We start from the raw sequence: 113,360 nt of genomic DNA, 5'->3' as shown, positions 1-113,360 counted from the left end.
CGGAGGCCGGTCTGGCCACCCTCACCTGGGGAAACGTCAGCGGAGTGGACCGAGACGCCGGCGTCTTCGTCATCAAGCCGTCCGGGGTCTCCTACGCCGACCTCACGGAGGAGGACCTGGTGGTGGTGGCACTGGAGGACGGGCGGGTCGTCGACGGGCACCTCAGGCCGTCCACCGACACGGAAACCCATCGGTGCCTCTACCGGGCCTTCCCCTCCATCGGCGGCGTCACCCACACGCACTCGGCGCACGCCGTCGCCTTCGCCCAGGCACGCCGCCCGATCCCCGTCCTCGGCACGACACACGCCGACACCTTCAACGGGCCCGTCCCCGTGACGGCGGACCTCACCGCCGAGCAGTGCGCGCAGGACTACGAGTACAACACCGGACAGGTGATCGTGGCCCGGCTCGACGGCGACCCCCGTCGGGCCGACGAGGTCCCCGGAGCGCTCGTCTCACGACACGGCCCCTTCACCTGGGGATCCACCGCGAAGGCCGCGCTGGAGAACGCCATCGTCTGCGAGGCCGTTGCGGAGATGGCGCTGCACACGCTGGCGCTGGGGTCCCGACTCGGGGACGCCTCCGAACCACCGAGGCATCTGCTGGAGCGGCACTTCACCCGTAAGCACGGACCGGACGCCTATTACGGCAACACCCTGCACTCCCCGGGCGCCTGAGGCCGGGCACCGCCTCGGCGCCGCGCGCACATTGCGGACCTTGGTCCAGGTCGCGACGCCGCTCTCGTTGGGGGAGCCGTCGACCGGACCGGGCATGTGGCCTCCGTCGAACGCGGCCCATTGGACCGGGTACCCGGGCGCGGCAGCCCGAGTAGGTGGTGGTGACGTGCGTCAGGCTGCCCGCGCGGGCTCGCGCGGGCTCTGGGAAGCGCAGCCGTTGTTGCTGACGAGTCCGTCGCGCGGGGACCGGCCTTGCGCGCTGTTGAGGACGGAGTCGCTGATGCCGTGGATTCCGAAGCAGGCGATGGGCTGGGTGCCGCCGCTGCACCCGCTGATCTGGCCGCCGGAGACGACCGCGACAGCCACTGCTGGTTGGCTCCGTCGTTGCGCGTCCACCCACTGGCTGACCAGCGCGCCGTCGGCGGTGGACACGCCATAGACGTCCAGCGCCCTGCCGCGGTTGCGATTGACCAGGACGTACCAGGCGTCGCGGTCCACCGTCGCCGCCTCGGCACGCGCATCGTCCGCACAGCCACAGGATCTCGTGCAGGACGAGGCGAGGTCGCTGAGCCATGGCGGTGCCGCAGGCCGTTGCGTGCCTGCGGCACCGCTCGGGCGGTGGGGTCAGGACGGGTCGCCGTACTGGAGGCCGCGTCCGTTGGTGCCGACATAGACGCGGCCGTAGGTGTCGGGGTCGCCGGCGATGACGCCGACGCCGCCGATGCTGCCCCACTGGTGGGCGTCGTCGTTGACGCGGAGCCAGGTGGCGCCCTTGTCGGTGGAGCGGAAGACTCCGGTGACGTCCTTGACGGTACCGATCAGGTACAGGGTCTGGTAGGCGCCGCCCGGCGCGGCCTTACCGAAGCCGAGGGCGGAGGCGGACCGCACCGTTTGGAGCGTGGTGAAGCTGCGGCCGCCGTCGGTGGAGTGCAGCAGCCCCCTGGCACCGTCGCTGATCCACAGATCCCCGGCGATGCCGGGGACGGCCGTGAGCCGGCCGGCGGGCAGGTTGGCGGCGCGGGCTGTGAAGGTCGCGCCGCCGTCGGTGCTGGCGTAGAGCGTGCCGCCGGCCAGTGAGTAGAAGGTCTTGGCCGAGGAGCGGTCGGCGACGACCACGGCGCCGGCGCCCAGGCCGCTGACCTTCGACCAGCTCGCCCCCTTGTCGGTCGAGCGGTACGGGGCCTGGCCGGCCTGGGTCCAGACGATGCTGGAGCCGTCCGCCGCGAGCGCGATGTGGCCGCTGTCGGCGCTGCCCACCGGCTCTGCCTTGAAGCCGTTCCAGCTGCTGCCACCGTCGGTGGAGTAGGCGCCGTCCTGCGCGCCGCCACGGCCGACGCGGACCATCACCGAGGGGTTGGACTGGGCGAAGTCGATGTCGGTGCTGGTGATCATCATCGGATTGTCCAGCCGCCCTGCGGGCACCCTGGTAAGGGAGTCGTGGCGGAAACCGCCCAGGTCGCCCATGGCGCTGATGACGGTGGCGCCGTCGGGCGGGGCGATCACGTCCATCAGCGCGGTCTCCTCCAGCCCGCGGGCCCCCGCGGTCCAGTGGCTGGTGCCGCCGCTGTCGGTGGCGGTGGCGTCCTTGCTGCGCCAGATGCCGCTGCCGGTGCCGTACAGCACGTGCCCGGAGTCGAAGGGATCGATGGCCAGGGCAGTCATCCAGTGCCCGATGCCGGTACCGACATAAGGAGCGGCGGAGGCGCTCCTCGCCGACTTCGCGGCCTGCGCCTTCCAGGTCGTGCCGCCGTCGGTGCTCCGGTAGAGCTCGTCCTCGGGCCACCAGCGGTCGAGGGTGGTGACCATCACCGTGGACGGCTTCTGCGGGTCGACGGCCAGACCGGAGAACCCGTAGCTGCCGCTGGACGGGGAGACGTTCTTCCACGCCCCGCCCGCCGGCGTGTACTTCCAGACCGAACCCGCCGTCGCGCCGTTGGGTCCGACGGTGTTGGCGTACGTCAGGTACAGCGAGCCGTCACCGGAGAACACGCCGTGCTGCGGCATCTGGCCGGTGGGCTGCCCGGAGACGGCCTGCCAGGTGCTGCCGCCGTCGGTGGAGCGGTACAGGGAGGCGGACTTGTCGGCGACCCCGACATAGATCGACTTGCTTCCGGCCGGGCCGTACGTCACGAAGGAAATGCCCGCGCCGCTGCTCGCGCCGTCCTTGACGGGGAAAGAGGAGACCTGGCTCCATGTCACGCCGTGGTCGGTGCTGCGCCACAGGCCGTTCTTGCGGGTGCCCAGCAGCAGGGTGCCGTTCTGTGCGGGGTTGATCGCCAGCCGTTCGCCCGCCCCGCGGCCGTCCTCGTTGGCGCCCAGCTTGAAGGGCAGGTCGGTGCGCTGGAAGGTGCGGCCCCGGTCCGTGGAGCGCAGGATCGCGCCGTTGCCCGCCCAGTCGTTGGTGTAGGTGCCCGTCGCGAGGTAGAGCCGCGCGGGGTCGACGGGGTCGGTGGCCAGCGAATCGATGCCCAGAAGGTTCCAGTCCTTCTCGCCGAGCCAGTCGGTCAGCGGGAGCCACTGCTCGGCCGCGACGTCCCAGCGGTAGGCGCCGCCCATGTCGGTGCGCGCGTACAGCAGACCCTTCTCGCGCGGGTTGAACACCAGCCCGGTGACGTAACCGCCGCCCACCACCTGCGCGTTGTTCCACGTGTACAGTCCGGCGCCGACCGCCTGGGTCCCGGCCGTTTTCACCAGCTTCCACTGCTGGTTGGTGCTGCCCTTGCCGGGATACTGGATGACTCCCGCGCCGTCGGCCGTGGAGCCTCCGGAGACGTCCAGGACCTGGCCGCTCCCGCGGGAGGTGAAGGTGACGGCGTCGGAACCACTCACATCGTCGATCCGCCACTCCTGGGAGGCGGAGGAGCTGTCGGTCTGCTGCTCGGCGGCGGCCGTCTGGGCAGTCGAATTGCCCGCTATGCCCAGCACTTTGCCGCTGTTGCGGTTCACCAGCTCGTAGTAGCCGTCCCTGGTGGGTCTCAGCCTCCACTGCTGGTTGGCGGTGTTCTGGTCGGTCCACTGCTGGATGCGGGTGCCATCGGCGGTCGAGAAGGCGTTGACGTCAATGACCTTCCCGCTGCGTACGGAAATCAGCCTGTAGTAGGCATTGCCGTCGACCGTCGCGGCCTGCGAGTCCTCCTGCACGAACAGGAGGTACGGCACGAGGACGGCGGGCACGCCGAGCAGCAGACCGGTCGCGGTCCAGCGCCGGCGGTGACGCCCGCGGCGCCCGCCGTTCGTGGGGTTCTTCATGGGGGGTGTTCTCCTTGCATGCCACCAGAGGGAATGGTGGATCCAGCGACCGCAACGGCCGGGTCCGACTCCTTGTGGTCACAGGCCCCGCAAAGGGTTGCCTTGAGCCGGGAACTTTTTTCAGGTCACCTCGTGGTGCGGTAGGCGTTGATCAGAGCACTCGTTGCCGAGCGGGCTTGGCTGACCGCGGTCCTGCTGCCCGGGTCTGCGCCCGACGTCAACCCGGGTGGACCGGCGGCGGGAACAGGGACGTCACCCCCGGTACCCTGACCGTCTCACCGGTGCGGGCCAGGAGTTGGCCGCCGGCTGCCCGAACGCACCCGGATGATCTGTGGGAGTCGGCCATGGAACACCACCGACAAGCCCACACGCGCGGTACCGGGCCCTCCAATTGGGCGCGGCCGTTCCAGTGACCCAAGGCACAGGCTTTGGCCGCATACCCTTGCCGACACTAGGGTGTGGCGCCGTGCTCGGCGGATCGCTCCCCTGAGGGAGGTGGGAATGGGGCTCATGGATGCGGACCACGCGGGGCTGGTCGTCGCGGCGCAGGCTGGTGACGATCGGGCGCGCGAGGAGCTGATCGCCGCGTACCTGCCGTTGCTCTACAACATCGTCGGACGAGCGCTGAGCGGACATGACGACGTCGACGACGTCGTCCAGGAAACCCTGCTGCGCGTGGTGCGCGACCTGCCTGCCCTGCGGGCCCCGGAGAGCTTCCGGTCCTGGCTGGTGTCGATCACGCTCCGCCAGATCAATACCCACTGGCAGCGGCAACGCGCCTTCGCCGGCCGGACCACGGTCATCGACGAGGCACTCCAGATACCGGACGCCGGCGCCGAACTCGAGGACGTGACGATCCTGCGTCTGCATGCGTCGGACCAGCGCCGCCAGGTTGTCGAAGCCGGCCGGTGGCTCGACCCGGACCATCGGGTGCTCCTGTCGCTGTGGTGGCAGGAATGCGCCGGCTCGCTGAGTCGTGACGACATCGCCGCCGCGACGGGGCTCACTGTTCCCCACGTCGGAGTACGCCTGCAACGCATGCGCGAGCAGCTGGAACTGAGCCGGACGATCGTCGCCGCGCTGGAGGCCGACCCGCGCTGTCGGCAGTTGGACGAGACCGTCGTCGGCTGGGACGGTCTCCCTGCATCGGTGTGGCGCAAGCGGATCGCGCGGCACACCCGCGACTGCCCGGTCTGCACGGCGACGACGACAGAACGGGTTCCGGCCGAACTGCTGCTCCTCAGCCTCGCGACGCTGACCGTCCCGGCCGGACTCATCGCGGCGCTGGCCGCCAAGGGCCTGCTGTCGGGCACGGCCGCGAGCGCCGCCGGGCTGGCCACGGCACACGTCGCCGCCGGCACGGCGACGGCGGGAAGCAGTCTGCACAGCGCGCTGATCGGCAAACTCCACGCGGTGACCGCTCAACCGCTGGTGAGCCTCGCCACCGGCGCGGTGCTCATCGCCGGGACCGCCACCTACGCGACCTGGCCCGAACCGGCGCATCGGGAGCCCGGAGTCATCGCCGCTCCCACCGTCGGCCGTCCCACGCCGGTCCCGTCGCGCACCACCACGCCGGGCGGACCGTCCCCGGCGAGTCCGTCCGCCGTACCAGCCGCTGTTCCGCTGGGCGCACAGTCGCTGGAGTCCGTGGACGACCCCGCTCTGTACCTCACCTATGCCGACGACTTCGCGATGCTCGGCCGAGTCTCCGCGTCCAGCAGCGCGCAGACACGGCAGCGGGTCACCTTCGTGGTCATCCAGGGGCTGGCCGACACACGGTGCGTCACCTTCCGCGCAGCCGACGGCCGCTATCTGCGCCATCGAGACCTGCGGCTACGGCTGAGCACCAACGACGGCAGCGAACTGTTCCGTGAAGACGCCACCTTCTGTCCGCAACCCGGAGCGGTCGCAGGGTCGGTAACCCTGCACGCGCACAACTATCCCGGATCGGTCCTCCGCCACCGCGACGGTGGCATCTGGCTCGATGGCTCCGACGGCACTCGGGCCTTCGCCGGCCAGGCTTCCTTCATCGTGCGCAGGGCCTGGGCCACCCCTCTTTGAGCACGGGGGACCGAGTCGCGCAGTGACAGCCGGTGATCCTGCTCCACGATCCTGCACCACGCAGTTCTCCACCCCGGCAGTGAGCCGGTGATCAGGGCAGCGCGCCCTTCCCACAGGGACGACCAGACCGCGCGGCCGGGCATAACGCTTTTTGCCTGCGAGATGCATCACCGAGCAATCGTCCGGACAGCGCGACTTTTTTGTTACGAGACCGCGAGTTCGGAGGCCTCCATATCGTGGGGCGCTTTCCCGCCGCTCACCATGCGTGCCGGCGTGGCAGGTTCCCCGACTCTTCCGTTGACGTATCTCCTGAAGAAAGCCCCTCCCATGACGCGACACACCCACGAACCCCGGGCGACCGGTACGCAGGAACGGCGCCACGTCCTGCACTGCACCCACCCCGCGGCGGATCAGGCCGCACCGGCCGATGCGCGCACGATGACGGCACCCAGGGTGACCCGCGACCCCCGAGGAGAATCATGAAGGGCCTGCACCGGCTCGGCCGGCGTCGCCGGACACTGACGATGGGACTGTCGGCCACGGCGCTGGTAGCCGGTGTCGTGACGCTCCTCCCCAGCTCGGCCGGAGCCGCGAACCTGGGTACGCAGGCGGCCCCGTCGGGCAGGTACTTCGGCACCGCTGTGGCCGCCGGGAGGCTCGGCGACTCGAAGTACACCGCGATCTCGGACCGGGAGTTCAACATGATCACCCCGGAGAACGAGATGAAGTGGGACGCCATCGAACCGTCCCGCGGCAATTTCAACTTCGGCCCCGCCGACAAGATCGTCAACCATGCCACGGCGCACGGCCAGCGCCTGCGCGGCCACACCCCCGTCTGGCACTCGCAGCTCCCGTCCTGGGTCAGCTCCATCAGCGACGCGAACACGCTGCGCAGCGTGATGAACAACCACATCACCACGTTGATGAACCACTACAAGGGCAAGATCTACGCCTGGGACGTGGTCAACGAGGCGTTCGCCGACGGCTCCACCCAGCACCGCAGCTCCGTGTTCCAGAACGTGCTGGGCAACGGCTTCATCGAGGAAGCGTTCCGCACCGCCCGGGCGGCCGACTCCTCGGCCAAGCTCTGCTACAACGACTACAACATCGAGAACTGGTCGGACGCCAAGACCCAGGGCGTCTACAGCATGGTCAAGGACTTCAAGTCCCGCGGCGTGCCGATCGACTGCGTCGGGTTCCAGAGCCACTTCGGCACCGACGGCCCGCCGTCCAGCTTCCAGACCACCTTGTCCAACTTCGCCGCCCTGGGCGTTGACGTCCAGATCACCGAGCTGGACATCGCCCGGGCGTCGGCCACCCACTACGCCAACACGGTCAAGGCCTGCCTGTCCGTGGCCCGGTGTACCGGCATCACGGTCTGGGGCATCCGTGACAGCGACTCCTGGCGCAGCGGCGAAAGCCCCCTGCTGTTCGACAACAACGGCGACCCCAAGGCCGCCCACACCGCCGTCATGAACGCCTTCAAGGCCGCCACCGGTACCACCGGCGGGACCAGTACCGGGGCGATCAAGGGCGTCGCCTCCGGTCGTTGTATCGACATCAACGGCTTCACCACCGCCAACGGCACCCAGGCGCAGCTGTGGGACTGCAACGGACAGACGAACCAGCGCTGGACCCACACCTCCGGCAAGCAGCTGATGATCTACGGCAACAAGTGCCTGGAGGCCATGGCCAACGGCACCGGCAACGGCACCGCGGTGGTCATCGGAGACTGCAACGGCGGCGCCGGCCAGCAGTGGAACATCAACACCAACGGCACGATCGCCGGCGTCCAGTCCGGGCTGTGCCTCGACGCCGTCGGCGCGGCCACCGCCAACCGCACCAAGATCCAGCTGCACTCCTGCTGGTCCGGCACCAACCAGAAGTGGACCGGCCTGTCCGGGACGTCGAGCCCGACGACGCCCGCGCCGCCGGGCGGCACGTGCGCTCTTCCGTCGACCTACCGGTGGACGTCGACGGGTGCGTTGGCGCAGCCGGCGAACGGGTGGGGCTCGCTGAAGGACTTCACCAACGTGGTGTACAACGGCAAGCACCTGGTCTACGCGTCGAACACGTCGGGATCGTCGTACGGCTCGATGACGTTCAGTCCCTTCACGAACTGGTCGGACATGGGGTCCGCCGGGCAGAAGGCGATGAGCCAGCCCGCGGTGGCTCCCACGCTGTTCTACTTCGCGCCCAAGAAGATCTGGGTCCTCGCCTACCAATGGGGTCAGTGGCCCTTCATCTACCGCACGTCGAGCGACCCCACCAACCCCAACGGCTGGTCCGCTCCGCAGCCGCTGTTCACCGGCAGCATCCCCCGCACCGACTCCCCCACCGGCCCGATCGACCAGACCCTGATCGCTGACGGCCAGAACATGTACCTGTTCTTCGCCGGTGACAACGGCAAGATCTACCGGGCGAGCATGCCGATCGGGAACTTCCCGGGCAACTTCGGCTCGTCCTACACGACGATCATGAGCGACTCGGAGAGCAACCTGTTCGAGGCGCCGCAGGTCTACAAGGTTCAGGGCCAGAACCAGTACCTCATGATCGTCGAGGCGAAGGGTGCGAACGGGCGCTACTTCCGCTCGTTCACGGCCTCCAGCCTGAGCGGTTCGTGGACCCCACAGGCCGCCAGCGAGAGCAACCCCTTCGCGGGCAAGGCCAACAGCGGTGCCACCTGGACCAACGACATCAGCCACGGTGACCTGGTCCGCAACAACCCCGACCAGACCATGACCATCGACCCCTGCAACCTGCAGTTCCTCTACCAGGGCAAGTCCCCCACCGCGGGCGGCCCCTACGACCAACTGCCATACCGGCCGGGCGTCCTCACTCTGCAGCGCTGACCTGCCCGATCCACGGTGATCGCGATTCGGGGCGGCCTGCCAGTGCGGAGACGAGCGGTTTAGGCACGGGCAACTCCACCTGCTGACCGATACTCACCACCTCGAGGAACCCCAGCCGTGCGTCGGCTGGGGTTCCTCTCTTTCGTGGACTTTCATCGTGGGTACGGACCGAAGCACTACGACGCCACCGCGGACACCGGCGCCGGGTCAGGGGCGCCGGGGAAGAGGCTGCTCCGGAGCGGGAGATCGCGACGGTGACGCAGGTCGATGCGCGGGCCGAGGCGATCGGCATCCGGTGGCGGCTGAGGGGCTTCCTCGGCGCCCACGGCCCGATGCGTCCAGAGCGGCAGGCGAGCTGCGGCGGAAGGACGTGGACCTCGATGCCATGACCATTCGCGTACGGAAGGCCGTGCACAGGCGTGCTGACTCAGGTCACTGGTGCTGCGCTGCTCGCGCCCCGGTCTGCGGCGCCTGTGCACTCCGCGACCAGCAGGCCCAGAGGCGCTGATCCCACGCTGCCGTCGAAGCAGAGGGCCGGCAATCGGTCAGCGTGAGTCCTGAAAGACCTGGGAAAAGCTGACCGAACCTGCGAACGGTTGTAGGCTGCCAGGACCGCCCTTGACCTGCGCGAAGCAGGCAGGGAGCAGACATATCGGGAGTATTTCATGCTTCGTACCATGTTCAAGTCCAAGATCCACCGGGCCACCGTCACCCAGGCCGACTTGCACTATGTCGGGTCCGTGACCGTTGACGCCGACCTGCTGGACGCCGCCGACCTGCTCCCCGGGGAGCTCGTCCACATCGTGGACATCACCAACGGTGCGCGGCTGGAGACCTACGTGATCGAGGGCGAGCGCGGATCCGGCGTGATCGGGATCAACGGCGCCGCCGCGCACCTCGTGCACCCCGGCGATCTCGTCATCCTCATCAGCTACGCACAGGTCGAGGACGCCGAGGCCCGGACGCTGAAGCCGCGCGTCGTGCACGTCGACGCGGACAACCGGATCGTCGAACTGGGCTCCGACGCCTCCGCACCGGTACCGGGCACGGACCAGCGGCGCAGCCCCCACGCCGTGGCCGTCTGAGAAGGAGCCGGGGACCATGCCGCAGAGCCCGGACACGCCGATCGAGTTCCAGGACGAGCGGGAGGCCGGGCGGCTGCTCGCCGTCGAGGACGGGCAGGCCGTCGGGTGCATCGCCTACTTCGTGCTCGACCGGCCGCCCCACGCCCTGGTGGCGGTACACACGGTCGTCGAGCCGGGCCACGAGGGCCGGGGCATCGCCGGAGGGCTGGTGAGGACCTTCTACGGACTCGCCGAGACCGAGGGCGTGCCCGTGGTCCCGCTCTGCCCGTACGCGGCGAGCTGGGCCGCCAAACACCCCGACGAGGCGCCCGACGCGCCGACCGAGGTCGTGGCGGCGGCGAAGGCGCAGCTGGCCGCCGACTCCGACCGGTGGTGACGGTCCCCGGCCTGACCCTGCTGCACACCTCGCCCGTGCACGTCCCCGTCTTCGACGCGCTGGGCGAGCGGCACCACCCGGGCGCCGTCCTGCGGCACCTGGTGGTGCCGCAGCTGCTGGACCGGGCCCGCGCGGACGGGCCGCGCGCCGTGGCCCCCGCCCTGCGGGAGCTGCTCGGCGCGGCCGGGCCGGGCCCCGTGCTGGTCACCTGCTCCACGATCGGGGCGACCGCCGAGGCACTCGCCCCGGCCCTCGGCGCCCCGGTGCTGCGCGTGGACCGGCCGATGGCGGCCGCGGCCGTGCGCACCGGCCCCCGCATCGCCGTCCTCGCCGCCCTCGCATCCACGCTGTCACCGACCGTGGAACTGCTCGCAGAGGAGGCGGGCGGGCGGGCGGTGTCGGTCGTCACGCACCTCGTCCCCGGCGCCTGGGAGAGCTTCGAGGCGGGGGACACCGCCCGCTACCTCTCCCAGGTGGCCGAGGCCGCCGACGCCGTCACCGGTGCGGACGTCATCGTCCTCGCGCAGGTCTCCATGGCGGGCGCCGCCACGCTGGCCACGACCGCCACCCCCGTGCTGTCCAGTCCCGCGCCGGGTCTGGCGGCCGCGCTCGCCCTGACGGCCGAAGCGTAGGGAGTCCCGGGGCGTACGGGACGCAATCGCGGGAAAGTGCCGTACATGGTGCGAAAACTCGAAGCGACGCAGCCGCCGGCCCCCGAGCCCGATCCGCAGCCGGCGCCCACCCCGTTCCCGGAGCCCGAGCCGATCCCGCGCCCCGTGCCGCCCGTGCCCGGCCCCGTCCCGGAGCCCGACCCGGTGCCTCCGCCGCCGGGGCCCGCGCCGGTGCCCCAGCCCGGGCCCTGGAGCTAGGGAGTGTCGAAGTAGCGTCGGCCGCCCGAAGGACGGCGCGGCGGGGTCTGGGGTGCACGCCCTCCGGGCGGCCGACGCTACTTTGCGGACAGCCCTCGGGCGGCGTTCAGTCCGTGCGGACCTCGGAGCGGTCGCCGCTCCAGAGGGTGTGGAACGAGCCCTCGCGGTCGGTCCGCCGGTAGGTGTGCGCCCCGAAGAAGTCCCGCTGGCCCTGGGTGAGGGCCGCCGGGAGCCGCTCCGCGCGCAGCGCGTCGTAGTACGCCAGTGAGGCCGCGAAGGCCGGTACCGGGATGCCCGCGCCCACCGCCGCCGAGACCACGGAACGCCAGCCCTCCTGCGCCGCGCCGATCTCCTCGGCGAAGCGCTCGTCCGCCAGCAGGCTCGGCAGGTCCGGCCTGGCGTCGAAGGCCGCGCGGATCCGGTCGAGGAACGCCGCCCGGATGATGCAGCCGCCGCGCCACAGGGAGGCGACCGCGCCCAGGTCCACGTTCCAGCCGTACTCCTCGCTGCCGGCCCGGATCTGGTGGAACCCCTGCGTGTACGAGACGATCTTCGACGCGTACAGCGCCTCCTCCACCTGCGCGGCGAACGCCTCCGCCGCCTCCGGCGACAGCGCCGCCGCGGTCGGCCCCGCGAGTCCGCGGGCGGCCGTCCGCAGGTCCGCGTGGCCCGAGACGGCGCGGGCGAACACGGCCTCGGCGATTCCCGACACCGGCACCCCCAGGTCCAGGGCGATCTGCACGGTCCAGCGGCCGGTGCCCTTCTGCTCGGCGGCGTCGGCCACGACGTCGACGAACGCCTGCCCGGTCGCGGCGTCGGTGTGGGCGAGCACCTCCGCCGTGATCTCGATCAGGTACGAGTCCAGACGGCCCCGGTTCCAGTCCCGGAAGGTCTCCGCGATCTTCGCGGGGGTGAACCCGGCGACCTCGCGCAGCAGGTGGTAGGCCTCGGCGATGAGCTGCATGTCGGCGTATTCGATGCCGTTGTGCACCATCTTGACGAAGTGTCCGGCGCCGTCGGGCCCCACGTGCGAGGTGCACGGCGTGCCGTCGGCGGCCTTCGCCGCGATCTTCTCCAGCAGCGGGCCGAGGGACGCGTACGACTCCTTCGAGCCGCCCGGCATGATGCTCGGCCCGAGCAGCGCGCCCTCCTCGCCTCCCGAGATGCCCACGCCCACGAAGTGGATGCCCCGCTCCCGCAGTTCCCGCTCGCGCCGCCGGGTGTCCTCGAAGTGCGCGTTCCCGCCGTCGATGATGACGTCGCCCTCCTCCAGGAGAGGGGCGAACTCGCGGATCACGGCGTCGGTCGGCTCCCCGGCCTTCACCATGATGACGATGCGGCGGGGGCGCTCCAGCGCGTCGACGAACTCCTTGGCCGACTCGGCGGCCACGAACGCGCCCTCGTGGCCGAACTCCTCCACCAGCGCCGTCGTCCTGGCGGTGGTGCGGTTGTGGACGGCCACGGTGAATCCGTTGCGGGCGAAGTTGCGGGCGAGGTTGCTGCCCATGACTGCGAGGCCGGTGACGCCGATCCGGGCCGTGCTGGTGCTCATCTGTGCGCTCCTGCGTGCTTCGGTGTGCGGGCTGTGCCCGACGCTACCCCGCTGTCGGCCGTGCGGCGCCGCGGCCCGTCGAGTCCTTGTCAAGTTCCGCTGAAGAGCGCCCCGTTGCTCCCTTGTCATGCAATGATCCCGACGTTACGTTGTGCGATTCCTGATGTCTTCGAGGGGGGCTCCCATGGGCGTACGGGGCCGGCACCGCCGGTATCAGCCGAGCAGTATCAACCGGGCCTCGTTGGCCGTCACCGCCGGGGGCGCCGGTATCGCGCTCCCGCTCATGGGCGCCGGAGTCGCCGACGCCGCCTCCGTGGACACCTGGAACAAGGTCGCCGCCTGCGAGTCGACGAACAACTGGCGCATCAACACCGGCAACGGCTATTACGGCGGACTCCAGTTCAGCCAGAGCACCTGGCGGGCCTTCGGCGGCGCCACGTACGCCCCGCGTGCGGACCTGGCCACCAAGGAGCAGCAGATCGCGGTCGCCGAGAAGGTCCTCAAGGGGCAGGGGCCCGGGGCATGGCCCCACTGCGGCAAGGGCGCGGGGCTCACCCGCGGCGGTCCGTCGCCGGTCCTCGCCGCGCAGGTCCCCGCGCAGCCCGAGGCGCGTTCGCAGCCCCGGACCCAGGAGGTGCGGACCACTCCGGTGCAGGGGAGCACGCCCCGCCCGACCGGGACCTCGGTCCTGCCGAACCCGTACGTCGTCGCGCCGGGCGACTCGCTCTCCGCGATAGCCACCGAGCAGCACGTCGAGGGTGGATGGCAGGCGCTCTACGAGACCAACCGGGCCGTCGTCGGAGACAACCCGAACCTGATCTTCCCCGGCCAGCGCCTCACGATGCGGGTCACCACCGCCCCGCCGTCCCCGCCCGCGCAGAACCCGGAGAAGCCGCCGCGGACCGCCGAGCCGGTCAAGCCGGGGGAGCCGGCCGCGGAGAAGCCGGCCGAGCGGCCCGCGCCGAAGCCCGTGGAGAAGGTGACCCCGAAACCGGCCGGGAAGCCCGCCGCGAAACCGGCGGAAAAACCCGCCGGGAAGCCCGAGACCCAGCCCGCCTCAGCGCAGCAGAAGCCTGCCACGAGCGGGTTCTCCGCTCCCGTCGACGCCGCCCTCGGCACGGCCTACCGCGTCTCGGGATCCTCCTGGTCCAGCGGCTACCACACCGGCGTCGACTTCCCCGTGGCCACCGGTACCACCGTCAAGTCCGTCGGACCCGGCCAGATCGTCTCCGCCGGCTGGGCCGGCGCCTACGGCTACCAGGTCGTCATCCGGCACACCGACGGCCGTTACTCGCAGTACGCCCATCTCTCGGCCCTCGGCGTGAAGGCCGGCCAGCAGGTCTCCGGAGGCCAGCGCATCGGCCGCTCCGGCTCGACCGGCAACAGCACCGGCCCGCACCTGCACTTCGAGATCCGCACCGGACCCGGCTACGGCTCCGACATCGACCCGCTGAAGTACCTGCGCGGTCACGGAGTCCGCATCTGACCCGCGCTCGTGCGGCGGCACGGCCGTGAGCAGGACCAGGCCGGCCGCCGCCAGCACGGCGCTGGCCAGTGCCGCCGCCGTGCCCGCGGCCCCGTAGCGGAAGCCCTCGCCGAAGAGCGTGATGCCGACGGTCGCCGCGACCACCGGATTGACCACCGTCACCGTGGCCAGCGGCGCCGTCAGCCCGGCGCCCCGGTAGGCCGCCTGCGACAGCAGCAGCCCGGCCGACGCGAGCACGGCGATCGCCGCCAGGTCCACCCACAGGCCGGCCGGCGCGCCCGCCTCGACGTTCTCCGCGACCGACTTGGTGAACACCGAGGCCATGCCGAAGGCCGTACCGGCCGCCGCGGCGAGCAACACGCTGTGCAGCACCACCCGGTGCATCCGGTGCGCCGCCAGGAACAGCGCCGCGACCACCGCCCCCGTCACCGCGAACAGCAGGCTCCGCTCGGCGTCCGCCAGCGGCTGCTCCGCCCGCCCGGCCCCGCCGGTCAGCGCCAGCAGCCCGGCCAGTCCGACCGTCGCCAGCACCGCCCCGCGCCAGGCCGCCGCGCCCGCCCGGCGCCGTACGAGGACGGCCGCCATCGGCAGGGCGAAGACGATGGTGAGGGCCCCGAGCGGCTGGACCAGGCTCAGCGGCCCGTACGCGAGCGCCACCACGTGCAGCAGCGCGCCGAGGCCGTTCAGCCCGACCGCCACCCACCAGCCGCCCCGGCGCAGCGGCGCGTACCGCCGGTCCGGCGTGCTCGCCGCGACCCTCTCCTGGACGATCGCGCCGCCCGCGTACGCGACGGCGGACACCAGGCAGAGCAGGACCGACAGCGCCAGTGCACTCATAAGGTCCACAATGCCCGACCCATCTGCGCTATTCCTCCGCCCACAGGTGGTCACGAGTCATACTCCCGACGTAGTACGGGAGTACGCAGCGTGGTCCTTCCACCAGCGCAGCGCCACCCCTATCGTGCCCCACGGTTACCATGGGGATCCGTACGGTAACGGCCTGTTCGCGATGTGTGAGGCGTCGGCCCGCGGGTTTGGCTCGGGGCGTATGGGATCCGTACAGTTTCCCTTTTGAGGACCTCCGCAGCAGGCGGATGCGGACGAGTGATCAAGGAACGGCAGCGGCCATGACGGTGACCGAAGACAGCCACGACCAGGCTCAGGCCTACGGACCGGGCATCGACCCCGAGCGGCTGGCGCTCTGCCTCGACGTGCTCGCCGAACTGGACGAGATCGACGTCGACCACCCGGACGCCATCGCCGTCCGCCGCGCCACGGCCGGTGTCTACCGGACGGTCAAGCAGCGCCGCCGACAGGAGCGCCGCGCCGCCAAGACCGCCAACGACAAGGCCGTCACCGAGGCGACCGCGACCGGCTCCGCCGAGCGGATCGACGACGAGACCGAGGGAATCCTGCCCTCCTCGGTCACGGAGGCCGGCCGGATCGCCGGGATACTCCAGCGCCCGCGCTCCTGCTACGTCTGCAAGACGCGGTACGTCGAGGTCGACTACTTCTACCACCAGCTCTGCCCGGGCTGCGCCGCCGAGAACCGAGCCAAGCGGGAGGCCCGCGCCGACCTCTCCGGCAAGCGCGCGCTCCTCACCGGCGGCCGAGCCAAGATCGGCATGTACATCGCGCTGCGGCTGCTGCGCGACGGCGCCCACACCACGATCACCACGCGCTTCCCCAAGGACGCCATCCGCCGCTTCAAGGCGATGGAGGACTCGGCGGACTGGATGCACCGCCTGGAGGTCGTCGGCATCGACCTGCGCGACCCGGCCCAGGCCGTGGCCCTCGCCGACCAGGTGGCCGGGGCGGGCCCGCTCGACATCCTGATCAACAACGCGACACAGACCGTGCGCCGCCTGCCCAGCGCCTATGCGGCACTGGTCGAGGGGGAGTCCGCCCCGCTGCCCGCCGGTGAACTCCCCGCCCACCACGTCATCGGCGCCTTCAACTCCGGGGCGGTCGACGGCCTCGCGGCGCTGCCCGTCGGCGTGAGCGGACTCGAGGCGCAGAAGGTCGCCGACCTCGCGCTGGTCGCGGGCAACGCCAGCCTGGAGCGGCACCTCGCCGGCACCGCCATCGACGCCGGCGGCCTGCTGCCCGACGTCGTCGACAGCAACACCTGGGTGCAGACCATCGACCAGATCTCCCCCGTGGAGCTGCTCGAGACCCAGCTGTGCAACTACACGTCGCCGTTCATCCTGATCAGCGCCCTGCGGCCGGCCATGGCGGATGCCGCCCGCAAGGCAGCCAACGGACGGGCGTACGTCGTCAACGTCTCGGCGATGGAGGGCGTCTTCAGCCGCGGCTACAAGGGTGCGGGGCACCCGAACACCAACGCCGCCAAGGCCGCGATGAACATGGTGACGCGGACCAGCGGCCAGGAGATGTTCCAGACCGACCGCATCCTGATGACCTCGGTCGACACCGGCTGGATCACCGACGAGCGCCCGCACTTCGACAAGCTCCGCCTCGCCGAGGAGGGCTTCCACGCCCCGCTCGACCTGGTCGACGGCGCGGCCCGAGTCTACGACCCGATCGTGCGCGGCGAGGCCGGCGAGGACCTGTTCGGCGTCTTCCTCAAGGACTACGCCCCGGCGAACTGGTAGCCCCGGCGGCCCCGGCCCTACCGCACGCTCCTGACCGGCCCCCTCGGTGAACCGAGGGGGCCGGTCGCGTACCCGGCCGTCCGACAGGACCCGGCCGCGACCAGCTCCAGCAGGGGGCGCGCCGCCTCCGCTGCGCTTACGGCGTGTCGCGCTCCGTCACCCGGACGGAGCATCTGGCCGATGTCGTGCAGCAAGCCCGCGAGCTGCAGTTCCTTGTCGGCGGCATACGAGCGGCGAAGCAGTGCCGCAGTCCGCAGGGCGCGGTCGTCGCGGCTGCCGTGCAGCAGTTCCATGATCTCAACAACGCTTGTACGTACGGCACTTGAGCCTCCGGTACTCCGGACCTCGACACCGCCGACCCCCTCCGTCACGCCTCGCGCATCCGGGTCCGAGCACACCGCCCCCGACGTGCCCGCCGGCCTACGACTTGCTGAACTCGGGACGAAACTAAGAGGGCGCAGCGGATTTTGCCTTCCTATCGAGCGGAGGTCCGCTCATATGTGTACTCTGGGGCATCAAGACGGCCCCCATCCGGGCCGCGCTCCACTAAGGCGCCACCGCGTCCGGAACCCTTGATCCCTTGCCCGGCTCGCGGTCAGCCTGCCGGGTTACGCGACACAGAGGAGTGCGCGGTGACTGAAAAGACGCAGCCCGAACCGAAGTTGCTGGAGCGGACCGGATCGCATGCCAAGACGCGGTCCGACGAACTCGGAAGCCTCGAAGTCTGGGCGCGCTCCGCCCCGATCCGGCTGGCCGGGTACGAGGACGACCTGGCGGAAGCCCACATCCTGCCCGGCATCGACTAGCCCGGGGGGACCCCGTCCCCCACTCGCCCGCAGAGCGGTGACAAGCGCCCCCTCGTGCCCACCCGCACCGGGGGCGCTGCCCTGCCCGCCGCACACCGGCCGGCCGCACACCGGCCCGCTGCGCACGGGCCCGCTACGCCCTGAGCGTCATCGCCGAGAGCGATCAACGCTTCCGCGGCCCGGTCCGCCGGTCCAGGGTGATCGCATGAAGCTGCTGATGCTGGGTGGTACCGAATTCGTCGGACGCGCGATCACCGAGGACGCCCTCGCCCGGGGCTGGGAGGTGACCGTCTTCCACCGGGGGCACCACGCGCCCCCGCCGGGCACCCGTGCCCTGCACGGCGACCGCACCGCTCCCGGTGGGCCGGCCGCCCTCGCCGAGGGGGAGTGGGACCTCGTCGTCGACACCTGGGGCGGCGCCCCCACGGCGGTGCGCGACAGCGCCCGCCTGCTGAGCGGCCGGGCCGGAAGGTACGCGTACGTTTCCAGCCGCTCGGTCTACGCCTACCCGGCCCCCGCCGGGCAGGACGAGGACGGCCCCCTCGTCGAGGGCTCGCCCCACGCCGCGGCGACCGCCTACGCCGAGGACAAGAGGGGCGGCGAACTCGCCGCGCTGGACGCCTTCGCGGACCGCGCCCTGCTGGTGCGCGCCGGGCTGATCCTCGGCCCCTACGAGAACGTCGGCCGGCTGCCGTGGTGGCTGAACCGCATCGCGCAAGGCGGCCCGGTGCTCGCCCCCGGCCCGAGCGGACTCCCGATCCAGTACATCGACGTACGCGACCTCGCGCGCTGGACCCTGGACGCCGCCGATGCCGGGCTCGGCGGCCCCTACAACCTGGTCTCCCCGACCGGGCACGCCACCATGGGCACCCTCCTCGACGCCTGCGCCGCCGTCACCGGCGGGAACGCCGAGCTGCGCTGGACCGACCCGGCACCGATCCTCGACGCCGGCGTGGAGCCCTGGACCGAGCTGCCGGTCTGGCTCCCCGAGGGCGAGTCGTACGACCACATGTTCGGCGGGGACGTGACCAGGGCGCTGGAGACCGGCCTGAAGTGCCGCCCCGTGGAGGAGACAGTGGCCGACACCTGGGCCTGGCTGCGCACCCTCGACGGCCGGGCCCCGCAGCGGGCCGACCGGCCGGTCCCCGGACTCGACGCCGAGCGGGAGGCCGCGCTACTCGGGCTCTGACAGCCAGGCGTCCGCGAGCCGGGTCGGCGGGAGGTACTCGCGCACCAGCGTGCGGTGCCACCAGGCGCCGGTCTCGCGCAGCTCCCGCCACGTGGTGAAGCGGTAGCGGTAGAGCAGGGCGCGGACGTGCACGGGCGGGGTGTCCGGGAACGGGTTGTGGCGCAGCAGCCGCAGCGTGTCCCGGTCGCCCGCCAGCAGCCGCTCCACGAACGGCCCGAACCAGTCGCGCGCATAGCCCGGCGAGATCGCCGCGAACCACATCAGCCAGTCCAGGCGCAGGTGGTAGGGGGCGAACTGGCGCGGCAGCCTGCCCGGCTCGCCCGGCTTGCCCCTGAAGCCGTACTCCTTCCAGTCGCCGTCCTCGCGCGGCACGCGGTCCGCGGTGCCCTCGACCGCCACCTCCATGCGGACCCGACCCACCGACCCGAAGGCCCCGTAGGTGTTGACCAGGTGCAGCGCGTCGAAGGACCGGTTCATCACCTGGCGGCGCGAGACCATGTTGAGCACCGGGCGGCGGCTGAGGAACAGCACCAGGGCGGTCACCGCGCAGACCAGCACCACGAACCACACGGGAGCCGGCCGCGAGGCGGCGGCCGGGGGCGGTCCCGCGAGCCCGGTGAAGTCCACGGCCGACACGGCGAGGGTGATCGTCAGCCAGTTCAGCCAGGCGAAGTTCCCCGACAGCACCAGCCACAGCTGTGTCGCGATGACCGCCCCGGCGGCGTACGAGGCCACCGGCTGCGGGGTGAACAGCAGCACCGGGACGACCAGCTGGGTCACGTGGTTGGCGGCGCACTCCACCCGGTGCAGCGGCTTCGGCAGGTGGTGGAAGAACCAGCTGAACGGCCCCGCCATCGGCTGCGTCTCGTGGTGGAAGTACAGGCAGGTCAGCTTGCGCCAGCAGGGGTCGCCGCGCATCTTGATCAGCCCGGCTCCGAACTCCACGCGGAAGAGCACCCAGCGCAGCAGCCACAGCACCAGCACCGGCGGCCCGGCCCGGGCGTTGCCGAGGAACACCGCGAGGAAGCCGACCTCCAGCAGCAGCGACTCCCAGCCGAAGGAGTACCAGGTCTGGCCGACGTTCACGATGGAGAGGTACAGCACCCACAGCACGGCCCACATCGCCATGGCCGCGGCCAGCGGCACCTCGTCCCCGGCCCCGGCCGCCAGGGCCGCCGCAAGCGCGGCTCCGGTCCAGGCGCAGCCCGCGAAGAGCCGGTCCGAGTAGCGCAGTTGGAACAGGCTCGGGGCGCGCCGGAAGGGCACGTACCGTACGTAGCGCGGTACGGGCAGCATGCCGTGCGCCCCGATCAGGGCCCGGAACTGCAGGGCGGCCCCGACGAAGGCGACGAGGTAGACACCGGCCAGGGCCCGCTGGAAGACCAGCCGGGCGAGCCAGTACCCGGGCGCCGTGAACCAGTCCATCTCCTCCAGTATCGGCCTGGTCAGCCGGCGCCGGCCAGCTCGCGCAGCCGACGACCGATCCGGCGGGCGCAGTGCCGCCGGAGGAAGGGGACCCCCGGTCCGGCGAGGCGGTGTACCAGCGGTTCGGGCGGCTGAAGGCGGTCACGGCCGCCCCGGCCGACTCGGAGACGGCCCGCGTGCCGACGCCCTGAACGCGTTCAACTCGAAGCGGTGAGCCTAGGGGTTTCCTTGGACATGTTCAAGGAGCGCTCCGGTTGCGGCTCACGCGCGGATGCGGCAGACAAGAGGGAGTAATCGGGGCGAAAAGGGAGAAATTGTGAACGGACCGTCACTTCCGACACCTCGTCAGGCGTCGCGTCGTCAGGCACCGGCGGGCGCCGCCCTCTTCGCCCTGCTCGGGCTGTTCGCCGCAGCCTGCGGCGGACACGACGAGCCGACCGGCGGCGCCGGACCCGAGAGCCAGGAGGTGTACCTCCAGCCGGTGGCCAACGTCGGCCCGGACCCCTTCACCGCATCCTCGGCCACCGGCGAGTCGGCCCCCGTCCAGCCCCCGCTGCCCAACCCCACCGGGCAGGGCATCCGCACGGTCAACGCGGCCACCCCCGGCCTCTACGGCGGTACCCAGCGGCTCGGCAGCTGCGACGTGGAACAGCAGGTCCGCCACCTGACCGACGACAGCGCGAAGGCCCGGGCCTTCGCCCAGGCGTCCGGCATCGAGGAGGCCGGCATCCCCGACTTCCTGCGCGGGCTGACCCCCGTCGTACTGCGCGCCGACACCCGCGTCACCAACCACGGCTTCCGCGGCGGCCGCGCCGACGGCTACCAGTCCGTCCTCCAGGCGGGTACTGCCGTCCTCGTAGACGAGCACGGCATGCCCCGGGTCCGGTGCGGCTGCGGCAACCCGCTGGGCTCCCCCCGCGCGGCCAAGGGGAGCCCCGTCCACAAGGGCGACCCGTGGCACGGCTACCAGCCCAACCAGGTCGTCGTCATCGAACCCACCACCCACGTGATCAACAACCTGGTGATCGTCAACATCGCCGACAACACCTGGATCGAGCGCAGGCGCGGTGACGACGGCGCGCAGGACCGGACCCCGCAGGCCCTGCCCCCGTACGACCCGGCCGACGGCATCCCGGAAGGCCCCGCCGTCCCGTCCGGTGCCGCGTCGGCCGAGCCCTGCCCGAGCACAGCGGGATCCGGTCCGGCGGCCTGCCCGTCGAACCCGTCCTCGCAGAGCTCGCCGGGAGGGAACGCGCAGCAGAGCCCCTCCGTGCCCCTGGGCCCCTCCACCCGGCCGCGCCAGCCCCAGCAGCCGCAGAAGCGGCCGCCGTCGGACGTCCCCTCGGACGTCCCCTCCGACCAGCTGACGCAGGACCCGGCCGATCCGGTGCTCCCGCCCTGGCCCGGCGGATCGACGACGCAGCCCGGCGATCCCCAGGACCCGTACGCCGATCCCCCCGCGGACCCCTCCACGGATCCGTACGCCGACCCCTACGCCGATCCGTACACGAACCCCTCCGCCGATCCCTCCGATCCCTCCGCCGACCCCTACGTCGACCCGGACCTGATGCCGACCTCCGAACCGGGCCACCCGCTGGAGAGCGCCTGACCGGCCCGTGTGTCATGGTGGACCGGTGCCGACCACCGTATCGCTGCCGGACGACTGGCCCGCACACCCGGACCGGTCGCTCTCGCTCAACCGCATGGGAAGTTTCGACTGGGACCTGGTCACCGGGCTCATGCACATGGACGAAGCCGCCCTCGACGTCTTCGACACGACCCCCGACGAGTACGACGGCCGGCCCGAGTCCCTCTCCCCGCGCGTCCCGCCAACCGAGTCGGCCCGGCTCGACGCCATGGTCTCCTCCGCCCTCAAGAGCAAGGGCGACAGCTACGGCGCCTACTTCCGCATCCGCTGCCGGGACGGGCGGCTGCGCTGGACGCACACCCAGGGCCGCGTCATGCGCGGCCCGGACGGGCGGCCCCACCGGATCATCGGCATCGTCCGGGACGCGACGGAGGAACTCAGCCACTCGGCGGAACGGCTCGGACTCGACGAGGAACGCCGCCGGCAGACCTCGGTGGTCGAGAGCACGACCGCCGCCCTCGCCCACGCCCGCACCGTGCAGGACGTCATCGACGCGCTCGGCGACGCCCACGGCCTGGAACGGCTGGGCTCGATGGGCATGGTGATGGGACTCGTCGAAGCCGGCCGGATCCACCTCGTGGCCGAAGGCCCGGAAGGCAGCTTCGTCCCCGGGACCCGCTACACCCGCATCGACGAGCAGTACCCGATGAGCGAGGTCGTCCGCTCCCTCCAGCCCCGCTTCCTCGACTCGGCCGAGGAGTTCGCCAAGGACTATCCGGCGCTCTGGACGAAGATCTCCTACATGCGGATCTCGGCGGCGGCCTATCTGCCGCTCATCGCCCAGGCCCGCCCGATCGGAGCCATCGGACTGCTCTACCAGGACAAGGACGGCTTCACCCAGGAGGAGCGCAACCTGCTCGTCGCCCTCGGCAGCAGCATCGCGCAGAGCCTCCAGCGCGCCATGCTGCTGGAACAGGAGCACGACCTGGCCGAGGGCCTCCAGCAGGCCATGCTGCCCCGGCGGATCCCCGCGGTGCCCGGCGGGGAGATCGCCGTACGGTACCGCTCCGCCCGGATGGGCCAGGACATCGGCGGCGACTGGTACGACGTCATCCCGCTGCCCGGCGGCCGCGTCGGCGCCGTCATCGGCGACGTCCAGGGCCACGACACCCACGCGGCCGCGGTCATGGGCCAGCTGAGGATCGTGCTGCGCGCCTACGCCGCCGAGGGGCACTCGCCCGGCACGGTCATGGCCAGGGCCTCCGTCTTCCTCCACGAACTGGACACCGAACGCTTCGCGACGTGCACGTACGTGGAGGCCGACCTCTCCACCGGGGTGCTCCAGGTGGTCCGCGCGGGCCACATCGACCCGCTCCTGCGCACCCGCGACGGCGACTGCCACCGGCTGCCGGTGGGCGGCGGCATGCCGCTCGGCCTCTCGGCGGAGTTCGGCCGGCTCGAATATCCGGTGACCACGGTGGAACTCGATCCGGGAGAAACGCTCCTGCTGTGCACCGACGGCCTCGTCGAACACCCCGGCGCCGACCTCGACGACGGGATCCACGCGCTGGCCTCCCACATCCGCAGCGGTCCCGCCGACCTCCAGCTGCTGGCCGACCGGCTGTGCGAGATCGCCACCGAACGCGGCGGCAACGACGACATGGCCCTCCTGCTGCTGCGCCGCCGACCCGCACCCGCCCCGCCCGGCGGCGGCCGGCTGCAGCAGCACGTGGCACCGGGCGACCCGGAGGCCCTGGTGGCCGCCCGCCACATGATCGGAGCGGCGGTGCGCGCCTGGGGCGCGCGGGAGCGGGCCGACGAGATCGAGCTGGTTGCCGACGAGCTGATCGTGAACGCGCTCATGCACACGGACGGCCCCGCCATCGTGACCCTGCGCATCCTGGCGGGCCACCAGCGCAGACTGCGCGTGGAGGTCGCCGACCGCTCCAGCGCGCTCCCGCGCCGACGGGAGGCGGGCGACTCCGGGGTCTCGGGCCGGGGCCTGATGCTGGTGGACCGGCTGGCCGACGTGTGGGGAGTGGAGCCGCGCGGCAGCGGCAAGTGCGTGTGGTGCGAGTTCGTCATGGGCTAGGCGCCGTCCGGCCGGTGTGCCGGCCGGTGTGCCGGCCGGTGTTGGCAGGGGCGATTGCCGACTCCCCGCCACTGCGGGGCAGCTGCACCGATCCAGCGGGAAACTCTGCGGTGAGAAGCGCGCGCTGCCATCCCAGCTCCTGCCACGCTTCCACGTCGTCCTGCCGCTCCACCCGCCGCCCGGGCGCGACGGGTGCCGGGGCCGGGAAAGTCCGTTGCGGGGACGGTGCGGGGTCCGTGAGGATCGGGGGCGATGACCAACGCCATGGACGAAGTAAGCCGTTTGCTGCAGCAGGACGATCTGCCCGGAGCGGTCCGGTCTCTGCGACCGCACGCCGAGACGGCACCGATCGCCGAACTCGCCGAGGCCACCAGGGCCCTGGCCGACAGGGCCCGGTTCGAGGATCTGGCCGACGCCGCCCGCAAGGCCGCCGAACGCACCCACGAACCGCAGGCGCTCTACGACTTCGGGTACGCCTGCGTCGAGCGCGGCATCGCCTTCCTCGCCGTCGCACCCCTGCGCGAGGCCCTCCGGCTGCTCCCCGAATCGCGCACGCTCCTCGCCGAGCTGGTCTCCGCCCTGGAGGACGAGCACCGGCACACCGAGGCCGCCGCACTGCTCGCCGCCCGCGGCGACCGGCTGCCCGCCTGGCCCGAGACGTACCTCCTGGTGCACAACACCCTGTTCGCCGGAGACCTGGACACCGCCGAGGGGCTGCTGCCGGGTCTCCCCGCGCCCGAGGACCCGCAGTGGTCGCCGGCCCGGGACCGCCAGGCCCGCCAGGTCCTGCGCAGCGGGCAGTCCCGCCGCGCACAGCGGAGCGCCGGACACCCCGACCCGCTCGGCCCGGCCGACCTGCGCGGCTGGCACTACGGCCTCACGGGCGGACTGCTCGGCACCCTGTCCCCGTACGGCTGGGACGCCGGGATGACCGGCCGGTACGCCTACCTCGGCGACACCCACGAGCAGTGCCGCCTCGGCCTGGCCCGCCTCGGCCTCGCCCTGGAGGCCGCCGGGCGCCGCCCCGGGAGCGTCTCGCTGCTGCCCGGCCGGTCCGAGCGGATCCTCGGCCTCGCCGCCGCCGCGGTGCTCGGCCTGCCCGCCGTCCCGTACCGGCCGGACCGCACGGACACCCTCGTCGTCGCGTACGACCTGACCAAGGTCGACCCGGACCTCGTCCGTACGCTGCACGCGCGCACCGACGGCCAGGTCCTGTCCGAGCACGCCACCTGCTGGACCGGGCCGCCCGCGGTGAGCGCCGACTTCAGCACGCTGCTGTGCCAGTTCGTGGTTCCGCCCTGGCGGGACGACGACCGGCCCGAGGAGGAGATCGCCCGGGACATCGCCGCGGCGGACCCGGCTCCGGACGGCGGCGACGGAGCGGCCCCGCCCGATCCGGACAAGGCATTCCGCGCCTTCGCGGCCGGCGTCGCCCCCGGCTGGCTCGCGGCCCCCCGGGACCGGGTCCCGTCACCCGGCCCCGTTCCCAGCTCGCGTTTCGCCTGAGGCGGCGGCAGGCTGGGACCATGCCGGAACTGCCCGAGGTCGAGGCTCTGCGCGAGTACCTCGACGAGCACCTCACCGGGCGGGTGGTCGAGCGCATCCTCCCGCTCGCGGTGAGCGTGCTCAAGACGTACGACCCGCCGCTGACCGCCCTCGAAGGGCAGCCCGCCGGAGCCGTCGTCCGGCACGGGAAGTTCCTCGACCTGCGGATCGGCGAGCTCCACCTCGTCACCCACCTGGCCCGGGCCGGCTGGCTGCGCTGGCAGGAATCCCTGCCGGCGCAGCCGCCGCGCCCCGGAAAGGGCCCGCTGGCGCTGCGCGTCGTACTGGAGGGCGGGGACGGCTTCGACCTCACCGAGGCAGGGACCCAGAAACGGCTCGCCGTGTACGTGGTCCACGACCCGCAGGAGCTGCCCGGCATCGCCCGCCTCGGCCCCGATCCGCTCGCCGAGGACTTCGACCGGGACGCCTTCGCCGCGCTCCTCGTGGGGGAACGGCGCCAGATCAAGGGCGTCCTGCGCGACCAGAGCGTGATCGCTGGGATCGGCAACGCCTACAGCGACGAGATCCTGCACGCCGCCCGGGTGTCGCCGTTCAAGCTCGCCTCCTCCTTCGGCGAGGAGCAGGCCACGCAGCTCCACGCCGCCGTCCGGGACACCCTGCGCGAGGCGGTCGGCCGGGCGCACGGGGTCGCCGCCGGGAAGCTCAAGGCCGAGAAGAAGAGCGGGCTGCGCGTGCACGGCCGGGCCGGCGAGACGTGCCCGGTGTGCGGGGACACGATCCGCTCGGTGTCCTTCGCCGACTCCTCGCTTGAGTACTGCCCCACCTGCCAGACCGGCGGGAAGCCGCTCGCCGACCGGCGGCTCTCGCGCCTCCTCAAATAGCGGGGCGCTGCGTAGACTCCGGCACCATGGCCGAGGAGCAGCAGCAGTCGCCGCCCCGGCGCGAGATCGTCACCGGGGTTCCCCGGGGCGCCCGCCGCCGGGCGCCCGCCCACACCCCGGCGCGTTCGGAGATCTCCGAACAGACCACCCTCGGGGCCACCTACGTACGGGCCCTCATGCGCAGCCAGCTGCGCGCGGGCCTGGGGGCCCTGGCCGCGCTGGTGTCGCTGGTCGGGACGCTGCCGCTGGTGTTCGCGGCGCCGCGGGCGAGGCCCGGCCCGCTCGTCTGGCTGGTGCTGGGGCTGCTGGTCTATCCGGTGATGTGGCTGATCGCCCGGTGGTACGTCCGGCGGGCGGAGCGCAACGAGGCCGATTTCACGGGCCTGGTGATGGATCCGGCCGACCGGTCGTAGCCGTCAGAAGAGGTGCATCGCCAGGTGGCCCAGGGGCAGCCCGAGCTGCCAGGCGGGGGTCCACACGCGCGCGTTCTCGTCCAGTTCGTACGGGCTGTCGGCGTGGCCGTGCCGCCCGGGATCGAGATTGGTGGCGAACAGTTCGGTGCCGTCCAGCCAGCGCCAGGCCGCCCGGGCCAGTTCCAGGTCGGGGTCCTCGCCGCGGCCGCCTTCCCGGGCCGCTTCGCCGAGGTCGAGGAAGCGGGTGTGCACCCAGTCGCGCCAGGGGTGTCCGTACGCCGTCAGCGACAGCCACTCGTCGAGCTGCGAGACCACGCGGATCCCGGAGAGCTCGCCTGCCGCGTCGGAGAGGTAGATGGTCAGGGCGAGCGTGTCGCGTCCGGCCCGGAACTCCAGGGTGCTGACCGGGATCAGCCGGCCCGTCCGCAGCAGTTCGTCGGCGATGTACTCGGCGTAGAGCCAGGCCATGGGCACCGCGAGCCCTCCGTCACTGGTGCCGTTCGTACCCTCGGGCTGCACCGTTCCACCTTCTCCCGCGCGTCGAGCGTCCCGTCGTCAGCCCCGAGCCTTCACCGAGCGGCTCACGGAGCGGGGGTTGTTTACTCAACTTGGACGGTGTTCTGTCGAATTCGATGCGCTTTATGTCCGGTCCGCATCCCTTCACGGCGTTGCGGGATCCGTTCGCGGACCCGCAGGGCTCAGGCGCCGAGGCCGTAGCCGTACCCCTGCAGGTCCTTCCTCAGGGCACGCAGGGCGTAGTAGGTGCGGGACTTGACGGTCCCGGCCGGGATGCCGAGTTCGGCGGCGGCCTCGGCGACCGACCGGTCCCGGAAGTAGACCTGGAGCAGCACCTCGCGGTGCTCCGGCCCCAGGGATCCCACGGCCCGCCGCACGTCGATCGCCGTGACGGACCCGGCCACCGCGTCCTCGACGGCGGGGGCCTGCTCCAACCCCTCGGGGTCCACTTCCAGTGGCCGTGACAGCCGGGCCCGCCGGGCGTCGATCGCGAGCCGCCGGGCCACCGTGAACAGCCAGGGGCGCATGGAGTCGTGTCCGCTGGCCAGGGCCTCCGGGTGCTGCCAGACCCGTACGAGGGTCTCCTGCACGAGGTCCTCCGCGCGCTGGGCGTCGCCGGCGGTGAGGCCGACCAGGAAACCGAACAGGGCCCGCCCGTGGTCGCGCTGGAGTTCGGCCAGGGCCTCGGGATCCGTACGCGGGAGGGTGGGGGAGAGCGGCACGAGTGGCTCCTTCCGGGGTGCGCGGGGGTCCTTGGGGGCGGCGCCCCGTCCACCCTGACCTGCGCAGAGCCCACCCGGAACCGTCATACCCCGGCGTTGCGCCCAAGCACCCGGGTGGTCCGACGGGCGGCCGTGCCGGGCGGTGAACGGTCGAACGGCGCGGCGAACGGCAGGCCGTGCCGTGTCCGCCGTTCGAGTGGGTCCGTCGGTGGGGTGCGGATCCGGTTCTTGACTTACTGCGTGTTGTTATATGCATTACAGATGATGACATGTCAGATAGTCGTATAAATGGGAGCCGATTGATGACCACGCGCACCCGGCCGAGGGCGGTCGCCCTGCTCTCCGCCCTCCTGCTGTCCGCGGCGGCGGGATGCTCGGCAGCCGGGGGCACCGCACCGGCCCGCCTGGGGGAGTCGGCCCCGCCGGCCCCCTCCAGCGCCGGCGGGGCGCCCGCCGCCAGGGGCTTCACCCTGGTCGCGAGCGGCGACGTACTGCCGCACACCTCGGTCATCCAGCGCGCCGCGGACGACGCGCAGGACGACGGTTACGACTTCCGGCCGATGTTCTCCGGCGTCAAGGCCATGGTCTCGGGGGCCGACCTGGCCCTCTGCCACATGGAGACCATCTACGGGGAGGAGGGCGGGCCCTTCTCCGGCTACCCGGCCTTCAAGTCCCCGCCGGAGGTCGCCGACGGCCTCAAGGACGCCGGCTACGACGGCTGCTCCACCGCCTCGAACCACACCCTCGACGACGGCGCCGCCGGGCTGCGCCGCACCCTCGACCGCTTCGACAAGGTCGGCCTGGGGCACGCCGGCTCGGCCCGTACGGCGGCCGAGGCGGCCAAGGTGACCACGTACACGGCCGGCTTGGCCAAGGTGGCGCACCTCGCCTACACCTACGACACCAACGGCTACCCGCTGCCGGACGGCCGGCCGTGGGCGGTCAATTTGATGAAGCAGGACGAGATCGTCGCGGATGCCCGGGCCGCCCGGAAGGCGGGCGCGGACGTGGTGCTGGTGAGCGTCCACTGGGGCACGGAGTGGCAGACCGAACCCGACGGGACCCAGCTCTCGCTGGGCAAGGCCCTGACCGCCTCGCAGACCGGCGGCCGGCCCGACATCGACCTCATCCTCGGCACCCACGCGCACATCCCGCAGCCCTACGAGAAGGTCAACGGGACCTGGATCGTCTACGGCATGGGCGACCAGGTGGCGGGCGAGATGTTCAACCACACGGGCGCGCGCGACCTGCGCGGAAACTACGGCTCGATCGGCCGCTTCACCTTCGCCCCGCCGGCCGCGGCCGGGCAGCGCTGGCAGGTCACCAAGGCGGAGTTCGTGCCGCAGATGATGGACCTGGCCGCCGGCCGCGTCGTCCACCTGCCCGACGCCCTGGCGAAGGATCCCGGCCGGGAGGACTACGAGGCCGCCCGTGACGAGATCACCGAGGCGGTCCTCAGCCGCGGCGCCGCCAAGGACGGACTGACGGCTGCTCGATGACGGCTCTGTTGGCGTCCGGGGCGCCTCGTGCCGGACCCACAGGTCCGCACGGCCCCGGCTCACCCGTCCGTGCAACGGGCGCCCCGCCGGCGGGCTCGGTCAGGGGACCACGGTCACCGGCCAGCGGCCCGCCTTGACCAGGCGGATCGCCACCGAGCCGACGATGCGGTGGCCCGCCTGCTCCGAGGCGCCGACCACCACCGCGTCCGCCATCAGCTCCTGCGCCGCGCTCACGAGGCCGGCGTAGGGGTCGCCGCGGAAGGTGTGGAACTCCCAGCGCACCTCGTAGATGCCCTTGAGCCGCTCCGCCGACTCGCGGATCTCGGCCACCAGCCCCTCCGCGATCTCCCCGGTGGTGTCGGCCACGGGCGCGCCGAGTGCCGCCCCGGCCGGCACCACCGGCTGGACGTACACCAGCGCCAGCAGGGCGTTCTGCCGCCGGGCCAGTCCGGCCGCGTAGGCCGCCGCCCGGAGCGAGGACTCGGAACCGTCCACCCCGGCCAGGATCACCTTCGGGCCGTCGGTACCGCGTTCGAATCCCGTGTTCACGTGCTCCGTCACCCTGCGAGGATAGGCGGTGGCGTGCAGACGCCCCCACCCGCTCGGCGCGCGCACCGGCGCACCCCTCCCTACAGTGCGAACCATGAGTGCCACCGTGGAGGACACGCACGGGACCCGGAACCGCTTCCTGAACCGGGTGCCCGACGGGTTCGGCGCGTTCTTCGGGACGATCGGCCTGCTGTGCGCACTGCTCGCGCTCTCCCCGACGCTGCGGCGGCTCCTGCGGCACGTCGTACGGTTCCTCGACCTGATCGTCGTACCGGTCAGCGCGAACCTCGCCTACGCCGTCTTCCTCTTCCTCTTCGCCGCTGCCCTCGGCACCCGCAAGAAGGTCGCCTGGTGGATGGTCATCACCTATCTGGCCCTGCTGATCGTCGACGACCTGCTGGACATCGCCGTCGGCGACTACTGGACCGGCATCTCCTCGATGGCCCTGGCCGTCGCCGCCATGGCCCTACTCATCGCCGCCCGCAGGGAGTTCTACGCCGCGTCCCGGCCCGGGGCGCTGTGGCACGCCCTGATCGTGCTCGGCCTCGGCATGCTCGCCGCCGTCCTCCTGGGCTGGGCGCTCGTCGCCCTCTTCCCCGGCTCCCTGCCCCGCGGCCAGTGGCTGGACTGGGCCGCCAAACAGGTCTTCGGCGGCCTCTTCTCGGCCCGGCAGTTCGACGGCCGCCCGCCCAGGCCGCTGTACTTCCTCCTCGGCCTCTTCGGCGCCGCCGCCCTGCTGAACGCGGCCGCGACCCTCTTCCGCTCCCAGCGCCTGACCGCCGCCCTGCACGGCGACGAGGAACCCCGCATCCGGGCCCTGCTCGGCGCGTACGGACGGGCCGACTCGCTCGGCTACTTCGCCACCCGGCGCGACAAGGCCGTCGTCTTCGCCCCCAACGGCAGGGCCGGCGTCACCTACCGCGTCGAAGCCGGCGTCTGCCTCGCCAGCGGCGACCCGGTGGGCGACCCGGCCGCCTGGACCCCCGCCATCGACGCCTGGCTGGCCGTGGCCGGCCGCTACGGCTGGCAGCCCGCCGTGATGGGCGCGTCCGAGGACGGCGCCACCGCCTACGCCCGCTCCGGGCTGAGCGCCCTCCAACTGGGCGACGAGGCCATCCTGCACGTCGCCCACTTCGACCTCGACGGCCGGGACATGCGCGTCACCCGCCAGGCCGTCAACCGCGTCAAGCGCGCCGGCGCGACCACCGTCATCCGCCGCCACTCGGCCCTGTCCGAGGACGAGATGCGGACCATCATCGACCGGGCGGACCGCTGGCGGGACACCGAGACCGAACGGGGCTTCTCCATGGCCCTGGACCGGCTCGGCGACCCGGCCGACGGGGAGTGCCTGCTGGTCGAGGCCTTCGACGACAAGGACGAGCTGATCGCCCTGCTCTCCTTCGTTCCCTGGGGCAGGGACGGAATCTCCCTCGACCTGATGCGCCGCGACCGCACCGCGCCCAACGGGGTCATGGAGTTCATGGTCGCCGAACTGTGCGCCGCCGCCCCCGGCCTCGGGGTGCGCCGGATCTCCCTCAACTTCGCCGTCTTCCGCTCCGCCTTCGAGGAGGGCGGCCGCATCGGGGCCGGTCCCGTCCTCAAGGTGTGGCGCAAGCTGCTGCTCTTCTTCTCGCGCTGGTGGCAGCTGGAGGCGCTGTACCGATCGAACGTCAAGTACGGCCCCGAGTGGTTCCCGCGGTTCCTGTGCTACCAGGACGCCGGCTCGCTCGCCCGGGTCAGCCTCGCCTCCGGCATCGCCGAGGGCTTCGTCTCCGTACCCAGCCTGCGCACCCTGTGGGGCAACGGACACCCCAAGGGCGTCACCGCCCCCGCCACCACCGAGGGGCTGCCCCCGATCGAGTCCCTGGGCCTGGACGCCGTGGGGGAGGAGCTCCCGGGCGTGCCCGGCGAACGGCTGCCCGAACAGGTGCGCGTCCGCCACGCCAAACTGGACCGCATCCGGGCCTCCGGCACCGACCCCTACCCGGTCGGAATCCGCCTGCGGACCCACACCGTCGCCCAGCTGAAGGCGGCCCACCCGAGCCACCCGCCCGGTGCCCGGACCGGCGGGCAGGCCACCCTCGCCGGGCGCGTGATGGTCGTACGCGACCTCGGCGGAGTCGTCTTCGCCGTCCTGCGCGACTGGTCCGGCGACATACAGCTGATGCTGACCCGTGACGAGGCCGGCGCCGAGGTGCTGGGGTCCTTCACCTCCCAGGCCGACTTCGGCGACCACGTGCTCGTGACCGGCGAGCCGGGCGCCAGCAGGACCGGCGAGCTCTCCCTCGTGGTCCGGTCCTGGCAGCTCACCGGCAAGTGCCTGCGCCCCCTCCCCGACAAGCGCAAGGGCCTCGCCGACCCGGAGGCCCGCGTCCGCCGCCGCTACCTCGACCTCGTTGCCAGTCCCGAGGCGCGCGACGTCGTACGGGCCCGCTCCAGCGCGGTCCAGGCCCTGCGCCAGGGCCTGCTCGACCGCGGCTACCTGGAGGTCGAGACCCCGATGCTCCAGCAGATCCACGGCGGCGCCAACGCCCGGCCCTTCCGCACCCACATCAACGCCTACGACCTCGACCTCTACCTGCGCATCGCGCCCGAGCTGTACCTCAAACGGCTCTGCGTCGGCGGCATGGAGAAGGTCTTCGAGATGGGCCGCACCTTCCGCAACGAGGGCGTCTCGTACAAGCACAACCCCGAGTTCACGATGCTGGAGGCCTACCAGGCCTTCGCCGACTACGACGTCATGCTCGGCCTCACCCGGGAGCTGATCCAGTCGGCCGCCACTGCGGCCTACGGCTCACCGGTCGCGCACAAGGCGGACGCCGACGGCAAGCTCGTCGTCCACGACATCTCCGGGTCCTGGCCGGTGAAGACCATGTACGGGGCCATCAGCGAGGCCCTCGGCGAGGAGGTCGGCGCCGACACAGAGGAGCACGTGCTGCGCCGGCTCTGCGACCGGGCCAAGGTGCCGCACGGTCCGGAGGACACCCGCGCCGACGTGGTCCTGGAGATGTACGAGCGGCTGGTGGAGGAGCGGACCGAACTCCCCACCTTCTACAAGGACTTCCCGACCGACGTCTCCCCGCTCACCCGCCAGCACCGGAAGGACCCCCGGCTCGCCGAGCGCTGGGACCTCGTCGCCTTCGGCACCGAACTGGGCACCGCCTACTCGGAGCTGACCGACCCCGTCGAACAGCGGCGCAGGCTCACCGCCCAGTCCCTGCTCGCGGCCGGCGGCGACCCGGAGGCCATGGAACTCGACAACGACTTCCTGGACGCCCTCGAATACGCGATGCCGCCGACCGGCGGCCTGGGCATCGGCGTGGACCGACTCGTCATGTTCCTCACCGGCCTGACGATCCGCGAGACCCTCCCCTTCCCCCTGGTGCGGCGCGGCTGACCGCTCGTGGGGTGGTCCGCACGAGTGAGCGGAACGGGGCGCGTCCGTGCCTCTCGACATCTGCGGGGATGTCGTTGATACGTAGTAATAATGAAAAATGACGAGCCGACAGTAGGGCGGCGCGTGCTCCTGCGCACCGCCGTCTTCCTCGGAGTCGCAGCCGCCGGGCTGATCACCACCGGCAACGGCAACGAAGGCGGTACGCCCGGACCATCCGGTGTGCCGGGCGCGGGCGGCGCACCGGGGCCCGCCGCCGGGCCCGGCCCGAACCCCGCGGCGGGGGCGCCCGGATCGCTGCCCCGGGCCCTGCCCGAGAAGTCCTACCGCTTGCGCCCCATGACGGCGGACGCCCCCGCCCGCCCGGCCGCCGTGAAACCGGCCGTGCGGACCCGGCCCATCCTCGAACTCCCGGCCGACGCAAGGACGCACAGCTCCATGGTGCTCACCTTCGACGACGGGCCGGACCCCCGCTACACCCCGGCCATCCTCGACACCCTCGGCCGCCACGGCGTGCGCGCCATGTTCTTCGTCTGCGGCGAGATGGCCGCGGAGAACCGGGACCTGCTGCGCCGGATGGTCGCCGAGGGGCACGTCATCGGCAACCACACCTGGACCCACCCCCTCATCCCCAAGCTGAGCCGACCCGCCCTCGCCGTCGAGATCGGCCGCACGAGCGAGGTCGTGCAGCAGGCCGTCGGCGAGGCGCCGCAGTGGTTCCGGGCACCCTACGGGGCGTGGAACCGGGCCGCCTTCGAGATCGGGGCCGAGCTGGGGATGGAGCCGCTCGCCTGGACCGTGGACAGCCTGGACTGGGAGGAGCCCGGCGTCACCACGATCGTCTCCCGTGTCATGCGGGGCGCCGGCCCCCGCGCGATCGTGCTGTCGCACGACGCGGGCGGCAACCGGACGCAGAGCGTCCAGGCCGTCGCCTCCTACCTGCCCCAACTGCTCGCGCGGGGCTACCGGATGACGCTGCCCACCCTGACCGCCGTGGCGTCGCGCTAGGCCGTGTCGTCAAGGTCCCGCCATGGCGGGCGGGGCCGGGGCCTCCCCGGCCCCGGCTCAGCGGGCCTCTACCATCCGGGCGAAGACCACCACGTTGCCGTCGTACCCGCGTGCCTTGGAGTAGCCGCCGCCGCAGGTGATCACCCGGAGTTCGGCGTGCCCGGTGTCCCCGTACACACGGGATCCGGGGAAGGCCTCCTTGGAGAACACCTCCACCCCGTACACCTCGAACACCGCCGTGCGTCCGTCGTAGCGCTCCACCTCGATGCGGTTGCCCGGCTTGACCGAGCCCAGGCCGTAGAAGACCGCCGGGCCCTGTGCGTTGTCCACGTGCCCCACGATCACTGCCGAGCCGCGCTGCCCCGGCGAGATGCCGTTGAGGTACCAGCCCGCGAGGTTGCGCTCCTGCGGTGGCGGGGCGTCGATCCAGCCCTCCGCGTCCAGCCCGACCGTCATCACCGGCGCGTCCACGCTGATCGTGGGGATCCGGATGCGCTGCACGGAGGAGTGCTCCAGCAACTCCATGTCCGCGGGCGGCGTCGGCGGATTGGCCGGCAGCTGGTCGGCCGTCACCGCGACGGCCGAGGCCGCGGTGGGCTGGGGCGGTCCGTCGTCGATGTTCACGCCGTTTCTCACCATGGCGAGTCCGGTGAGCATGACCAGTGCGAGTACGCCCCACGGTGAGCGTTTGCGTGACTGCCCTGTCTCGTCCTCGCCCATCGTTCTCCCTTCCCGACGCGGGGGTCCCGACCCGCGTTCCTGTCCCACCCCTGTACGCCCTACTGCACGCACGCTAAGGCCGGGGAGGCAGGTCGGCGAGGGGGGAGGGGGCGAACGGGTGGCCCCGGCCGCGGACGGGGCCGGAAGGGGCCGGAAGGGATGCGTCCATCCAGGTAATCGTCACATAAATGCCTGACGGGTCGTGACCTGCGGATCCGTCAGCTCGGACGGCCGTGCTTCGGCGTGTCGCTCAACCGGGCGGCCCAAAGCCGGAAATGCAGAGATTGCGGTACGACCGGAGGGTTCGACGTGGGAGGCGTTCTCGTCGATCATCCGGGGCCGACGCTCCGGGGCGCTTTCCGCTGGAGGTTCCACCATGCGTGTCTTGCGCGCTCTTACCGTGACGGCGGCAGCCTGTGCCGTCCTCGGCCTCAGTGCCCCGCTCGCCTCCGCGAACCAGGACCCCGGGGGCCGGGGTGGGAATGGGGGTGGGAACGGCCCCAGCAACATCTCGGTGAACCCGTTCGCCGTGCACCAGGGTTCCACGATGCAGGTGAGCGCGGCGGGCTGCGGTCACGGCGGTACCGTCACCTCGCCCGGGAACTTTTCGCCGGCCAACCTCTCCGCCGGATCGATCGGGTTCGCGACCGTGCGGATCTTCAACCACGCCTCTCCGGGCACCCACACGCTGTCGGTCAAGTGCAATGACAGCAACCTGATCGCCACGGCCCGCTTCCGGATCCTGGAGGGCAACCCCTCGCAGGGCGGTATCGGCGGCTCCTTCGGCCCGTCCACCGCCGAGACGGCCATCGGTGCGGGCCTGGTCGGTGCCTCCGCCCTGGGCGCGGGTGCCCACGTGATGCGTCGCCGCCGTCCGCTCCGCGGCCGGAGCTGACCGTCGGCCTTCCGTGCCGGACACCGTCCGCCCCAGCCGCCGCCCGCTCCCGCCGGTCGCCCCGCGTCCTCCCCGAGGACCGGGGCGACCGGCGGTGGAGGCGACCGGCGGTGGAACGGCACATGCGGGGGATTCAGTGACCGCGGCCGGATGCCCTGCGGCGCAGGGCGTAGGCCGTCCCGCCCGCGGCGGCGAGGAAGAGAGCGGCGCCGGCACCGAGTTCCACCGGGTCCATTCCGGCCACGCTGCCGCCCAGGCCGCCGCGGACACCCAGGGCCGCACCGGTCGTGACGGGGGCCGGGGCCGTGGCGGTGGCCGTCCGCGTCGAACTCGTCGTGGGCCTGGTCGTGCCGCCGGCGATCGTCAGGTCGGCCGAGCCGGTCTCCCCGTTGCACGTGAAGGAGACGGAGTACAGGGCTCCGGGCCGGGCGTCCCGGTCCACGGTGACCCGCACGGTCTGGCCGCGCGCGATGCTCACGGTGTCGAAGACGCCGGAGGAGGCGGTGGAGTAGGCGGCGTTGCAGCCGCTGACCGCGAGCACCACCTGGCCGCCGGGGGCGACGGTCGAGGGGGTGAGGGTGAAGCCGAACGAGACCTGCCGGGCGCGCTGCTCGGCGTGCCTCTCGGCGTACTTCTCGGTCTGGGGCATGGCCTGGGCTTCGGACCGGGCCTCGGCCGCGGACGCGGCGGGCGCGCCGAGGGCTCCGAGGGTGAGGACGGCGAACGTGGCGCCGGCACTCAGCAGGGCGGTGGCGGAGGTACGTATCGCACCCATGGTTGATTCTCCGGATCCCCGAGGAGCAGCCGCGGAACGGTTTCCGCACGTGGGGGGTCGTGCGCCTCGATGTCCGCCACGCTAGGTGCGGGTGGCGGGGCCCGCGATCAGGAACGGGCGAATGGGGCATTGCGGTAGGCCGAACCGGGGACGGGAGGCCCGTCCCCGGTTTGCCGGGCGGTGTCAGCCGCCCAGGTCCAAGTGGGAGAACTGCGTGAGGAACGGTTCGGCGGTGGCCGAGATGCCCCGCCCGAACGGTGCGTCGAAGTCCCAGATCAGGAACAGCAGGAACGCGATCAGCGCGCTGAAGAGCCCGGCCAGCAGCATCTCCCGGAACGAGCGCCTGATCTGCAGGGTGAAGATCAGGCCCACCGTGACCAGGGCTCCGGTGATCAGCCCGAACCAGACCACCCCCGGCATGGTGGCCCCGGCGCTCGCGCCGCGTGCGCTGCGGGCGTCGTCGACAACGGCGACCTGGTCGACGAGCGGCTGGTAGGCCTGGCCCTCGTGATCGGTCTGCGGCTCGTAGTCCGTGACGTCCCGGCGGATACGTTCCAGCAGCTCCCCGCCGCGGTCCGTGAGTTCGCCGTCGTCGGCCATCGCCTTCCACTCGGTGTCCACCACGAAGGTCACGTACGCGTCGACGTCGGAGCGGATCCTCGCCCGGACCCCGGCCGGGTAGACCTGCGAGCGGACGCTGATCTCGTGCAGGGCCTGTGCTTCCTGGCGCACGTATTCCTGGGCGGCTCCGCGGCCCTCCCAGACGCCCGCGATCGCCAGGCCCAGCACGATCGCGTAGATCACCCCGATCATCATCGTCATGTACTCGATGACGTCCGGGGTCTCGCTCGGATCGTCGTCGTCGCCGATCCTGCGGTGATTGAAGAAGGCGATGGACAGCACCACGGCACAGGCCGCGGCCATCGCGAGGGACAGGACGAGCCATTCCGACAAGATGACTCCAGATCGTTTGACGGTGGGCGGATTACCGCGGGCGCAGCGCGACGATCGCGAGCACCGCGGGAGCCGCGGTCAGCAAGGTGAAGGTCACCGGCGAGACGTGGTGCTCGGCCGTTTTACGGGCTTGCGCGCGGTACGCCGGGCGGGCCACCTGTTTCCGCGGCGGCGCGGCCACCGCGGGGGACGGCGGCGGTGGCGGCGCGGGTACCCCCGCCGCACGGGGCGGGGCGGGCGCCGGCTTCGGCGGGGCCGGTGCGGGCAGGACGGGCTTCGGTACGGGCCTGGGCGCCGCCCTGGGTGGCGCCGGAGCGGGCTTTGGAGGCGGCGGGGCCGGGGTCGGGACCGGCTTCGGCGTGGGCTTCGGCGGTGGTGGCGTGGGCTTCGGCTCGGGCGGCGGGGTGGGCTTCGGGGGCGGCTCAGGCGGACACGGCGGTGGCGGTGGCGGCGGTGGGCAGTCGGGGTCGCCGTGGTGGCCCCCGCCACGGCCGCCACCACGGTGTCTTCCGTGGTCGGAGCGGTGATCCGAACGGTGGTCCGAACGGTGGTCCGCGCGGCGGTCGGCACCGTGATGTCCACCACCCGGACCGCGTCCGCGGCCGTCGCCGGAAGCCACCGCGACCACGGCGGTGGCCGTCGCGGCCTCGCCGGGGTCGGTCGTCGCGTAGGCGCTGCTATCAGCCACGGCCGGCGTGACGGACAAGGCCGCCCACAGCAGGACCGGGACCGCCAGCAGGCGCCTGGCACAGGCTCTGTTCACCCGGGGAGCATGGGCCCGCGCACGCCGGCCCACGCTGGGCTCGGCCCCGGTTCGCCTGAACGGGTGTAGTGCCGAGCGGAAAGGTTTGAGCCAGCTGCGGAGCGGGCTCAGTCGAGTGCGATCATCGTCCGGTCAATTCCCAAAAGGGATTTGTCGGTACCGGTCATTTGCCCCGGGGGTGCCGCCGGGCGCCTTTGGTGTGTGACGAAGAACGGATCGCCAATTTCCGCTTTTGCTCGCCCTGTTGGTCAATGATCAGTAGATTCGGCTCGGACAGGAGTCCGACCCCGCACGGACCGCCGCAGGAACAACGCTTGGAGATCCCGATGGAGCGCCCCGCCTGGGCCCCGCCAGGCATCGACATCTCGGTGCCGAGCGTGTCCCGCATCTACGATTATTACCTTGGCGGGTCCCACAATTTTGAGGTCGACCGCCAGGCGGCCCGACGGGCCATGGAATTCATGCCGGGACTGCCCAAGATCATGCAGGCCAACCGGGCGTTCATGCGCCGTGCCGTCCGGCACGCCGTCGCCGAGGGCGTCACGCAGTTCCTCGACATCGGCTCCGGCATCCCCACCTTCGGCAACGTCCACGAGATCGCCCGAGCCGCCAGCCCCGGGGCCCGCGTGGTCTACGTCGACCACGACCCGGTGGCCGTGGCGCACAGCCATGCCGTCCTCCTGGACGACGAGCACACCGGCGTCGTCGCCGCCGATCTGCGCAAGCCCCAGGAGATCCTGGCCGCCCCCGAGGTCGGACGGCTCCTCGACTTCGACCGGCCGGTCGCCCTGCTCCTCGTCGCCGTCCTGCACTTCCTGGAGGACGCGGACCACCCGTACGACGCCGTGGCCGAGCTGCGCGACGCGCTGGCCCCCGGCAGCCTGCTGATCCTCACCCATGCCTCCTTCGAGGGCATCCCGCTCGTGGAGGAGGTCGCGGGCGGCGCCGTCGGCGTCTACCGCGACATCCGCAACCCCCTCGTCATGCGCACGGGGGAGCAGATCGCCCGCTTCTTCGAAGGGTTCGACATGGTGGAGCCCGGGCTGGTCTCCATGCCCGACTGGCGCCCGGACCGCTCCGCGGACGGGGAGGACGGCGAAACGCCGGAGGACCCCTACGCCTTCTCGGGCTACGGCGGCGTGGGACGCAAGGCGTGAGACTTCCGGCTCAGACGGCGGGCGCGCCGAACACCGTCGCAGCGCCCGCGGCCGCACCCGCGCCGACCGCGCAATCCGCGGCGGCCCCCCACGGCGGCATCGAGGACCGGATCTCCCGCTTCGCCACGATCTGGGGACGGGCGATCTTCCCGGTCACCGCGACCTCGCTGACCCGGCCCGAGTTCGAACGGCACCTCGTGCCGCTCACCCGGACGCTCACCGAGGCCCTGCACGCACGGCCCTTCGACGCCGCCGTGGCGCAGCGGGTGGGCGCCGAACTCGTCGCCGTGCACTGCACCGACCCGGAAGCCCTGGCCGGCACCCTGGGCGTGATCGAGTCCTACCTGGTGCTCTACTGCGGTCCGGACGGACTCGAAGGCTCCGGCTTGGAGGCCACCGCCGAGTACCACTCGCGCTGCGCGCGGCTGCAGCACGCCATCGCCGCCGGATACGCACGCGCGCTGCGCGAGCGCACCCTCAGCGAGCAGGAGGCCATCGCCCGCTCCGCGCTGACCGCCCGTACCGACGCCCAGCAGGCCCTGCACGCGAGCGAGGAGCGCTTCCGGGCGGTCTTCGAGGGCGCGGCCGTCGGCATCGGCATCGCCGACCTCGACGGGAACGTCCTGGAGGTCAACGACACGCTGCTGCAGATGTTCGGCGGGCTGGAGGGGCACGTCCGCAGCCGCAACGTCAGCGAGTGGGGCCACCCCGACGACACCCCGCACGTCTGGCGGATGTACGGCGAGCTGGTGCGCGGCGAACGGGAGAGCTACCGCGTGGAGAAGCCGTACTACCGCCACGACGGGACCGTGCTCTGGACCAACCTCACGGTGTCGCTGCTGCGCGACGCCGACGGCAAGCCGCAGTACCAGCTGGCGCTGATGGAGGACACGACCGAGCGCCGCCTGCTGAACCTGCGCCTGCGCTACGAGGCCACCCACGACGCCCTCACCGGACTGCCCAACCGGACTCTGTTCTTCGAGCGGCTGGAGAAGGCCCTCAGCGGGGCCGGGGGTGACCGCTACGGCCTGTGCTACCTGGACCTCGACGGCTTCAAGGCGGTCAACGACAGCCTCGGCCACTCGGCGGGGGACCGGCTGCTGGTGGAGGTCGCCGACCGGCTGCAGAGCTGCGCGACCGGTCCCGGCGAGGTCGTCGCCCGGCTCGGCGGCGACGAGTTCGTAGCCCTGACCACCGGCTCCGACACCGAGCAGAAGGTGACCGACCTCGCGGTCCGCATCCTGACGGCCCTTTCGACGCCGATCCGGCTGGAGGGCCGGGAGCTGTCGGTCCGGGGCAGCATCGGCATCGTCGAGGGCCGCGCCAAGGAGCGCACCCCGGCCGAGGTGCTGCGCAGCGCCGACATCACGATGTACCGCGCCAAGGCGGCCGGCGGCAACCGCTTCGAGTTCGCCGACGCCGAGGCCGACGCCCGCGCGATCACCCGGCACGGCCTGACCAACGCCCTGCCGGCGGCGCTGGAGCGCGGCGAATTCTTCATCGAGTACCAGCCGCTGGTCCACATGCGCGACGGCACCGTGCACGGCGCCGAGGCGCTGGTGCGCTGGTCCCACCCGCAGTACGGGGTGCTCGGCCCCGACCGCTTCATCCCGCTCGCCGAACGGACCGGGCTGATCGTGCCCCTCGGCCGGTGGGTCCTGGAGGAGGCCGTCCGCCAAGCCCGCGTCTGGCAGCACGAGCACGGGGGCGCAGCCCTGCGGATCAACGTCAACCTCTCACCGACCCAGCTGCACCACCCGGGTCTGGTCGCCGACACGGTGGCGGTGCTGGAGAAGTCCGGCCTCGCTCCGGGCGCGCTGTGCCTGGAAGTCACCGAGTCGGCCCTGATAGGCGCTGACGACGAACTGCTGGAGCCGCTGCGCCGGCTGGCCGAACTCGGTGTGGACATCGCACTCGACGACTTCGGCACCGGCTACTCCAACCTGGCCAACCTGCGGCGCCTGCCGGTCAGCGTGCTCAAACTCGACCGCTCCTTCACCCAGGGGATGCAGCAGCAGCCCGCCGACCCGGTCGACGTCAAGATCGTGGAGGGGATCGTGGCCCTGGCCCACAGCCTCGAACTCGCCGTCACCGTCGAGGGCGTGGAGACCGGCGCACAGGCCGCCCAGCTGCGCGCGCTCGGCTGCGACACCGCCCAGGGCTGGTACTACGCCCGCCCCGGGGCCCCCGACCGTATCCACACCCTGTCCCTCTCCGACGCGGTGCCCACTCCCTCCTGAACGCAGCCCGGGCCCCGGCGGTCCGGGCCGCGCGGTCCCGGTAGCGGCCGGCTCCGGCGCGCGGTGCCACGTCAGTCCAGGCCGACCTCCGTCCCGCGGCCGGAGGTCCGCACGGCTTCCACGACCCGCTCGTACCGCTCGGCGGTGTCGGCCAGGACCCCAGCGGCGACCGGCAGCCGCTCCGCCTCGTAGGCGTCGAGCGCCGCGTCCGCGTCCGGTCCGGCGAGGGCGGCGGACAGGGCCCGGCCGAGCGCCGCCGCGTCCTCGATGCCGGTGTTCATGCCCAGGCCGCCGGCTATGGGGTGCACGTGCGCGGCGTCCCCGGCGAGCAGGACCCGGCCCTCCCTCATCCGGGCGGCCATGCGGACATTGACCCGCCAGGAGGAGAGCCAGGTGGGGTCCTCGAGCCGGATGCCCGGCACCCCGGCGCACCGGTCGAAGATCCGCTGGAAGCTCTCCAGGGAGGGCGGCAGCGGCTCGCCGTGCTCGTCCTGCTCGGGTGAGGCCTGCAGTTGGAAGGAGTCCGTCCCCGGCATCGGGCAGAGCAGTATTCCGCCGCCCTCCGAGGTGAACCACTGGTGCCAGACGTCCCGGCCGAGCCCCGGCGCCCTGACGTCGCCGATGACCATCGCGGGTTCCTTCTCGCCGTTGCCCTCGAAGGGGATGCCGAGCAGCTTGCGGGTGGTGCTGCGCCCGCCGTCGCACCCGGCGAGACAGCGGGCCGCGAACACGCTTCCGTCCGCCAGCTCGGCGCGCACCCCGGACTCGTCCTGGCTGATGCCGACGAGCTCCGCCCCGTACTCGACGCGCACGCCGAGTCCGGCGAGCCGGTCGCGCAGCGCCTCTTCGACCTGCCACTGCCCGATCAGCAGGCCTGCGTCCGCCGGGGTGGGGGTGTCGTTGATGTGCTCGCCGTCGAAGTACTTGCGCAGCACCACCCCCGCGGTGCCGGCGGCGATCAGGGGTTCGGCAACGCCGAGCCTCTCGAAGATCGCGAGGCTGCCGGCGAGGAGCCCCTTGCCCCGAGACTCGTGGTGCGGTTCGGTGCGCCGCTCGATGACACGGACGGCGATTCCGCGCAGGGCGAGATCACAGGCGAGCGTCAGCCCGGTGGGGCCGGAGCCGGCGATCAGTACATCGGTGTGGTTCATCGGAAGTCCTCTCCTCGTCTCTGACTCCAAGGAAAGCGACTCCCGACGCAAAAGGCAACCCGGTTAAAAAAATTACCCGGTCTCTCTTTCGTGCTACGCTGTGCGCATGGAGAACACGACGGGTCTGCGCGAGAGCAAGAAGCTCCGCACGCGCCGCCAGTTGGCGGCCACGGCGCTGGAACTCTTCCTGGAGCGGGGCTTCGACGCCGTGTCGGTGGCTGATGTCGCCGCGGCGGCCGAGGTGTCCAAACCCACCCTCTTCCGGTACTTCCCGACCAAGGAGGACCTGCTCCTCGACCGGTTCGCCGACCACCAGGACGAGGTGGCGCGCATCGTGCGCGACCGGCCCGCGGGCGCGACGCCGGTGGGAGCCGTGCACGCCCACTTCCTGACGGCCCTCGCCGAGCGGGACCCGATCACCGGGCTCTGTGACCACCCGGAGGTCCTCGCCTTCCTGCGCCTGCTCCACTCCACCGCCAGCCTGGAGTCCCGCCTGTCCCACTACACCGACCGCGAGGTCGAGCTGCTCGCCGCCGCCCTGGAGGCGGAGTCGGTGCCGCCGCTCGCCGCCCGGCTGGCGGCCGTCCACCTGGTGGCGGTCCGCCACGAGCTCGGGCGGGAGAACTGGCAGCGGCTCGATGCCGGGCGGAGCGCCGACGAGGCCCACCCCGCCGCGGTGGCCGACGCCGACCAGGCCTTCGGCATGCTCGCCGACGGCCTCGACCGAGCTCTTCCCGCGGCCCCGCCCACTCCCGACTGAGGCCCCCCGTGGCATGGAGCCCCGGGCGTCACGCCATCAGCATCCGCTTCAGCTCTCGCGCCGCGCGCGGGGGAGCCACGTCGGTGCGGTGCGCGAGTGCGATCGTCCGGCGCAGCGGCGACCCGGCAAGCGGGGTCGTCCGCAGCCCCGGGCCCGCGTCCGCCACCACCATCGCCGGGACCACCGCCACGCCCAGCCCCGCCCGCGCGAAGCCCAGTACCGCGTCCATCTCCCCGCCCTCCACGGTGAACGCCGGCTCGAAGCCCTCCGCCCGGCAGGCGGCCACGGTCAGCTCCCGCAGGTCGTAGCCGTGCCGGAACATCACCATCGGCTCGTCGCGCAACGCCGCGATGGTCAGCTCCCGGCCCCCGCCGGGCGCCGGAAGCTTCGTCGAGGACACCACCACCAGGTCCTCCGTCAGCAGCTCCACCGTCGTCAGGGCCGGCGCAGAGGGCGGCAGCGGCAGGGCGATCAGTGCCAGGTCCAGTGCCCCGCGCGCCAGCTCCCGCACGAGGTCGAGCGAACCGCTCTCCTCGATCAGCAGTTCGATCCCCGGATGCGCCGCGTGGAAGGCCCGCAGCACACCCGGCAGCAGACCCGTGCACACGCTCGGGGTGGCCCCCAGCCGGATCCGCCCGCGCCGCAGCTGCGCCAGCTCCTGCACCTCCAGCCGCGCCGTGTCCGCGTCCGCCAGGATGCGCCGCGCCAGCGGCAGCAGCGCCTCGCCCGCGTCCGTCAGCGTGATGTTGCCCCGGGCGCGGCTGAACAGTTCGGCCCCCAGCTCCCGCTCCAGCGCCTTGATCTGCTGGGAGAGCGACGGCTGGGCCACGTGCACCTGCTCCGCGGCCCGGGTGAAGTGCCGGGTCTCGGCGACGGCCACGAAGTAGAGGAGCTGCTGGAATTGCATAGGCCATGTCTATCAAGATGACCGACATCATGTCTTGGACCTTTCGGGTCCTCCGTCTCTACCGTCGACGGCATGGCTCTGGCAACGCGCACCCGGACGAGCGCCCCCTCGTTCTGGGGCTCCACCATCGGAAAGAAGACCGTCATGGCGGTCTCCGGGCTGATCATGCTCGGCTACCTCGTCGTGCACATGCTCGGCAACCTCAAGATCTTCTTCGGGGCGGACGAGTTCAACGGCTACGCCCACTGGCTGCGCACCCTCGGCTCGCCCTTCCTCCACCACGAGTGGGCCCTGTGGATCGTCCGCGTGGCGCTCCTCGCCGCCGTCGTCGCGCATGCCGTGTCCGCCTACCAGCTCAGCCGGCGCGACATCAAGGCCCGCCCGGTCAAGTACGTCCACAAGCGCCGCCGCGCGAGCTATGCCACCCGCACCATGCGCTGGGGCGGCATCATCCTCGGCCTGTTCATCGTGTGGCACCTGCTCGACCTCACCACGCTCACCGTCAACGAGCGCGCCTGGGCCGGCCACCCCTACGAGAACGTCCTCGCCACCTTCTCCACCTGGTACGGCAACACCATCTACATCGTGGCGATGGCCGCACTCGGCCTGCACGTCCGGCACGGCTTCTGGAGCGCCGCCCAGACCCTCGGCGCGGGCCGGGCCCGGCGCGAGCGGACGCTGAAAGCCTTCGCAGGCGGCCTGGCCGCCGTCCTCTTCGCGGGCTTCGTGTCCGTCCCCGTCGCCGTCATGACCGGAATGGTGAACTGACCGTGAGCAGCTACGCGCACCACACCACCGGCGAGCCCATCGCCGACACCAAGGCCCCCGAAGGCCCCATCGCGGAGCGCTGGGACCGCCGCCGCTTCGAGGCCAAACTCGTCAACCCCGCCAACCGCCGCAAGCACACCGTCATCGTCGTCGGTACCGGCCTGGCCGGCGGATCGGCCGGCGCGACCCTCGCCGAACAGGGCTACAACGTAGTCCAGTTCTGCTTCTCCGACTCCCCCCGCCGGGCCCACTCCATCGCCGCACAGGGCGGCATCAACGCCGCCAAGAACTACCGCAACGACGGCGACTCGGTGCACCGCCTCTTCTACGACACCGTCAAGGGCGGCGACTTCCGCGCCCGCGAGTCCAACGTCCACCGCCTCGCCCAGATCTCCGTCGAGATCATCGACCAGTGCGTGGCCCAGGGCGTCCCCTTCGCCCGCGAGTACGGCGGCCTCCTCGACACCCGCTCCTTCGGCGGCGTCCAGGTCTCCCGCACCTTCTACGCCCGCGGCCAGACCGGACAGCAGCTCCTCCTCGGCGCCTACCAGGCCCTCTCCCGGCAGATCGCCGCGGGCAACGTCGAGATGCACGCCCGCACCGAGATGCTCGACCTGATCGTCGTCGACGGTGTCGCCCGCGGCATCGTCGCCCGCGACCTGGTCACCGGAGAGATCTCCACCCACTACGCCGACGCCGTGGTGCTGGCGAGCGGCGGATACGGCAACGTCTTCTACCTCTCCACCAACGCCATGAACTCCAACGCGACCGCGGTCTGGCGGGCGCACCGGCGCGGCGCCTACTTCGCCAACCCCTGCTTCACCCAGATCCACCCCACCTGCATCCCGCGCACCGGCGACCACCAGTCCAAGCTCACCCTGATGAGCGAGTCCCTGCGCAACGACGGCCGCATCTGGGTCCCCAAGGCCAAGGGCGACAACCGCCCCGCCGCAGACATCCCCGAGGCGGAGCGCGACTACTACCTGGAGCGGATCTACCCCTCCTTCGGCAACCTCGTGCCCCGCGACATCGCCTCCCGGGCCGCCAAGAACGTCTGCGACGAGGGCCGCGGCGTCGGCCCCGGCGGGCAGGGCGTCTACCTCGACTTCGCCGACGCCATCCGCCGCATGGGCCGCGACAAGGTCGCCGAGAAGTACGGCAACCTCTTCGACATGTACGAGCGGATCACCGCGGAAAACCCGTACGAGGTCCCCATGCGGATCTACCCCGCCGTGCACTACACGATGGGCGGCCTGTGGGTCGACTACGACCTGCAGACCACCGTCCCCGGCCTCTTCGCGATCGGCGAGGCCAACTTCTCCGACCACGGCGCCAACCGCCTCGGCGCCTCCGCCCTGATGCAGGGCCTCGCCGACGGCTACTTCGTGCTCCCCTCCACGATCAACGACTACCTTGCCCGCCACCCCCACCGCGACACCGTCGACGACACCCACCCCGAGGCCGTGGCCGTCGTACACGAGACCCGCGACCGGCTCGCGCGACTGCTCGCCGTCGACGGCGACCGCACCCCCGACTCCTTCCACCGCGAGATCGGCGAACTCATGTGGGAGTACTGCGGGATGGCTCGCAGCGAACAGGGCCTGCGCAAGGCCCTCGACCGGATCCCGCAGATCCGCGAGGAGTTCTGGCGCCGCATCAAGGTGCCCGGCACCGGCGACGAGTTCAACCAGTCGCTGGAGAAGGCCAACCGCATCGTCGACTACCTCGAACTCGCCGAGCTGATGTGCCTCGACGCGCTCCACCGCGCCGAATCCTGCGGCGGCCACTTCCGCGAGGAGTCCCAGACCCCGGACGGCGAGGCGGCCCGTCAGGACGGGGCCTTCGCCTACGCCGCCGCCTGGGAGTTCACCGACACCGGCGCCGCCCCCGTCCTGCACAAGGAAGACCTCGTCTTCGAGTACGTCCACCCCACCCAGCGGAGCTACGCATGAAGCTCACCCTGCGCGTCTGGCGCCAGCGCGGCGCCGACGCCCCCGGCCACATGGCCTCGTACGAGGTCGACGGGATCTCCGAGGACATGTCCTTCCTGGAGATGCTCGACACCCTCAACGAGGACCTCATCCTGCGCGGTGAGGACCCGGTCGCCTTCGACCACGACTGCCGAGAGGGCATCTGCGGCGCCTGCAGCCTCGTCATCAACGGCGATGCCCACGGCCCCGAGCGCACCACCACCTGCCAGCTCCACATGCGCTCTTTCGCCGACGGCGACACCATCGACGTCGAGCCCTGGCGGGCAGCGGCCTTCCCCGTGGTCAAGGACCTCGTCGTCGACCGGGGCGCCTTCGACCGGATCATCCAGGCCGGCGGCTACATCACCGCCCCCACCGGCTCCGCCCCCGAGGCACACGCCACCGCCGTGCCCAAGGCCGACGCCGACTTCGCCTTCGAACACGCCGAGTGCATCGGCTGCGGCGCGTGCGTGGCGGCCTGCCCCAACGGCTCCGCGATGCTCTTCACCTCCGCCAAGGTCAACCACCTGAACGTCCTCCCGCAGGGCTCACCCGAGCGCGGGACCCGCGTCCTGGACATGGTGGCCCGCATGGACGAGGAGGGCTTCGGCGGCTGCACCCTCACCGGCGAATGCGCCACCGCCTGCCCGAAGGGCATCCCGCTGCCGTCGATCGCCGCCATGAACAGGGAGTGGCTGCGCGCGGTCCGCAAAGGTCCCCGCTGACCCGGCCGCCGGCCCGGCGCAGGACCCCGCCGCCGCGAGGGGCCCTGCGCCGATCGGCTGACCGGCCGGGCACCCGCCGCGCCGCGCCCCGGCGGCGCCCCGGCCATGGGAGACAGTGACCCCATGCCAGAAGCCCCCGCCGGGACCGGACCATGCCGCAGAGCCGTACTGGCCGCCGCCCTCGTCCCACTGGCCGCGACGGGGTGCTCCGGCGGGGAAGCGCTCCGCCCCCCGGCCGCCGGGCAGCAGCCCGACGCCAAGGACGCCGTGGTCATGGTGATCCGGCACGCGGAGAAGCCGTACGCCGGTGATTCCGGCTGGGACGAGGACGGCGAGGACGACCCCGGCTCACTGGCCGGGCGCGGCTGGCGCCGGGCCGAAGCGCTGCCGCGGCTCTTCGCGCCGGCCAAGAGTTCCGCACTGCCCCGCCCCGCCGCCGTCTTCGCCGCAGGCGGCAAGGCACCCGCCCCCGCCCGGTGCCGGCAGACCGTGACCGCCCTGGCCGCCGCACTGCGCACCCCCGTACGCGCCGAGTTCGCCGTCGGAGCCGAACCCGCCCTGGCCCACGCCGCGCTGGCCGGCCCCATGCCCGTACTCGTCTGCTGGGAGCACACCGGGATCCCCCGCCTGGTGCGCGCCCTCGGCGCCCACCAGGTCCTCGGCCTTCCCGCGACCTGGCCCGACCGCTACGACCTGGTCTGGCAGTTCACACGCCGTGGCGAGCAGTGGAGCTTCCGAGAACTGCCCCAGCAACTCCTGCCCGGCGACGCCTGAGCCTCACGGCAACCGGTACAGCTCGTTCCCGTGGGCGCCCAGGAGCAGGACCAGGTCGCCGTACGGCCGGACCACGGGCGTGCCCGCGAGGTGCTGCAGTTCGAACGGCTCATCGGGAACGCTGGCACCCGCCACCCAGGGACGGGCCGCGCCCGCCATGCCCACGGTCACGACCGTCACCTTCGCGCCCGGCTCCAGCCACTCGCTCCAGCAGTACGGTTCGAGGAAGAGCTCCAGCAGACGCCCGCCGTCGTCGGTGACCGGCAGCCGTGCCACCGGCACCACCGGGTCCCACGGCTCCGGGGGCACCGGGATCGCTCCTCCGCCTTGCGGTGCAATGCATCTGACGCCGCGCGCTGATTTCCCGGGGATCACCGGACAGCCCTCAGCCAACCGCTTCCGGGCTGTTGGCGAGAGCGCGGGCCAGGTACGGCGCCGTACGGCTGCCCGGCGTCCGGGCCACCTCGCGCGGGGTGCCCGCGGCGACGATCCGGCCGCCCTCCGCGCCGCCGCCCGGGCCCAGGTCGATCACCCGGTCAGCGCCCGCCACCACGTCCATGTCGTGCTCCACGACCACCACCGAATGCCCAGCGTCCACCAGACCGTGCAACTGCCGCAGCAGCACCCGCACATCGGCCGGGTGCAGACCCGTCGTAGGCTCGTCCAGCAGGTACAGCGTGTGGTCCCGGCGCTGCCGCTGGAGCTCCGTCGCCAGCTTGATCCGCTGCGCCTCGCCGCCCGACAGCTCGGTCGCCGGCTGCCCGAGCCGCAGGTAGCCCAGCCCGATCTCCTCCAGCGCCCGCAGGCTGCGCGCCGCCGCAGGGACACCGGCGAAGAACCCGGCCGCGGACTCCACCGTCAGCCCCAGCACCTCCGCGATGTTCAGGCCCTCGTACCGGACCTCCAGCGTCTCGGCGTTGTACCGCGCGCCGCCGCACTCGGGGCACGGGGCGTACGTACTCGGCAGGAACAGCAGCTCCACCGAGACGAAGCCCTCGCCCTGACACGTCTCGCACCGGCCGCCCGCCACGTTGAAGGAGAACCGGCCCGCCTTCCACCCCCGCGCCCCCGCCTCCGGGGACGCCGTGAAGAGCCTGCGCACCACGTCGAAGAGCCCGGTGTACGTGGCCAGGTTGGACCGCGGGGTCCGGCCGATCGGCTTCTGGTCCACCTCCACCAGCCGCCGTACGGGGAACCCCGGATCGGCGATGCGCCCGCCGACCTCCCGCGCCAGCGCCTGACCGACCAGCGTGGACTTCCCCGACCCCGACACCCCGGTCACCGCGGTGAACACCCCGAGCGGGAACCGCGCGTCGAGGTCCCGCAGGTTGTGCAGGTCCACCCCGCTCAGCCGCACCTCCCCGGTCGGCCTGCGCACCGCCCGGCCGGGCACCGCCGGCTCCCGCGCCGACGCGAACAGGTGCCGGGCCGTCGCCGACTCCGCCACCCCGGCCAGCGCCGCCGGCGGCCCGCTGTGCAGCACCCGCCCGCCGCGCTCCCCGGCCAGCGGGCCCACGTCCACCAGCCAGTCCGCGTGCCGCACCACGTCCAGATGGTGCTCGACGACGAAGACGGTGTTCCCGGCCTCCTTCAGCCGGTCAAGTACGCCGAGCAGCGCCTCGGTGTCGGCCGGGTGCAGCCCCGCCGACGGCTCGTCCAGCACGTACACCACCCCGAACAGCCCCGACCGCAGCTGCGTCGCCAGCCGCAGTCGCTGCAGCTCGCCCGCGGACAGGGTCGGCGCGGTCCGGTCCAGGCTCAGGTAGCCGAGCCCCAGCTCCGTGACGGGCCCGATCCGCGACCGCAGGTCGTCGGCGAGGACCCGCGCGGCCTCCCCGTCCAGGGACGCGGAGGCCAGTACGGCGTCCAGGTCCGTCAGCGCCAGCGCCGCGAGCTCGGCGATGGTCCGCCCGGCGAAGGTGACGGCGAGGGCCTCCGGGCGCAGCCGGCGCCCCTCGCACACCGGGCACGGCGAGTCGGCGAGGAACTTCTCGGCGCGGGCCCGCAGGGTGGCGCTCTTGCTGTCGGAGAAGGTCCGCATGACATAGCGGTGGGCGCTCATGTACGTGCCCTGGTAGGGCCGTTGGATCCGGTCGGCGTCCCGCACCGGGTGCACGGTCACCACCGGCTGCTCCTCGGTGAACAGGATCCATTCGCGGTCCTTCGCGGGCAGCTCCCGCCAGGGCCGGTCCACGTCGTGGCCGAGCGTCTCCAGGACGTCCCGCAGGTTCTTGCCCTGCCAGGCGCCCGGCCAGGCGGCGATGGCGCCCTCGCGGATCGACAGCCCGGGATCGGGTACCAGCAGCTCCTCGCTGGTGCGGTGGATCCGGCCGAGCCCGTGACAGGAAGGGCAGGCGCCGGCGGCCGTGTTGGGCGAGAAGGCGTCCGAGTCCAGCCGCGGCGCGCCCGGCGGATACGTACCGGCCCGCGAGAACAGCATCCGCAGGGAGTTGGACAGCAGCGTCACCGTACCGACCGAGGAGCGCGAGCCGGGGGAGGAGCGGCGCTGCTCCAGCGACACCGCCGGCGGCAGACCGGTGACGGAATCCACCTTCGGGGCGCCGATCTGGTGGATGAGGCGCCGGGCGTACGGGGCCACCGACTCGAAGTACCGCCGCTGGGCCTCGGCGTACAGCGTGCCGAAGGCGAGCGAGCTCTTCCCGGAACCGGACACCCCGGTGAACACGGTCAGCGCATTGCGCGGGATGTCCACGTCGACCCCGCGCAGATTGTGCTCCCGGGCGCCCCGCACCCGTACGTAGGGATCGTGGTCGGGCCGGGGTTCGGTGGACTGGTGCATTCGTCCCACTTTACGGCCGGGGTGCGCGGGTGAGGTCAGGGGCGGTGCCTGGTGACTGCGCCGGACACCGAAGGATGCCTCGGGTAGTCGAGCACGCTGTGCGGCCACAGGGGACGTCCGGCCGGTGTCACAGCAGCGAGGCCCTGACCCGCTCGCGCACGGGCTCGCGCCCGGCTGCGAAGTACCGCGTGACTCGGGGAAGAACAGCCGCACGCTCTTCTCGACCACTGCGGGCCGCGCGCCCGCCCGCTCGGCGACCTGGTCGCAGATCCACCGGAGCCAACCCGTGGCCCGGCCCTGCGCCCCGCTCGGATCCACCCCCCGGGCCCGCGCCCACTGCCCGACGAGCGCGAGTTCCCCGTCGGCGGGCTCCGCGCTCTGCCGCTCGCTGCGCAGCAGGTCGGCGTAGTACGCCGTCTCCAGGTCGAGGCCGGCGGCGGCGTCCCCCGAGGGCGGAGAGCCAGGCGGAGCACAGCCGGGCGCTGCCGAGGTGGGGCGCACTGTCGGCGGCCTTGTAGTTCCGGACGCCGTGCACACCGAGGACGCGGGTCATTCGGGGGGCTCCTGTGCGCGGGTGCCGCCGCAGCTGTAGACGGCGACGGCTCCATTGCCCGTCGAGGTGCCGGCCGAGCACGTGTCCACGAGGAAGACGATGCGCCGGTCCTCGCCACTCCGTCCGGCCTCCTGCTGCGCCTTTTCGATCCACCGGTCGACGTCGACGTCGCGGTCGTCGTGCGCCACGAGGGAGAGACGGCCGCTGCGATCGGCCCGACCGTGTCCGATCAGGTGGACGACGAGGATGTCGGCGGAGTTCCGGCTCAACACGCGCCTCGCACGCGTCGGTTGGCTCTCGACGCTACTCGATCCCTACGGCCGCAGGCCCGCGATACGGGCCAGCCGGGCGTACGAGTCCAGCAGGGCCGTGCGGTCGTACGTCGAGGTGGTGACCAGGAGCTCGTCCGCGCCGGTGCGTTCGGCGACCTCGGACAGCTCTGCCGCCACCCGGTCCTCCGTTCCGTGGATGTGCCCGGTGAGGGCGCCCTCGTACAGTTCCTGCTCCTTCGGGGTCATCTCCAGGGCCTCGACGTCCTCCGCAGGGCGGAGCGGCGGGAAGCTGCCGCGGGTGCGGGAGTGCGCGAGGGACCAGGCCTCCGGGAGCAGGATGCGCCGGGCCTCCTCGGTGGTCGCCGCGACGGCCACCGTCCCCGAGACCACGACGTACGGCTCCGCGCCCCGGGCGGAGGGCCGGAACTCCTTGCGGTACCCCTCCACGATCTCGGTGACCCGGCCGCGGCTGCGCAGGTCGCCCACCACCAGCGGCAGCCCCGCCCGGGCGGCGATCCCGGCGCCCTCGCCGGTTGCCAGCACGTACGCCGGTATCCGCAGGCCCTCGGCGGGGTGGGCGTGCACCTCGGGGTGTGCCCGCTGGGTGCCGTCGAGCCAGCCGAGGAGTTCGGTGAGCTGTTCCTCGAAGCGGTCGGCGTCCTCTGTGTCCCGGCCCAGCGCCCGCCGGATGCCGTTCGTGAAGCCGACCGAGCGGCCCAGCCCCATGTCGATCCGGCCGGGGTAGAGCGATTCCAGCACCCCGAACTGCTCCGCGACCACGAGGGGCTGGTGGTTCGGCAGCATGACCCCGCCCGTGCCGACCCGGATCCGTTCCGTCGCCCCGGCGACGGCGGCGGCCAGGAGGGTCGGCGCCGAGCCCGCGACGCCAGGCACACTGTGGTGTTCCGACACCCAGAAGCGGTGGTAGCCGAGGTCTTCGGCCGTCCGGGCGAGCGCCACGGTGTCGCGCAGGGCCTGCGGGGCCGGGTGGCCTTGGCGGGTGCGGGACCGGTCGAGTATCGAGAGTTTTCGGATCACACGGGAGTCAACGCCCGCAGGCCCGGAGGATTCCCGCCCGTCCCGCGCCCCCCGGCTCCCTCCCCGCCGCCGCCCCCGGCCCCCCGCCCCGCCGACCCCGGCCCGCTCGCGTCCGGGCCCGTGTCGGTGCCCGGCCATAGGCTGGCCGGATGAGTGAGAAGCGCACCTCGCGGCCGTTGGCCGTCTTCGACATCGACAACACCCTGGCCGACACCGCCCACCGCCAGCACTTCCTGGAGCGCCGCCCCAGGGACTGGCCCGGCTTCTTCGCCGCGGCGCCGGCCGATCCGCCGCTCGCGCGCGGGATCGCCCTGGCGGTGGAGAGCGCGGCCGACTGCGAGGTGGTGTACCTGACCGGGCGGCCCGAGCGGTGCCGGGCGGACACGCAGGAGTGGCTCACCCGGCACGGTCTGCCCGAGGGGCGGGTGTGGATGCGGGGCAACCAGGACCGGCGGCCGGCCCGGACGACCAAGCTGGAGGTGCTGGGCCGGATCGCCCGGGGCCGGGAGGTACGCATGTTCGTGGACGACGACGAACTGGTCTGCCAGGCCGCGCGGGCGGCCGGCTTCCGCGTCGTCGTCGCCGACTGGGCGGCGGACGCGCCCGAACTCACGTCCGGCCAGGAGGTCGAGGGCCGGACCTGAGCGGCCCAGGGGGTGTCCTTGCCGGTCCCGCATGTCCCGCAGTCCCGCCAGTCATGCCGGTCCCGCCGGCCGTGCCGAGCCCGGCGGACCGGCGGACCCTCCCGTCGGCACCGCGCCTGACCGTGCTCGCAGGTCCGGCATGGCCGGCCGGCCGCCCGCAGGGGAAGGGCCTCAGTCCTCGCCTTCGAGCCGGAATCCGACCTTCAGCCCCACCTGGTAGTGGGCGATCTCCCCGTTCTCGATGTGGCCCCGCACTTGGACCACCTCGAACCAGTCCAGGTTCCGTACGGTCTGCCCCGCCCGGGCGATGCCGTTGCGAATGGCCTGATCGATGCCCTCGTGGGAGGTGCCGACGATCTCGGTCACCCGGTACGTGTGGTTGGACATGGAGTCTCCCGACAGTGGGTCGCTTTTGCCTGGTTCTAAGGTGCCCCAGTAAGTCCGGCTGCGCGAACTTTGACCCAACAATCCCGAGCGAAAGACCCTTGACCGGCCTATTGGTCTATGCCAATTTCGAGCCATCGGAGACCGAGCCCCAGAAGGTGACCCTCTTGAAGATGCGCTTCCTCGCCGTGTGCACGGCCCTCGCGGCCGCGACCGCCCTCACGGGCTGCAGTCAGTGGGCCGATCCGGGCGCGGGGCGGCAGAAGGTGACCCTCTGGCTGATGAAGGGCAGCGCCTCCGAGGACTTCATCGACGGGTTCACCGCGTCCTTCGAACAGGAGCACCCCGACGTCGACCTGGACGTGAGGATCCAGGAGTGGACGGGCATCGGCGACAAGGTCAACGCCGTCCTGAAGGGCACGAGCAAGGAGCCGGCCGATGTCATAGAGGTCGGGAACACCCAGGTCGCGCAGTACATCGAGACCAAGGGCCTGTCCGAACTCACCTTGGAGGGACTGCGCGAGTGGGACAGCAAGCACTGGCTCAAGGGCCTCTCCGAGCCGGCGAGCGTCAACGGCGCCCAGTACGGCGTCCCCTGGTACGCCGCCAACCGCGTGGTCGTCTACAACAAGGACCTCTTCGCGAACGCCGGGATAAAGGCCCTGCCCAAGAACCGCCAGGAATGGATCCAGGCCACCCAGAAGCTCGACAAGGGCGAGCAGCAGGGCATCTACCTCGCGGGCCAGAACTGGTACGTCCTCGCCGGCTTCATCTGGGACGAGGGCGGCGAGCTCGCCGTCGAGACGGGCGGCCGATGGGTCGGCACCCTCGACGAGGAGAAGGCCCTGGCCGGCATGGAGTTCTACAAGCAGCTCCAGGCCCTCGGGGACGGACCCAGGGCCGCCGACGAGGAGACGCCCCCGCAGTCGCAGGTCTTCGCCCGCGGCCAGGTCGCCCAGATCATCGCCCCGCCCGGCCAGGCCGCCGAGATCGAGGCGGCCAACCCCGCGCTGAAGGGCAAGCTCGGCTTCTTCCCGATCCCCGGCAAGACCTCCGACAAGGCGGGCTCCGTCTTCACCGGCGGCTCCGACCTGATCATCCCGGAGCGGACCGGGAACCGGAAGGGCGCCGTCGACGTGATCACGGCCCTGGTCAGCGAGAAGTGGCAGACCGAACTCGCCCGCACGATGAGCTACGTACCGAACAGGACCACCCTCGCGCACGTCGTCCAGGGCAACGAGGGCGCCACCAACATGGCCCCCGGAGCCGCCCAGGGCCGGGCCACCCCGACGTCCGCCCGCTGGGCCGAGGTCGAGGCGAAGAACCCGATCAAGCCCTACATGACGGCCGTGCTCAGCGGCCAGGACCCCAAGCAGGCCGCCCGCGCCGCCTCCGAGGAGATCGGCCGGGTGCTCAGCTCGGACCGCTGAGACGGCGCCGCCGCCCGCCGCGGAGTCCCGCCGCCGCGACGGGGTACCGGCGAGTTCAGCGTCCGCACACCCGAGAGCCGCAGAGCGGTCATGTCGAATCCAGCCGGTCACGGAAGAAGTAAAGGAGCCAGGCCACCACCTGTCGGCCCGGCCCTCCGTGCCCGGTTCAGGAGCCGCCATGACCATCGCACCCCTGTCCCCGTCCCTCTCCACGGCCCCCGCCCCCACCTCCCCGCTCCTCACCCCCGCCCCCGCCCCCCGCCCGGCCAAGGCCGCCGCCCCCTCCTCCGGCCCCCACTACACCGTGCGCCTGGCCCGCGACGAGGACGAGGTACGGGCCGCGCAGCGCCTGCGCCACCAGGTCTTCGCCGGCGAGCTCGGCGCCCGCCTCGACGGCCCCGACCCGGGCCTCGACGCCGACGCCTTCGACGCGTACTGCGACCACCTCCTCGTGGTCGACGAGGAGGCCGAACAGGTCGTCGGCACCTACCGGCTGCTGCCTCCCGAGCGCGCCGCCGTGGCGGGCCGCCTCTACTCGGAGGGCGAGTTCGACCTCTCCGCGCTCGCTCCCATCCGCCCCGACCTCGTCGAGGTGGGCCGCTCCTGCGTGCACCCCGACCACCGCAACGGCGCCGTCATCGCCCTCATCTGGGCCGGCCTCGCCCACTACATGGACCGCGCCGGCCACAACTGGCTCGCCGGCTGCTGCTCGATACCGCTCGCGGACGGCGGCGTCCTCGCCGCGGCCACCCGCGAGAGCGCCCTCACCCGCAGCCCCGCACCCGAGGAGTACCGCGTCACCCCCCACGTCCCCTGGAACCCCGAAGGCATCGACTGCCCCGACCGCATGGAACTGCCCCCGCTGCTGCGCGGCTACCTGCGCCTGGGCGCGTGGGTCTGCGGCGAGCCCGCCCTCGACGCCGAGTTCGGCTGCGCCGACCTGTACGTGCTGCTCTCCCTGCGCCGGACCAACCCGCGCTACCTGAAGCACTTCCGCTCGCTCATCCCGGGCGCATGAGCGTCTGGCTGCCCACCTCGCCCTGCACCCCCGAGGCCTGCACCGGCCACGAGGGGCGCACCGCGAGCGTCCCGCACGCGGTCCTGCGGCTCGCCGGCGCCTTGGCGCTGATCCTGCTCGGGATCCTGGGCGCGCCGCCGGTCCGGCTGCTGCCGGCCGGCCCCCGGCAGGCGGTGGTACGGGCCTGGTCGGCCACACTGGTGCGCGCCTTCGGCATACGGATCACCGTGCATGGGAGCCCGGGCCGGCGCGGCGGCCGCCTGCTCGTCGCCAACCACATCTCCTGGCTCGACATCCCGCTCGTCGCCGCCGTCATGCCCAGCCGGATGCTGGCCAAGAGCGACATCCGGGCCTGGCCCGTCCTCGGCCGCCTCGCCGGGCAGGCCGGAACCCTGTTCATCGAGCGCGACCGGATCCGCGTGCTGCCCGCCACCGTCACCACGATGACCCGCGCCCTGCTCGCCGGCGATCGGGTCACCGTCTTCCCCGAGGGCTCCACCTGGTGCGGGCGCGCCCACGCCCAGGGTGCCTTCCGCCGGGCCGCCTTCCAGTCCGCCCTGGACGCGGAGGTTCCCGTACAGCCCGTCCACCTGGCGTACGTGCACCCCGACGGGAGCCCCGCCGGGGCGCCCGCGTTCGTCGGGGACGACGCGCTGACCGCCTCGCTGTGGCGGATCGCCCGGGCCCGCGGGATCCGGGCCGAGGTCACGCTGCTGCCGCGGATCCCGCCGGGCCGTCACACGGACCGGCGGGACCTCGCGGCCGCCGCGCAGCGGGCCGTGACCGGCCGCGCGTCCGAGCGGACGCCGCGGACGGTCCTACCCGGTCAGACCGCCGGCCCGTCGGCGACCGACAGGGACAGCGCGAAGCGTCCCGCCGCGTCCGTCCACCACTGGGTCAGCTCCAGCCCGGCCGCGGCCAGCTCCTTCCGTACGCCCTCCTGACGGAACTTCGCGGACACCTCCGTCAGGATCTCCTCACCCGCCGCGAACGGCACCACCAGGTCCAGAGCCCGGACCTTCACCGTCAGCTCGGACCGGGCCCGCAGCCGCATCTCGATCCACTCCTGCTCGCTGTTCCACACCGCCAGGTGCTCGAAGTCGACGGTGTGGAAGTCGGCGTCCAGCTCCCGGTTGATGACGGCCAGTACGTTCTTGTTGAACTCCGCCGTCACCCCGCGCGCGTCGTCGTACGCCGTCACCAGCACGGCCTCGTCCTTCACCAGGTCCGTGCCCATCAGCAGCGCGTCCCCGGGCGACAGCATCGCCCGTACGGACGCCAGGAACACCGCCCGCTCCGGCGGCAGCAGGTTGCCGATCGTGCCGCCCAGGAACACCACCAGCCGGGGTCCGGGAGAGTCCGGCAGGTGCAGCGCAGCGGTGAAATCCGCCAGCAGGGCGTGCACCCGCAGCCCCGGATGGTCGGCGAGCAGCGTCTCGGCCGCGCCCCGCAGGGCGCTCTCGCTGACGTCCACCGGCACATAGGTGTCCAGCGCCGGCATCGCCTCGATCAGGTGCCGGGTCTTCTCGGAGGAGCCGGAACCGAGCTCCACCAGGGTGCGGGCGCCGCTCACGGCGGCGATCTCCCGCGCCCGTTCCAGCAGGATCTCCCGCTCCGCGCGGGTCGGGTAGTACTCGGGCAGCCGGGTGATCTCCTCGAAGAGTTCACTGCCCCGCGCGTCGTAGAACCACTTGGGCGGCAGCACCTTGGGCGTGTGGGCCAGCCCGTGCAGCACGTCCGCGCGCAGTGCGGTCTCCGCCGCGTCCTCGTCGAGGGTCCGGGTCAACTGGAAGCTGGTCACGGGCGGTTCTCCTTGAGCGGGGTCAGTCGGACCCGGGTGGGGGTGGCGGTCAGCAGGGTCCGGTCGGGCACTTCGCACCACCGGGTGTCGTCGTCGTACGGCTCGGAGGCCACCACGGTGCGCCTGCCCGCGGGATCGGCCAGGTACCAGAGGGAGTCGCCCCAGGCGGTGGCGGCGATCGCCGCTCCGTCCGTCAGGAGCAGGTTCAGCCGGGAGCCGGGCGCGGCCGTGGACAGCTCACGCACGGGCTCGGCGAGCGCCGTGCCCAGGTCGTCCCCGGCCCGCAGGCGGCGTCGTACCAGCGCCCAGACCAGCGCCGAGTCCGTGCGGGCGGCCAGCTGGAGCAGCTCCTCGGGCGGCAGCGCCGCCGCGAGCGGGGCGGCCGCCGCGGGCCAGTTCCGCATCGCGCCGTTGTGGCTGAACAGCCACGGCCCGTCCGTGAACGGAGCGGCAGCGGCCTCCCCGTCGGCTCCGGCCAGCGTGGCGTCGCGTACGGCGGCCAGCACGGCCCCGCTGCGTACGACCCGGGCGAGATCGGTGAAGGTCAGGTCGCCCCAGATCGGTCCGCCGCGACGGTAGCGGGCGGGGACCGGGTCGCCCTCCGCGTACCAGCCGACGCCGAAGCCGTCGGCGTTGACCGTGCCGTGCTTCTGGCGGCGCGGCTCCCAGGACTGGCGGACCAGTGAGTGCTCGGGCTCGCTCAGCAGCCTCGCGAGCGCCACCACCGGCCCCACATAGGCGAGATGGCGGCACATCAGACGTCCCTCGCGGTGCGGAAGCCGGAGAAGATCTGCCGCCGCACCGGCAGGTCCCAGTTGCGGAAGGTGCCCCGGCAGGCCACCGGGTCCACCGCGAAGGAACCGCCCCGCAGCACCTTGTGCTCCGGGCCGAAGAACACCTCCGAGTACTCCCGGTAGGGGAAGGCCCGGAATCCCGGGTACGGCAGGAAGTCGGAGGCCGTCCACTCCCACACGTCGCCGATCAGCTGGCGCACGCCCAGCGGGGACGCCCCCGCCGGGTAGCTGCCCGCGCGGGAGGGACGCAGGTGGCGCTGTCCCAGATTCGCGTGGGCGGGCGTAGGGTCGGCGTCGCCCCACGGGTAGCGGGCCGACCGGCCGGTCGCGGGATCGAAGCGGGCCGCCTTCTCCCACTCGGCCTCCGTGGGCAGTCGACGGCCCGCCCAGCGGGCGTAGGCGTCCGCCTCGTACCAGCTGACGTGCAGAACCGGTTCCTCATCGGGGACGGGCTCGATCACCCCGAAGCGGCGGCGCAGCCACTCGCCGCCCTCGCGGTGCCAGAACAGCGGTGCCTCGATGGAGTGTTGGCGGATCTGGTCCCAGCCGGGAGCCGCCCACCAGCGGGGTTCGCGGTAGCCGCCGTCCGCGATGAAGGCGCGGTACGCGCCGTTCGTCACCGGCAGGGTGTCCATCCAGAAGGCCGCGGTCTCCCGTTGGTGCGCCGGCCGCTCGTTGTCCAGCGACCACGGCTCGGCGGAGGTCCCCATCGTGAACGGGCCGGCGGGTATGAGGACCTCGCAGGCGCCCGGGGGGTCGTAGGGGGCGTCCGGCTCCGGGGCGGTCAGCACGGGAGCGCCCCGCCTCAGTTGATGGGTGATCAGCATCGTCTCGTCGTGCTGCTGTTCGTGCTGGGCGATCATCCCGAAAACGAATCCATCGTCCAAGAGCGCGCTGCCCTCCAGCGGGGTGCGCTCCAGCAGGTCGAAGACCCGGCCGCGGACCTCGGCCGCGTACCGGCGGGCCTCCTCGGGCCCCAGCAGCGGCAGCTTCGGCCGTTCGGCGCGCGGATGCTCGAAGGCGTCGTAGAGGGGGTCGATCTCCGGGCGCATCGACTCGCGTCCGGCGACCCGGCGGAGGAGCCAGAGCTCCTCCTGGTTCCCGATGTGCGCCAGGTCCCAGACCAGCGGCGACATCAGGGGGGAGTGCTGGGCGGTGAGGTCGGCGTCGTTCACCGCGTCGGTGAGGGCCGCCGTCCGGGCCCGCGCGGCGGTCAGTGAGGCGGCCGCCCGTTCTCGCAGCCCGGGGTGGGATTCGGTGGTCATCGCAGGGCCTCCTTCCCTTCGGGCCGCAGCTGCGGCGGCTCGTCCCCCGGACATCGGCCGCGCAGTACGAAGCGCTCGCTGAACGCGCCGACGGTGTCCCGGACGTGCCTGCTCGCGCCGAGGCGGGGCAGTGCCTCCGCCGCCGCGCGGAAGCAGGTTTTGGCTGCCGCCCGCAGTTCGGGATCGGTCAGACCGTGCCGGGCGGCGGACCGCCAGAGCGGATTGCGGGGCGCGGGCTGCGAACCGTAGGCGTCGGCCAGGGCCTTGGTCACCCGGTAGGCGGTCTCGGCGGCCTCGGGGTCGTCGAACAGCGCGTGCACGACGGCCACCGGTACCAGCCAGCCGTCGTCGCCGGGCTGCGCGTCGATCATGCGCAACTCCATGTGGCCACGCGGCCGCACGGGCGGGAACAGCGTCGTGAGGTGGTAGTCCAGGTCCTCGGCGGTGGGCGCCGGCAGGGCCCGCCCGGCGTCCCCCGCGCGCAGCCAGTCGCGGAACGTCGTACCGGGCGGGACGTCCCACGGCTCGCCCGCGTACGACCGTACGCACATCACCTCGGTGTCCAGCGCCTGCCGTACCCAGCCGTCCCGCGGGCCCGCGTCCAGCGGCGGGGCGAGGGTGCGCCGGGAGTCCAGGTCGTTCCAGATCCCCTGGCGGGAGCAGCGCCAGCCGGCGTACGGGCCGTCGTGTGCGGGGGAGTTGGCGAAGGCGGCCACCAGGACCGCGCCCAGCAGGTGGGCCATTCGCCAGCGCCGGCCGTGGCCGAGCACGCCCGGCTCCTCGTACCCGGCGTCCACGCAGACCTGCACGGAGGCGGAGGCGCACATCATGGCGCGGCCCGCCGGGCCGGTGCGGTCGAAGTAGGCCTCCATCGCGTCGTAGCGCGGGCTGTTCAGCAGCCGGTGGTACGGGAGGCGGGTGTCCCGGCCGAGGCCGTGCAGAACCAGTCCCTGCTCGCGCAGGGCGGCGCGGACGGCGGTGAGGTCGTCCTGGAGCCCGTCCACGCACCCGGTGAGGGAGGTGGCGGGGGGCGAGCTGAGTTCGAGCTGGCCGCCGGGCTCGACGGTCACCCGGGAGTTCAGGGGGAGCGCGCGGGCCGCGGCGTGCGCCGCCCGGAGCCGCTCGGGGGTCACGCGCAGTCCGGGCCGCTCGGCGTCCAGGACCAGCCATTCGAGTTCGGCACCGAGCAGACGGGGCGGGCCGGTCTTGAAACAGATGCCGTGGATCAGGTGCTCCGCCTGCGTCTCACTGATTGCGGGGGCGGGTGGAGCGTCGTTCGGCGGGGGTGGGGGAACGGGTGGGTCGAGGGGCATGACCGGGTCCTCTTCTCCTGTCGTCGGCCGTGACATCACCCGTGCCTACCCCTCCGCCGGGCACAAAATCCTTTGCCGCCGGGGAAAGGAGTGCCGAGGATGGCGGCGTGAGCAGCAGATTGCGCGAGATCGCGCGGGAGAACGCGGAGATCCTGGCGGCCGGGGGGTACCGGACGCGGTCGGGGCGGCAGGTCGAGCTCGCCGCCGCCCTGGCGGACGCCAAGGCAGGAACCAGAATATATGGACCAAACCGGGTCATTCCAGGCGAACGGATCGTGGGTGGCGGCCGCGCGACCGCCGTCGAGGTCACGGGGGAGAGCAGCACGGTCGCTGCCCGGAGGCTCGCGGCGGATGCTCCGGCGGGGACGGCGGCGGCCGGGGTGGCGGTCCTGAACTTCGCGTCGGCCCGGAATCCCGGGGGCGGCTACGTCCGGGGGGCCAAGGCCCAGGAGGAGGCCCTGTGCCGCGCTTCCGCGCTGTACGAGACGTTGCTGGAGGCCCCTGAGTACTACGAGGTGCACCGCGCGGAAGTCAGCACCTTCTACACCGACCGGGTGATCCACTCGCCCGCGGTACCGGTCTTCCGCGATGACCGGGGCGAGCTGATGGAGTCGCCGTTCCTGGCCGGCTTCCTGACCTCGCCCGCTCCCAACGCGGGCACGATCCTGCGGCAGGAGCCGGAGCGGGCCGCCGAGATCCCCGGGGCGCTCGCCCGGCGTGCGGAGCTCGTCCTGGAGGTGGCGGCCTCGCACGGGTACCGGCGGCTGGTGCTCGGGGCGTGGGGCTGCGGGGTGTTCCGCAACGACCCGGCGCACGTGGCCGAAGCCTTCCGCGGGCTGCTGTCGGGCCGGTTCGCGGGAACCTTCGACCGCGTGGTCTTCGCGATCCTGGACCGCAACCCGTCCACCCGCGAAGCCTTCGAACGAGCCTTCGCGGCGTTCCCGGCCGGAGGGCGCGGCCCCGGCCCGCAGGCATAGCCGCGCCGCGGACTTCGGGACGGCTCCGCCGGCCCGTGCGGGAGGGCAGCCCGAGGCCGTTCGGCCGGGGGCCGCGCAGGCACCCGCGGTACGGGTCCACCGGGCGGGAGAATCAGGGGGCGGGGCGGCGCGAGACCGTGCAGCTCCGGCCGGCAGCGGGTAACCGTGGCGGGGCGTCGGGGGCTCGGGCGGGTTCTGTCCGGCCGACACCCACCGCCGGGCCTGTCGGCCGCGGTGGGGGCACTCGGCCGGCGTCAGGCGGCTCGGGCGCGGCCCGTTCGGCTGCACCGGCGACCGCCGGACGGCTCCGCCGCGCCGGGCGGGCAACCGTGGCGCGCGCGTCGGCAGGCTCGGCGCGGCCCGTCGCCCGGGGCCGTTGCCCCGCCGGACGGCTCGGCCGCCGCGCTGAGCCCGCCCCGCCGTTCCCGCCGACCGCCCGCGAAGGTACCAGGCGGCCCGCGGCTTCCCGGGTCCGTAGGGCCCGAGGAGATCCCGCGCCCCGGGGCCGTGGCGGCACCCTGGCCGCAGGACCCGACCAAGCCGTCTCTTTCGGATCGTGCAGGGCCCGCGTTGTCCGACGCGGGCTCGGCCGACAACATCCGAAAGCGACGACTCAGTGCCAGCCGTAGCGTTCGCGCAGGCGATTGACCACCAGGCCGAAACGGCCTGGGTCCAGCGCGCAGGCCTCCCGCCGCATCCCCGACTCGTGGACCCGCAGCACCCGGTCGACGGCCACCCACGACTCACGGCCCGCGCTGTCCCACGGGCCCGTCCCGATCGGAACCCATTCGTGGTCGTGGTCGTGCCGCTTGCTGGACAGCTGCACGGCGAGCAGCATCCGGCCACCCGGTTCGCGGGCCACGACCAGCACCGGGCGGTCCTTGCCGCGGCCGTCGTTCTCCTCGAAGGGGACCCAGGTCCACACGATCTCGCCAGGGTCGGGGTCGCCGTCGGGATCCGGCGCGTACTCGGTCCGTACCGGCCCGATGGCGTGCGGATCGGCCTCGGTGGTGGCCGTGGCGCCGTCGCGGCCCGGCTGGTCGGCGCGGCCGCTGCTGTGCTGGGAAAGTGCCGTCATCCGGGCGAGGGTACTGCCTGCCGGGGGCCGGGCCGGCCGGTCAGTCCGTGACCAGGGCCATGACGAAGCCGTCGTACCCCTTGACGCCGACGGTCTGCAGAGCCGTGGCGGTGAGGCGGGGATGTTCGGCGATGAGTTCGGTGAAGCGGCGTACTCCCTGCACCCGGGGATCGTCGGCGGCGGGGTCGACCACGGCGCCGTCACGTACGACGTTGTCGCCGATGATGACGCTGCCGGGCCGGGTGAGCGCGAGGGCCCACTGCAGGTACTCGGGGTTGGACGGCTTGTCCGCGTCGATGAAGACGAAGTCGAAGGGGTCCAGGCCGGTCAGCGCCGGCAGGAGGTCGACGGCCCTGCCGCGGCGGATGTCGACCCGGTCCTCCAGCCCGGCGCGGGCGATGTTGGCGGCCGCGGTGTCGGCGCACCGCTCGTCCGCCTCCAGCGTGACCAGCCGCCCGCCCTCGGGCAGCGCCCTGGCGAGCCAGATGGTGCTGTAGCCGCCGAGGGTTCCTATCTCCAGGATGGAGCGGGCGCCCCGGATCCGGGCCAGGAGGTGCAGCAACTTGCCTTGGTTCGGCGCCACCTGATGAGCGGGCAGTCCCGCCGCCTCACTGGCCGCCGCGGCGGCCTCCAGCGCCTCGTCCTCGTCGACCAACAGCCCGTCGAAGTACGCGTCGACCGCCGTCCACGTCCGCTGACCCACGCATCCCCCCTCGTCGCGTCCATCCGCGTCCGTTCCCAGAGGGAACTTAAAGGACGCGCCCCTCCGCCTCGTGGTGCGCGCCCGTGCACAGCGCCCAGACGACGAGGATGTTCACGGCGATGAGCACCAGCGCCCACAAGGGGTAGTACGGCAGCCACAGGAAGTTGGCGAACGCGCCCAGACCGGCGACGGTGATGCCGAGGTAACGCGCCCACAGGGCGCCGGTGGCGAGGACGGCGCATCCGGCCGCGACGAGGACGATGCCCAGGATGATGTGGACCCAGCCCCAGCCGGTCAGGCTGAACTCGAACAGGTAGTGGCGCGTCACGACGAACAGGTCGTCGCTGGCGACGGCGGCGATCCCCTCGAAGAACGCCATCGCCCCGCCGAAGATCATCAGGACCGCCGCCAGAACGGTTCTGCCCGACGCGGCCGCGTGCCACGGGTCCGGATGCGTGCGGGCTGCCTGCGACCCGCCGGCGTCAGTGGCCATTTCGGTCTCCTTGGGTGCCAGGGCCGGCCGGCCGGGCGCGGCCGGGACCGGCGAGATCCCCCCTTCAGCGTGTCACGGGTGCTCACCCTCGGCATTCCGGCCTGTCGACCGCCCGCCTCCGCACCGCCCGCGCACCACCCCCGCATCGAGCCCGCCCCGGCGGCCCCTCCCCGAAACCGCCCCCGTGACCTCCTCTCAGCCCGGTCGCCGCTCCGCCCAGCCCTCCGCCGCCTCCACCTGCGCGGCCAGCCCCAGCAGCAGCGGCTCCGAGTCCGCCGGGCCGAGCAATTGGGCCCCCATCGGCAGCCCGTCGTCCGTCAACCCGGCCGGGATGTTCACGCCCGGCCAGCCCAGCACGTTCCACGTCCAGGCGTACGGGCAGGCGGCGATCATCGCCCGGTCCGTGGCCATGGCCCCCAGTCCGGCCAGCGCCCCGATCCGCAGCGGCGGAGTGGCCGTCGTCGGGGTCAGGACCACGTCGAAGCGGCCGAAGATCTCCCCGACCCGCCGGTGCAGCAGGGCCTCCGCCCGGCGCGAGACCCGCAGCGGCAGACCGCCCAGCAGACGGCCCGTCCGCACGGCCTCGTGCGTACGGGGGTCCAGCAGCGCCGGATCCGGCGTCCGCGCCGCCCAGTCCCGTACGCCGCTGGTCGCGCGGGGCACGAAGGTCAGGCCGATCGGGCCGTAGCGGGGGTCCTCCGGGATCACCTCGTGGCCCAGTGACTCCAGCCGCGCGGCCAGCCGCTCCACCGCGGAACGCACCTCCGGGTCGAGCGACTTGGGCGTCGCCGTGAAGGCCATCCCGAAAGAGAGCGCGATCCGCAGCCGGCGCGGGGCGCGCCCGGCCGCCTCGACCGCGCGGATGCGGGCCGGGCGGTGCAGGTCCTCGGGGTGCTGCCCGCTCGCGGCGTCCAGCAGGAGCGCCGCGTCCGCGACCGTACGGGCCAGCACCCCGTTGACCGTGAGCCCGTTGAAGGACTCCGGCTCGGGCCAGGTGGAGATGCGCCCGCGCTGCGGTTTCACGCCGACCAGATGCGTCCAGGCGGCCGGGATCCGCACGGACCCGGCCCCGTCCGAACCGAGCGCGGCCGGGACCAGGCCCGCCGCGACGGCGGCCGCCGAGCCGCCCGAGGAGCCACCCGGCGTGTAGGACCGGTTCCACGGATTGCGGGTCTCGCCGAAGGCCCCGCCCTCGGTGAAGGGCCACTGGCCCAGCTCCGGTGTCTGGGTCTTGCCGACGATGACAGCACCGGCCGCCCGCAGCCTGCGGACCGCCTCGCTGTCGGCGGTCTTCCGGGCGAAGGCCCCGGCGCAGCCGAACGCCGTCGGCTCGCCCGCCACGTCCATGTCGTCCTTCACCGCGAGCGGCACCCCGAGCAGCGGCAGCCGCTCGCCCGCGGCGAGCCTCCGGTCGGCCGCCTCGGCCTCGGCGAGCGCCGCTTCCGCGCGCACCGTCCGGAACGCGTTCAGCTCGGGCTGCGCCGCGACGATCCGGCGGAGCGCCTCCTGGGTCAACTCCCTTGCGGAAACACTTCCTTCGGCCAGTGCGGCGGTCATCTCGACCAAGCCGCAGGGCATCGTGGACCCTGCGGTGGACTCCGCCGTGGCAGCACCGGATGACTCAGACATCGCGAACCCTCCCCCATTACCGATCGGTAGGAAGACCGTAACGCCGGAGCCGCCCCGGATGTCAGAGCAAGGACGAGACCGGGACCTCCTCGCCCCAGCAGGAGAGCGTGTCGACGGCACGCAGGCGGTACGGGCCCTCACCCAGAGCCGCGGCGCGGACCCGCTCGCGGTGCCCAGGTATCTGCTCGGCGAGGGCGGGCAGCCGGAGCACGGCCAGGAGCACTCCCAGAGCCGCCGCGCGGACCTCGGGACACCCCGTGTCGAGGAAGGGCCACGCGGCCGCGTGGAAGTCCGGGGCGAGATCGAGGAACGCCTCAAGGTCCTCCTCGTCGCCGTAGGGCCGCTCCCGCTGCGCCACCGCCTCCACGACCGAGTCCCCCAGCCAGCCCAGCAGCCCGGCCCGCAACGGGAACGGGGTCTGCGGACCGAGGCCGTCCTCCTCCTGCGCGCAGCGGTCGGTGACCTGAGCGAGCGTCCGCGGATCACCGAGGACCGCGGCCACGAACCGGGCGGCGGGAGCCGTGGCGGTGTAGAACACCTGCTGGCGCGTGTGGGCCTCGACCAGGTCCCGGAAGGCCCGGCCCTGTATGACGGGGTCCTCGTCGAGGAGCTCCAGCAGGATCACGGGCGTGGCCGGCGCCACGTCCGGGCAGCAGTGTTCCACCGCGTTCCAGTCGGTCTGCAGCAGCAGGTCCCGCGGGTCGACAAGGGCTTGGTACTCACCGGCATTGCTCATGGCGCCAGTGTCGCAACCGCCTCTGACACCCGGCGGCCTGATCGACCACCAGTCGAACGGAGTCCGCATGGCGGTCGAGATCGTCTTCGAGACCCATGCGCTCACCGAGGACAACGAGAAGGGCATCGCCTCCGGCCATCTGCCCGGCCGCCCCCTCGGAGCAGGGGCGCCGACCGGCCGCCGAGCTCGGAACCCGCCGCCGCGACGACGTTTCGGCGGCCGTCTTCGTGCGAACGATCTGCACCGTGCCGTGGAGACGGCACGGATCGCCTTCTCCGGCGCACCGCTCACCGTCCGTCAGGATCCGCGCCCGCGCGAGTGCGACCACGGCGAGCTCAACGGCTGCTCTGGCGGTCCTCGCCCACTCGGCCGACAAGTGGGCGTTCGACTGCCTGCTGGCCGTCGCTTCGACAGCGTCGAGGAACTGTCGGCGAGCCCACCGGGTGGCGGGAAAGCCGGCACGGCGCGCTGACCACGAGGTGAGGCAGGGACCACGGGGCCGGCCGCGACGGCGCGGGGCCGCCACCGGATGAGGTGGCGGCCCCGCACAGGCGTACGGCTCGGGACCGGCGCAGACGTCGGCGTCAGCGCCGGTCCCGAGCCGGCGGTTCAGGAACCGGTGGCGCGGACCGAGCCGGTGCTCGCACCGCTGGTGTCGCCCAGGAAGCAGGTGACCTCGCGGTCACCGAGGGCCCAGGTGGCGGCCTGCGGGAAGTAGTAGTAGACCTCCAGCTTCTCCGACAGCTTGGGGTTCTTGCCCACGTAGTCGGTCAGCAGCTTGCCGGCGCACTTCTCCTCGGCGAGCGAGGTGACCTTCTCCGTGCCCGGGTAGGCCCCGTCGTCCAGGTTGAAGACGGCGTACGCCTCGCCCTCGTGCGGCTGGTCGCAGGGCAGCACGCGCACCGAGAAGGAGGCCTCGCCGCCGTCCTCGTCCTGGTACTCCGCCAGATCGCCGTTGGTGTTGAAGCAGTCCCCCGTGCGGATGTCGCTCACCTTGCTGGAGCCCGAGTCGGTGACCTGGCCGCTGGTGTCGCGCTTCGGCGCGGGGCCGTCGTCCAGCGCTCCGGTGAGGCCGAGGACCAGGAGGATCCCGTAGAAGGCGATGGTCACGCAGTGGATGACGATCGCCGCGACGGCGAAGCCCTTGCCCTTCTCGCCGCGCTTGCGGATCTGGGAGAGGGCCACGATGCCGAGAACCAGGGGGACGAGCGGCAGCGCGCACGCGAGCGACATGACGAACGCGACGATGGCCAGCGCGTTGGTCTTCTGCTGGACCGGCGGCGGATACCAGCCCTGCGGGCCGCCGAACGGCGCGGGCTGCCCCGGCTGTCCGTACGGTCCCGGCTGCGGGTACGGCTCGGGGGACGGGGGGCCGGGCGGTATGGACATGCGCGTGGAGCTCCTTGCTCAGAGGGTGGGACGCAGCCGACGGCGGGCCGGTGGCGGCGATGGCCGCCGCCCCGTGAAGGCAGGCTTGATGGTCGCACGGGGCTCGGACAGCCCGAGCCCCGGTATCCCTGAGGCCCCGCCGCATCCGCCCCGCCTCACGCCCCGTCGGCGCTACCGCGACGGCGCGTCCTGGATCCACCCCTCCAGGGAGCCCAGGGCGCCGTGATCGGTGCCGGCGACGCGCTCGTCGGGCGGCTGCTGCGGCCCCGGCTGAGCACGGTGCGCATCGAGATGCCGACGGGCGATCATCTGGCGTCGCTCATGGACCACGCGGTGCGCGAGCCGTCCGAGGCCACGGAGCGGCACGACCTCATGGCCGCGCAGGCCGTCCACCGCGAGTCGACCTGACGGCGACGCCGCCCCACCGCCCGGCACCGCCGCCGGCGCCGCCCGCCCGGCACAATGCGCCGCCGCGTCCGGCAGGACCCGCCGTGCGGGGCCCCTCCGGCGGGGCGCGCTCGGAGGGGGGCCGTTGACAGGCGGTGACCTGCGGACGGACACTGCGGGCGCGCCCCACCGGGCGTGCCCGGTGGCGTGCCCCGGTGCCCACACCGGCACCGGTGCGCCCGCGCCCGTACGGATCCGCCCAGGAGAGACCCCATGAGCATCCGCACCGTCCGCGACGTATACGTCGTCGACGCCGTCCGCACCCCGATCGGCAAGTTCGGCGGCGCCCTCGCCGGGGTACGGCCGGACGACCTGGCCGCGCACGTGGTGCGCGCGCTGGTGGACCGTACGCCCGACCTCGACCCGGCCCGTATCGACGACGTCGTCTTCGGCGACGCCAACGGCGCGGGCGAGGACAACCGCGACGTGGCCCGCATGGCCGTACTGCTGGCGGGGCTGCCCGTGACCGTCCCCGGCGTCACCGTCAACCGGCTCTGCGGATCCGGCCTGGAGGCCGTGGTCCAGGCGGCCCGCGCCATCGCGCTCGGCGACGCCTCGGTGGCCATCGCGGGCGGCGTCGAGTCGATGAGCCGCGCCCCCTGGGTGGTCCAGAAGCCCGAACGGGCCTTCCCCGCCGGGCACCAGCAGATGTGGTCCACCACGCTGGGCTGGCGGATGACGAACCCGCGGATGCCCGCCGAGTGGACCGGCTCCCTCGGTGAGGGCGCCGAACTGATCGCCGACAAGTACGCCGTCACCCGCGAGGCACAGGACGCCTTCGCGCTGGAGAGCCACCGCAAGGCCGCGGCCGCCTGGGCCGCCGGCCTGTACGACGGCGAGGTCGTGCCCTACGACGGCGTGGACCTGGCGCGGGACGAGTGCATCCGCGAGGGCTCCACGCCCGAGGCGCTGGCCAGGCTCAAGCCCGCCTTCCGGACGGACGGCCGGGGCACGGTCACGGCCGGCAACGCCTCCCCGCTCAACGACGGTGCGGCCGCGCTGCTGCTGACCGACGAGGCGGGCCTGGCTGCCACCGGCCGGGAACCGCTGGCCCGGATCAGCGTCTCCGCCGTCACCGGGATCGAGCCCCAGCTCTTCGGCCTCGGCCCGGTGGACGCAGTACAGCGCGCCCTCGGCAAGGCCGGACGCGGTCTCGGCGACCTCGCCGTCCTCGAACTCAACGAGGCTTTCGCGGCACAGGCGTTGGGCTGCCTGGCGGCCTGGCCGGAGCTGGACCCGGCCGTGGTCAACCCGCGAGGCGGCGCCATCGCGATCGGCCACCCGCTCGGCGCCTCTGGCGCCCGGCTCGCCGGCTCGGTCGCGCACCAGCTGGCCGCGGCGGGCTCCGGTACGGGCATGGCGGCGCTGTGCATCGGCGTCGGACAGGGCATCGCACTCGTCCTGGAGCGCTGACCCCCGCCCCCCAGGGCGTCGATCGTTTCCGGTCAGTGCCCCTCGCCAACTGCCCAATAACTGAACAGAAGTGGCGCCTCCGGTCTGGCACGATGGCGCGTGCTGCCGCCCCCCCTCGCCCGGCATCCCGCCCATCCCCACCCGGAGGCCCCGCGCCATGCCGCTCCTCGACCCGACGCTCTGGCAGTACGGACCCACACTCACCGGCGGCGCGGCCCCGGTCGTCGAACCGGCGACCGGCCGCACCCTCGCCACCCTCGACCTCGCCGCGCCCGCCGATGTCGCGGAGGCCGCCGTACGCGCCCGGGCGGCGCAGCGCGCCTGGGCCCGCACCACCCACCCCGAGCGGGCGGCCGTACTGCGCCGAGCCGGGGACCTCTTCACCGCCCACGCCGACGAGCTGCGGCAGTGGCTGGTGCGCGAGTCCGGGTCGATACCCGGCAAGGCCGCCTTCGAGCTGCACGTCGCCGCGCAGGAGTGCTACGAGGCGGCGGCGCTGGCCTCGCGTCCGACCGGGCAGGTGCTGCCGAGCGAGGCGCCCCGGCTGTCCTTCACCCGCCGGGTCCCGGCCGGCGTGGTCGGGGTCATCGCACCCTTCAACGCCCCGCTGATCCTGGCGATCCGCTCGGTCGCGCCGGCGCTGGCGCTCGGCAACGCCGTGCTGCTCAAGCCGGACCCGCGCACCGCCGTCTGCGGCGGACTCGCGCTCGCCGCGGTCCTCACCGCCGCGGGGCTGCCGGACGGGCTGCTGCACGTCCTGCCCGGCGGCGCCGCCACGGGCGCGGCGGTGGTCGCCGACCCGCGGGTGCGGGTGGTCTCCTTCACCGGCTCCACCGCCGTCGGCCGTACCGTCGCGGAACTGGCGGGACGTCACCTCAAGCGCGTGCACCTGGAATTGGGCGGCAACTCGGCTCTCGTCGTGCTCCGCGACGCCGACGTCGAAGCCGCCGTCGCCCAGGCCTCCTGGGGCTCCTTCTTCCACCAGGGCCAGATCTGCATGACGGCGGGCCGCCACCTCGTGCACGCCTCGCTCTACGACGAGTACGTCGAGCGGCTCGCCGCGCGCGCCGAGGAACTGGCCGTGGGCGACCCGTACCGCGAGCAGGTCCACCTGGGCCCGCTGATCGACCGCGCCCAGCTGGAGCGGGTACACGCGCTGGTGGAGGCCAGCACCGCGGCGGGGGCCAAGCTCGTCGCCGGCGGTACGCACCGCGACCTCTTCTACCGGCCGACCGTCCTCGCCGGCGCCGCCGACGACACCCCCGCCTACGCCGAGGAGGTCTTCGGCCCGGTCGCTCCCGTACGGTCCTTCGCGACGGAGGACGAGGCGGTGGAACTGGCCTCGGCGGGACCGTACGGCCTCTCCCTCGGGATCGTCACCCACGACGCGGGGCGCGGCCTCGACCTGGCGGAGCGCATTCCGACCGGGATCGCGCACGTCAACGACCAGACGGTGGGCGACGAGGCCGTCGCGCCCTTCGGCGGCGTCGGCGCCTCCGGGACCGGCGCCCGCTTCGGCGGCGAGGCGAACCTCGACGCCTTCACCGAACTGCGCTGGACCACGGCACGCACCACGCCCGCCGGCCACCCGTTCTGAGAGCGCCCCGCTCCGGGGCGGAATGCACGGGACGGGTCGTTCGTTCAACCAGCAGACGGCTCTATCAGGAGGTCTGGACACCGTGGCTACAGTCGAGCTCACCAAGGAGAACTTCGACCAGACGGTCAGCGAGAACCCGTTCGTGCTGATCGACTTCTGGGCGGGCTGGTGCCGGCCGTGCCTGCAGTTCGCACCGGTCTACGAGCGGGCCTCGGAGGCCCACCCCGATCTGGTCTTCGCCAAGGTGGACACCGAGGCCCAGCAGGAGCTGGCCGGTGCCTTCCAGATCACCTCGATCCCGACCCTCATGATCGTCCGGGACCAGGTGGCCATCTTCGCCCAACCCGGCGCCCTGCCGGAGGCGGCCCTGACCGACCTCATCGGGGAGGCCCGCGCCCTCGACATGGACGAGGTACGCGCCAAGATCGCCGCCTCCCAGCCGGGCGCGCAGGACCCCGGCGGCGACGGGTCCGGCACGCCGGAGGCGTGAGTGCGTGACGGGGCCACCGATCAGCGGTGAGACTGGGCCGCATGAATGAAGTCGTGGAGTACGACGTCGTGGTGCTCGGCGGGGGACCGGCCGGCGAGAACATCGTCGACCGGACCCGCGCCGCAGGGCTGAGCACGGCCCTCGTGGAGAGCGAACTGGTCGGCGGAGAGTGCTCGTACTGGGCGTGCATCCCCAGCAAGGCGCTGCTGCGCCCGGTGCTGGCGCGGGCCGACGCCCGCCGAGTGCCCGGGCTGGCGGGCGCCGCCGAGGGCCCTCTGGACACGGCGGCGGTGTACGCGCACCGCGACTACTGGGTCGGCGACTGGAAGGACCAGGGCCAGATCGACTGGCTCGACTCCACCGGCGCCGACGTCCACCGCGGCCACGGCCGCCTCTTCGGGGTCCGCAAGGTGGCCGTCACCAGCCCCGAGGGCGAGCACCAGGTGCTGTCGGCCCGGCACGCGGTGGTCGTCGCCACGGGGACCCGGGCCGTGGTCCCCGACCTGCCGGGCATTGCCGACGCCCGCCCCTGGACCAGCCGGGAGGCGACCTCCGCGCGGCAGGCGCCCCGTCGGCTGATCATCGTGGGCGGTTCCGTGGTGGCCTGTGAGATGGCCACCGCCTGGCAGGCTCTGGGATCGCAGGTGACCGTCCTCGTACGCGGCTCCCGGCTGCTGCCGAGGATGGAGCCCTTCGCGGGGGAGCTCGTCGCCGACGCCCTGCGCGAGGCGGGCGCGGTGATCCGTACGGGGGTGGCCGTCGAGTCGGTCGTACGGGACGGCTCGACCGGGCCCGTCAGCGTGGTGCTGGGGGGCGGGGAGGTCGTCGAGGGCGACGAACTGCTGATGGCGACGGGTCGCGCGCCGCGGACCGAGGACATCGGGCTGGACACCGTCGGGCTGGCGCCCGGCGGCTGGATCGGGGTCGACGAAACCTGCCAGGTGCCCGGCTTCGACTGGCTCTACGCCGTCGGGGACGTCAACCACCGCGCCCTTCTCACCCACCAGGGCAAGTACCAGGCCCGCATCGCGGGCGCCGCCATCGCCGCCCGCGCGGCGGGCACCCCACTGGACACCGCCGCTTGGGGCGCCCATGCGGCGACCGCCGACACCCGCGCGCTCCCGCAGGCCGTCTTCACCGACCCGGAGGCCGCCGCGGTGGGCCTCAGCCTGGACGAGGCCCAACAGGCGGGCCACAGGGTGCGCGCGGTCGACTACGACATGTCCAAGGTCTCCGGCGCCGGGCTGTACGCCGACGGCTACCGCGGCCGGGCCCGGATGATCGTCGACCTCGACCGCGAGGTCCTGCTGGGGGCCACCTTCGTGGGCCCCGGCGCCGCCGAACTGGTACACGCGGCGACCGTCGCCGTCGCCGGAGAGGTCCCGATCGCGCGCCTGTGGCACGCGGTACCGGCCTTCCCGACCGTCAGCGAGATCTGGCTCCGCCTGCTGGAGACCTATCGCGGCTGAGGCGGAGGCGGGCCCGGGCCGCCGCGGCGGGCCTCATTCGGCGATCTCGGTGCGTTCCCACCACTCGTAGACGGGGAGCCGCCCCTCGGGCCCGTCCTGGGTCCGCGACGTGCTCCTGAAGTGCTCGTAGCCGCCGCGGTGCGCAATCTTCAGGTCTTCTCCGGGAGGGGCGGCCTCGACGATCCGTTCCTGCAGATCGTCCGGGCCGCCCTCCAGGGCTGCCTTGTTCGCCATGCCCCCAGTGTTGCCAGCCGTGAGACCGCCCGCATCAGGAAGGCCGCCATCGGGATCCCGTCGGGACCGCCGTCGGGGTCCTGGACAGCCGGCCGGCGCTACCGTCGGGGGCGGCTCGGCCGGTGGCGCATCCGACGTCACGGTCGGCGGTACGGGCACCACCCGTGGCGCACTGGTGCTCACGACGGCGGGCTGGGTGCTGGTACGCCGCACCCGACCGTGCCGCAGCGCCTGACGACTCGCGGGGAACGGTGGGAACGGCGCGGCCCGTCAGCGCCGTTGAACGTGTCGATCGCATCTGTCGACCAGGGATCCAGGATCCAGGAGGCACCGCCCGTGATCGTGATCGCCCACCTCAGCGACGTACACCTCGACGGTGACCGGCGCGCCGCCGACCGCACCCGCGCCGTCATGGACTACCTCGACGGCCTGCCCCACGACCTGGACGCCGTACTCGTGAGCGGGGACATAGCCGACCACGCCGAGGACGCGGAGTACGAGGAGGCCGCGAAGCTGCTGCGGTCACGCCACCCCTTGGTGGTCTGTCCCGGCAACCACGACGGGCGCGCCGCCTTCCGCCGCGGACTGCTGGGGGAGGAGACCCCGTCCGCGCTGCCGGTCGACCAGGAGCTGCGCGGCGACGGCTTCGTGCTCGCCGTGTGCGACTCCTCCGTCCCCGGTGCGCACCACGGCTTCCTGGAGGAGTCGACGCTGGCCTGGCTGGACGGCGTACTGACCGACACCCCGCGGGACACCCCTGTCCTGGTCGCCTTCCACCACCCGCCGGTCATGCTGCACACCCCGTACGTCGACGGGATACGCCAGTTCGGCGAGGACAGGCTCGCCGCGCTCGTGGAGCGGCACCCGCACCTGGCGGCGTTCCTGTGCGGGCACGCCCACACCGCGGCTGCCACCACCTTCGCCGGCCGACCGCTCCTGGTGGCACCCGGGGTCGTGTCCACCCTCCGGCTGCCGTGGGAGGGGCGCACCGGGTCCTCCGAGCACGTGCACCTCGACGAACCGCCGTCCGTCGCCTTCCACGTGCTCGGTGACGACGGCCGGCTCACGACCCACTACCGGGTGGTCGTGGACCGCTGATAGCTGCGTCCGTCGCGGGTCCGCGTGAGCAGGCCCGAGGTGATCAGATAGCGCCGCAGCGCCGAACAGTCCTCGTGCACGGTGCGCAGCGCGTCGTTCACCTCGGGCTCCGTGTACGTGCGTTCCACCGTGAACAGGGTCTCGGCCAGGTGGACGAGGAGCTGTTCCCGCCGGGCGGCCTTGCGCGGGATCGCGGTGAGGCGGCCGCCGGAGAAGAGGTCGGAGACGTCCCGGCGGGCCGGCCGCGGGGCGGACTGCTGCGGGGGTTCGGTGCTCTGTGACATGACAACGAGCCTCTCGCGGCGCACCGGGTCCGGCAACGCAATTTCCGCCCGGGCCACGAGAAGTGAGGCCCGTCCTCCCCGGATTGACTCCGGGGAGGACGGGCCGGGCGCGGTACGGCGGTCGGGCTCAGGGGCCGACGGTGATGTCCTGCGCCGGGTCGGTGACGTCGGAGACCTTGTAGACCGCGTTGAACACCGACGCGGTGGCGCTGGTCGGGCAGCCGAACCCGCCGGTGACCTTGACCGGTACGGACGCGTTGGTGAAGGTCAGGGTCGACGGGCTGCCGTTGGCCCAGGTGCCGGGAACGCTCGCCGGGGCCGTGGGGGCGGCGGTGACCGTACAGGAGGCGAGCCCGGTCGTCTTGAGGACCAGCCCGCCGGTCGGCACGGTCATGGTGGCGGTGATCGGCGCGCCGTCCTGCATGGACACCGCCCACGCACCGCTGGTGGTGACCGTCGGGGTCACCCCCGGCATGCTGGACGTGCAGGAGCTGTACGTCGGCGGCGAGATCGGCGAGGACACGGGCCCGGCCGGGTTGCTGTTGCCGGGCGCGGCCGGCACCGTTCCGGTGGAGACGGAGACCGTGCAGGTCACCGTCACCGAACCGGCCTTGAGGGTGGCCTTCCCGCTGAGGACGGCCTTGAAGTCGTGGCCCGCCGGGGTGACGGTGGTCGACCCGGCCACGGGCACGGGAGCGGCGGAGGCGGTGACCGAGGCGAGCGCTATGGCGCCGGCGGCGGCCGTCCCGAGGGCGAGCGCGGTACGTGTGCGGCTCATGGCTGTGCTCCTTGGGGATCGGAGTGCGGGGTGGGGGGCGGGGGCGCGCTTCGGGGCGGGACCGGGGCGGAAGCCCGGGGCGGGACCGGAGCCGAGACCGGGGTCTCGTCCAGGTCCTGGGACCGGCCCTTGTCCGATGCCGGGACCGCGACCGCAGCCGGAGCCGGAGCCGGGTCGGGCTCCGCCCCGGTCCCGGCCCCGGTTCCGCCGTCGGCGCGCTGGGCGGCGTACGGCTGCCAGGCGAACATCAGGCCGCCGCCGAGGATGCCGAGGAGGGTGCCGATCAGGAAGCCGCCCAGGTTCGACAGGACCAGCGCGGCGGTGGCGATCAGGGTGGTGAGGACACCCGCGAGACCGCGCTGGGGCGGCGAGAACCAGGCGGTGAGGCCCAGCACGACCATCACGATGCCCATCAGGACGGACGGGATCCCCGCCACCCCCTGCTGGAGCATGATCTTCAACGGCGCCAGTGGGAGGACGCAGATCCACGCCCCGGCCAGGATCGCGAACAGCCCGCCCCAGAAGGGCCTGCTGCGCCGCCACCGCCGCCACCGCTGACGGCGGCTCAGAAGCATTCCTTCTTGCCCTTGCTGACGTTCATGCTGAGCCCGGAGAGCTTGAAGGTGCCGGCGTTCGTCGCCCACGCCGTCTGCTGGAGACCGGTGATGCGGACCGTGTCGGCCTGCTGGGCGAAGAGGTCCTGCATGCCCTGCGCGTCGGCCGGCCCCTTGTCGAGGGTCGAAGCGTCGCGCCCGATCTCGATGTTGCTGAAGACGGCGTCACCGGCGAGCTGGGTCGCGTCGACGAAGAGGTTGCTCGCCTCCACCGGGGTCTTCCCGCCCGCGGTCAGGTTGAGCGAGATGTCCCCGACCACGGGGAGCGTGGTGACGACGGACTGGCAGAGGTTCTGGAGCTTGGCCTCCCGGATGGCGGTGACGGCCACCGGGATGAGCTCGTCGCGGGCGTTGACGTCGACGCCGCCGTACTGGGCGAAGCCCTCGCCCTCCAGGCTGCTCGCCGACACCTTGAACTGCTGTCCCGACACGGCGAAAGAGGCGGCCAGCACGCCCTGGGCGAGGGCGATGCCGAGGCCGGCGGTCACCGCGACGGCGGGAACGGTCAGGACGGCGAACCGGCGCCAGCGGACGCGGCCGGATGCGCTGTGCTCGTCGGATAAGTGGGGGGAACCGGTCATGGGATCGTCCCTTATTTCGGCTGTGCACCGTTGTTACCGACGAGTTGAATGTAAGAGTGCCAATGGTGGTTGGCAAGGTTGTGCGAGCGCACCCTTTGAGCCGACTCCTACTGGTCCGTACGCAGCAGTTCGGCGACCTCCGCGTCCACCCGCCGGGCCATCGCCCGCGCGAACTCCGTGGCCACGACCTCGCTGGCCACCGGCCGCAGGGCCTTCACCGCCGCCGTGATGTGCTGGAGCCGGCTGGCCGAAAGCAGTTCCAGTCCCTCCGCACCGATCACATGCCGCCGGAACAGGCCGACGAACCGGTCCGCGAGCGCGGCCGCCTGCGCCTGTACGAACTCCCCGGCGTCCAGGATCTCCGCCAGCGGCACCCCCTGCCGCACCAGCGCCAGCGTCGCCTCCAGCAGACGCCGGCTCGGGTACGTGACCAGGTCGCCGTCGACCGTGAGGTAGCCGAGCTCCGCCGCACGCCGGGTGTCCTCGGCGGTGGCCGTCGGGCCGAACAGCTCGCGCAGCGCGGCCCGGGTCATCGTCACCGGCTCGTCCTGCACCCAGTCGCGGGTCATCTCCTGCTCCAGACCCAGCAGTTGGGACAGGCCGCCGCCGTCTTCCCACGCGCCGAGCAGCTCCGAGATGCCGTTGACCGTGTAGCCGCGCCCCAACAGGTCGTTGATCAGCCGCAGCCGGGTCAGGTGGTCGTCGGAGTACCAGGCGATCCGGCCCTCCCGGCGCGGCGGCGGGAGCAGCCCGCGCTCCTGGTAGTAGCGCAGGTTGCGCACCTTGACGCCGGCCGCCCGGGCCACGTCCTCCCGGCGGTAGCGCCCGCCACCGCTTCCGTCCTCCACCTGGCTGCTCACGCGCCAGAGTGTAGGACGTACCGGCAGGTCACATAGGGCGTGCGGGCCGCGGACGTTCCTCCTTGACCGCCCGCAGGACCACGAACTTCGGCTCGCTCGCGACGACTTCGCTGTTGCCGAAGAGCCGGCGCAGGTGGGTGTGGTAGCCCATGTGCCGGTTGGCGACGACCCACAGCTCGCCGCGGGGGCGCAGCACCTTGCGCGACTGGGCGAACATGCGCAGCGCCGTCGCGTCCGTGGTGGCCTGGTGGGAGTGGAAGGGCGGGTTGCACAGGATCAGGTCGATCGAGCCGGGGTCCAGCATGGCGACGCCGTCACCCACGAGGAAGTCGGCCCGCTCGCGCTCGCGGTGCACGTTGGCGCGGAACGTCGCCTTCGCCGAGGCGACCGCCTGGTACGACTCGTCGGTGAACACGATCTCGGCCCGCGGGTCCGCGACGGCGACGGCCGTGCCGACGATGCCGTTGCCGCAGCCCAGGTCCACGACCCGGGCGCCGTTGGTGTTGGTCGGGATGCTCTGCAGGAAGAAGCGGGTGCCCACGTCGAGCCGGTCGGCGCAGAAGATGCCGGCGTGGTTGACGGCGGTCAGGCCGGCGCCCGAGCCCGCGTCCTGGTCCAGCTTGTACGTCACCGGCCACGGGTCTTCGCCCCGCGTCGCGGTGGCGGCGCCCGGCGTGCAGAAGATCAGCCGGGCCTTCTTCTCGGCGAGCGAGGTCCTGGTCGGGCCGAGGATCCGCTCGAAGAGGTTGAGGGTGGAGGTGTGGATCTCCTTGACCATGCCCGTGCCGACGACGACGGTGCCCGCGTGCACGTGCGGCGCCAGCCGGTACAGCTGGTCCTCCAGCAGCGCCAGGCTCTTGGGTACGCGCACGAGGAGTACGTCGATCCGCTCGGGCGGCGGGTCCTGCGTGGTCAGGAGCCGCACCGTGGACTTGGCGGTGCCGATCCCGGCCCGGTCCAGGTTCGCCGCGGTACCGGCCCGGGAGAGGTAGGAATCGGTGATCTGCGTCGGGCGGTACGCGGCCAGCGCCGTCGTCAGCGCTCCCCAGCGGTCACCGAGGATGGTGATCTGCCCGGCGCCGGCCAGGTCCACCGGACCGTGTTCCCCCGTACCGGAGTCGAGGTGGCGCAGCAGGTACTCGTCGGCGGCGTCCCAGGCGCGGAGCCGGTCGCGCGGGTCCTCGGGGAAGCGGGTGAGCTCGTAGGAGCCGAAAGGCGTGGTCAGACGGTTCATCGTGCCCCCAGGCTAACCGAGGAGGCCGCCCGGCCCCGCACGCACGGGCCGGGCCGTCGCAGTACGGCGGCTACTCGGGGAACTCGCCGGCCATCGCGGCCGCCATCCGCAGGTGGGGACGGGCCTCGCCGGGCCGCCCCATGCGCTCCAGAGTGCGACCGAGCATGAGCCGGGCGTAGTCCTCCACCGGCCAGCGCTCCAGTACGGCGCGCAGCTCGCGCTCGGCGCGGGAGAGCTGGGCGGAGTGGTAGTAGGCACGGGCCAGCAGCAGCCGCGGGGCGAGCTGCTCGGGGGCCCCGCCCGCCAGCGGCTCCAGGATGCGGGCGGCCGTCGCGTACTCCCGCGCTTCGAAGAAGAGCTGGGCGCGCGCCCAGCGCTCGGCTGCCGTCCCGTGCTCGAAGTACTCCTCCGGCGCGTTCATCGTGTTCCTTCCGCCGTTCAGGTGGTTCGTTCAGGTGGTTCGTCCGCTGCCTCGAACACGCTTGGCCTCCGGAACATTCCACTCAACACGGCCGCCCCGGCGGGGCTAGGTTGTGCCCATGAGCAATCTCGATCGCCAGCCCGCTCTCTCCGCCTGCGGCGGCCGCGGATTCGTCGTGGCCGAACCGGTGCGCGAGCTCCTCAGCCCGCGCACGGTCAAGCTGGGGGAGTCCACCGAGGTACGCCGACTCCTGCCGAACCTGGGCCGCCGCATGGTGGGCGCCTGGTGCTTCGTGGACCACTACGGTCCGGACGACATCGCCGACGAGCCCGGCATGCAGGTCGCGCCGCACCCGCACTCCGGGCTCCAGACGGTGAGCTGGCTCCACGAGGGCGAGGTGCTGCACCGTGACAGCGTCGGCAGCCTGGAGACGATCCGCCCGCGCGAGCTGGGCCTGATGACCTCCGGCCGCGGCATCAGCCATTCCGAGGAGAGCCCGCGCCCGCACGCGCGTTTCCTGCACGGCGCCCAGTTGTGGGTGGCCCTGCCCGACGCCCACCGCAACGTGGAACCGCACTTCCAGCACCACGCGGACCTGCCGCGGGTGACGGCCCCGGGCCTGACGGCGACGGTGATCCTCGGCACCCTGGACGCGGCCACCTCGCCCGGCACGGCGTACACCCCGATCGTGGGCGCGGACCTGGCCCTGGCGGCGGGCACGCAGACCCGCCTCCCGCTGGACCCGGACTTCGAGTACGCCGTCCTGTCGATGTCGGGCGAAGCCCACGTCGACGGCGTCCCGGTCCTCCCGGGCTCGATGCTCTACCTCGGCTGCGGCCGTACGGAACTCCCCCTGCGCGCAGCCTCGGACGCGGGCCTGATGCTCCTGGGCGGCGAGCCGTTCGAGGAGGAGATCGTGATGTTCTGGAACTGGATCGGACGGTCCCAAGAGGACATCGCACAGGCCCGCGAAGACTGGATGAACGGGACCCGCTACGGCGAGGTCAAGGGCTACGACGGCCCTCCGATTCCGGCTCCAGAGCTTCCCACAACTCGCCTGAAACCTCGGGGTCGTGTGCGCTGACCTCTGTTGATGCCGGAAGCGGGATCGCGTGAGTGCGAGCCCGTCGCCGCCCCCGCCCCCGCAGCGGAGGCTGTCATAGCCGCCGACGCGTCGCCTCAGCCCGCGCCCGGCGCGACCCCGCCCCGCACCCCGCTGATCGCCTGCGCCGCCGCCGAACTCGGCGGCACCGCCGCGCTGGTCGCGGTCGTGGTCGGCTCCGGTATCCAGGCCACCGAACTCACCCAGGACGTCGGCCTGCAGCTGTTGGCGAACTCCCTGGCCACCGTCTTCGGCCTCGGCGTGCTCATCACCCTGCTCGGCCCGGTCTCCGGTGCCCACTTCAACCCGGCCGTCACGTTGGCCGAGTGGTGGACCGCCCGCCGCGGCGGCGCCGGCGTCACCCCCCCCGCGAGCTCGCCGTGTACGTGCCGTCTCAGATCGCCGGTGCGATCGCGGGCGCCATCCTCGCGGACGCGATGTTCGGCGAGCCGCTGGTGAAGTGGTCCACCCACGACCGCTCCGCCGGAAACCTACTCCTCGGCGAGGTCGTGGCGACCGCCGGCCTGATCCTGCTGATCTTCGGCCTGGCCCGCACCGACCGGCTCCGGTTCGCACCCGTCGCCGTCGCCTCGTACATCGGTCCGCGTACTGGTTCACCTCCTCCACCTCCTTCGCCAACCCGGCCGTGACCATCGGCCGCGCCTTTACCGGCACCTTCGCGGGCATCGCCCCCGCATCGGTGGCGGGCTTCATCGCCATGCAGCTGGTGGGTGTGGTTGTGGGCCTGGCCCTGGTGGCGGTCATCTTCATGCGCTCCAAAACCGACAGCGGGCAGTCCGCCGCATGACGCGGCACGCGGACGTGGTGGTCGTCGGCGGCGGCCAAGCAGGGCTCGCCGCCGGCTACTACCTGCGCCGGGCGGGCATCGACTTCACCGTCTTCGACGCCCAGGCCACCCCCGGTGGGGCCTGGCAGCACGGCTGGGACTCCCTGCACTTGTTCTCGCCCGCCGCCTACTCGTCCCTGCCCGGACGCCTCATGCCGGCCCAGGCAGAAAAGACCTTCCCGGACCTGGGGCACGTCCCGGAGTACCTCGCCGACTACGAGAAGCGGTACGAGCTCCCCGTCCAGCGGGGTGTGCGCGTCGAGACCGTCCACGACGACGGACCCTTCCTCCGTGTCGAGACGGACTCCGGCACGTGGACGGCCCGGGCCCTGATCAGCGCAACCGGCACCTGGGGGCGCCCCTGCCCTGGCCGTGCTGGCCGCCGTGGTGGTCGCTCTGTTCACCTCCGGCACCTCGGATGCCGTCCGCCTGGACATCGGCTCGGACGCTACGTTCGGCGGTGTGCTCCAGGCCGCCGGCCTGCTGTTCTTCGCGTTCGCCGGGTACGCGCGCATCGCCACCCTCGGCGAGGAGGTCCGCGACCCGGCCCGCACCATCCCCCGGGCCATCCCGCTGGCCCTGGGCATCACCTGGGGCGTCTACGTCCTCGTCGCGGTCGCCGTCCTGACGGTGCTCGGCCCCGTGAAGTTGGCGGGCGCGACCGCACCGCTGTCGGACGCGGTCCGGGCGGCGGGTGTGGACTGGCTGGCTCCGGTCGTGCGCGTCGGCGCTGCCGTCGCCGCGCTCGGCTCGCTCCTGGCGCTGATCCTCGGCATCTCCCGCACCACCCTCGCCATGGCCCGCGACCGGCACCTGCCGCACGCCCTTGCCGCCGTCCACCCGCGGTACAAGGTGCCCCACCGCGCCGAACTCGTGGTCGGGGCGGTGGTGGCCGTGCTCGCGGCGACGACGGACGTACGCGGGGCGATCGGCTTCTCCTCCTTCGGCGTACTGGCCTACTACGCCATCGCCAACGCCTCTGCCTGGACACTCAGCCCGGCCGAGGGCCGCCCCGCCCGGATCATCCCGGTGGCCGGCCTGGCCGGCTGCCTGATCCTGGCCTTCGCCCTGCCCCTCTCCTCCGTGATCTCCGGTGCCGCTGTGCTGGCGGTCGGCGCCGCTGCCTACGGCATCCGCCGTACGGTCACCGGGCGCCGGGAAGCGTAGCCCGGCCACTCGCCACACCGGAGATACGCAGAGCCGTCGACGCCGGTCTGCCCCGCGGGACGATGTCGCCAACCGGTACATCCCCGACGGCAGAGAGACATCGTCGTATGACGCAGCTCAATGACTGGCAGACCCGGCTGACCTCCACGGACGCGCCCTCGGCGACGATCCTCATCCGCCTCTACGTCGGGGCGGTATTCCTCTTCGAGGGCATTCAGAAGTTCCTCTACCCCGACCAATTGGGCACCGGCCGCTTCGACAAGGCCGGCATCCCGGCCCCAGGGTTCTTCGGCCCCCTGGACGGGGTCTTCGAGATCGGCTGCGGCGTGCTGATCCTGGCCGGACTGCTCACCCGGCTCGCCGCCGTCCCCATGGTCGTCGACATGGTGGGCGCCCTGCTCATTACCAAGCTGCCCATCCTGTGGGGCAACGCGCCGCTGTTCACCGGCAAGTCAGGCTGGTGGGCCTTCATCCACGAGTCCCGCACCGACCTCGCCCAACTGTGCGGCAGCCTCTTCCTGCTGATCGTGGGCGCGGGTGCCTACTCGCTCGATGCTCGTATGCGTCGACCGTCCACCGGCATCCCGGCGGCGGAGCCGCAGCCGGCTCGGCACTGACGCAGTAGGACCTCGGGTCGGCCAGCAGCGCCAGGCCCGGATTCAGCTTGGCCGCGATGCCGCCGGAGAGCTGGTCCGGGCCGGTGCTGGTGTAGTGCTCGAAGCAGACGCCGACCGTCTCCTGGCCGCACCGGAGGGAACCATGTGCTCCGCCCGCGACCGGGCCAGCCTCATCTGTGCCCTGTACGAGCGCCTGGACCGGCTCACCGTGGGCGCGCCCTCACCCGTCAGGGCGCCGGTCCGGCTGGTCGCTGAAAGTCAGTCAGCGATGGTGAGTGAGCGAAGGTCAGCGTCCAGCATGCGGATCAACTCGCCAACGCGTCCGCCGCCACTCGGCGCTGCCGGGAAGCGTTTGAGTACGTCGATGACGACTGGTGTCGCACGATGCACCGTCTGCCTGATGCTTTCGGCACCAACGGTCCGGTCCTCGCCGGCGACGAGTTCGGCTGCTCTGGCCGCGTAGGCGCCGGCTCCGAGGATGTGCTTGACCTGGGTGGCCTTGGCCAAAGGATGCAGGTAGGCGGCTCCTGCCGCAGACATCGCTGCCCACGCTGCCTCTCGGGCAGCGGCAGTGTCCGCGTCCTTGGCCGCTTTGAGGGCGGCGGATGCGGTGTCGCGCAGCGACTTCCCGCGTTCGCCGCCCCGAGCGAACTCCCACGCGGCACTGATGGCGTCTCGAGGCCGTGAGTCGTCCGGCTGATCGGCCTCGAACACCTCAAGCGCCGCCTCAGCACAGGCCGCAGCGAACGCGGCGATCTCACGAAGGTCCTGCTTGGTCAGAACGATCTCGCTTCGGTCCGGGGCGGCTCGGCTGCCGTTGCTGTCGACCCGTGGCCTTGCGATCGCAGTGAGGAAGTCGTCGAGCATGGCGATCTGTACATCTTCAGGGAATCGGCCGGGGTCGAAGAGGGCCTGCACGACGAGGCCGTGCGTGAAGGCGACGGCGGCTGCCGCCAGTTGTTCCGGATCGGCGTCCGCGGGCAGCTGGCCGAGGTCGCGCGCGGACTCGAAGTGGGGGCTGATGGCCGAGCGGAGGCGGGTGTATCGGTCGGCCTGCTGCCTGGCCAGTTCCTCGTCGGCGAGGGAGAGGTCCCAGGAACTGACCCAGATGCGGTTGCGGGCAGTGTCGTCCGAGGTCAGCGGCAGAATGTCCAGGAGGGCGGCGCGTACGGTGGCGAGGCCGGGTCCGGGACGTGCGCGGCGGGGCCTGTGTGCGGTGCGGTGCTCCAGCAGGTCCAAGGCATGTTGGATCAGGGCTCGTTTCGTCGGGAAGTAGTGCATGAGCATTCCGGTCGAGACGTCCATGGTGGCGGCGACCGCACGCAGGGTCAGGCCACCGAATCCCTTCTCGGCCATGACGCGCCAGACCGCCTCGGAAACGTCCTGGCGGCGGGCTTCTCGGTCTCCGGGTGCGGGTGGCATGCTGCTAGCTTACGTACCGAACGCTTGTTACGCACCCGAGAGTGAGGCTTCCATGTTCACCATGCCGCTCGGCGACCGGGCCCAACTCAGCTCCCTCGAGCCTTGGCAGGCCGAGGAATTCCTCGCTCATATGGACCGCGCACGGGACATTGTGGATCCGTGGATACCCTGGGCTGCGTTGAGCACCGACGGTGACTCGGCTGCGGCCACCCTCCAGCGCTATGCCGACCGTGCGGCCCTGGACACCGGCCGGATCTACGGGATCTGGCTCGACAGCACACTGGTCGGCGGGGTGATGTTCACCCGCTTCGACAGTGCCTCCGGGGTCTGCGAGATCGGCTGCTGGCTGGAGCGGGCGGGGGAGGGGCGGGGTCTGGTCACCCGGGCCTGCCGGGCGTTGATCGACTGGGCCTTCCGTACACGGGGGATGAGCCGCGTCGAATGGTGGGTCGCGGCGGGCAACACCCGCAGCGTCGATGTCGCACGCCGGTTGGGCATGACCCGTGAAGGAGTGCTGCGGCGGCGCTCTGCCCACCGCGGTGTGCGGCACGACAGCGAAGTCTGGTCAGTCCTTTCCGAGGAATGGCCCTGCCCCGGTGAGGCGTCCGAAGCGCCCGAGGCCGGTGTCAAGGCCGAGCTCGATCGGCTGATGGCAGTGTTCGCCGGCGCGTTTACCAACACCCGCGGCAGACGTCCTGATCTCGACGTCATCCGCGACGTCTTCATCCCCCAGGGCAGGATCATCTCGAACGTCGGGGGCGAGCCCGTGATCTACGACCTCGACGCCTTTATCGAACCCCGCCAGAAGATGCTCACGGACGGAACGCTGACGGAGTTCTCCGAATGGGAGGTATCCGAAAGTACCGAGATTCTCGGATCGATAGCGCACCGGCTCAGCCGATACCGCAAGTCCGGCATCCACCATGGTGAGGCGTTCCAGGGCTCCGGCCACAAGACCACCCAGTTCCTTCGAACTCCGGCAGGATGGCGTATCGCCTCGCTGGCCTGGGACGACGTGGCGGCAACCACTACGGCATGACTACACGGTCAAGCGCGAGTGCGCTCCCCGGCCGGCGGCGCCGGTGAGCGCACCGGCAGCCCGCCAGTCGGTGGGCGCGCTCACCGACTGCGTGCGTGACGGGCGCGGACACATGGTGGTCGGATATCGAAGGACTGGTGGAGGAGGCCGGACGGCTGATTCGGGATCAGGCGTGGGCCGTGACGCCCGCTGACCGTACCGTCGCGGCAAAGGCCGCCGCCCACCTGCACGCCGCCGTGGGCACCCCGCATCCCCAGCAGGCCCTCCCAGGGGGTGCCGACTGGAACAGCAGCAAAGGCGCGATCCGCCGGCTCCAAGCCGACCTCACCCCCATCGCCGCAGCCTGACAACAGACGGCATGGCCACGAGCTCGTTTAGGAACCGGTCATCCATGCCTGCCGACGCGGCCTCCGCCTCGGGCGGTGTCGCTATGTTCCCGCTGGTCAGAGATGCAATCCGACATGATCGGAGTCACACTGCTTCTCTTGCAGCCTCAACTCATGCGGCGGCGCGGCGCAGTGTGAACCAGAAAGTCGGGACCGGGTTCGTGCCCGGCGTCACGTCAGCCAGCTGCCACCCAGCGAACCTGGTGTTGAGTTCGTCCGCAGTGACGCCGGACCACGAGTCGTCAAACGCCCCGGGCCCGTACCCGAACATCAGCAATCGTGCACCGGGGGCGGCACGCTTGGTGACGCCGGCGGCGTAGCCGTCGCGGCGGTGCGGTGGAATCCCGCAGTAGCAGCTCAGGTCGAAGAACAGGTCGTACGGCCCGGGCGCGCCCACCTCGTCGAGTCGGGTGGCGTCCGCGCACAGCACCGTGATGTCCGCTCCGGCCGCGGCGGCCTTCTCCCTCGCCTGCCGGACTGCGCGGTCGACCAGGTCGATGGCGGTCACCTGCCAGCCGTGCTGGGCCAGGTACACGGCGTTGGTCCCGGTGCCACAGCCGAGTTCGAGCACCCGGCCCGCCATTAACGCGCCGGGCCCCTCTATCAGAGCCACGAGCTCGGGCGGCGTGACACCGCTGTCCCACGGCGGCTTACCGTCTCGGTAGAAGTCCTCCAACACACCGCGCACAGAAGCCTCTTGGTCGAGCTCTGCAGCAGTCCGAGTCTCACTCATCGCTACCCTCCAAGAAATTAGAGTCCACCTCTAATGTTTGACTCTAGAGATAGACTCTCGGCATGGATGTGGTCAAGGGATCCGACGGACAGAACGTCAAGCGCCCCGACAAGAGGGTTGAGCGCTCGCGGCGTACCCGCGAGAAGATCGTTGCGGCGGCGCGGGAGCTGTTCGTCGCGCAGGGGTACGGTGCGACAAGCCTTCAGGAGGTTGCGGATCGCGCGGGCGTGGCAGTCCAGACCGTGTACTTCGTGTTCCGCAACAAGCGCGCGCTGTTCAAGGACGTCGTCGACACGTCGATCGCGGGCGACGCCGAGCCGGTCTCCACGATGGACCGAGACTGGTTCCGCGCGGCGTGCGCCGAACCCACTGCGGCCGGGCAACTGCGCATCCACGTGCGGGGTGTACGCGACATCCTTGGCCGTGTCGCCCCGATCATGCCGCTGATCGCGGCTGCGGCGGCCACGGACCCGGAGATCGCCGCGCAGTGGCCCGCCGGCCCTGACCCGCGCTATACCGTCCAGCACGCCGCAGCGAAGGCATTGACCTCCAAGCCCGACGCGCGCCCCGACGTCGATACCGCCCGCGCCGCCGACCTGCTGTACGGGCTGCTCAGTCCGGAGCTATACCTGATCTTTGTCCGCGACCGGGGCTGGTCCCCCGACGCCTGGGAAGAGTGGGCCTGCGTGGCCCTGACTACCCACCTCTGCACCGACCACGAGTAGGCCACCCGGGACGATGCCCTGGCGGTTCGCTCCCGTTCCTCCCGGGAGGCCGAACGCTTCAGGCTCCGCGCGGGTCCGAAGAGCCGGTGCGTGGGGCGCCTGGCCCATCCAGGGCGGGGACCGGGAGCTGGCCGAGTCCCTCGGCTACGCCTGGTCGCGGCGGAACTAGTCATCACCCATCTGGCGCCGGCGCCCGGGCTCCTACGTCTTTCCCCTGCAACGAGCTTGGGCCAACCGTAGTGTCCGCACACCGCAGTTGGGAACGCCAAGGCGGTTGATCGGCCGTAAGTCACAGACGGTAACCTGCGCACGGTCGTCACTGCGACCCTTCCCGTGCCGTATCTGATCCATGGGGGTCACCATGTCCACACCACCGTCCTACCAGCAGCCCTATGGGCAGCCCCAGCAGCCGGCGCCTGTGGGCCCGAACCGGCCGCGGCAAGGGAACGTGCTCCAGCTGCTGCTCACCATGGTCATCTTCCTGGCGATAGTTGGTGGTGTCGGCTACTGGGTGTACGACTACAACACCAACCCCAACGGCGGCCAGGCGAAGAAGGAAGCCGCGGCTGTCGCCCAGCACGAAGAGGACAAGACTCACGAGCCGAAGGTCGGCGACTGCGTCAAGGTGCAGGACCCGCAGGGCAAGCCGGTGCCGACGATTGTCGACTGCGGTTCGGCGGAGGCCCAGTACAAGACCGGCGAGATCCTGCCCGGCGAGGGCATGAAGTGCGGGCCGAAGTTCGACTACGGCATCCAGCACACGGCGTCCCGCGGGTTCGACTACACCATGTGCTTCACCAAGCTCTGACCCACCGGTCCGGGTTCCTGCCGCCGCCCGCTCCCGTAGGCGCCGGCCGGAGAGTGGTCAAACGGTTGATCGCCTCGTCCTCCGTGGCGAACCCCGACTCCTCGGCCTGTCTGCCGCCGGTGTCCCTGTAGCGGGCCTTGTAGGGGTGGGGGCACTTGGCCCACCGGGAGGGGAGTGCTCGCACTCCTTGAAGAAGCTGCCCATGCCTCGTGGGAGCGTCTTGGCGGCCATCGCTGAGGCGTCCTCGGATTCCGATGCTGACAGTTTGCTGACCGTCAGCGATCCGGAACCTATTTGACCTGCGAAAACGTCGTGCTGCACCGAGATGTACTGGAACTGGATCGGGCGCTCCAACGAGGAGATCGTGCAGGCGCGCACGGACTGGATGGAAGGCACGAGGTACGGCGAAGTGAAGGGCTACGACGGCCCTCCGATCCCTGCTCCGCAACTCCCGCCGGTGCCCCTGAAGGCACGCGGACGGGTGCGCTGACCTGCTTGTTCGTAGAGGACGAGGTCGGGTGCGATGCTCGCTCCCGACCCCCGTGGTGTCCGACAGGTGGGCCGGAATCGGCTCAACTCTAGGCTGGACGGTCGAGAGGCAGGGCGAGGTTTGCAGCCGGCCGGCCTCCCGACGCTGCCGGGGCAATTGGTGCGGGTCTGGGAGTGGTCATGCGCGCGAGAGCGGCGCATGTCTCGCAGACCGCCCACCAGGTGGCTGAGCGGCAGACATCCGAGACACGCCAACAGAAGGACCGTCGCTACGGCCCAGCGAGCATGAGAGCCCGTCACGTTTGTCATGGTGGCCTGCTTCATGAAGGAGAGATGCCACACATAACGCGATCACGCGCACAAAGTGACGAAGTGAATCACTTCATGGGTTGTCCACCTTCCTCCTCGCTCTCCCGGTTCCTCCTCGCTCTTCCGGCCGGAGCCGCCGTCGACCGGTATGCGAAACGGGCCTTGATGGAGGGCACCGACCCCGGCTGGCGCCGCCGTCGTCACCGCGGGTCCCGAGCAGCCGCGTGGTCAGTGTGCCCGGGGGGAGGGGTGCCATTCGATGAGCAGGATCGTCGCGTCGTCGTGCAGGTGGTGCTGGTGGTGGGTGAGGACGTTGCGGACGAGGCGGCGCAGTGCTTCGGGGGCGTTGTCGCCGGAGGCGGTGGAGCGGATGACGGTGTCGGCGAGGCGTTTCTCGCCGAAGAGGTCGCCCTCGGGGGAGCGCGCTTCGGTGATGCCGTCGCTGTACATCAGGACGCGGTCCCCGGGCTGGAGCCGCAGGTGTTCCTGTGCCGGAGGGTCGGGGGTGTGGAAGCCGAAGCCCAGGGGGAGATGGGCCGGGCGTTCGAGGGCGTTCTGCAGAACGTGGCCGTCGCGGATGAGGAGCGGCGGCGGATGGCCGCAGTTGATCCAGGTGAAGTCCCCTTGCACGGTGTCGAGTTCGGCGATGACGGCGGTCATGAGCCGGTTCGGAATCCACTGGGCCAGGGTGCGGTCGATGGCGCAGGCGATGTGGGGGAGGTTGCCGCCCGAGCGGCGGGTGGAGCGGCACGCGGCGAGAGCGGCGGCGCTGGCGCCCCCGGAAGCGAGGTCGTGGCCCATCGCGTCGACCAGCGTCAGGTGAAGGACCTCGTCGATGAAGTTGTGGTCGAAGGCGTCGCCCCCGATGTCGTACGCCGGCTCCAGTACGGCGGAGGAAGTGGCCAGGTCGGTGCCGATGGTCCGGGGCGGCAGGAACGCCCACAGCAGTTCGGCCTGGAGGGTCACCGGCCGTACGCGCTGCCGCTGGACGAGCGGGTCGTGGTGGGTGGACTTCGATACCACCAGGAGGGTGGCCAGGCTCGCCAGCGCCCGGCCGGCCTCCGGCAGCCCGGGGTCGGGGCTGGAGGTGAGGGCCTGCATGACGCCGATCCGCTCGACGCCGTCGACCATGGGGAACCAGCTCGTGTCCCCGCCACGCGTCGACTGCACTTCCTGGGTGCGGTAGGCCAGACCGGCGAGGGAGTTGTCCACGTCGAGACCTTCCCGTTCCTCGGCCGTGAGGTCGGGCTGGGGCAGCGGCAGCAACCGCCGCTGCTGCAGGTCGGCCAGGTAGAGACGGGTCCGCATGATCCCGAGCCGGCGGGCGGCCTCGCCGATCACCCTGGGCAACTGCAGTGCGGACGCACCGTGGGAGCGCTCGAGCACCCAAGCGAGAACGGGCCCCAGACCCTCCGGCCCCGCCGGGACGGTCTCCTCCGCGGTCACTGCCGCGCTGCTTCCGCAGCGTCACGAGCCATCGCGCGCCTCGATTCCAACCGGCGGCCCCTGCTCCATCCTCGTCCTCCCTCGCCGCGAAAGCGACCGGCACGGCGGGACGGATTCCGGCGGTGGGGGGCCCGGGGCGGGTGAGACCTTTCCGTCCCGCGTGTCCCGGGACAAGCGAGACGGAGCGTTGTGGGGGAGCCTGCGGCAAGGCCGTGCCGGCCACCGCCGGCGGCATGCTTCCCGCCGCCCTCACCCCACGAGGCGTCCCGCTGCCCCTACGCGGCAAGGTGCCCGCGGACGCTGAGCAGGACGAGTGACGTGAGAGCCCGCCGGCCTGATGGCCGCCGTATCCGCCGGCGTGTGCGACTGGGCCGGGCAGGAACGGGCAGGGGCACAACGGAGGGCGTCGCCCAGTGCGCCCCTGGACCCGTCGAAGCCTTCGGAGCCGACCCATGCCCCTCCCCCTCGTGCACCTGGAGCTGAACGGTCCGGGTGCCGCGGCTGCTGCCAGGAGTGCAGCGCGCGGCTTCCTGCGGCCGTCCCACGCGGGTGCCCGCGCGTTCACGCCCGTCGCATGCGATACGGCCCTGTTGGTGATCAGCGAGCTGGTCACCAACGCCGTCCGCCACACGTCCGGGGGCTGCGTGCTGGAATTGCACAGGACACCCGACGGCGGGCTGGACGTCGATGTCAGCGACACCAGTAGTGCCGATCCCCGACTCAAGAACCCCGGTCAGCGGGGTGAAGGCGGATGGGGTTGGCACCTCGTCAACCGACTCGGCACAGAGGTCGACGTGCGTCACCTCGGGGAACAGGGCGGCAAGACCATCCACGTCCACCTGGGCCGCACCTAGGCCTTCTCTTGGCTCAGGGGGTCTCGCGAGGTCGATTCGAGGCCACTTCGATCCCCCTTGTCGACGGGTCGCAGGTCTACGGCCTGTCCTAGTACGGAGGCAGGCCCTCACCGCCGCGGCGCCCGTCGGATGAGCGGCGGAGCCTGCCCTGCTGTCCGGGGGCGTGGGCGTGGCGTCGGTTTCCACGGCAGTTGATCTCCGCCGCGGTACTGGCCCGCGCGATGATCCGTCCCGCGTGCAGTGCCCCAGGACGTCGACGTGCGGGTCGCAGACCCCGGCCCACCGCCTGACCGTCCCTGCTGGGGTGATCAAAGAACGGGCGGGTAGCCGCAGGACATGCTCACGGTGGGAGTCGAGGAAGAGTACTTGCTGGTCGGCCCAGCGGGCATCCCCGCTCCGCTCGTGGAAGAAGTGCGCGGTACGGCCGGTATCGGTCTCCTCGCGGAGGAGGGCGAGGTGCAGGAGGAGCTGCTCCAGGCCCAGATCGAGGTAGCCACCCCCGTCTGTCGCCGGCTTGATGAGGTCGGAGGCCATCTGCTGCGGCTGCGACACGCCCTGGCATCGGCTGCCGAGGTGCACGGCTGCCGGATCGCGGCGACGGGAGCGGCGCCGGTGCGAGGAACCTCGGCCGTGCCGGTCACGCGTAAACCCAGGTACTTGCGGATGCAGGGCGAGGCGCGACAACTGGTCGACGAGCAGCTGATCTGCGGGATGCACGTCCACGTGGGCATTCCCGACGCGGACACCCGGGTGGCCGTGCTGAATCGGATCCGGCCGTGGCTCCCGACCCTGCTGGCCGTGTCCGCGAACTCGCCGTTCTGGGACAGTCGGGACACCGGCTTCGCAAGTTGGCGCACCGTCGTCTTCGGCCGGTGGCCGGTCAGCGGTCCGCCCCCGCACTTCGCCGGGCTCGCCGATTACGGGCGGCGCCTGGACGCGCTCGTGCAGTCCGGTGTGATCGCCGACCGAGGGCAGGTGTACTGGCAGGCCAGGCTGTCCGACCGGTACCCCACCGTGGAGGTCCGCTGCCCCGACGTCCAGCTCCGGGCCGACGACGCGGTGATGATCGCCGGCATGGTTCGGGCACTGGTCGCCACGGCGATTGCCGACGAGAAGACCGGAAAGCCACCTCCACCGCCGTGCCCTCCGGAAATCCTGCAGGCGGGCAACTGGCATGCGGCCCGCCACGGCCTGAACAGCACGCTCTTGGACCTCACCGGCCACCCGCACAGCAGTGGTGACGTCGTGCATGCGCTCATGCACTACATCGCACCAGTCCTGGAGGACGCCGGGGATCTGCGGGAGGTGAGCGCCCTGGCGCACCGCCTGCTGCGCGAGGGCACTCCAGCAGATCGGCAGCGGCGTGCCCTGGCCGAGGGCGGCCTGCCGATCCTCCTGGCACTGATCACCGACGCGGCACCCACCGCCTGACACCCCGCTTCGACCACCGCGCTGCGTTCTGTCCACGCCTCACGCCTGCGGTCTGAGACGTGCGCCCGCTCGGTGCGGACGAGGCTCGCCGCACCGGCCCTGCGCGACAGCTTCGCACCTGGCGGTACGGCACGAGGCACGGTGCCGATGCACCAGCGGCTGTCCATGCGTAGGTGGGGGAATAAGGGGCTGGGGCCCGGCGAGAGTCTGCCGGAACCCGAATGCATCGATGCCGAATCCACCGTGCTGGAGGCGGCGCAGAAGATGGCACGCCTCGACATCGGTGCGCTGCCGATCTGCGGTACCGACCACAAGCTCAAGGGCATGCTCACCGACCGGGACGCCGACGACGACGCCTCCGAGATCCTCCGCGCCATGTCCGAGCACCACGTACGGCGGCTGCCAGTGATCGATGGTCACGACTTGGTCGGCATCGTCGCCCAGGCTGATGTGGCCCGTGCCCTGCCCGATCCCCAGGTCGGAGATCTCCTCGAAGCCATCTCCAGCTGAGGAACGCTGCCGCGGACGACACGCCGGCCCCAGCGCGTGCAGCCCCGCAGCGGAGCTGATGGCGGCAGTGGCCCGGGTGACGGTGGACCTGGTGACGGCCCGGGCGACCGGCTCGCCGCCCAGCGGACAGCGGGCCGGCCGGCGACTACGGCACCCGGACCGGCGTATCGCGGCCGGATCACTCGCCGGACCCGTACGAGAACCGTTCGCCGGTCGGGGCGAGTACGAGCGGGGCGGCCGACCGGCGTCATGACCCAGCAGTCCAGTCCCTGCCCGCCCCATGGACGCGGCCGGGTACCCGGAAAGGAACGCCGGCGCCGCCTGGTGGCCTAACCCCGCGCGCCCGGTGCCCGGCCCCTGCGCAGAGTGAGTCCCACAAGACGCGACGGCGCCGGCCCCCTCCCCTCCCGGGGCGGCGCCGGCCCGCCGGAACCGAGGGAAGGCAAGGCACAGCATGAACAGCGCCGCACAGGTCGACCTGACGGGCAAGCAGGCTTTGGTCACCGGCGGGGCCCGGGGTCTGGGCGCCGCCATCGCGCGGCGGCTCGCAGCAGCCGGCGCCTCCGTCCTGGTCGCCGACGTACGCAAGGACCTCGCTCAGGAGCTCTGCGCGGACCTCGTCGTGGCGGGCGGCCGTGCCCGCTTCGTCGAGATGGACGTGTGTGACCCCGACGCGGTGGCGGCCGTCCTCGGGGACGTCGAGGCCGACGGCGGTCGGGTGGACGTCCTCGTCAACAATGCGGCCGTCGACGTGTCGAAGTCCGTCGAGCACCTGACCGCGGAGGAAGTCAAGCACGTGGTGACCACCAACCTGCTCGGCCCGATGTACCTGTGCCTGCAGACGTACCGGCGCATGGTGGCCGCGGGCGGGGGCCACATCGTCAACATCCTCTCCACCGCCGCCAACCGGACCTGGACGGAAGCGGGCCCCTACGCGGCGAGCAAGTCCGGGCTGCGGGCGTTCACCCACACCCTGTTCAAGGAGGCGCAGCGGGACTGCACCGGGATCGGTGTCACCGGGATCATCGCCGGCGGAATGGAGACCGCCTTCATCATGGACCGGTTCCCGGAAGCCGACACCGCGCTGCTCCAGAGTCCGGAGATCGTCGCCGACACGGTCATGTACGCGCTGTCCGTGCCCGCCGGGAGCGTGGTCGGGGAACTGGTCGTGGTGCCCCGTCGTGAACCCTCCTGGCCCTGACGGGAGGCGCGGCCATGATCAGCCCTTTGAGCTTTTCCCCCACCACGGCGGTGGTCACCGGCTCCGACTCCGGAATCGGCCGCGCCGTCGCCGTGCATCTGGCCACGGCCGGACTGGACGTCGGCATCACCTGGCACGAGGACGAAGAGGGAGCCGAGCGCACGGCGCACGAAGTTCGGGCGCGCGGCCGGCGCGCCGTGCTCGCCCGGCTCGACCTCACCGACCTTCCCGCCGCCGCCGACGTCATCGACCGGCTCGCCGAGGGACTCGGGCGCATCGACGTGCTCGTGAACAACGCGGGCACCGGAACCGCCATCCCTTTCCTGAGCCTGGACCTGGCCACTGTTCGCCAGGTCCTCGACGTCGACCTCGTGGGCCCGCTGTTGTGCGGTCAGCGGGCGGCCCGACACATGATCAGGCAGGGCACAGGCGGCCGGATCGTCAACGTCACCTCCGTCCACGAACACCAGCCGCGCGTCGGCGCCGGCCCCTACTGCGCCGCCAAGGGCGGACTGGGACTCCTCACGCAGGTGATGGCACTCGAACTCGCCGAACACGGAATCACCGTGAATGCCGTGGCTCCCGGAGAGATCGCGACCCCCATGACCGGCCAGGAGGACGAGGACGTGCGTACCGAACCCCGGCCGGGCATTCCCGCCGGCCGGCCGGGCGACGCCCACGAGGTCGCCGCCGTCATCGCCTTCCTGGCGGGAGCCTCAGCTTCCTACGTCACCGGCGCCTCCTGGACAGTGGACGGCGGCATGCTGCGGATGGGACCCATGGCCGGGTCGCACATGGACCACGACCGGTGGCGCCGGCCCTGAGGGCCGCCCCCACCCGGCGCCCCGACGACGCACTGAGGCAGGCGCGGGAGCACGGCGCGCCGTGCGGGCCGGCGGCGGCGTGCCCGCCGAACCGGCGACCGACTCGGTCGTGGAGGCTCAGCCGCTGGCAGATACGGCCCGGCGGCTGACCTGCTGCCCCACACCGGCCCGGTCGGCGCGAGTTCGTGGCAGCCGGCTGCTAGCTTCGCCCGGTAGCAGCGGACTGACGGCGGGAGGACCACCCGGTGGGCGGCGCGGGAAGCACGTACCAGGGCGTCGGACAGCGCGCGTACATCGGTTCGTTCGCCTCCGGCGGAGGCCGCGGGATCACCACGGCGGCCGTGGACCCCGTCACGGGGGCGCTCACCGTGCTGAGCGTTGCCGACGGTCCCGGCCCCGCGGACGCCTCGTGCCTGGCCCTGTCCGTCGACCGGCAGGTGCTCTACTCCGCCGGCGGAACCGATCACGGGCTGGCGGCCGCATACCGGATCACCGCCGACGGTCTCGCCCCGCTCGGACGGCCCGTCCCCGTCGACGGCCTGGGTCCCGCACACATGAGCGTCGTCGGGGACCGGCTGCTCATCGCCAACTACGATTCGGGCAGCGTGAGCAGTCTCCCGGTCTCGCGCGACGGCGGGCTGGAGGGCCCCGCCGCCGTCCTCGGCCACCGCGGCCGCGGGCCCGACCCCGAACGACAGGCCGGCCCGCACGCCCACTGCGTGACGCCCGATCCGAGCGGCCGCTGGGTGCTCAGCGTGGACCTCGGCACCGACTCGGTGCGCGTGTGCGCGCCCGATCCGGCCGGCGGGCCCCTCCGCGTACGTACCGAGACGCCGCTGCGGCCCGGAAGCGGTCCCCGGGAAGTGGTCTTCCACCCTCGCGGGGACGTGGCGTACGTGGTCCACGAGCTGGAACCGCAGGTGACCGTATGCCGGTGGGACGCCGGCTCCGGGAGCCTGTACCCGACCGGGGAGGTCGCGCTGGGCTCGGGCGACGACGCGGCGGACGCCAGGGAGTACCCGTCGGTGGTGCTCGTCCCGGGAGACGGCCGCTGCGTCTGGGCGGCGATCCGGGGCAGCAACCTCATCACCACCCTGTCGCTGTCCGACGGCCCCGAGAAGCCGCGGATCACGGATGTCGCGAACTGCGGAGGTCACTGGCCGCGGCATCTGGCGGCCGGCCCGTCGGCGCGCCATCTGTACGTGTCCAACGAGTGGTCCGGTGACGTCACCTGGTTCGAAACCGATCCCGACAGCGGGCGGCTCCACCTGGCGGGCAGGCTCGACGTCCCGGCCGCCGCCTGCGCCGTCCTCGCCTGAACACGGCCGCCCTGAACACGGCCGCTGTCACCCGGTTGCCCGCTCCCACGTGCCGGTCCACCCCGGCTCCAGCAGGCTGAGGGGCGTATCTGCGGGGTTCATCGCGGTACGAGCGGGCCCGGCTCTCGCTGCTCCCGGTTCCTGCGTCCCGCTGTGCCCCTGACGGACGAGGAGATCACCATGGGCTCATCGCACGCGCCGCGATGGGAGCACGCCGTAGTCACCGGCGGTGCGGGCTTCGTCGGCTCCCACCTGTGCTCAGCCCTGCTGGCAGCGGGGACCGCCGTCACCTGCGTCGACGACTTCAGCACCGGGCGGCCCGAGAACATCTCGGAACTGGTCGACCATCCCGGGTTCACCCTGCAGGAGACGAACGTCTCGCGACCCTTCAGCGTACGGAGGGACCCGGACCTCGTTCTGCACCTGGCCTCCCCGGCTTCCCCCTCCGACTACCTCCGGCTGCCGCTCCACACGTTGGAGGCAGGGAGCCTCGGCACGCGCAACGCCCTGGAGCTGGCACATCGCAGCGGGTCCCGCTTCGTCCTCGCCTCCACGTCCGAGGTCTACGGGGATCCGCAGGAGCACCCCCAGAACGAGCGGTACTGGGGGCACGTCAACCCCGTCGGCCCGCGCAGCGTCTACGACGAGGCCAAACGCTTCGGCGAGGCGTTGACCAGCGCCCACGCCTCGGCCCTGGGCACGGACGCGTGCATCGTGCGGCTGTTCAACACCTATGGCCCGCGCATGCGGGGCTACGACGGGCGCGCCGTGCCCACCTTCATCCGCCAGGCGCTCGCGGGCACCCCGCTGACCGTCACGGGTGACGGCCTGCAGACCCGTTCGCTGTGCTACGTCGAGGACACCGTCGCCGGCATCCTCGCGGCCGCCGACCACGGGATGCGGGGGCCCGTGAACCTCGGCAACCCCGACGAGCTCACCATGCTCGAGCTGGCCCGCTGGATCGTCGAACTGACCGGTTCCTCCTCGGAGATCACCTTCATCGAGCGGCCCACCGACGATCCGACCGTGCGCTGCCCGGACATCACACTGGCGCGGGACAAGCTCCAGTGGGAGCCGCGAGTGGCGGCAGAGGACGGGCTGCGCCGCACCATCGCCTGGTACCGCGCGCATTGCGACGACTGATCCCTTCGGGCTCCCTCGTACGTTCGCCGGCTGCTGTGCCTCCTCTGCGCGGCCCCGCCCGGCACCCCCACCCGAAAGGTCTCTTCCGCGATGCGCATTCTCGGAATCAACGCGCTCTTCCACGACCCGTCCGCCGCACTCGTCGTAGACGGCCGTACGGTCGCCGCCGCCGAGGAGGAGCGGTTCTCCCGTCGCAAGCACGGCAAGCGGCCGGTGCCCTTCTCCGCCTGGGAACTGCCCGAACAGGCCGCGGCCTGGTGCCTGAAGCGTGCCGGTCTGCGTCCGCAGGACCTCGATGCCGTGGCGTACTCCTACGACCCCGCTCTGGCGCGGCCGGCCGACGCCATGGGTCTGGACGACCCGTGGGACCACCTCCGCCAGACGTACGCGCGCGAGGCCCCGGGTTTCCTGGCCACCGCCCTGCCCGGCCTCGACCCCGGCCTCGTGCGCTTCGTTCCGCACCACATGGCACATGCCGCGTCCGGCGCGTTCGCGGCCGACGGCGCGGACCGCAGTTCCGTCCTGGTCCTGGACGGACGCGGTGAACGCGCCTCGCACCTGGCGGCCCGCCGCCTGGGCGACAGGCTGGAGCCGCTGTACGCGCAGGACCTCCCGCACTCGCTCGGACTCGTCTACGAGGAACTCACCGAGCACCTGGGCTTCTTGAGGTCCTCCGACGAGTTCAAGGTGATGGCACTCGCCTCCCACGGAAGCCCGCGGATGCTCGCCGAGCTCCGCCGCTACGTGTACCCCACGGGCGACGGCGGCTTCCACGCCACCGGCGTCCCTTGGGGCGAGTTCTGCCCACCCCGCGGCGCGGACGAGCCGTGGACCGGAGCCCACGCCGATCTCGCCGCGAGTGCCCAGGCCGTCCTGGAAGAGACGCTGCTCGACCTGGTCCGCTGGCTCCACGGCCGCACCCACGACCACGTGCTCACCCTCGCCGGGGGCGTCGCGCTGAACTGCGTGGCCAACTCCCGCATCGTGCGCGAGGGCCCGTTCTCCCGCGTGTGGGTGCAGCCCGCCGCCGGAGACGCGGGAACGGCGCTCGGTTCCGCCCTGCTCCTCGCCGCCGGAGCGGGGGACGCCCCCGAGCCCATGGCCGGCGCGGATCTGGGCCGCGACTGGTCGGACGCGGAACTCGGTGCCTGGCTCAAGACGGCGGGAGTCCCCTTCGAGAGGCCCCAGGACATCGCGGTCACCGTCGCGGAGTCGCTCGCCGACAACGCCATCGTGGCCTGGTTCCAAGGCCGTTCGGAGTTCGGGCCGCGGGCCCTGGGACACCGCTCGCTGCTGGCCCATCCCGGGCACGCGGGGAACCTGGAGCGCCTCAACGACGTCAAGGGCCGTGAACAGTTCCGCCCCGTGGCCCCGATGGTGATCGCCGAGCGGGCGTCCGAGATCTTCGACGGACCGCTGCCCAGTCCGTACATGCTGTTCGTGCACGACGTGGCCGCCGATTGGCGCGAGCGCATCCCCGCGGTGGTCCACGTCGACGGCACGGCCCGCATCCAGACCGTGGATCCGGAGCGCGAGCCGCTGGTGGCACGCATGCTCACCGAGTTCGAACGGTGCACCGGACTGCCCGTCGTCGTCAACACCAGCCTGAACACCGCCGGCCGGCCGATGGTCGACGACCCCCGGGACGCCCTGGAGTGCTTCGGCTCGTCACCGGTGGACCTGCTGGCCATCGGGCCCTACGCCGTGCGCCGGGACGGCATCTTCCGTACCGCCGAGGAAGGTTGACCGCCATGCTGCAGTCCTCCGTGCCCCTGCCTCCGTACGCGATCGTGGTGCCCACCCTCGGCCGGCCCAGCCTCCGGGCCTGCCTGGACGCCGTGGCGGCCGCGACGGCCTCCGGGCGCGGCCCGGTGCGGATCGTTCTCGTACACGACCGTCCCGGTCCCGACGGAACTCCGCCGCCCCTGGACGTCCCCCCGGTGCTCCGCCCGATCACCACCGTCGTGGCCGGCCGGGCCCGCGGCCCCGCGGCCGCCCGCAACACGGGAATGCGGGCGGCGGGTCCGGTGCCCTGGATCGTCTTCCTCGACGACGACGTGGTGCCGGGACAGGGGTGGGGCGAGGACCTGGCGAACGATCTGGTCTCCGCTTCCCGTGACACCGCAGCCGTTACGGCCCGCATCGACGTTCCCCTTCCGTCCGGCCGCCGCCCCACGGACTGGGAACGCAACACCGCGGGTCTGGCCACCGCCCGCTGGATCACCGCCGACATGGCCTTCCGCCGGGAGGCGTTGGACGCCGCAGGCGGCTTCGACGAGCGTTTCGGCCGCGCCTTCCGCGAGGATGCCGAGCTGGCCCTGCGCCTGATCGAAGGCGGCTGGGTCCTGAGCCCCGGCAGTCGCCGTACCACTCACCCGGTCCGCCCCGCAGATCGCTGGATCTCGGTCCGGCTGCAGGCCGGCAACGCCGACGACGTACTGATGGGCCGACTGCACGGGCACGACTGGTGGGGGCGGGCAGCGGCCCCTCGGGGGCGGCTGCCGCGCCATGTCGCCGTGACCGCGGCCGCCGCCGCGGCCGTGGGCTGTGCGGTGGCAGGCAGGAGGGGCGCCGCCGCGTGGTGCGCGGCCGGCTGGGTGGCGGGCACCGCCGAGTTCGCCGCCGCCCGGATCGCACCCGGACCGCGCACCCCGTCCGAGGTCGTCACCATGGCGGTCACGAGCGCGGTCATCCCCGCTGTGGCGGTCTGGCACTGGCTGCGCGGGACGGTCGTGCACCGCCGTGTCCACCGAGCGGACCCGGCGGCGCCCCCCGTGAGCCGCTCGGCGGCTCCGCAGGAGGCTCCCCGCCAGCAGGTGTGGTCATGAGGAACCGGCCCGTCGGAGGCACCACCGTCGGTGGGGCCCCGGCCGGAGCCGTTCCCTGGCTGTGGGACCGCCCCGGCGCGGCCCGTATCCCGCGCCGGCCCGGCAAGGCCGGCCGGCTTCCGGAAGCGGTCCTCTTCGACCGTGACGGCACGCTCGTCGTCGACGTCCCGTACAACGGCGACCCCGACCGGGTCTCTCCCATGCCGACGGCGCGGGCCGCGGTGACCGCGCTGCGCGAGCTGGGGGTCCGGGTCGGTGTCGTCAGCAACCAGTCGGGCGTCGCCCGCGGGCTGCTGACGCAGGAGCAGGTGATGGCGGTTCGCCGACGCGTGGACGAACTGTTCGGTCCGTTCGACGTGTGGGCCGTGTGCCCCCACGGCCCTGCGGACGGCTGTGGCTGCCGCAAACCCGCACCGGGCCTGATCCTTGCCGCGTGTGAGCGGCTGGGCGCGGCCCCCGAACGCACCGTGGTCGTCGGCGACATCGGCTCCGACGTGCGGGCCGCCTCCGCCGCGGGGGCGCGCGGGGTGCTGGTGCCCACGCCCGTGACCCGCCCCGCAGAGGTCGCGGCCGCCGGCGAGACGGCGTGCGATCTGCTCACCGCCGTCCGGCTGATCTCGTCCCCGGCCGGCTCCGGAGCCGGCCGCGGCACGGACGAGGTGCCGGCGCGCGTACTCCTGCGGGAGCGCCCGCGCGCTGTCGGCGGTGGCGGATGAGCGCCCCGCGCAGTCTCGTCGTACGCCTCGACAGCGCCGGGGACGTGCTGCTGGCCGGTCCCGCCGTGCGCGCGGTGGCGGCCGGCTCGTCCCACACCACGCTGCTCTGCGGGCCGCAGGGTGTCGCCGCGGCGCGGCTGTTGCCCGGAGTGGACCAGGTGCTGGTGTACGAGGCCCCGTGGGTGGGGCTCGAGCCGGGCCGGACCTCGCGCGAGGAGTGCGGTCTGCTGGTCGACGCACTGGCAGCCGGCCGTTTCGACCGTGGCGTGATCCTGGTGTCCCACCACCAGTCCCCGCTGCCGGCGGCCCTGCTGCTCGCGCTCGCGGGAGTGGGGCAGGTCGCGGCCGATTGCGAGGAGTACCCGGGGTCCCTGCTCGCGCTGCGCCACCACCGGCTGCCGGACCGGCACGAGGCGGACGCAGCGCTCGACCTGGTGCGCGACTTCGGTTTCGCGCTGCCCGACGGCGACGACGGCGCCCTGCGTGTGTCCGTCCCGCCCGACACGACGCGGCTGACGGGTCCCGAACCGTACGTGGTGCTGCATCCGGGAGCCGCGGTGGCCGCCCGCGCCTGGAGCCCGGCCAGGGCGACGCGTGCCGCGGCCGCGCTGCACGAGGCGGGGCACCGGGTGGTGGTCACCGGCAGCCCTGCGGAGAAGGGGCTGACCGCGGAGGTGGCCGGCCGCCACGGACTCGACCTGGGCGGCGTCACCGGCGACCTGCACGAGCTGGCCGGTGTCCTGGCCGCCGCGCAGGTCGTGGTGGCGGGCAACACGGGTCCGACCCATCTGGCCGCCGCCGTGGGCACACCCGTGGTGTGCCTGTTCGCACCCGTGGTGCCGGCGGGCCGGTGGCGGCCGTACCGGGTGCCGCACGTGCTGCTCGGCGACCAGCGGGCTTCGTGCGCGGGCAGCCGGGCGCGGGTCTGCCCCGTCGAGGGGCACCCCTGTCTGGACTCGGTGGATGACGACGAGGTGCTGGCGGCTGTCGCCGGCCTCCTCCCGGACGCCCCGCCGGGCGGCCGTGGACCGCGACCGCACGAGCCGAGCGAGACCGATGGAGAAGTGACCGTATGAACATCCTGCTGTGGCACGTGCACGGTTCCTGGACGACCGCGTTCGTCCAGGGACCGCACACCTACCTCGTACCGGTCACCCCGGACCGCGGGCCCGACGGGCTGGGCCGCGCCCGCACCTTCAGCTGGCCCGATTCGGTGCGGGAGGTCACGCCGGCCGAACTGGCCGATGCTCCGGTGGACCTCGTGGTGCTCCAGCGGCCCCACGAGATGGAGCTGGCCGAGCGCTGGCTGGGCCGCCGCCCCGGACGCGACGTTCCCGCCGTGTACCTGGAGCACAACGCACCGGACGGCGACGTACCCCGCACCCGGCACCCCTGCGCCGACCGCGAGGACCTGACACTGGTCCACGTCACCCATTTCAACCGGCTGTTCTGGGACAACGGCGGCACCCGCGCCGAGGTCATCGAACACGGCATCGTCGACCCCGGGCACCTCTACACCGGCTCCCTCCCCCGTGCGGCCGTGGTGACGAACGAACCGATCAGGCGGGGGCGCCACACCGGAACGGACCTCCTGCCCGAGCTGGCCCGGGCGGCGCCGCTGGACGTCTTCGGCATGGGCACCCACGGCATCGCCGAGCACCTGGGGCTGTCCGCGGGGCGGTGCCGGGCCTACGAGCTCCCCCAGGGCGACCTGCACACGGCGATGGCGGAGCGCCGGCTGTACCTGCACCCCGTGCGCTGGACCTCACTGGGACTGTCGCTGCTCGAAGCCATGCACCTGGGCATGCCCGTCGTGGCGCTGGCCACCACGGAGGCCGTGGAGGCCGTCCTGCCCGGGACCGGCGTCCTGTCCACCCGGCCGGAAGTGCTGGCCCGCGCGGTCGTCCACTACGTCAACGAACCCCAGGCGGCTGCCGAGGACGGCGCGCGCGCCCGGCAGGCCGCGCTCGAACGGTACGGCCTCAAACGCTTCCTGGCCGACTGGGAGCGCGTGATGACGGAGGTACGGTCATGACACCCCCCACCGCCCGTTCGATACGGTCGCCCAACCGGCTCCGGCCCCTGTCGTTGGCCCTGGTCTCCGAGCACGCGAGCCCCCTCGCGACACTCGGCGGTGTCGACGCGGGCGGGCAGAACGTGCACGTTGCCTGCCTGGCGGGGGCACTGGCCGACCGAGGCCACCGGGTCACGGTGTACACGCGGCGCGATTCCCGGGACCTGCCGGAAAGCAGCCGTTTGCGGGCGGGTGTGACGGTCCACCACGTGCCGGCCGGACCGGCCGATCCTTTGCCCAAGGACGAACTGCTGCCGCACATGAGGGAGTTCGCGTACTACCTGATGCAGCACTGGCGGGAGTCCGGTCCTCCCGACCTGGTCCATTCGCACTTCTGGATGTCCGGGCTCGCCTCGCTGGCGGCGGCGCAGGAACTGGGCCTGCCGATGCTGCACACCTTTCACGCGCTGGGAACCGTCAAGCGGCGGCACCAGGGTGCCGACGACACCAGTCCGCCCTCACGCATCGGCTGCGAGCGGGAGGTCGCGTTCGGCTGCGACCGGGTCGTGGCGACGTGCCGCGACGAGGTCACCGAACTCGCCAGGATGGGCGTCCCGGAGGACAAGGCCGATGTCGTTCCGTGCGGTGTGGACACCGAGAGGTTCCGCCCCGACGGACCCGTCGCCGAGCGCGGAACCGCCCATCGCCACCGGCTGCTCCAGCTCGGCCGGCTCGTCCCCCGCAAGGGGGCGGCCCTGTCCATCGCCGCTCTCGCCCACCTGCCGGAGGCGGAGCTCCTGATCGCGGGCGGCCCACCACCCGGCGGTCTCGACCGCGATCCCGAAGTGCGGCGGCTGCGCGCCCTCGCCCGGGGGGCGGGAGTCCTCGACCGCGTGCGCTTCGTCGGCGCGGTGCCCTGCGACGCCGTGCCGGCCCTGCTGCGCAGTGCCGACGTCGTGCTGTGCCCGGCGGACTACGAGCCGTTCGGCATCGTGCCGCTGGAGGCCATGGCCTGCGGCCGGCCGGTCGTGGCCAGCGCCGTCGGCGGCCAGCAGGACACCGTCGCCGACCGGGAGACCGGACGTCTCGTGCCGCCCCGGGACGTCCTGGCGCTCGCGGCGGCCACTGCCGAGCTGCTGGCCGACGACACAGTGCGCCGGGCGTACGGCGAGGCCGGACGGCTGCGCGTCCTGAGCCGTTACGGCTGGTCCCAGGTCGCCGCCGCGACGGAACGGTCCTACCGCTCGGTGCTCGCCGGGCGGCTCGTGGTCGCCGGGACGACGACGTGAGCCACCTCTGCCGCTCCTCCGTCCGTCCCGGCTCCGTCCGACGAACCTCTCCGGTCGGTCACGACCGGACCGTTCTCCGCGCAGTACCGATTGCCTGAAGGAGGTGGGGTGCGGACCGCTCTCCCGAGCGGCCGCCCCGACGCCATGAGCCGATCTCCCGCAAGCACAGGAGCCCAACAGCACTGCCAGGCACTGGAGGACGCGCTGAGACGTCTGCGCGTCCACGGTCTGGACCAGCTCGCCCACTGGGGTCACCGGCTCGCCGCGGTGCTTCCCGCCGGAGGCCGCCTCCTCGCGGCCGGCAACGGCGGCAGCGCTGCCCAGGCGCAGCACTTGACCGCTGAGCTGGTCGGCCGCTACCGGGAGGAGCGGCCGGCGTACTCGGCCATCGCCCTGCACGCCGAGACGTCCAGTGTCACGGCGATCGGCAATGACTACGGATTCGAGCAGGTCTTCGCCCGGCAGGTCGCGGCGCACGGCCGGGACGGTGACGTCCTGGTCCTGCTGTCGACGTCGGGCCGCAGCGGCAACCTGCTGTCGGCCGCGAGGACGGCCCGCGCGGCGGGCGTGGAGGTCTGGGCCCTGACCGGAGCCGCCCCCAACCCGCTGGCGGAGGCCGCCGATCAGGCGCTGTGCATCGACGCTGCCTCGGCGGCGACCGTGCAGGAGGCCCACCTGGTGGCCGTGCACCTGCTGTGCGAGTCCTTCGACTCGGCCCTTGCCTCCTCCTCCGCCACCGCCTCCTCCTCCGCCACCGCCGCCGCCGTCAGCACGGCACCTCGACGCGCCGTCGCCGCCGTCAGGAGGACCCGGTGACCGGCCGCGAACCGCTGGTCGTGGTCGGCGACGTCCTGCTGGACCGCGACATCCGGGGTGCAGCGTCCCGTCTCGCTCCGGACGCCCCGGCGCCCGTCGTCGACGTCACGGACGACCTCTCACGGCCCGGAGGCGCAGGACTGGCCGCCGTGCTGGCCGCCCGTTCCGGCCGCGAAGTCGTCCTCGTCACGGCACTGGGGGAGGACCGTGCCAGCAACCGGGTGCGGGAGGTGCTGGACGGCCGGGTCCGGCTGGTGGAGCTCCCGCTGGAAGGCTCCCTGCCGGTCAAGACACGGATACTGGCCGACGGCCGCCCCCTGGTCCGGATCGACCGGGGCGGTGGCCGGGTCGGCCCTCCGAATGCTGCCGTAGGACGGGCCTTGGCCGATGCGCACGCCGTTCTGGTCGCGGACTACGGCAGGGGCACCGCGCAGGCGCTGCGGCCCCTGCTGACCGACAGCGCGCGCCGCGTCCCCCTGGTGTGGGACCCACACCCGCGGGGCGGACCACCGGTGCCCGGAGCCCGCCTGGTGACACCGAACGCGGCGGAGGCGACCGCGCTGTGTCCCGATGAGGGGGACTCCTTGGCAGCGCACGCCCGGCGCGGCGCGGAGCTGGCGGAGCGCTGGGGTGCCGCTGCGGTGGCCGTCACACTCGGCGAGAGGGGGGTCCTGCTGACCCGTCCCCTGTCCGAGGCGCCGATGCTCGTACCGTCCCCGTACCGAGCCGTGGGCGATCCGTGCGGAGCGGGCGACTGCTTCGCGGCCGTGGCGGCCTGCGCACTCGCGGACGGGGGCCTGCCGGAGGAGGCGGTACAGCTGGCGGTGGCCGCGGCCGCGGCCTTCGTAGCGGCGGGCGGCGCCTGCGACCCCGCCCTGTGGCAGACGTCCCGCGCCACCGGCTTCGCCCGGCCGACGGGCGGCGACGCCTTCGCGACGGCCGCGAGCGTACGGGCTCGGGGCGGAACGGTGGTCGCCACGGGCGGCTGCTTCGACCTGCTCCACGCCGGGCACGTCGGCCTGCTGGACAGTGCGCGGCGGATCGGCGACTGCCTGATCGTCTGCGTGAACTCGGATGCCTCGCTGCGGCGGCTCAAGGGGCCGGGCCGCCCGCTGAACCCGCTGGAGGACCGCGTACGGGTACTGGCGGCGCTCGGCAGTGTCGACGCCGTCGTGGCCTTCGAGGAGGACACGCCCGAGACCCTGCTGGACCGGTTGCGGCCGGACGTCTGGGTCAAGGGCGGCGACTACTCGGCCGACGATCTTCCGGAGGCGCGGGCGCTGCGGGCCTGGGGCGGCCAGGCCGTCGTCCTGCCCTACCTCGACGGCCGCTCCACGACCGGCATCGCCGATCGCGCTGCGCGGGCCGCCTCCGGTGCCCGATCCGCCCCCTGAGCGGGCCGGGCCGGGGGCCGGGTCGGGCCGGGGGCCGGGTCGGCACACGCTGCGTCGCGGACGGGTCCGCGTGTCGGACTCGCAGTGATCAGGCGGCGGTACTCAGCCGCGCCCGGACGGGCACGACAGCCTCGGGCACCGGGATGAGCGCTCCGCTGCGGGGCTTGCGCCCCTTCAGCAGGTAACCCGCGACGACGAACGTGGCGATGGCCAGTCCGCCCACGATCAGCGTGACCCGTACCCCGGCCAGCTCCATGAACACTCCCAGCATCGGCGGCGCCGCCAGGCCCCACACGGTGCGGATGCTGGACCAGGCGCCGAGCACACGGCCCCTCATGTGGGCGGGCGGATCGGTCTGGAGCACCGTGGACTGGGCGGTGTCCCCGACGGATTCCGAGATCGCCATGGGCAGGACGAGGACCAGGAGCACCAGGAGGGAGGGGGCCAGGCCGGCGAGGATCTGCAGGAGGGCCCCCGCCAGGGTCAGGACGGCCACCATGCGGACGCTCGGCCTGCGCAGGCGGGCGCCGAGGACCGCTCCGACGATCCCGCCGACGGCCAGCACGGTGGAGACCTTGCTGAAGGAACCCGCGTCACCGGCGAGGGGCCCGGTGACCAGGACCACCAGGGTGAGCGAGTAGTTGCGGCCGAACAGCGCACTGATCCCGTTCAGGGCGGCGAGGGCGACCAGTCGCGGGCGCCGCATGAAGAAGGCGAGCCCCTCCCGGGCGCTCATGCCCCGCGCCGCGGCCGCTTCGGGCGCCGGCCGCCCAGCGGGTGCGGGTACCACCGCCCGCGTTGCCTCTCGGGGGCGGGCCGCCTTGAGGAACGGGATCACGCAGGCCACGAACAGGAACGACAGGCCGTTGGCCGCATAGGCCGCCGCCGTGCCCAGCAGGCCGACGGCCACGCCGGCGAGCGCCGCGCCCGCGAGGCGTCCGGCGCTGTGGACGAGCGAGCCCACCCCGATGGCCGACGGGACGTCCGGGGCGTGGACGAGATCGTTGCCGAGCAACGCGCACGCAGGGCCGTCGACGGTGGCGATCAGGCCGGTCACCGCGGCCAGCGCCAGCAGCACCGGTAGGTCGAGCCCGTCCAGCGCGACCAGCAGGGCCGTCACCAGCGCCACCGCACCGAGCAGGGCCTGCGCGACGGCGGCGGTCAGCTTGCGGGGCAAGCGGTCGACGGCCGCGCCGCCCGCCAGGCCGAGGAGCAGGCCGGGCGCCATCTGGATGGACACGGACAGGCCGGTGGCGGCGGCCGATCCCGTGATCTGGAGGACCAGAAGGTTCTGCACCGTCAGCTGCATCCAGGTGCCCGCGTTGGACACGAAGTTCGCGACGGCCCACCAGCGCATGCTGCGGTAGCGGAGGGACCGCCACGGAGAGCGGTCGACGGAGCGGTCGGGAGTGGGGGCGGAGGAGGACGCGGAGACAGAGGCAGACACAGACGGGACCCAGGGTGGAGCGCGAAGCGCAGGAGGCGGAGGGGAACGGGCGCTCCGCGCCGCCCGACGCGCACGGCGACGCCCGGCAGCAGAAGGGGGAGGAACTGGCCCGCGGACCATGGTGGCAGAACCCGCCGCCCGCCTTGGTGACCCGGGGCACCCGACGGTCCCTCCGGAAGGCCCCGGACCCTGGCCTGCCAAGGCCTGAGCGACAGCCGGTGTGTTTGCTCACAGCGGCCGTCCGGAGCCGTCCGAACACCTGGCGGCCTAGCCCGGCGTGCCCCGGAGGACCGTCCTCGGGACAGTGGAGTGCAGCAGCCGCGCGACGCGGGATCTCCCCGGCCGGAGCGGCTCGGCAGCACCCGGGCGAGAGTACCGCTCAGGTGTGGATCCCGACCGGCGACAGCGGTCGGATCAGCGGCCGTCCGCCCCTTGTGAGCTTCGGAAGGACCTCATGAGTCTGCACACGCCGGCAGGCCCCGCTCCGACGGAGCACGCGTTCGCCCCCAGCCGTGCCCGGGTACTGGTCCTGCGGGCCTTGGGCCTCGGCGACCTGCTGACGGTGGTGCCCTGCCTGCGTGCGCTGCGCAGGAGCATGCCGGATTGCGACATCGTCCTCGCCGCACCCGGTCGGCTCGCCGGCGTCGCCGTGGCCACGGGCCTGGTGGACCGTGTCCTGCCCACGACCGCGCCGGGCCGCGGCGTGCCCACCGAACTGAGCTGGGAGGGACCGCCGCCGGAGCTGGCTGTGGACCTGCACGGAAACGGGCCGCCCAGCCATCGCCTCCTCCAGCAGCTGCGGCCGCGTCGGCTCCTCGCCTACCGGCACGCGCAAACCCCGGACGTCCTCGGACCCGAGTGGCGCGAGGACGAGCACGAGCGGGAGCGCTGGTGCCGCCTGCTGCGCTGGTACGGCATCGAAGCCGACCCCGCGGACCTCTCGATCGCCGCCCCTCCGTGCGCCTCGCCCGCCCCGGGTGCCGTCGTCGTCCACCCCGGCGCCGACGCCGGTTCTCGCCGGTGGCCCCCCGAACGGTTCGCAGCGGTCGTACGCGCCCTGCGCCGAGCGGGCGCGGACGTGGTCGTCACAGCGGGCGCGGGCGAGGGGGTGCTGGCACGGCGGGTGGCCAGGGATGGCGGACTGCCACCGGGCGCGGTGGTCGGCGGCTCCTGTGACGTGCCCTTCCAGGAGCTCTGCGCACTGGTCGCCGGTGCGCGCTGCGTCCTGGTCGGCGACACGGGCCTGGCGCACCTCGCGACGGCCCTGGGTACACCGTCCGTCGTCCTCTTCGGCCCTGTGGCCCCCTCCCTGTGGGGCCCGCCCCCTCACGCCAAGCACCGGGTGCTGTGGTGCCCCCGTGCGGGAGAGGACCCCTTGCGGCCCGGCGACGCACACGCGTCTGCGCCCGATGCCCGGCTCCTGCGCATCACCGTGGGCCAAGTGGTCGAGGCGGTGCTCGGCCACCGCCCTTGATCGCCGGTACCGTGGTGTTCCGCCGCGCCGGCGCGTCGAACGGCGTGAGATCAGCTGGGGTTCCGCTCGCCGGGCGGGTCTTGGGGATCGACTCCGGTGACCGCCGATGCGTCCCGTGTGCCACTGGGACGGCGGGAGGCGCCCTGGGGCCCCAAGTCGTGCATGCCCTTGGAGCTCTTGGCACCCTTGGCCTGCCGCTCTCCCCTGCGGCCTTCGCTCTTTCCTACATCGATGCCAGAGCCCTTCTCCTCTTCCTGGGACACCTCGCGGCCGGGACCGGGAGCGGGCGCATGCTCTTCCGCGTGGAAAGACCGCTTGGCGCTCGGGTTCTCCTGCTGTCGCGTCGCGTCTACGTCCGGCGCCCAACCATGCTGGGGACCGGTGTGCCTGCTTGCTTCGCCTTGGCTTGGTTCGTTCTGCTTCGCCATGACATACCCGCTCTCTTCGGCCGCCTGGGCAGCCGGGCGGCCGAACTGTCGATTTGTGCTGCTCCTACCCATTCGGGCCCGGACAATCCTGCGGGCCCAGTCGAGATCGCGAGCGCGGCGGGCTTCGCTCCTCCACGGATCGATGGCTGCAGCCGGCTCAGGAAGCAGGCCTGCGCACCTGGAGCAGTTTCGGCTGCAGCCGACGAGCGGGCGTGGTGGGATCGGCGGGTGAAAGATCCCTTCGGATGTGACGCGCCGGCTCTCCTGGCCTGTTCCGGGACCCCGGACCGCGCGGCGGCGCGCCGCGCTGTTGCTGCCCGCGCTGTCGACCCCACAGATCTGGGGCTGCTCCTGGACATGCTCGGTCTGCTGCCCGAGGCCGGCCCGGAGCCGCCACACCGACCGGGATGCAAGGCTGACCCTGGTGATTCCTCGGCCGAACGCCGCGGATTGCGAGCCGGCGGGTCATAGCGCCTGGTCGCGATGCGGATCCTCCTCCGTCGCGGTGGCCGAGTGCACGCAGAGCACGTGCGAAAAAACGGATCCGGCACCTTCTCGCCCCGCGCTGCGCGGCCGGGGCTTGCCACGGCGCGGGGCGCGCACCGCCCCGCCGGCGTAGCTCCGGCTGCTTCGGGCAGGCGCCTTTCGTGGCCGACAGGGCCCGGTCGGGGCACGCCCGGCCCGTGCCCTTCCGACGGGCGCCCGGCACTGCGCCCTCCGAGCCGGCCGGTGCTCGTGGAAGGAGCGCGGCTGATGACGTACGGCAGTGAAAGCGCTGTCCTCATCCGGGACGCAAGCGCGAAGGGCGTGAATCCGGAGTGACGTTGCGACCGCCGGTGGAGCCGATGCTGGCGCAGGCCGTGGAGTCGGTGCCGGGCCCCGGTGTGCTTGGCGAGCTGGCCTTCGAACAGAAATTCGACGGCTACCGGGCCGTGCTGTTCACCCCCGCCGGGCCGGGCGGAGCCTTTCTGCTCCAGACCCGGCGCGGGCCGCTGATCCAGGACCGGTTCCCCGACCTCGTCGCCGCGGCGGACAAGCTGCCCGACGGCCTGGTCCTGGACGGGGAACTCGTCGTATGGGACCCGCAGGCAGGCCGGCTGTCCTTTGAGGGTCTGCAGCGCCGCACCGCTGCCCGCGGCCGCCGCAGCACGCGCGCTCTCGCCGCATCGCTGCCCGGGTTCTTCATCGCGTTCGACATCCTGCAACAGGACGGAAGCGAGTTGACCGGCTACCCCTACCGCCAACGCCGCCTCCGACTGGAAGCCCTGTTCGCCGACCACCGGCTTGCGGCCCCCTGGACGCTGTGCCCGATGACTACGGACCTGATCAAGGCCCAGCAGTGGCTGGAGTCCTGGACCGAGATCTCCGGCGTCGAGGGCATCGTGGTCAAGGCGATGAACCAGCCCTACCTGCCAGGACACAGGGACTGGTACAAACTCCGTCGCCGGGACACGACGGAAGCGATCATCGGCGCGATCACCGGCACCATGATCCGGCCCCAGCTCCTCCTTCTGGGCCGCCGCGACGCCTACGGCGACCTCCGCTCTATCGGCCGTACGGCCCCCCTGCGTGCCGAGCTGGCGCGCCTCGTCGGTGGCAACGTGATCGCGGCCGATGCCGGGCACCCCTGGGAGGGCTGGCGGTTCGCATCGGCGTGGGGCAGCCGGGACCTCCTGGACGTGACCCTGGTACGCCCCGAGCTGGTCGCGGAGATCAGCGCCGACACGGCCGTCGACGGCGGCGGTGTCTTCCGGCACCCGGTCCGCTTCAAACGGC

The 113,360-nt window shown here is 72.5% G+C and carries 99 protein-coding genes and 10 pseudogenes (2 of these 109 cut by a window edge); 66 read left to right on the top strand and 43 right to left on the bottom strand.

From position 1 onward, the window contains the following. A protein-coding gene (gene araD / locus AB0F82_RS01665; RefSeq protein ID WP_362622607.1) for an L-ribulose-5-phosphate 4-epimerase AraD crosses the window boundary here: on the top strand, positions 1-677 show its 3' portion. The gene continues 61 nt to the left of window position 1, outside the view; 677 of the gene's 738 nt are visible here — the last part of the coding sequence; its start codon lies beyond the left edge, outside the window; it ends in the stop codon at positions 675-677. A 39-nt stretch (positions 678-716) separates the two neighbouring features. On the opposite strand, the pseudogene AB0F82_RS01660 reads toward araD, so the two are convergent. The 3 genes and pseudogenes from AB0F82_RS01660 to AB0F82_RS01655 all read right to left on the bottom strand — a co-directional run. After that, positions 717-1,040: pseudogene (locus AB0F82_RS01660) on the bottom strand (RICIN domain-containing protein); the annotation flags it as partial. Positions 1,041-1,118: 78 nt separating this feature from the next. After that, positions 1,119-1,175, bottom strand: a pseudogene (locus AB0F82_RS38625) (hypothetical protein); the annotation flags it as partial. 126 nt (positions 1,176-1,301) lie between these two features. Beyond that, positions 1,302-3,926 (bottom strand): RICIN domain-containing protein, encoded by a 2,625-nt coding sequence (locus tag AB0F82_RS01655; protein WP_362622604.1) that lies wholly within the window; start codon positions 3,924-3,926, stop codon positions 1,302-1,304. A 501-nt stretch (positions 3,927-4,427) separates the two neighbouring features. Here AB0F82_RS01655 and AB0F82_RS01650 point away from each other — a divergent pair. The 6 genes and pseudogenes from AB0F82_RS01650 (at position 4,428) to AB0F82_RS01625 (ending at position 10,932) form a co-directional block, all read left to right on the top strand. Beyond that, positions 4,428-5,987 carry a sigma-70 family RNA polymerase sigma factor gene (locus tag AB0F82_RS01650; RefSeq protein ID WP_362622602.1) on the top strand — a complete coding sequence of 520 codons (1,560 nt, stop codon included), beginning with the start codon at positions 4,428-4,430 and terminating at the stop codon, positions 5,985-5,987. Positions 5,988-6,466: 479 nt separating this feature from the next. Next, positions 6,467-8,839 carry a non-reducing end alpha-L-arabinofuranosidase family hydrolase gene (locus AB0F82_RS01645; RefSeq protein WP_362622600.1) on the top strand — a complete coding sequence of 791 codons (2,373 nt, stop codon included), beginning with the start codon at positions 6,467-6,469 and terminating at the stop codon, positions 8,837-8,839. 203 nt (positions 8,840-9,042) lie between these two features. Continuing rightward, positions 9,043-9,248, top strand: a pseudogene (locus AB0F82_RS01640) (tyrosine-type recombinase/integrase); the annotation flags it as partial. Positions 9,249-9,504: 256 nt separating this feature from the next. Further along, a complete protein-coding gene (gene panD / locus AB0F82_RS01635; RefSeq protein WP_356811811.1) occupies positions 9,505-9,924 on the top strand; it encodes an aspartate 1-decarboxylase in 420 nt (139 codons plus the stop codon). A 16-nt stretch (positions 9,925-9,940) separates the two neighbouring features. Further along, complete coding sequence (locus AB0F82_RS01630) at positions 9,941-10,300, top strand: GNAT family N-acetyltransferase (protein ID WP_362622597.1); 360 nt, start codon at positions 9,941-9,943, stop codon at positions 10,298-10,300. After that, positions 10,294-10,932, top strand: a complete 639-nt coding sequence (locus tag AB0F82_RS01625) for an aspartate/glutamate racemase family protein (RefSeq protein ID WP_362622594.1) — start codon at positions 10,294-10,296, stop codon at positions 10,930-10,932. The genes AB0F82_RS01630 and AB0F82_RS01625 overlap by 7 nt, the downstream gene beginning before the upstream one ends. Positions 10,933-11,275: 343 nt before the next feature. Here AB0F82_RS01625 and gndA read toward each other — a convergent pair whose 3' ends face one another. Beyond that, on the bottom strand, positions 11,276-12,721 hold the full coding sequence (gndA, locus tag AB0F82_RS01620; RefSeq protein ID WP_356815441.1) for an NADP-dependent phosphogluconate dehydrogenase: 1,446 nt from the start codon (positions 12,719-12,721) through the stop codon (positions 11,276-11,278). A gap of 184 nt (positions 12,722-12,905) precedes the next feature. Between gndA and AB0F82_RS01615 the strand changes: the two genes are divergently transcribed. Continuing rightward, on the top strand, positions 12,906-14,207 hold the full coding sequence (locus tag AB0F82_RS01615) for a transglycosylase family protein (protein WP_362622591.1): 1,302 nt from the start codon (positions 12,906-12,908) through the stop codon (positions 14,205-14,207). A 24-nt stretch (positions 14,208-14,231) separates the two neighbouring features. Here AB0F82_RS01615 and AB0F82_RS01610 read toward each other — a convergent pair. After that, positions 14,232-15,044 (bottom strand): annotated as a pseudogene (locus tag AB0F82_RS01610) (DMT family transporter); the annotation flags it as partial. A gap of 290 nt (positions 15,045-15,334) precedes the next feature. Between AB0F82_RS01610 and AB0F82_RS01605 the strand changes: the two are divergent. Then, a complete protein-coding gene (locus tag AB0F82_RS01605) occupies positions 15,335-16,822 on the top strand; it encodes an SDR family NAD(P)-dependent oxidoreductase (protein WP_356815444.1) in 1,488 nt (495 codons plus the stop codon). A 17-nt stretch (positions 16,823-16,839) separates the two neighbouring features. Here the strand turns inward: AB0F82_RS01605 and AB0F82_RS38620 are convergent, their stop codons facing one another. Then, entirely contained in the window at positions 16,840-17,115 is a 276-nt protein-coding gene (locus AB0F82_RS38620) for an HD domain-containing protein (protein ID WP_436842006.1), read from the bottom strand. Positions 17,116-17,454: 339 nt separating this feature from the next. Between AB0F82_RS38620 and AB0F82_RS01595 the strand changes: the two genes are divergently transcribed. After that, positions 17,455-17,628, top strand: coding sequence for a hypothetical protein (locus tag AB0F82_RS01595; RefSeq protein WP_356815454.1), 174 nt, complete (start codon positions 17,455-17,457; stop codon positions 17,626-17,628). A gap of 205 nt (positions 17,629-17,833) precedes the next feature. Further along, a complete protein-coding gene (locus AB0F82_RS01590; protein WP_362622588.1) occupies positions 17,834-18,817 on the top strand; it encodes an NAD-dependent epimerase/dehydratase family protein in 984 nt (327 codons plus the stop codon). On the opposite strand, the gene AB0F82_RS01585 is transcribed toward AB0F82_RS01590, so the two are convergent. Continuing rightward, a complete protein-coding gene (locus tag AB0F82_RS01585; RefSeq protein WP_362622585.1) occupies positions 18,803-20,242 on the bottom strand; it encodes a lipase maturation factor family protein in 1,440 nt (479 codons plus the stop codon). The genes AB0F82_RS01590 and AB0F82_RS01585 overlap by 15 nt on opposite strands. 316 nt (positions 20,243-20,558) lie before the next feature. Between AB0F82_RS01585 and AB0F82_RS01580 the strand changes: the two genes are divergently transcribed. The 5 genes from AB0F82_RS01580 to AB0F82_RS01560 all read left to right on the top strand — a co-directional run bounded on the left by AB0F82_RS01580 (position 20,559) and on the right by AB0F82_RS01560 (position 26,722). After that, complete coding sequence (locus tag AB0F82_RS01580) at positions 20,559-21,851, top strand: DUF6777 domain-containing protein (RefSeq protein WP_362622582.1); 1,293 nt, start codon at positions 20,559-20,561, stop codon at positions 21,849-21,851. A gap of 7 nt (positions 21,852-21,858) precedes the next feature. Next, a complete protein-coding gene (locus AB0F82_RS01575) occupies positions 21,859-23,922 on the top strand; it encodes a SpoIIE family protein phosphatase (protein WP_362622579.1) in 2,064 nt (687 codons plus the stop codon). 252 nt (positions 23,923-24,174) lie between these two features. Next, positions 24,175-25,428 (top strand): hypothetical protein, encoded by a 1,254-nt coding sequence (locus AB0F82_RS01570; protein WP_362622576.1) that lies wholly within the window; start codon positions 24,175-24,177, stop codon positions 25,426-25,428. Positions 25,429-25,448: 20 nt separating this feature from the next. Further along, positions 25,449-26,309: an Fpg/Nei family DNA glycosylase gene (locus AB0F82_RS01565; protein WP_362622573.1), complete on the top strand. Its 861-nt coding sequence runs from the start codon at positions 25,449-25,451 to the stop codon at positions 26,307-26,309. Positions 26,310-26,335: 26 nt separating this feature from the next. Beyond that, the gene (locus tag AB0F82_RS01560; protein ID WP_356815451.1) at positions 26,336-26,722 is read left to right on the top strand and encodes a hypothetical protein; all 387 of its coding nucleotides are present in this window, start codon (positions 26,336-26,338) and stop codon (positions 26,720-26,722) included. 3 nt (positions 26,723-26,725) lie between these two features. On the opposite strand, the gene AB0F82_RS01555 is transcribed toward AB0F82_RS01560, so the two are convergent. Both AB0F82_RS01555 and AB0F82_RS01550 read right to left on the bottom strand, forming a co-directional pair. Beyond that, complete coding sequence (locus AB0F82_RS01555) at positions 26,726-27,190, bottom strand: hypothetical protein (protein WP_356815453.1); 465 nt, start codon at positions 27,188-27,190, stop codon at positions 26,726-26,728. Positions 27,191-27,420: 230 nt separating this feature from the next. Then, positions 27,421-27,960, bottom strand: a complete 540-nt coding sequence (locus tag AB0F82_RS01550; protein WP_356815452.1) for a sigma-70 family RNA polymerase sigma factor — start codon at positions 27,958-27,960, stop codon at positions 27,421-27,423. Positions 27,961-28,262: 302 nt separating this feature from the next. Here AB0F82_RS01550 and AB0F82_RS01545 point away from each other — a divergent pair, with 302 nt between their 5' ends. After that, positions 28,263-29,459: a CapA family protein gene (locus AB0F82_RS01545; protein WP_362622569.1), complete on the top strand. Its 1,197-nt coding sequence runs from the start codon at positions 28,263-28,265 to the stop codon at positions 29,457-29,459. 99 nt (positions 29,460-29,558) lie between these two features. On the opposite strand, the gene AB0F82_RS01540 is transcribed toward AB0F82_RS01545, so the two are convergent. Continuing rightward, on the bottom strand, positions 29,559-30,020 hold the full coding sequence (locus tag AB0F82_RS01540) for a universal stress protein (RefSeq protein WP_356815882.1): 462 nt from the start codon (positions 30,018-30,020) through the stop codon (positions 29,559-29,561). An 82-nt stretch (positions 30,021-30,102) separates the two neighbouring features. On the opposite strand from AB0F82_RS01540, the gene lysX reads away from it, so the two are divergent. Together lysX and AB0F82_RS01530 are read left to right on the top strand one after the other, a co-directional pair. Next, the gene (lysX, locus tag AB0F82_RS01535; RefSeq protein ID WP_362622565.1) at positions 30,103-33,405 is read left to right on the top strand and encodes a bifunctional lysylphosphatidylglycerol synthetase/lysine--tRNA ligase LysX; all 3,303 of its coding nucleotides are present in this window, start codon (positions 30,103-30,105) and stop codon (positions 33,403-33,405) included. Between the two features lie 90 nt (positions 33,406-33,495). Then, positions 33,496-34,410: a polysaccharide deacetylase family protein gene (locus AB0F82_RS01530; protein ID WP_362622562.1), complete on the top strand. Its 915-nt coding sequence runs from the start codon at positions 33,496-33,498 to the stop codon at positions 34,408-34,410. A 57-nt stretch (positions 34,411-34,467) separates the two neighbouring features. On the opposite strand, the gene AB0F82_RS01525 is transcribed toward AB0F82_RS01530, so the two are convergent. Continuing rightward, positions 34,468-35,130: a class F sortase gene (locus tag AB0F82_RS01525; RefSeq protein ID WP_356815885.1), complete on the bottom strand. Its 663-nt coding sequence runs from the start codon at positions 35,128-35,130 to the stop codon at positions 34,468-34,470. A gap of 376 nt (positions 35,131-35,506) precedes the next feature. Here AB0F82_RS01525 and AB0F82_RS01520 point away from each other — a divergent pair, with 376 nt between their 5' ends. Further along, positions 35,507-36,025, top strand: coding sequence for a hypothetical protein (locus AB0F82_RS01520; protein WP_362622559.1), 519 nt, complete (start codon positions 35,507-35,509; stop codon positions 36,023-36,025). A 133-nt stretch (positions 36,026-36,158) separates the two neighbouring features. On the opposite strand, the gene AB0F82_RS01515 is transcribed toward AB0F82_RS01520, so the two are convergent. Both AB0F82_RS01515 and AB0F82_RS01510 read right to left on the bottom strand, forming a co-directional pair. Then, positions 36,159-36,800: a hypothetical protein gene (locus AB0F82_RS01515; protein WP_356811007.1), complete on the bottom strand. Its 642-nt coding sequence runs from the start codon at positions 36,798-36,800 to the stop codon at positions 36,159-36,161. Positions 36,801-36,983: 183 nt separating this feature from the next. After that, a complete protein-coding gene (locus AB0F82_RS01510; protein ID WP_362622556.1) occupies positions 36,984-37,754 on the bottom strand; it encodes a hypothetical protein in 771 nt (256 codons plus the stop codon). A 1,089-nt stretch (positions 37,755-38,843) separates the two neighbouring features. On the opposite strand from AB0F82_RS01510, the gene AB0F82_RS01505 reads away from it, so the two are divergent. Together AB0F82_RS01505 and AB0F82_RS01500 are read left to right on the top strand one after the other, a co-directional pair. Continuing rightward, a complete protein-coding gene (locus tag AB0F82_RS01505) occupies positions 38,844-39,674 on the top strand; it encodes an SAM-dependent methyltransferase (RefSeq protein ID WP_362623408.1) in 831 nt (276 codons plus the stop codon). Between the two features lie 98 nt (positions 39,675-39,772). Next, positions 39,773-41,914 (top strand): putative bifunctional diguanylate cyclase/phosphodiesterase, encoded by a 2,142-nt coding sequence (locus tag AB0F82_RS01500; RefSeq protein WP_362623406.1) that lies wholly within the window; start codon positions 39,773-39,775, stop codon positions 41,912-41,914. A 71-nt stretch (positions 41,915-41,985) separates the two neighbouring features. On the opposite strand, the gene AB0F82_RS01495 is transcribed toward AB0F82_RS01500, so the two are convergent. Further along, positions 41,986-43,065 carry an FAD-dependent monooxygenase gene (locus AB0F82_RS01495; protein WP_362622554.1) on the bottom strand — a complete coding sequence of 360 codons (1,080 nt, stop codon included), beginning with the start codon at positions 43,063-43,065 and terminating at the stop codon, positions 41,986-41,988. Between the two features lie 106 nt (positions 43,066-43,171). On the opposite strand from AB0F82_RS01495, the gene AB0F82_RS01490 reads away from it, so the two are divergent. Then, complete coding sequence (locus AB0F82_RS01490) at positions 43,172-43,825, top strand: TetR/AcrR family transcriptional regulator (RefSeq protein WP_356811004.1); 654 nt, start codon at positions 43,172-43,174, stop codon at positions 43,823-43,825. A gap of 28 nt (positions 43,826-43,853) precedes the next feature. Here AB0F82_RS01490 and AB0F82_RS01485 read toward each other — a convergent pair whose 3' ends face one another. Continuing rightward, the gene (locus AB0F82_RS01485; RefSeq protein WP_356811003.1) at positions 43,854-44,732 is read right to left on the bottom strand and encodes a LysR family transcriptional regulator; all 879 of its coding nucleotides are present in this window, start codon (positions 44,730-44,732) and stop codon (positions 43,854-43,856) included. Between the two features lie 72 nt (positions 44,733-44,804). On the opposite strand from AB0F82_RS01485, the gene AB0F82_RS01480 reads away from it, so the two are divergent. The 4 genes from AB0F82_RS01480 to AB0F82_RS01465 all read left to right on the top strand — a co-directional run bounded on the left by AB0F82_RS01480 (position 44,805) and on the right by AB0F82_RS01465 (position 48,969). Beyond that, positions 44,805-45,500 (top strand): succinate dehydrogenase, encoded by a 696-nt coding sequence (locus tag AB0F82_RS01480; protein ID WP_362622551.1) that lies wholly within the window; start codon positions 44,805-44,807, stop codon positions 45,498-45,500. Between the two features lie 2 nt (positions 45,501-45,502). Further along, positions 45,503-47,452, top strand: a complete 1,950-nt coding sequence (locus AB0F82_RS01475) for a fumarate reductase/succinate dehydrogenase flavoprotein subunit (protein ID WP_362622548.1) — start codon at positions 45,503-45,505, stop codon at positions 47,450-47,452. Next, on the top strand, positions 47,449-48,195 hold the full coding sequence (locus tag AB0F82_RS01470) for a succinate dehydrogenase/fumarate reductase iron-sulfur subunit (protein WP_356811000.1): 747 nt from the start codon (positions 47,449-47,451) through the stop codon (positions 48,193-48,195). The genes AB0F82_RS01475 and AB0F82_RS01470 overlap by 4 nt, the downstream gene beginning before the upstream one ends. A gap of 123 nt (positions 48,196-48,318) precedes the next feature. Next, a complete protein-coding gene (locus AB0F82_RS01465; RefSeq protein ID WP_362622546.1) occupies positions 48,319-48,969 on the top strand; it encodes a hypothetical protein in 651 nt (216 codons plus the stop codon). A 3-nt stretch (positions 48,970-48,972) separates the two neighbouring features. Here AB0F82_RS01465 and AB0F82_RS01460 read toward each other — a convergent pair whose 3' ends face one another. The 4 genes from AB0F82_RS01460 to AB0F82_RS01445 all read right to left on the bottom strand — a co-directional run bounded on the left by AB0F82_RS01460 (position 48,973) and on the right by AB0F82_RS01445 (position 53,632). Continuing rightward, positions 48,973-49,278 carry a hypothetical protein gene (locus AB0F82_RS01460; RefSeq protein WP_362622543.1) on the bottom strand — a complete coding sequence of 102 codons (306 nt, stop codon included), beginning with the start codon at positions 49,276-49,278 and terminating at the stop codon, positions 48,973-48,975. 76 nt (positions 49,279-49,354) lie between these two features. Beyond that, a complete protein-coding gene (locus tag AB0F82_RS01455) occupies positions 49,355-51,769 on the bottom strand; it encodes an excinuclease ABC subunit UvrA (RefSeq protein WP_362622540.1) in 2,415 nt (804 codons plus the stop codon). Positions 51,770-52,318: 549 nt separating this feature from the next. Continuing rightward, on the bottom strand, positions 52,319-52,591 hold the full coding sequence (locus AB0F82_RS01450) for a hypothetical protein (protein WP_362622537.1): 273 nt from the start codon (positions 52,589-52,591) through the stop codon (positions 52,319-52,321). 45 nt (positions 52,592-52,636) lie between these two features. Next, complete coding sequence (locus AB0F82_RS01445) at positions 52,637-53,632, bottom strand: LLM class flavin-dependent oxidoreductase (protein ID WP_362622534.1); 996 nt, start codon at positions 53,630-53,632, stop codon at positions 52,637-52,639. Positions 53,633-53,781: 149 nt separating this feature from the next. On the opposite strand from AB0F82_RS01445, the gene AB0F82_RS01440 reads away from it, so the two are divergent. Further along, positions 53,782-54,276 (top strand): LNS2 domain-containing protein, encoded by a 495-nt coding sequence (locus tag AB0F82_RS01440; protein WP_356810993.1) that lies wholly within the window; start codon positions 53,782-53,784, stop codon positions 54,274-54,276. 171 nt (positions 54,277-54,447) lie between these two features. On the opposite strand, the gene AB0F82_RS01435 is transcribed toward AB0F82_RS01440, so the two are convergent. Next, positions 54,448-54,663 carry a dodecin gene (locus tag AB0F82_RS01435; RefSeq protein WP_030663252.1) on the bottom strand — a complete coding sequence of 72 codons (216 nt, stop codon included), beginning with the start codon at positions 54,661-54,663 and terminating at the stop codon, positions 54,448-54,450. A 164-nt stretch (positions 54,664-54,827) separates the two neighbouring features. Between AB0F82_RS01435 and AB0F82_RS01430 the strand changes: the two genes are divergently transcribed. From AB0F82_RS01430 to AB0F82_RS01420, 3 genes are all read left to right on the top strand, one after another. Then, positions 54,828-56,090 (top strand): extracellular solute-binding protein, encoded by a 1,263-nt coding sequence (locus AB0F82_RS01430; RefSeq protein WP_436842005.1) that lies wholly within the window; start codon positions 54,828-54,830, stop codon positions 56,088-56,090. 178 nt (positions 56,091-56,268) lie between these two features. After that, positions 56,269-57,108: a GNAT family N-acetyltransferase gene (locus AB0F82_RS01425; RefSeq protein ID WP_362622532.1), complete on the top strand. Its 840-nt coding sequence runs from the start codon at positions 56,269-56,271 to the stop codon at positions 57,106-57,108. Then, positions 57,105-58,052: a lysophospholipid acyltransferase family protein gene (locus AB0F82_RS01420; RefSeq protein ID WP_362622529.1), complete on the top strand. Its 948-nt coding sequence runs from the start codon at positions 57,105-57,107 to the stop codon at positions 58,050-58,052. The genes AB0F82_RS01425 and AB0F82_RS01420 overlap by 4 nt, the downstream gene beginning before the upstream one ends. Here the strand turns inward: AB0F82_RS01420 and egtD are convergent. Genes egtD through egtA form a run of 4 tightly spaced genes read right to left on the bottom strand, consistent with a single transcriptional unit; the run spans position 57,935 to position 62,281 of the window. Beyond that, complete coding sequence (gene egtD, locus AB0F82_RS01415; protein ID WP_362622527.1) at positions 57,935-58,909, bottom strand: L-histidine N(alpha)-methyltransferase; 975 nt, start codon at positions 58,907-58,909, stop codon at positions 57,935-57,937. The two genes, AB0F82_RS01420 and egtD, sit on opposite strands and share 118 nt — an antisense overlap. Further along, a complete protein-coding gene (egtC, locus tag AB0F82_RS01410; protein WP_362622524.1) occupies positions 58,906-59,664 on the bottom strand; it encodes an ergothioneine biosynthesis protein EgtC in 759 nt (252 codons plus the stop codon). Before egtC ends, egtD begins: the two co-directional genes overlap by 4 nt. Then, on the bottom strand, positions 59,664-60,968 hold the full coding sequence (gene egtB / locus AB0F82_RS01405; RefSeq protein ID WP_362622522.1) for an ergothioneine biosynthesis protein EgtB: 1,305 nt from the start codon (positions 60,966-60,968) through the stop codon (positions 59,664-59,666). Before egtB ends, egtC begins: the two co-directional genes overlap by 1 nt. Continuing rightward, positions 60,965-62,281, bottom strand: coding sequence for an ergothioneine biosynthesis glutamate--cysteine ligase EgtA (gene egtA / locus AB0F82_RS01400; RefSeq protein WP_362622521.1), 1,317 nt, complete (start codon positions 62,279-62,281; stop codon positions 60,965-60,967). The genes egtB and egtA overlap by 4 nt, the downstream gene beginning before the upstream one ends. A gap of 107 nt (positions 62,282-62,388) precedes the next feature. Between egtA and AB0F82_RS01395 the strand changes: the two genes are divergently transcribed. Further along, entirely contained in the window at positions 62,389-63,258 is an 870-nt protein-coding gene (locus tag AB0F82_RS01395; RefSeq protein WP_362622518.1) for a TIGR02452 family protein, read from the top strand. 613 nt (positions 63,259-63,871) lie between these two features. Here the strand turns inward: AB0F82_RS01395 and AB0F82_RS01390 are convergent. From AB0F82_RS01390 to AB0F82_RS01370, 5 genes are all read right to left on the bottom strand, one after another. Next, positions 63,872-64,336, bottom strand: coding sequence for a type II toxin-antitoxin system PemK/MazF family toxin (locus tag AB0F82_RS01390; protein WP_362622515.1), 465 nt, complete (start codon positions 64,334-64,336; stop codon positions 63,872-63,874). A gap of 40 nt (positions 64,337-64,376) precedes the next feature. Then, positions 64,377-65,039: an O-methyltransferase gene (locus AB0F82_RS01385; RefSeq protein WP_362622513.1), complete on the bottom strand. Its 663-nt coding sequence runs from the start codon at positions 65,037-65,039 to the stop codon at positions 64,377-64,379. A gap of 46 nt (positions 65,040-65,085) precedes the next feature. Continuing rightward, positions 65,086-65,532 carry a DUF7144 family membrane protein gene (locus AB0F82_RS01380; RefSeq protein ID WP_362622510.1) on the bottom strand — a complete coding sequence of 149 codons (447 nt, stop codon included), beginning with the start codon at positions 65,530-65,532 and terminating at the stop codon, positions 65,086-65,088. Between the two features lie 195 nt (positions 65,533-65,727). Beyond that, complete coding sequence (locus AB0F82_RS01375) at positions 65,728-67,161, bottom strand: amidase (protein WP_436842003.1); 1,434 nt, start codon at positions 67,159-67,161, stop codon at positions 65,728-65,730. 61 nt (positions 67,162-67,222) lie between these two features. Further along, positions 67,223-67,897: a hypothetical protein gene (locus tag AB0F82_RS01370; protein ID WP_362622507.1), complete on the bottom strand. Its 675-nt coding sequence runs from the start codon at positions 67,895-67,897 to the stop codon at positions 67,223-67,225. A 67-nt stretch (positions 67,898-67,964) separates the two neighbouring features. Between AB0F82_RS01370 and AB0F82_RS01365 the strand changes: the two genes are divergently transcribed. Continuing rightward, entirely contained in the window at positions 67,965-68,369 is a 405-nt protein-coding gene (locus tag AB0F82_RS01365) for a hypothetical protein (RefSeq protein WP_362622504.1), read from the top strand. Positions 68,370-68,506: 137 nt separating this feature from the next. Here the strand turns inward: AB0F82_RS01365 and AB0F82_RS01360 are convergent, their stop codons facing one another. Further along, entirely contained in the window at positions 68,507-69,286 is a 780-nt protein-coding gene (locus AB0F82_RS01360; RefSeq protein WP_356810981.1) for a DUF4190 domain-containing protein, read from the bottom strand. 222 nt (positions 69,287-69,508) lie between these two features. Between AB0F82_RS01360 and AB0F82_RS01355 the strand changes: the two genes are divergently transcribed. The 5 genes from AB0F82_RS01355 to AB0F82_RS01335 all read left to right on the top strand — a co-directional run bounded on the left by AB0F82_RS01355 (position 69,509) and on the right by AB0F82_RS01335 (position 74,702). Then, complete coding sequence (locus AB0F82_RS01355; protein ID WP_362622501.1) at positions 69,509-69,694, top strand: hypothetical protein; 186 nt, start codon at positions 69,509-69,511, stop codon at positions 69,692-69,694. A 252-nt stretch (positions 69,695-69,946) separates the two neighbouring features. Further along, positions 69,947-71,146 (top strand): thiolase family protein, encoded by a 1,200-nt coding sequence (locus tag AB0F82_RS01350; protein ID WP_362622499.1) that lies wholly within the window; start codon positions 69,947-69,949, stop codon positions 71,144-71,146. Positions 71,147-71,303: 157 nt separating this feature from the next. Further along, a complete protein-coding gene (locus tag AB0F82_RS01345; RefSeq protein WP_362622496.1) occupies positions 71,304-72,743 on the top strand; it encodes an aldehyde dehydrogenase family protein in 1,440 nt (479 codons plus the stop codon). Between the two features lie 82 nt (positions 72,744-72,825). Next, positions 72,826-73,233 (top strand): thioredoxin family protein, encoded by a 408-nt coding sequence (locus tag AB0F82_RS01340; RefSeq protein ID WP_362622493.1) that lies wholly within the window; start codon positions 72,826-72,828, stop codon positions 73,231-73,233. Positions 73,234-73,274: 41 nt separating this feature from the next. Continuing rightward, positions 73,275-74,702 carry a dihydrolipoyl dehydrogenase family protein gene (locus AB0F82_RS01335; protein WP_362622490.1) on the top strand — a complete coding sequence of 476 codons (1,428 nt, stop codon included), beginning with the start codon at positions 73,275-73,277 and terminating at the stop codon, positions 74,700-74,702. A gap of 33 nt (positions 74,703-74,735) precedes the next feature. On the opposite strand, the gene AB0F82_RS01330 is transcribed toward AB0F82_RS01335, so the two are convergent. Continuing rightward, entirely contained in the window at positions 74,736-74,936 is a 201-nt protein-coding gene (locus AB0F82_RS01330; protein ID WP_362622487.1) for a DUF5988 family protein, read from the bottom strand. Positions 74,937-75,272: 336 nt separating this feature from the next. On the opposite strand from AB0F82_RS01330, the gene AB0F82_RS01325 reads away from it, so the two are divergent. Then, entirely contained in the window at positions 75,273-76,034 is a 762-nt protein-coding gene (locus AB0F82_RS01325; protein WP_356810975.1) for a metallophosphoesterase, read from the top strand. Here the strand turns inward: AB0F82_RS01325 and AB0F82_RS01320 are convergent. From AB0F82_RS01320 to AB0F82_RS01290, 7 genes are all read right to left on the bottom strand, one after another. Further along, the gene (locus AB0F82_RS01320; protein WP_362622484.1) at positions 76,010-76,318 is read right to left on the bottom strand and encodes a DUF2087 domain-containing protein; all 309 of its coding nucleotides are present in this window, start codon (positions 76,316-76,318) and stop codon (positions 76,010-76,012) included. The two genes, AB0F82_RS01325 and AB0F82_RS01320, sit on opposite strands and share 25 nt — an antisense overlap. 127 nt (positions 76,319-76,445) lie before the next feature. Next, positions 76,446-77,096: a hypothetical protein gene (locus AB0F82_RS01315; protein WP_356810973.1), complete on the bottom strand. Its 651-nt coding sequence runs from the start codon at positions 77,094-77,096 to the stop codon at positions 76,446-76,448. Then, positions 77,093-77,671, bottom strand: coding sequence for a DUF6114 domain-containing protein (locus AB0F82_RS01310; protein WP_362622481.1), 579 nt, complete (start codon positions 77,669-77,671; stop codon positions 77,093-77,095). Before AB0F82_RS01310 ends, AB0F82_RS01315 begins: the two co-directional genes overlap by 4 nt. Then, positions 77,662-78,291 carry a DUF6230 family protein gene (locus AB0F82_RS01305; RefSeq protein ID WP_356810971.1) on the bottom strand — a complete coding sequence of 210 codons (630 nt, stop codon included), beginning with the start codon at positions 78,289-78,291 and terminating at the stop codon, positions 77,662-77,664. The genes AB0F82_RS01310 and AB0F82_RS01305 overlap by 10 nt, the downstream gene beginning before the upstream one ends. 107 nt (positions 78,292-78,398) lie before the next feature. Next, positions 78,399-79,151 carry a MerR family transcriptional regulator gene (locus AB0F82_RS01300; RefSeq protein ID WP_362622478.1) on the bottom strand — a complete coding sequence of 251 codons (753 nt, stop codon included), beginning with the start codon at positions 79,149-79,151 and terminating at the stop codon, positions 78,399-78,401. A gap of 28 nt (positions 79,152-79,179) precedes the next feature. Then, complete coding sequence (locus AB0F82_RS01295; protein WP_356810969.1) at positions 79,180-80,385, bottom strand: methyltransferase; 1,206 nt, start codon at positions 80,383-80,385, stop codon at positions 79,180-79,182. Positions 80,386-80,455: 70 nt separating this feature from the next. After that, a complete protein-coding gene (locus AB0F82_RS01290) occupies positions 80,456-80,806 on the bottom strand; it encodes a tetratricopeptide repeat protein (RefSeq protein WP_362622475.1) in 351 nt (116 codons plus the stop codon). A gap of 118 nt (positions 80,807-80,924) precedes the next feature. Here AB0F82_RS01290 and AB0F82_RS01285 point away from each other — a divergent pair, with 118 nt between their 5' ends. From AB0F82_RS01285 to AB0F82_RS01265, 5 genes and pseudogenes are all read left to right on the top strand, one after another. Further along, positions 80,925-81,890 (top strand): pirin family protein, encoded by a 966-nt coding sequence (locus AB0F82_RS01285; protein WP_362622472.1) that lies wholly within the window; start codon positions 80,925-80,927, stop codon positions 81,888-81,890. Between the two features lie 9 nt (positions 81,891-81,899). Further along, positions 81,900-82,716: pseudogene (locus AB0F82_RS01280) on the top strand (aquaporin). Continuing rightward, a pseudogene (locus tag AB0F82_RS01275) lies at positions 82,713-83,069 on the top strand (FAD-dependent oxidoreductase); the annotation flags it as partial. The pseudogenes AB0F82_RS01280 and AB0F82_RS01275, both read left to right, overlap by 4 nt. A 43-nt stretch (positions 83,070-83,112) precedes the next feature. After that, positions 83,113-83,922: pseudogene (locus AB0F82_RS01270) on the top strand (APC family permease); the annotation flags it as partial. Positions 83,923-84,029: 107 nt separating this feature from the next. Beyond that, positions 84,030-84,539 carry a DoxX family protein gene (locus AB0F82_RS01265; RefSeq protein WP_362623398.1) on the top strand — a complete coding sequence of 170 codons (510 nt, stop codon included), beginning with the start codon at positions 84,030-84,032 and terminating at the stop codon, positions 84,537-84,539. 258 nt (positions 84,540-84,797) lie between these two features. Here the strand turns inward: AB0F82_RS01265 and AB0F82_RS01260 are convergent. Together AB0F82_RS01260 and AB0F82_RS01255 are read right to left on the bottom strand one after the other, a co-directional pair. Then, positions 84,798-85,307: pseudogene (locus tag AB0F82_RS01260) on the bottom strand (putative immunity protein); the annotation flags it as partial. 63 nt (positions 85,308-85,370) lie between these two features. Then, positions 85,371-85,961 (bottom strand): annotated as a pseudogene (locus AB0F82_RS01255) (TetR/AcrR family transcriptional regulator); the annotation flags it as partial. A gap of 52 nt (positions 85,962-86,013) precedes the next feature. On the opposite strand from AB0F82_RS01255, the gene AB0F82_RS01250 reads away from it, so the two are divergent. Further along, the gene (locus tag AB0F82_RS01250; RefSeq protein WP_362622469.1) at positions 86,014-87,000 is read left to right on the top strand and encodes a GNAT family N-acetyltransferase; all 987 of its coding nucleotides are present in this window, start codon (positions 86,014-86,016) and stop codon (positions 86,998-87,000) included. A 95-nt stretch (positions 87,001-87,095) separates the two neighbouring features. Beyond that, positions 87,096-87,347: a hypothetical protein gene (locus tag AB0F82_RS01245; protein ID WP_362622467.1), complete on the top strand. Its 252-nt coding sequence runs from the start codon at positions 87,096-87,098 to the stop codon at positions 87,345-87,347. A 151-nt stretch (positions 87,348-87,498) separates the two neighbouring features. Here AB0F82_RS01245 and AB0F82_RS01240 read toward each other — a convergent pair whose 3' ends face one another. After that, complete coding sequence (locus AB0F82_RS01240; protein WP_362622464.1) at positions 87,499-88,119, bottom strand: class I SAM-dependent methyltransferase; 621 nt, start codon at positions 88,117-88,119, stop codon at positions 87,499-87,501. Positions 88,120-88,181: 62 nt separating this feature from the next. Here AB0F82_RS01240 and AB0F82_RS01235 point away from each other — a divergent pair, with 62 nt between their 5' ends. The 3 genes and pseudogenes from AB0F82_RS01235 to AB0F82_RS01225 form a co-directional block, all read left to right on the top strand. Then, a complete protein-coding gene (locus tag AB0F82_RS01235) occupies positions 88,182-88,844 on the top strand; it encodes a TetR/AcrR family transcriptional regulator (RefSeq protein WP_362622461.1) in 663 nt (220 codons plus the stop codon). A 361-nt stretch (positions 88,845-89,205) separates the two neighbouring features. Next, a complete protein-coding gene (locus AB0F82_RS01230; protein WP_362622458.1) occupies positions 89,206-89,652 on the top strand; it encodes an LppU/SCO3897 family protein in 447 nt (148 codons plus the stop codon). Positions 89,653-89,977: 325 nt separating this feature from the next. After that, positions 89,978-90,142: pseudogene (locus AB0F82_RS01225) on the top strand (pirin); the annotation flags it as partial. Positions 90,143-90,678: 536 nt separating this feature from the next. Here AB0F82_RS01225 and AB0F82_RS01220 read toward each other — a convergent pair. Beyond that, complete coding sequence (locus AB0F82_RS01220; protein ID WP_362622455.1) at positions 90,679-91,896, bottom strand: PP2C family protein-serine/threonine phosphatase; 1,218 nt, start codon at positions 91,894-91,896, stop codon at positions 90,679-90,681. 452 nt (positions 91,897-92,348) lie between these two features. On the opposite strand from AB0F82_RS01220, the gene AB0F82_RS01215 reads away from it, so the two are divergent. The 15 genes from AB0F82_RS01215 (at position 92,349) to rfaE2 (ending at position 108,235) form a co-directional block, all read left to right on the top strand. Beyond that, positions 92,349-92,750, top strand: a complete 402-nt coding sequence (locus AB0F82_RS01215) for an ATP-binding protein (protein ID WP_362622453.1) — start codon at positions 92,349-92,351, stop codon at positions 92,748-92,750. Between the two features lie 336 nt (positions 92,751-93,086). After that, positions 93,087-94,181 (top strand): carboxylate-amine ligase, encoded by a 1,095-nt coding sequence (locus tag AB0F82_RS01210; RefSeq protein WP_362622450.1) that lies wholly within the window; start codon positions 93,087-93,089, stop codon positions 94,179-94,181. 165 nt (positions 94,182-94,346) lie between these two features. After that, positions 94,347-94,691: a CBS domain-containing protein gene (locus tag AB0F82_RS01205; protein ID WP_362623395.1), complete on the top strand. Its 345-nt coding sequence runs from the start codon at positions 94,347-94,349 to the stop codon at positions 94,689-94,691. 454 nt (positions 94,692-95,145) lie between these two features. Continuing rightward, positions 95,146-95,892 carry an SDR family oxidoreductase gene (locus tag AB0F82_RS01200; protein ID WP_356810964.1) on the top strand — a complete coding sequence of 249 codons (747 nt, stop codon included), beginning with the start codon at positions 95,146-95,148 and terminating at the stop codon, positions 95,890-95,892. Positions 95,893-95,906: 14 nt separating this feature from the next. Beyond that, positions 95,907-96,716, top strand: a complete 810-nt coding sequence (locus tag AB0F82_RS01195) for an SDR family oxidoreductase (RefSeq protein WP_362622447.1) — start codon at positions 95,907-95,909, stop codon at positions 96,714-96,716. A gap of 245 nt (positions 96,717-96,961) precedes the next feature. After that, positions 96,962-98,035 carry a lactonase family protein gene (locus tag AB0F82_RS01190; protein ID WP_362622444.1) on the top strand — a complete coding sequence of 358 codons (1,074 nt, stop codon included), beginning with the start codon at positions 96,962-96,964 and terminating at the stop codon, positions 98,033-98,035. Positions 98,036-98,215: 180 nt separating this feature from the next. Continuing rightward, the gene (locus AB0F82_RS01185) at positions 98,216-99,178 is read left to right on the top strand and encodes an NAD-dependent epimerase/dehydratase family protein (protein WP_362622441.1); all 963 of its coding nucleotides are present in this window, start codon (positions 98,216-98,218) and stop codon (positions 99,176-99,178) included. Positions 99,179-99,268: 90 nt separating this feature from the next. After that, positions 99,269-100,924, top strand: coding sequence for a carbamoyltransferase family protein (locus AB0F82_RS01180; RefSeq protein ID WP_362622438.1), 1,656 nt, complete (start codon positions 99,269-99,271; stop codon positions 100,922-100,924). 5 nt (positions 100,925-100,929) lie between these two features. After that, entirely contained in the window at positions 100,930-102,006 is a 1,077-nt protein-coding gene (locus AB0F82_RS01175) for a glycosyltransferase family 2 protein (protein WP_362622435.1), read from the top strand. After that, on the top strand, positions 102,003-102,722 hold the full coding sequence (locus AB0F82_RS01170) for a D-glycero-alpha-D-manno-heptose-1,7-bisphosphate 7-phosphatase (RefSeq protein ID WP_362622432.1): 720 nt from the start codon (positions 102,003-102,005) through the stop codon (positions 102,720-102,722). Before AB0F82_RS01175 ends, AB0F82_RS01170 begins: the two co-directional genes overlap by 4 nt. Then, positions 102,719-103,798, top strand: coding sequence for a glycosyltransferase family 9 protein (locus AB0F82_RS01165; RefSeq protein ID WP_362622429.1), 1,080 nt, complete (start codon positions 102,719-102,721; stop codon positions 103,796-103,798). The genes AB0F82_RS01170 and AB0F82_RS01165 overlap by 4 nt, the downstream gene beginning before the upstream one ends. Continuing rightward, positions 103,795-104,757: a glycosyltransferase gene (locus AB0F82_RS01160; RefSeq protein ID WP_362622426.1), complete on the top strand. Its 963-nt coding sequence runs from the start codon at positions 103,795-103,797 to the stop codon at positions 104,755-104,757. The genes AB0F82_RS01165 and AB0F82_RS01160 overlap by 4 nt, the downstream gene beginning before the upstream one ends. Continuing rightward, positions 104,754-106,025 (top strand): glycosyltransferase, encoded by a 1,272-nt coding sequence (locus AB0F82_RS01155; RefSeq protein WP_362622423.1) that lies wholly within the window; start codon positions 104,754-104,756, stop codon positions 106,023-106,025. The genes AB0F82_RS01160 and AB0F82_RS01155 overlap by 4 nt, the downstream gene beginning before the upstream one ends. A 144-nt stretch (positions 106,026-106,169) precedes the next feature. Further along, on the top strand, positions 106,170-106,841 hold the full coding sequence (locus AB0F82_RS01150) for a D-sedoheptulose-7-phosphate isomerase (protein ID WP_362623393.1): 672 nt from the start codon (positions 106,170-106,172) through the stop codon (positions 106,839-106,841). Further along, positions 106,838-108,235: a D-glycero-beta-D-manno-heptose 1-phosphate adenylyltransferase gene (gene rfaE2 / locus AB0F82_RS01145; protein ID WP_356810954.1), complete on the top strand. Its 1,398-nt coding sequence runs from the start codon at positions 106,838-106,840 to the stop codon at positions 108,233-108,235. The genes AB0F82_RS01150 and rfaE2 overlap by 4 nt, the downstream gene beginning before the upstream one ends. Positions 108,236-108,323: 88 nt before the next feature. Here rfaE2 and AB0F82_RS01140 read toward each other — a convergent pair whose 3' ends face one another. After that, complete coding sequence (locus tag AB0F82_RS01140; RefSeq protein ID WP_436842020.1) at positions 108,324-109,592, bottom strand: MFS transporter; 1,269 nt, start codon at positions 109,590-109,592, stop codon at positions 108,324-108,326. Positions 109,593-110,136: 544 nt separating this feature from the next. On the opposite strand from AB0F82_RS01140, the gene AB0F82_RS01135 reads away from it, so the two are divergent. Beyond that, positions 110,137-111,156, top strand: coding sequence for a glycosyltransferase family 9 protein (locus AB0F82_RS01135; RefSeq protein WP_362622417.1), 1,020 nt, complete (start codon positions 110,137-110,139; stop codon positions 111,154-111,156). 1,246 nt (positions 111,157-112,402) lie between these two features. Then, positions 112,403-113,360, top strand: the 5' portion of a protein-coding gene (locus tag AB0F82_RS01130; RefSeq protein WP_362622415.1) for an ATP-dependent DNA ligase. Its footprint extends 68 nt past the window's final position; 958 of the gene's 1,026 nt are visible here — the first part of the coding sequence; it begins with the start codon at positions 112,403-112,405; the stop codon falls past the right edge of the window.

Origin of the sequence: Streptomyces virginiae (assembly GCF_040638905.1) — a bacterium.
Classification (GTDB): domain Bacteria; phylum Actinomycetota; class Actinomycetes; order Streptomycetales; family Streptomycetaceae; genus Streptomyces; species Streptomyces virginiae_B.
Note: the sequence above shows the minus strand (reverse complement) of the source record. Positions and strands in the feature narration are given on the sequence as shown.

Bases quoted from the DNA above. Each gene is read 5' to 3' on its own strand.
- AB0F82_RS01205 (WP_362623395.1), top strand. From the start codon at position 94,347: ATGCGTAGGTGGGGGAATAAGGGGCTGGGGCCCGGCGAGAGTCTGCCG.
- AB0F82_RS01615 (WP_362622591.1), top strand. From the start codon at position 12,906: ATGGGCGTACGGGGCCGGCACCGCCGGTATCAGCCGAGCAGTATCAAC.
- AB0F82_RS01545 (WP_362622569.1), top strand. From the start codon at position 28,263: ATGACCACGCGCACCCGGCCGAGGGCGGTCGCCCTGCTCTCCGCCCTC.
- AB0F82_RS01365 (WP_362622504.1), top strand. From the start codon at position 67,965: ATGGCGGTCGAGATCGTCTTCGAGACCCATGCGCTCACCGAGGACAAC.
- AB0F82_RS01565 (WP_362622573.1), top strand. From the start codon at position 25,449: ATGCCGGAACTGCCCGAGGTCGAGGCTCTGCGCGAGTACCTCGACGAG.
- AB0F82_RS01295 (WP_356810969.1), bottom strand. From the start codon at position 80,385: ATGAACCGTCTGACCACGCCTTTCGGCTCCTACGAGCTCACCCGCTTC.
- AB0F82_RS01195 (WP_362622447.1), top strand. From the start codon at position 95,907: ATGATCAGCCCTTTGAGCTTTTCCCCCACCACGGCGGTGGTCACCGGC.
- AB0F82_RS01485 (WP_356811003.1), bottom strand. From the start codon at position 44,732: ATGCAATTCCAGCAGCTCCTCTACTTCGTGGCCGTCGCCGAGACCCGG.
- AB0F82_RS01200 (WP_356810964.1), top strand. From the start codon at position 95,146: ATGAACAGCGCCGCACAGGTCGACCTGACGGGCAAGCAGGCTTTGGTC.
- AB0F82_RS01420 (WP_362622529.1), top strand. From the start codon at position 57,105: ATGAGCGTCTGGCTGCCCACCTCGCCCTGCACCCCCGAGGCCTGCACC.
- AB0F82_RS01630 (WP_362622597.1), top strand. From the start codon at position 9,941: ATGCCGCAGAGCCCGGACACGCCGATCGAGTTCCAGGACGAGCGGGAG.
- gndA (WP_356815441.1), bottom strand. From the start codon at position 12,721: ATGAGCACCAGCACGGCCCGGATCGGCGTCACCGGCCTCGCAGTCATG.
- AB0F82_RS01435 (WP_030663252.1), bottom strand. From the start codon at position 54,663: ATGTCCAACCACACGTACCGGGTGACCGAGATCGTCGGCACCTCCCAC.
- AB0F82_RS01370 (WP_362622507.1), bottom strand. From the start codon at position 67,897: ATGAGCAATGCCGGTGAGTACCAAGCCCTTGTCGACCCGCGGGACCTG.
- AB0F82_RS38620 (WP_436842006.1), bottom strand. From the start codon at position 17,115: ATGGAACTGCTGCACGGCAGCCGCGACGACCGCGCCCTGCGGACTGCG.
- AB0F82_RS01480 (WP_362622551.1), top strand. From the start codon at position 44,805: ATGGCTCTGGCAACGCGCACCCGGACGAGCGCCCCCTCGTTCTGGGGC.
- AB0F82_RS01240 (WP_362622464.1), bottom strand. From the start codon at position 88,119: ATGAGTGAGACTCGGACTGCTGCAGAGCTCGACCAAGAGGCTTCTGTG.
- AB0F82_RS01165 (WP_362622429.1), top strand. From the start codon at position 102,719: ATGAGCGCCCCGCGCAGTCTCGTCGTACGCCTCGACAGCGCCGGGGAC.
- AB0F82_RS01315 (WP_356810973.1), bottom strand. From the start codon at position 77,096: ATGAGCCGCACACGTACCGCGCTCGCCCTCGGGACGGCCGCCGCCGGC.
- AB0F82_RS01335 (WP_362622490.1), top strand. From the start codon at position 73,275: ATGAATGAAGTCGTGGAGTACGACGTCGTGGTGCTCGGCGGGGGACCG.
- AB0F82_RS01650 (WP_362622602.1), top strand. From the start codon at position 4,428: ATGGGGCTCATGGATGCGGACCACGCGGGGCTGGTCGTCGCGGCGCAG.
- AB0F82_RS01425 (WP_362622532.1), top strand. From the start codon at position 56,269: ATGACCATCGCACCCCTGTCCCCGTCCCTCTCCACGGCCCCCGCCCCC.
- AB0F82_RS01345 (WP_362622496.1), top strand. From the start codon at position 71,304: ATGCCGCTCCTCGACCCGACGCTCTGGCAGTACGGACCCACACTCACC.
- AB0F82_RS01465 (WP_362622546.1), top strand. From the start codon at position 48,319: ATGCCAGAAGCCCCCGCCGGGACCGGACCATGCCGCAGAGCCGTACTG.
- AB0F82_RS01530 (WP_362622562.1), top strand. From the start codon at position 33,496: ATGAAAAATGACGAGCCGACAGTAGGGCGGCGCGTGCTCCTGCGCACC.
- AB0F82_RS01495 (WP_362622554.1), bottom strand. From the start codon at position 43,065: ATGAACCACACCGATGTACTGATCGCCGGCTCCGGCCCCACCGGGCTG.
- AB0F82_RS01520 (WP_362622559.1), top strand. From the start codon at position 35,507: ATGCGTGTCTTGCGCGCTCTTACCGTGACGGCGGCAGCCTGTGCCGTC.
- AB0F82_RS01305 (WP_356810971.1), bottom strand. From the start codon at position 78,291: ATGACCGGTTCCCCCCACTTATCCGACGAGCACAGCGCATCCGGCCGC.
- AB0F82_RS01585 (WP_362622585.1), bottom strand. From the start codon at position 20,242: ATGGACTGGTTCACGGCGCCCGGGTACTGGCTCGCCCGGCTGGTCTTC.
- AB0F82_RS01490 (WP_356811004.1), top strand. From the start codon at position 43,172: ATGGAGAACACGACGGGTCTGCGCGAGAGCAAGAAGCTCCGCACGCGC.
- AB0F82_RS01235 (WP_362622461.1), top strand. From the start codon at position 88,182: ATGGATGTGGTCAAGGGATCCGACGGACAGAACGTCAAGCGCCCCGAC.
- AB0F82_RS01570 (WP_362622576.1), top strand. From the start codon at position 24,175: ATGACCAACGCCATGGACGAAGTAAGCCGTTTGCTGCAGCAGGACGAT.
- egtA (WP_362622521.1), bottom strand. From the start codon at position 62,281: ATGCCCCTCGACCCACCCGTTCCCCCACCCCCGCCGAACGACGCTCCA.
- AB0F82_RS01310 (WP_362622481.1), bottom strand. From the start codon at position 77,671: ATGCTTCTGAGCCGCCGTCAGCGGTGGCGGCGGTGGCGGCGCAGCAGG.
- AB0F82_RS01210 (WP_362622450.1), top strand. From the start codon at position 93,087: ATGCTCACGGTGGGAGTCGAGGAAGAGTACTTGCTGGTCGGCCCAGCG.
- AB0F82_RS01150 (WP_362623393.1), top strand. From the start codon at position 106,170: ATGAGCCGATCTCCCGCAAGCACAGGAGCCCAACAGCACTGCCAGGCA.
- egtC (WP_362622524.1), bottom strand. From the start codon at position 59,664: ATGTGCCGCCATCTCGCCTATGTGGGGCCGGTGGTGGCGCTCGCGAGG.
- AB0F82_RS01590 (WP_362622588.1), top strand. From the start codon at position 17,834: ATGAAGCTGCTGATGCTGGGTGGTACCGAATTCGTCGGACGCGCGATC.
- AB0F82_RS01555 (WP_356815453.1), bottom strand. From the start codon at position 27,190: ATGGCCTGGCTCTACGCCGAGTACATCGCCGACGAACTGCTGCGGACG.
- AB0F82_RS01135 (WP_362622417.1), top strand. From the start codon at position 110,137: ATGAGTCTGCACACGCCGGCAGGCCCCGCTCCGACGGAGCACGCGTTC.
- AB0F82_RS01250 (WP_362622469.1), top strand. From the start codon at position 86,014: ATGTTCACCATGCCGCTCGGCGACCGGGCCCAACTCAGCTCCCTCGAG.
- AB0F82_RS01175 (WP_362622435.1), top strand. From the start codon at position 100,930: ATGCTGCAGTCCTCCGTGCCCCTGCCTCCGTACGCGATCGTGGTGCCC.
- AB0F82_RS01390 (WP_362622515.1), bottom strand. From the start codon at position 64,336: ATGACGGCACTTTCCCAGCACAGCAGCGGCCGCGCCGACCAGCCGGGC.
- AB0F82_RS01515 (WP_356811007.1), bottom strand. From the start codon at position 36,800: ATGGGTGCGATACGTACCTCCGCCACCGCCCTGCTGAGTGCCGGCGCC.
- AB0F82_RS01290 (WP_362622475.1), bottom strand. From the start codon at position 80,806: ATGAACGCGCCGGAGGAGTACTTCGAGCACGGGACGGCAGCCGAGCGC.
- AB0F82_RS01455 (WP_362622540.1), bottom strand. From the start codon at position 51,769: ATGCACCAGTCCACCGAACCCCGGCCCGACCACGATCCCTACGTACGG.
- AB0F82_RS01180 (WP_362622438.1), top strand. From the start codon at position 99,269: ATGCGCATTCTCGGAATCAACGCGCTCTTCCACGACCCGTCCGCCGCA.
- AB0F82_RS01230 (WP_362622458.1), top strand. From the start codon at position 89,206: ATGTCCACACCACCGTCCTACCAGCAGCCCTATGGGCAGCCCCAGCAG.
- AB0F82_RS01655 (WP_362622604.1), bottom strand. From the start codon at position 3,926: ATGAAGAACCCCACGAACGGCGGGCGCCGCGGGCGTCACCGCCGGCGC.
- AB0F82_RS01330 (WP_362622487.1), bottom strand. From the start codon at position 74,936: ATGGCGAACAAGGCAGCCCTGGAGGGCGGCCCGGACGATCTGCAGGAA.
- AB0F82_RS01505 (WP_362623408.1), top strand. From the start codon at position 38,844: ATGGAGCGCCCCGCCTGGGCCCCGCCAGGCATCGACATCTCGGTGCCG.
- AB0F82_RS01470 (WP_356811000.1), top strand. From the start codon at position 47,449: ATGAAGCTCACCCTGCGCGTCTGGCGCCAGCGCGGCGCCGACGCCCCC.
- AB0F82_RS01525 (WP_356815885.1), bottom strand. From the start codon at position 35,130: ATGGGCGAGGACGAGACAGGGCAGTCACGCAAACGCTCACCGTGGGGC.
- AB0F82_RS01380 (WP_362622510.1), bottom strand. From the start codon at position 65,532: ATGGCCACTGACGCCGGCGGGTCGCAGGCAGCCCGCACGCATCCGGAC.
- AB0F82_RS01140 (WP_436842020.1), bottom strand. From the start codon at position 109,592: ATGCGCTGGTGGGCCGTCGCGAACTTCGTGTCCAACGCGGGCACCTGG.
- AB0F82_RS01375 (WP_436842003.1), bottom strand. From the start codon at position 67,161: ATGTCTGAGTCATCCGGTGCTGCCACGGCGGAGTCCACCGCAGGGTCC.
- AB0F82_RS01360 (WP_356810981.1), bottom strand. From the start codon at position 69,286: ATGTCCATACCGCCCGGCCCCCCGTCCCCCGAGCCGTACCCGCAGCCG.
- AB0F82_RS01285 (WP_362622472.1), top strand. From the start codon at position 80,925: ATGAGCAATCTCGATCGCCAGCCCGCTCTCTCCGCCTGCGGCGGCCGC.
- AB0F82_RS01350 (WP_362622499.1), top strand. From the start codon at position 69,947: ATGAGCATCCGCACCGTCCGCGACGTATACGTCGTCGACGCCGTCCGC.
- AB0F82_RS01440 (WP_356810993.1), top strand. From the start codon at position 53,782: ATGAGTGAGAAGCGCACCTCGCGGCCGTTGGCCGTCTTCGACATCGAC.
- AB0F82_RS01170 (WP_362622432.1), top strand. From the start codon at position 102,003: ATGAGGAACCGGCCCGTCGGAGGCACCACCGTCGGTGGGGCCCCGGCC.
- egtB (WP_362622522.1), bottom strand. From the start codon at position 60,968: ATGACCACCGAATCCCACCCCGGGCTGCGAGAACGGGCGGCCGCCTCA.
- AB0F82_RS01265 (WP_362623398.1), top strand. From the start codon at position 84,030: ATGACGCAGCTCAATGACTGGCAGACCCGGCTGACCTCCACGGACGCG.
- AB0F82_RS01605 (WP_356815444.1), top strand. From the start codon at position 15,335: ATGACGGTGACCGAAGACAGCCACGACCAGGCTCAGGCCTACGGACCG.
- AB0F82_RS01215 (WP_362622453.1), top strand. From the start codon at position 92,349: ATGCCCCTCCCCCTCGTGCACCTGGAGCTGAACGGTCCGGGTGCCGCG.
- panD (WP_356811811.1), top strand. From the start codon at position 9,505: ATGCTTCGTACCATGTTCAAGTCCAAGATCCACCGGGCCACCGTCACC.
- AB0F82_RS01645 (WP_362622600.1), top strand. From the start codon at position 6,467: ATGAAGGGCCTGCACCGGCTCGGCCGGCGTCGCCGGACACTGACGATG.
- AB0F82_RS01160 (WP_362622426.1), top strand. From the start codon at position 103,795: ATGAACATCCTGCTGTGGCACGTGCACGGTTCCTGGACGACCGCGTTC.
- lysX (WP_362622565.1), top strand. From the start codon at position 30,103: ATGAGTGCCACCGTGGAGGACACGCACGGGACCCGGAACCGCTTCCTG.
- AB0F82_RS01155 (WP_362622423.1), top strand. From the start codon at position 104,754: ATGACACCCCCCACCGCCCGTTCGATACGGTCGCCCAACCGGCTCCGG.
- AB0F82_RS01560 (WP_356815451.1), top strand. From the start codon at position 26,336: ATGGCCGAGGAGCAGCAGCAGTCGCCGCCCCGGCGCGAGATCGTCACC.
- AB0F82_RS01320 (WP_362622484.1), bottom strand. From the start codon at position 76,318: ATGTCACAGAGCACCGAACCCCCGCAGCAGTCCGCCCCGCGGCCGGCC.
- AB0F82_RS01185 (WP_362622441.1), top strand. From the start codon at position 98,216: ATGGGCTCATCGCACGCGCCGCGATGGGAGCACGCCGTAGTCACCGGC.